Annotated in this window: 93 protein-coding genes (1 of these 93 running past the window's edge); 34 read left to right on the forward strand and 59 right to left on the reverse strand. The window is 43.6% G+C overall.

What is annotated here, in order from left to right; translation table 11 throughout:
* A partial coding sequence (locus tag F9K23_11475) for a GTPase HflX (protein ID KAB2915108.1) occupies positions 1 to 417 on the forward strand: 417 nt, incomplete at its 5' end.
* Between the two features lie 108 nt (positions 418 to 525).
* Positions 526 to 747: a DUF2795 domain-containing protein gene (locus F9K23_11480; protein KAB2915109.1), complete on the forward strand. Its 222-nt coding sequence runs from the start codon at positions 526 to 528 to the stop codon at positions 745 to 747.
* A gap of 44 nt (positions 748 to 791) precedes the next feature.
* On the opposite strand, the gene F9K23_11485 is transcribed toward F9K23_11480, so the two are convergent.
* From F9K23_11485 to F9K23_11495, 3 genes are all read right to left on the reverse strand, one after another.
* Positions 792 to 2,021, reverse strand: coding sequence for a DeoR family transcriptional regulator (locus F9K23_11485; protein KAB2915110.1), 1,230 nt, complete (start codon positions 2,019 to 2,021; stop codon positions 792 to 794).
* Positions 2,022 to 2,150: 129 nt separating this feature from the next.
* Complete coding sequence (locus F9K23_11490) at positions 2,151 to 2,936, reverse strand: hypothetical protein (GenBank protein KAB2915111.1); 786 nt, start codon at positions 2,934 to 2,936, stop codon at positions 2,151 to 2,153.
* Between the two features lie 6 nt (positions 2,937 to 2,942).
* Positions 2,943 to 4,166, reverse strand: coding sequence for a PorT family protein (locus F9K23_11495; GenBank protein KAB2915112.1), 1,224 nt, complete (start codon positions 4,164 to 4,166; stop codon positions 2,943 to 2,945).
* A gap of 192 nt (positions 4,167 to 4,358) precedes the next feature.
* Between F9K23_11495 and F9K23_11500 the strand changes: the two genes are divergently transcribed.
* Positions 4,359 to 5,180, forward strand: coding sequence for a universal stress protein (locus F9K23_11500; protein KAB2915113.1), 822 nt, complete (start codon positions 4,359 to 4,361; stop codon positions 5,178 to 5,180).
* A 468-nt stretch (positions 5,181 to 5,648) separates the two neighbouring features.
* On the opposite strand, the gene xerD is transcribed toward F9K23_11500, so the two are convergent.
* Both xerD and F9K23_11510 read right to left on the reverse strand, forming a co-directional pair.
* Positions 5,649 to 6,557 carry a site-specific tyrosine recombinase XerD gene (xerD, locus tag F9K23_11505; protein ID KAB2915114.1) on the reverse strand — a complete coding sequence of 303 codons (909 nt, stop codon included), beginning with the start codon at positions 6,555 to 6,557 and terminating at the stop codon, positions 5,649 to 5,651.
* 42 nt (positions 6,558 to 6,599) lie between these two features.
* A complete protein-coding gene (locus F9K23_11510; protein ID KAB2915115.1) occupies positions 6,600 to 7,736 on the reverse strand; it encodes a hypothetical protein in 1,137 nt (378 codons plus the stop codon).
* A gap of 225 nt (positions 7,737 to 7,961) precedes the next feature.
* Here F9K23_11510 and purL point away from each other — a divergent pair, with 225 nt between their 5' ends.
* Positions 7,962 to 10,190, forward strand: coding sequence for a phosphoribosylformylglycinamidine synthase subunit PurL (purL, locus tag F9K23_11515; GenBank protein ID KAB2915255.1), 2,229 nt, complete (start codon positions 7,962 to 7,964; stop codon positions 10,188 to 10,190).
* A 659-nt stretch (positions 10,191 to 10,849) separates the two neighbouring features.
* On the opposite strand, the gene F9K23_11520 is transcribed toward purL, so the two are convergent.
* The 4 genes from F9K23_11520 to F9K23_11535 form a co-directional block, all read right to left on the reverse strand.
* Positions 10,850 to 11,224: a hypothetical protein gene (locus F9K23_11520; protein ID KAB2915116.1), complete on the reverse strand. Its 375-nt coding sequence runs from the start codon at positions 11,222 to 11,224 to the stop codon at positions 10,850 to 10,852.
* A gap of 113 nt (positions 11,225 to 11,337) precedes the next feature.
* A complete protein-coding gene (locus F9K23_11525) occupies positions 11,338 to 15,828 on the reverse strand; it encodes a hypothetical protein (GenBank protein KAB2915117.1) in 4,491 nt (1,496 codons plus the stop codon).
* A 103-nt stretch (positions 15,829 to 15,931) separates the two neighbouring features.
* A complete protein-coding gene (locus tag F9K23_11530) occupies positions 15,932 to 16,582 on the reverse strand; it encodes a hypothetical protein (protein KAB2915118.1) in 651 nt (216 codons plus the stop codon).
* A 10-nt stretch (positions 16,583 to 16,592) separates the two neighbouring features.
* Entirely contained in the window at positions 16,593 to 16,925 is a 333-nt protein-coding gene (locus tag F9K23_11535) for a hypothetical protein (protein KAB2915119.1), read from the reverse strand.
* 654 nt (positions 16,926 to 17,579) lie between these two features.
* On the opposite strand from F9K23_11535, the gene F9K23_11540 reads away from it, so the two are divergent.
* The 4 genes from F9K23_11540 to F9K23_11555 all read left to right on the forward strand — a co-directional run bounded on the left by F9K23_11540 (position 17,580) and on the right by F9K23_11555 (position 23,574).
* The gene (locus tag F9K23_11540) at positions 17,580 to 18,494 is read left to right on the forward strand and encodes a S1/P1 nuclease (GenBank protein KAB2915120.1); all 915 of its coding nucleotides are present in this window, start codon (positions 17,580 to 17,582) and stop codon (positions 18,492 to 18,494) included.
* A gap of 625 nt (positions 18,495 to 19,119) precedes the next feature.
* On the forward strand, positions 19,120 to 20,274 hold the full coding sequence (gene dinB / locus F9K23_11545) for a DNA polymerase IV (GenBank protein KAB2915121.1): 1,155 nt from the start codon (positions 19,120 to 19,122) through the stop codon (positions 20,272 to 20,274).
* A gap of 110 nt (positions 20,275 to 20,384) precedes the next feature.
* Positions 20,385 to 23,330 (forward strand): DNA polymerase III subunit alpha, encoded by a 2,946-nt coding sequence (locus F9K23_11550; protein KAB2915122.1) that lies wholly within the window; start codon positions 20,385 to 20,387, stop codon positions 23,328 to 23,330.
* A gap of 31 nt (positions 23,331 to 23,361) precedes the next feature.
* Entirely contained in the window at positions 23,362 to 23,574 is a 213-nt protein-coding gene (locus F9K23_11555; GenBank protein KAB2915123.1) for a DUF3761 domain-containing protein, read from the forward strand.
* Between the two features lie 35 nt (positions 23,575 to 23,609).
* Here the strand turns inward: F9K23_11555 and F9K23_11560 are convergent, their stop codons facing one another.
* On the reverse strand, positions 23,610 to 24,326 hold the full coding sequence (locus F9K23_11560; GenBank protein KAB2915124.1) for an SOS response-associated peptidase: 717 nt from the start codon (positions 24,324 to 24,326) through the stop codon (positions 23,610 to 23,612).
* Between the two features lie 413 nt (positions 24,327 to 24,739).
* On the opposite strand from F9K23_11560, the gene F9K23_11565 reads away from it, so the two are divergent.
* Positions 24,740 to 25,537, forward strand: coding sequence for a DUF3825 domain-containing protein (locus F9K23_11565; protein ID KAB2915125.1), 798 nt, complete (start codon positions 24,740 to 24,742; stop codon positions 25,535 to 25,537).
* A 54-nt stretch (positions 25,538 to 25,591) separates the two neighbouring features.
* Here F9K23_11565 and F9K23_11570 read toward each other — a convergent pair whose 3' ends face one another.
* The 16 genes from F9K23_11570 to F9K23_11645 all read right to left on the reverse strand — a co-directional run bounded on the left by F9K23_11570 (position 25,592) and on the right by F9K23_11645 (position 40,940).
* A complete protein-coding gene (locus tag F9K23_11570) occupies positions 25,592 to 26,182 on the reverse strand; it encodes a hypothetical protein (GenBank protein KAB2915126.1) in 591 nt (196 codons plus the stop codon).
* Positions 26,183 to 26,271: 89 nt separating this feature from the next.
* Positions 26,272 to 26,997: a hypothetical protein gene (locus F9K23_11575; GenBank protein KAB2915127.1), complete on the reverse strand. Its 726-nt coding sequence runs from the start codon at positions 26,995 to 26,997 to the stop codon at positions 26,272 to 26,274.
* Between the two features lies 1 nt (position 26,998).
* Complete coding sequence (locus F9K23_11580) at positions 26,999 to 32,191, reverse strand: hypothetical protein (GenBank protein KAB2915128.1); 5,193 nt, start codon at positions 32,189 to 32,191, stop codon at positions 26,999 to 27,001.
* Positions 32,192 to 32,198: 7 nt separating this feature from the next.
* Positions 32,199 to 32,828, reverse strand: a complete 630-nt coding sequence (locus F9K23_11585; GenBank protein ID KAB2915129.1) for a hypothetical protein — start codon at positions 32,826 to 32,828, stop codon at positions 32,199 to 32,201.
* Between the two features lie 3 nt (positions 32,829 to 32,831).
* A complete protein-coding gene (locus tag F9K23_11590; GenBank protein KAB2915130.1) occupies positions 32,832 to 33,770 on the reverse strand; it encodes a hypothetical protein in 939 nt (312 codons plus the stop codon).
* 3 nt (positions 33,771 to 33,773) lie between these two features.
* Positions 33,774 to 33,974, reverse strand: coding sequence for a hypothetical protein (locus F9K23_11595; protein KAB2915131.1), 201 nt, complete (start codon positions 33,972 to 33,974; stop codon positions 33,774 to 33,776).
* Positions 33,975 to 34,147: 173 nt separating this feature from the next.
* Positions 34,148 to 34,969, reverse strand: a complete 822-nt coding sequence (locus F9K23_11600) for a hypothetical protein (GenBank protein ID KAB2915132.1) — start codon at positions 34,967 to 34,969, stop codon at positions 34,148 to 34,150.
* The gene (locus F9K23_11605; GenBank protein ID KAB2915133.1) at positions 34,966 to 35,226 is read right to left on the reverse strand and encodes a hypothetical protein; all 261 of its coding nucleotides are present in this window, start codon (positions 35,224 to 35,226) and stop codon (positions 34,966 to 34,968) included. The genes F9K23_11600 and F9K23_11605 overlap by 4 nt, the downstream gene beginning before the upstream one ends.
* 4 nt (positions 35,227 to 35,230) lie before the next feature.
* Entirely contained in the window at positions 35,231 to 35,473 is a 243-nt protein-coding gene (locus F9K23_11610) for a hypothetical protein (protein ID KAB2915134.1), read from the reverse strand.
* Positions 35,463 to 36,422 (reverse strand): LamG domain-containing protein, encoded by a 960-nt coding sequence (locus F9K23_11615; protein ID KAB2915135.1) that lies wholly within the window; start codon positions 36,420 to 36,422, stop codon positions 35,463 to 35,465. Before F9K23_11615 ends, F9K23_11610 begins: the two co-directional genes overlap by 11 nt.
* A 118-nt stretch (positions 36,423 to 36,540) precedes the next feature.
* On the reverse strand, positions 36,541 to 36,801 hold the full coding sequence (locus tag F9K23_11620) for a hypothetical protein (protein ID KAB2915136.1): 261 nt from the start codon (positions 36,799 to 36,801) through the stop codon (positions 36,541 to 36,543).
* Between the two features lie 5 nt (positions 36,802 to 36,806).
* On the reverse strand, positions 36,807 to 37,175 hold the full coding sequence (locus tag F9K23_11625) for a hypothetical protein (GenBank protein ID KAB2915137.1): 369 nt from the start codon (positions 37,173 to 37,175) through the stop codon (positions 36,807 to 36,809).
* Between the two features lie 55 nt (positions 37,176 to 37,230).
* Entirely contained in the window at positions 37,231 to 37,908 is a 678-nt protein-coding gene (locus tag F9K23_11630) for a hypothetical protein (protein ID KAB2915138.1), read from the reverse strand.
* Between the two features lie 78 nt (positions 37,909 to 37,986).
* Positions 37,987 to 38,547 carry a hypothetical protein gene (locus tag F9K23_11635; GenBank protein KAB2915139.1) on the reverse strand — a complete coding sequence of 187 codons (561 nt, stop codon included), beginning with the start codon at positions 38,545 to 38,547 and terminating at the stop codon, positions 37,987 to 37,989.
* 15 nt (positions 38,548 to 38,562) lie between these two features.
* Positions 38,563 to 40,362: a hypothetical protein gene (locus F9K23_11640; protein ID KAB2915140.1), complete on the reverse strand. Its 1,800-nt coding sequence runs from the start codon at positions 40,360 to 40,362 to the stop codon at positions 38,563 to 38,565.
* Positions 40,359 to 40,940, reverse strand: a complete 582-nt coding sequence (locus tag F9K23_11645; GenBank protein KAB2915141.1) for a hypothetical protein — start codon at positions 40,938 to 40,940, stop codon at positions 40,359 to 40,361. Before F9K23_11645 ends, F9K23_11640 begins: the two co-directional genes overlap by 4 nt.
* A 124-nt stretch (positions 40,941 to 41,064) precedes the next feature.
* On the opposite strand from F9K23_11645, the gene F9K23_11650 reads away from it, so the two are divergent.
* Entirely contained in the window at positions 41,065 to 41,862 is a 798-nt protein-coding gene (locus tag F9K23_11650; protein KAB2915142.1) for a hypothetical protein, read from the forward strand.
* A gap of 19 nt (positions 41,863 to 41,881) precedes the next feature.
* Positions 41,882 to 42,463, forward strand: coding sequence for a hypothetical protein (locus tag F9K23_11655; protein ID KAB2915143.1), 582 nt, complete (start codon positions 41,882 to 41,884; stop codon positions 42,461 to 42,463).
* A 1-nt stretch (position 42,464) separates the two neighbouring features.
* Here the strand turns inward: F9K23_11655 and F9K23_11660 are convergent, their stop codons facing one another.
* The 9 genes from F9K23_11660 to F9K23_11700 form a co-directional block, all read right to left on the reverse strand.
* Entirely contained in the window at positions 42,465 to 42,671 is a 207-nt protein-coding gene (locus F9K23_11660; GenBank protein KAB2915144.1) for a DUF4248 domain-containing protein, read from the reverse strand.
* A gap of 99 nt (positions 42,672 to 42,770) precedes the next feature.
* Positions 42,771 to 43,178, reverse strand: a complete 408-nt coding sequence (locus F9K23_11665) for a hypothetical protein (protein KAB2915145.1) — start codon at positions 43,176 to 43,178, stop codon at positions 42,771 to 42,773.
* Positions 43,175 to 43,489: a hypothetical protein gene (locus tag F9K23_11670; protein ID KAB2915146.1), complete on the reverse strand. Its 315-nt coding sequence runs from the start codon at positions 43,487 to 43,489 to the stop codon at positions 43,175 to 43,177. The genes F9K23_11665 and F9K23_11670 overlap by 4 nt, the downstream gene beginning before the upstream one ends.
* A 6-nt stretch (positions 43,490 to 43,495) precedes the next feature.
* The gene (locus tag F9K23_11675) at positions 43,496 to 44,770 is read right to left on the reverse strand and encodes a helix-turn-helix transcriptional regulator (protein ID KAB2915147.1); all 1,275 of its coding nucleotides are present in this window, start codon (positions 44,768 to 44,770) and stop codon (positions 43,496 to 43,498) included.
* Positions 44,767 to 44,967, reverse strand: a complete 201-nt coding sequence (locus F9K23_11680) for a hypothetical protein (GenBank protein ID KAB2915148.1) — start codon at positions 44,965 to 44,967, stop codon at positions 44,767 to 44,769. Before F9K23_11680 ends, F9K23_11675 begins: the two co-directional genes overlap by 4 nt.
* 104 nt (positions 44,968 to 45,071) lie before the next feature.
* Entirely contained in the window at positions 45,072 to 45,377 is a 306-nt protein-coding gene (locus F9K23_11685) for a hypothetical protein (GenBank protein KAB2915149.1), read from the reverse strand.
* A 203-nt stretch (positions 45,378 to 45,580) separates the two neighbouring features.
* Entirely contained in the window at positions 45,581 to 45,892 is a 312-nt protein-coding gene (locus F9K23_11690; GenBank protein KAB2915150.1) for a helix-turn-helix domain-containing protein, read from the reverse strand.
* Between the two features lie 131 nt (positions 45,893 to 46,023).
* Entirely contained in the window at positions 46,024 to 46,923 is a 900-nt protein-coding gene (locus tag F9K23_11695) for a hypothetical protein (protein KAB2915151.1), read from the reverse strand.
* A gap of 452 nt (positions 46,924 to 47,375) precedes the next feature.
* The gene (locus tag F9K23_11700) at positions 47,376 to 48,611 is read right to left on the reverse strand and encodes a site-specific integrase (GenBank protein KAB2915152.1); all 1,236 of its coding nucleotides are present in this window, start codon (positions 48,609 to 48,611) and stop codon (positions 47,376 to 47,378) included.
* A gap of 711 nt (positions 48,612 to 49,322) precedes the next feature.
* Here F9K23_11700 and F9K23_11705 point away from each other — a divergent pair.
* Positions 49,323 to 53,588 (forward strand): T9SS type B sorting domain-containing protein, encoded by a 4,266-nt coding sequence (locus F9K23_11705; protein KAB2915153.1) that lies wholly within the window; start codon positions 49,323 to 49,325, stop codon positions 53,586 to 53,588.
* A gap of 77 nt (positions 53,589 to 53,665) precedes the next feature.
* On the opposite strand, the gene F9K23_11710 is transcribed toward F9K23_11705, so the two are convergent.
* The 3 genes from F9K23_11710 to F9K23_11720 all read right to left on the reverse strand — a co-directional run bounded on the left by F9K23_11710 (position 53,666) and on the right by F9K23_11720 (position 59,444).
* On the reverse strand, positions 53,666 to 55,609 hold the full coding sequence (locus F9K23_11710; GenBank protein ID KAB2915154.1) for a T9SS type A sorting domain-containing protein: 1,944 nt from the start codon (positions 55,607 to 55,609) through the stop codon (positions 53,666 to 53,668).
* Between the two features lie 68 nt (positions 55,610 to 55,677).
* Positions 55,678 to 57,465, reverse strand: coding sequence for a T9SS type A sorting domain-containing protein (locus F9K23_11715; protein ID KAB2915155.1), 1,788 nt, complete (start codon positions 57,463 to 57,465; stop codon positions 55,678 to 55,680).
* A 188-nt stretch (positions 57,466 to 57,653) separates the two neighbouring features.
* Positions 57,654 to 59,444, reverse strand: a complete 1,791-nt coding sequence (locus tag F9K23_11720; GenBank protein ID KAB2915156.1) for a T9SS type A sorting domain-containing protein — start codon at positions 59,442 to 59,444, stop codon at positions 57,654 to 57,656.
* A 300-nt stretch (positions 59,445 to 59,744) separates the two neighbouring features.
* On the opposite strand from F9K23_11720, the gene F9K23_11725 reads away from it, so the two are divergent.
* The 5 genes from F9K23_11725 (at position 59,745) to F9K23_11745 (ending at position 65,097) form a co-directional block, all read left to right on the forward strand.
* The gene (locus tag F9K23_11725) at positions 59,745 to 60,743 is read left to right on the forward strand and encodes an NAD(P)H-dependent glycerol-3-phosphate dehydrogenase (protein KAB2915157.1); all 999 of its coding nucleotides are present in this window, start codon (positions 59,745 to 59,747) and stop codon (positions 60,741 to 60,743) included.
* A 109-nt stretch (positions 60,744 to 60,852) separates the two neighbouring features.
* Positions 60,853 to 61,800, forward strand: a complete 948-nt coding sequence (locus F9K23_11730; protein ID KAB2915158.1) for a nitronate monooxygenase — start codon at positions 60,853 to 60,855, stop codon at positions 61,798 to 61,800.
* Positions 61,801 to 62,223: 423 nt separating this feature from the next.
* The gene (locus F9K23_11735; GenBank protein ID KAB2915159.1) at positions 62,224 to 63,480 is read left to right on the forward strand and encodes an insulinase family protein; all 1,257 of its coding nucleotides are present in this window, start codon (positions 62,224 to 62,226) and stop codon (positions 63,478 to 63,480) included.
* A gap of 119 nt (positions 63,481 to 63,599) precedes the next feature.
* Positions 63,600 to 64,490: a flavin reductase family protein gene (locus F9K23_11740; protein ID KAB2915160.1), complete on the forward strand. Its 891-nt coding sequence runs from the start codon at positions 63,600 to 63,602 to the stop codon at positions 64,488 to 64,490.
* Positions 64,491 to 64,515: 25 nt separating this feature from the next.
* Positions 64,516 to 65,097, forward strand: coding sequence for an NAD(P)H-dependent oxidoreductase (locus F9K23_11745; protein ID KAB2915161.1), 582 nt, complete (start codon positions 64,516 to 64,518; stop codon positions 65,095 to 65,097).
* Between the two features lie 77 nt (positions 65,098 to 65,174).
* Here the strand turns inward: F9K23_11745 and dnaN are convergent, their stop codons facing one another.
* The 3 genes from dnaN to F9K23_11760 all read right to left on the reverse strand — a co-directional run bounded on the left by dnaN (position 65,175) and on the right by F9K23_11760 (position 67,995).
* Positions 65,175 to 66,296, reverse strand: coding sequence for a DNA polymerase III subunit beta (gene dnaN / locus F9K23_11750; GenBank protein ID KAB2915162.1), 1,122 nt, complete (start codon positions 66,294 to 66,296; stop codon positions 65,175 to 65,177).
* 165 nt (positions 66,297 to 66,461) lie between these two features.
* Positions 66,462 to 67,280 (reverse strand): AraC family transcriptional regulator, encoded by an 819-nt coding sequence (locus F9K23_11755; GenBank protein ID KAB2915163.1) that lies wholly within the window; start codon positions 67,278 to 67,280, stop codon positions 66,462 to 66,464.
* 256 nt (positions 67,281 to 67,536) lie between these two features.
* Positions 67,537 to 67,995: a hypothetical protein gene (locus F9K23_11760; GenBank protein ID KAB2915164.1), complete on the reverse strand. Its 459-nt coding sequence runs from the start codon at positions 67,993 to 67,995 to the stop codon at positions 67,537 to 67,539.
* Between the two features lie 272 nt (positions 67,996 to 68,267).
* Between F9K23_11760 and F9K23_11765 the strand changes: the two genes are divergently transcribed.
* Positions 68,268 to 70,091 carry a tetratricopeptide repeat protein gene (locus tag F9K23_11765; GenBank protein KAB2915165.1) on the forward strand — a complete coding sequence of 608 codons (1,824 nt, stop codon included), beginning with the start codon at positions 68,268 to 68,270 and terminating at the stop codon, positions 70,089 to 70,091.
* 98 nt (positions 70,092 to 70,189) lie between these two features.
* Complete coding sequence (locus F9K23_11770) at positions 70,190 to 71,215, forward strand: hypothetical protein (GenBank protein KAB2915166.1); 1,026 nt, start codon at positions 70,190 to 70,192, stop codon at positions 71,213 to 71,215.
* A gap of 50 nt (positions 71,216 to 71,265) precedes the next feature.
* Here F9K23_11770 and F9K23_11775 read toward each other — a convergent pair whose 3' ends face one another.
* Positions 71,266 to 72,249 (reverse strand): acyl transferase, encoded by a 984-nt coding sequence (locus tag F9K23_11775; GenBank protein KAB2915167.1) that lies wholly within the window; start codon positions 72,247 to 72,249, stop codon positions 71,266 to 71,268.
* A 2-nt stretch (positions 72,250 to 72,251) separates the two neighbouring features.
* On the opposite strand from F9K23_11775, the gene F9K23_11780 reads away from it, so the two are divergent.
* A complete protein-coding gene (locus tag F9K23_11780) occupies positions 72,252 to 72,809 on the forward strand; it encodes a hypothetical protein (GenBank protein KAB2915168.1) in 558 nt (185 codons plus the stop codon).
* A 14-nt stretch (positions 72,810 to 72,823) separates the two neighbouring features.
* On the opposite strand, the gene F9K23_11785 is transcribed toward F9K23_11780, so the two are convergent.
* From F9K23_11785 to F9K23_11810, 6 genes are all read right to left on the reverse strand, one after another.
* Positions 72,824 to 73,066 carry a hypothetical protein gene (locus F9K23_11785; protein ID KAB2915169.1) on the reverse strand — a complete coding sequence of 81 codons (243 nt, stop codon included), beginning with the start codon at positions 73,064 to 73,066 and terminating at the stop codon, positions 72,824 to 72,826.
* Positions 73,067 to 73,144: 78 nt separating this feature from the next.
* Positions 73,145 to 74,047: a histone deacetylase gene (locus F9K23_11790; GenBank protein ID KAB2915170.1), complete on the reverse strand. Its 903-nt coding sequence runs from the start codon at positions 74,045 to 74,047 to the stop codon at positions 73,145 to 73,147.
* A gap of 56 nt (positions 74,048 to 74,103) precedes the next feature.
* Positions 74,104 to 74,814, reverse strand: a complete 711-nt coding sequence (locus F9K23_11795; GenBank protein ID KAB2915171.1) for a hypothetical protein — start codon at positions 74,812 to 74,814, stop codon at positions 74,104 to 74,106.
* 1 nt (position 74,815) lies between these two features.
* Positions 74,816 to 75,526, reverse strand: coding sequence for a hypothetical protein (locus F9K23_11800; GenBank protein ID KAB2915172.1), 711 nt, complete (start codon positions 75,524 to 75,526; stop codon positions 74,816 to 74,818).
* Positions 75,527 to 75,604: 78 nt separating this feature from the next.
* Positions 75,605 to 78,799 (reverse strand): T9SS type A sorting domain-containing protein, encoded by a 3,195-nt coding sequence (locus tag F9K23_11805; protein ID KAB2915173.1) that lies wholly within the window; start codon positions 78,797 to 78,799, stop codon positions 75,605 to 75,607.
* 326 nt (positions 78,800 to 79,125) lie between these two features.
* Complete coding sequence (locus tag F9K23_11810; GenBank protein KAB2915174.1) at positions 79,126 to 80,604, reverse strand: proline--tRNA ligase; 1,479 nt, start codon at positions 80,602 to 80,604, stop codon at positions 79,126 to 79,128.
* Positions 80,605 to 80,723: 119 nt separating this feature from the next.
* Between F9K23_11810 and F9K23_11815 the strand changes: the two genes are divergently transcribed.
* The 4 genes from F9K23_11815 (at position 80,724) to F9K23_11830 (ending at position 85,883) form a co-directional block, all read left to right on the forward strand.
* Positions 80,724 to 82,124 carry a hypothetical protein gene (locus tag F9K23_11815; GenBank protein ID KAB2915175.1) on the forward strand — a complete coding sequence of 467 codons (1,401 nt, stop codon included), beginning with the start codon at positions 80,724 to 80,726 and terminating at the stop codon, positions 82,122 to 82,124.
* 29 nt (positions 82,125 to 82,153) lie between these two features.
* The gene (locus tag F9K23_11820; GenBank protein KAB2915176.1) at positions 82,154 to 83,665 is read left to right on the forward strand and encodes a hypothetical protein; all 1,512 of its coding nucleotides are present in this window, start codon (positions 82,154 to 82,156) and stop codon (positions 83,663 to 83,665) included.
* A gap of 83 nt (positions 83,666 to 83,748) precedes the next feature.
* Positions 83,749 to 84,327: a hypothetical protein gene (locus F9K23_11825; protein KAB2915177.1), complete on the forward strand. Its 579-nt coding sequence runs from the start codon at positions 83,749 to 83,751 to the stop codon at positions 84,325 to 84,327.
* A 23-nt stretch (positions 84,328 to 84,350) separates the two neighbouring features.
* Positions 84,351 to 85,883, forward strand: a complete 1,533-nt coding sequence (locus tag F9K23_11830; protein ID KAB2915178.1) for a flotillin family protein — start codon at positions 84,351 to 84,353, stop codon at positions 85,881 to 85,883.
* 99 nt (positions 85,884 to 85,982) lie between these two features.
* On the opposite strand, the gene F9K23_11835 is transcribed toward F9K23_11830, so the two are convergent.
* The 5 genes from F9K23_11835 to gmd form a co-directional block, all read right to left on the reverse strand.
* A complete protein-coding gene (locus tag F9K23_11835; GenBank protein KAB2915179.1) occupies positions 85,983 to 86,741 on the reverse strand; it encodes a hypothetical protein in 759 nt (252 codons plus the stop codon).
* A 171-nt stretch (positions 86,742 to 86,912) separates the two neighbouring features.
* Positions 86,913 to 89,063 carry a hypothetical protein gene (locus F9K23_11840; protein ID KAB2915180.1) on the reverse strand — a complete coding sequence of 717 codons (2,151 nt, stop codon included), beginning with the start codon at positions 89,061 to 89,063 and terminating at the stop codon, positions 86,913 to 86,915.
* Between the two features lie 58 nt (positions 89,064 to 89,121).
* On the reverse strand, positions 89,122 to 90,069 hold the full coding sequence (locus F9K23_11845; GenBank protein ID KAB2915181.1) for a GDP-L-fucose synthase: 948 nt from the start codon (positions 90,067 to 90,069) through the stop codon (positions 89,122 to 89,124).
* Positions 90,062 to 90,466: a four helix bundle protein gene (locus F9K23_11850; protein KAB2915256.1), complete on the reverse strand. Its 405-nt coding sequence runs from the start codon at positions 90,464 to 90,466 to the stop codon at positions 90,062 to 90,064. The genes F9K23_11845 and F9K23_11850 overlap by 8 nt, the downstream gene beginning before the upstream one ends.
* A gap of 56 nt (positions 90,467 to 90,522) precedes the next feature.
* Positions 90,523 to 91,656 (reverse strand): GDP-mannose 4,6-dehydratase, encoded by a 1,134-nt coding sequence (gmd, locus tag F9K23_11855; protein ID KAB2915182.1) that lies wholly within the window; start codon positions 91,654 to 91,656, stop codon positions 90,523 to 90,525.
* A 129-nt stretch (positions 91,657 to 91,785) separates the two neighbouring features.
* On the opposite strand from gmd, the gene F9K23_11860 reads away from it, so the two are divergent.
* From F9K23_11860 to F9K23_11870, 3 genes are read left to right on the forward strand one after another with little or no spacing between them, the layout of a single operon-like run.
* Positions 91,786 to 93,021: a hypothetical protein gene (locus tag F9K23_11860; protein ID KAB2915183.1), complete on the forward strand. Its 1,236-nt coding sequence runs from the start codon at positions 91,786 to 91,788 to the stop codon at positions 93,019 to 93,021.
* Positions 93,011 to 93,928, forward strand: coding sequence for a hypothetical protein (locus F9K23_11865; GenBank protein KAB2915184.1), 918 nt, complete (start codon positions 93,011 to 93,013; stop codon positions 93,926 to 93,928). Before F9K23_11860 ends, F9K23_11865 begins: the two co-directional genes overlap by 11 nt.
* Positions 93,929 to 93,956: 28 nt before the next feature.
* Positions 93,957 to 94,862: a hypothetical protein gene (locus F9K23_11870; GenBank protein KAB2915185.1), complete on the forward strand. Its 906-nt coding sequence runs from the start codon at positions 93,957 to 93,959 to the stop codon at positions 94,860 to 94,862.
* 1 nt (position 94,863) lies between these two features.
* On the opposite strand, the gene F9K23_11875 is transcribed toward F9K23_11870, so the two are convergent.
* Both F9K23_11875 and F9K23_11880 read right to left on the reverse strand, forming a co-directional pair.
* Positions 94,864 to 95,397 carry a hypothetical protein gene (locus F9K23_11875; GenBank protein KAB2915186.1) on the reverse strand — a complete coding sequence of 178 codons (534 nt, stop codon included), beginning with the start codon at positions 95,395 to 95,397 and terminating at the stop codon, positions 94,864 to 94,866.
* A gap of 94 nt (positions 95,398 to 95,491) precedes the next feature.
* On the reverse strand, positions 95,492 to 97,636 hold the full coding sequence (locus F9K23_11880) for a DNA primase (protein ID KAB2915187.1): 2,145 nt from the start codon (positions 97,634 to 97,636) through the stop codon (positions 95,492 to 95,494).
* Positions 97,637 to 97,852: 216 nt separating this feature from the next.
* Here F9K23_11880 and F9K23_11885 point away from each other — a divergent pair, with 216 nt between their 5' ends.
* Positions 97,853 to 100,279: a ligase-associated DNA damage response DEXH box helicase gene (locus F9K23_11885; protein ID KAB2915257.1), complete on the forward strand. Its 2,427-nt coding sequence runs from the start codon at positions 97,853 to 97,855 to the stop codon at positions 100,277 to 100,279.
* 1,304 nt (positions 100,280 to 101,583) lie between these two features.
* Here the strand turns inward: F9K23_11885 and F9K23_11890 are convergent.
* Positions 101,584 to 102,762, reverse strand: a complete 1,179-nt coding sequence (locus F9K23_11890) for a hypothetical protein (GenBank protein KAB2915188.1) — start codon at positions 102,760 to 102,762, stop codon at positions 101,584 to 101,586.
* A gap of 106 nt (positions 102,763 to 102,868) precedes the next feature.
* On the opposite strand from F9K23_11890, the gene F9K23_11895 reads away from it, so the two are divergent.
* From F9K23_11895 to F9K23_11915, 5 genes are all read left to right on the forward strand, one after another.
* Complete coding sequence (locus F9K23_11895) at positions 102,869 to 106,126, forward strand: amidohydrolase family protein (protein ID KAB2915189.1); 3,258 nt, start codon at positions 102,869 to 102,871, stop codon at positions 106,124 to 106,126.
* Between the two features lie 378 nt (positions 106,127 to 106,504).
* Positions 106,505 to 106,816: a GIY-YIG nuclease family protein gene (locus F9K23_11900; protein ID KAB2915190.1), complete on the forward strand. Its 312-nt coding sequence runs from the start codon at positions 106,505 to 106,507 to the stop codon at positions 106,814 to 106,816.
* 442 nt (positions 106,817 to 107,258) lie between these two features.
* Positions 107,259 to 108,530, forward strand: coding sequence for a serine--tRNA ligase (serS, locus tag F9K23_11905; protein ID KAB2915191.1), 1,272 nt, complete (start codon positions 107,259 to 107,261; stop codon positions 108,528 to 108,530).
* 3 nt (positions 108,531 to 108,533) lie between these two features.
* Positions 108,534 to 109,022, forward strand: coding sequence for a hypothetical protein (locus tag F9K23_11910; protein ID KAB2915192.1), 489 nt, complete (start codon positions 108,534 to 108,536; stop codon positions 109,020 to 109,022).
* A 46-nt stretch (positions 109,023 to 109,068) separates the two neighbouring features.
* A complete protein-coding gene (locus F9K23_11915) occupies positions 109,069 to 109,440 on the forward strand; it encodes a co-chaperone GroES (protein ID KAB2915193.1) in 372 nt (123 codons plus the stop codon).
* Between the two features lie 9 nt (positions 109,441 to 109,449).
* Here the strand turns inward: F9K23_11915 and F9K23_11920 are convergent, their stop codons facing one another.
* Positions 109,450 to 110,595: a cystathionine gamma-synthase gene (locus tag F9K23_11920; protein KAB2915194.1), complete on the reverse strand. Its 1,146-nt coding sequence runs from the start codon at positions 110,593 to 110,595 to the stop codon at positions 109,450 to 109,452.
* Between the two features lie 227 nt (positions 110,596 to 110,822).
* On the opposite strand from F9K23_11920, the gene F9K23_11925 reads away from it, so the two are divergent.
* A complete protein-coding gene (locus F9K23_11925) occupies positions 110,823 to 112,043 on the forward strand; it encodes a hypothetical protein (protein ID KAB2915195.1) in 1,221 nt (406 codons plus the stop codon).
* A gap of 168 nt (positions 112,044 to 112,211) precedes the next feature.
* Here F9K23_11925 and F9K23_11930 read toward each other — a convergent pair whose 3' ends face one another.
* Complete coding sequence (locus tag F9K23_11930; protein KAB2915196.1) at positions 112,212 to 113,534, reverse strand: hypothetical protein; 1,323 nt, start codon at positions 113,532 to 113,534, stop codon at positions 112,212 to 112,214.
* A protein-coding gene (locus tag F9K23_11935) for a hypothetical protein (GenBank protein KAB2915197.1) crosses the window boundary here: on the reverse strand, positions 113,518 to 115,343 show its 3' portion. Its footprint extends 238 nt past the window's final position; the window shows 1,826 of its 2,064 coding nt (coding positions 239–2,064); the start codon falls outside the window, past its right edge; the stop codon is at positions 113,518 to 113,520. The genes F9K23_11930 and F9K23_11935 overlap by 17 nt, the downstream gene beginning before the upstream one ends.

Raw genomic sequence — 115,343 nt, forward strand, 5'->3', positions numbered from 1 at the left:
GATACAGTAGGGTTTATCCGCAAACTGCCCCACATGCTGGTAGAGAGCTTTAAATCTACTTTGGATGAAGTGCGCGAGGCTGACCTTTTGCTGCACGTGGTGGACATATCACACCCCAATTTTGAGGAGCACATACAGGTAGTAAAAGACACTTTGCGTGAGATTAAAGCCGAACACAAACCTGTTTTGATGGTAATGAACAAAATAGATTTGTACAAAGCCGAAGACCACATAAGCTATGCTGAGAACGACGAGGAAGTAGACACCCCCGTATCGCTGTCACAGCTAAAAAACACATGGATGGCAAAAGAGAATGCTCCTGTGGTGTTTATATCAGCTTCGCAAAAAAACAACGTAGAAGAACTGCGCGACAAACTGATAACGTTTGTAAAGGCTTTGGGAAGTTTTAACACCTGAAACTAAACGACAACAGTATAAAAAATGCAGTAAAAACAGGTTTTGTAAAATTCACTGTTTGATTTTTAGCAAAAAAGTATAATTTCGCGGAAAAATAAAAGACGGCTTATGTACTGGACATTAGAATTAGCCTCATATTTGGACGACGCTCCCTGGCCCGCTACTAAGGACGAACTGATAGACTATGCCATACGCTCAGGTGCTCCGCTTGAGGTGATTGAAAACCTTCAAGAGTTGGAGGACGATGGCGAACCTTACGAAAGTATTGAAGAGGTTTGGCAGGATTATCCCACCGATGAGGATTACTTTTTTAACGAAGACGAACTGTAAAACAACGCAGTAAGAACTTTTAAAAGCCTGTAGCTATTATAGCATCAGGCTTTTTTCGTTTCCCAAATTTCTTCGCCAAAAAGGCTTTCTTGGTATTCTTCGCGTTTGCGCACGGGCACGCTGTATATCTCCAACATATCGTAACTGTTGGTTTTTAGATTGATACAATACTTAAGCGCGCTGCCGTTGCCTATACTGCGCACCACTTCGGTACTCAGCAGTTTCGAGAAATCACGTTGTATGGTCTTACGGTCGCATTTAAAGTCAAGCGTAAGCTCTTTGGTACCCAAATACCTTTTTGAGAACAAATAGCGTATAATTTGTTGCTGACGCTCGTTAAACTCTTGCGAATGCGGTGCTAACATATCAAGCCCTTCGTCGTATAAAAAGTTAAGCATATTGCGCATACGCGGCTCACGTTTTTGGTAGCCTGCATTTTGCCTGTATAACTGGCGCAACAAACCATCTACCCTTTGCAGGCTTTCTTCGGTAATTGTGTACCCAATCTCAAGCAAAGGAGTTAAGTCCATTTCGCGCAACTGACCCACTGTAAGTCCGGCAAGTGCTTCCGTATGCTCGTCCAACAAGTTCTTTTGGTTTAAAGCCGCCAAATTCACCGTAAACAAATTGCGTAGCGTTAATCCCTTCGTTTTCAAAAACACCGACTGCACCAACGCGGGGTATGATAATGGGTAATTTTTAAACGGACGGGTAATTTGCACCAGCATCCTCAACATCCAGCTTTGGGTAAAAACACCACCGTTTGCAGGATTGAGTATATGAGCGAAACAAGGACGCAAACCGCCAATATCCAGCGAAGCTGAAAATTCGCTTCCTGCATTTTTAGTCAAACCACCAACCAAAGCCAATAAGGTTTCGGGGTGTTCGGGTTTAAGCGTTTTTATGTTTTTGCTGAGCCAAGCCTCTAAATGAGTGACAGCGGGGCTATATCCCTCTTCAATAGCAAGGCAAAAATTATAAATATCTTCAGGCGATAGGGTATCTAATTTTTCATTGTCAAAACCCACGATGCAGCACGATTCGATGTCGGATGCCGCAGTTGCCATTTTCTTGATTTCGTTTTCGGGTAAAGAGAAAAAAGTAATCTTCCTCTCCAATCTGTCATATAGCTGTTGAAGACGGGCCTCCCTTTCAAAATCAGGAGTGTAAGTTAGCGGATGTTCTGATTGACCTGAAAACACTAACACAAAGCTAAAGTAAAATATTGCACATATTGTTACACAAGGGTTAGCGAAGTATGACCGCTTGTTCACACTATGTTAACACAGGAAATATGCTGTGCAATTTTTTCAGGAAAATAGCGGGTTTCAAAGTGTTTACTTAATTGTACACCATAGCAAAAAAACCGTTGATAACAGTCTGTTAAAGATAATTTTTTGTGGTTAGGGCTTCTTTTTAGCCCTAAATGTTCTACCCACCATGTACAGAGTGCCGGGAATAAGTACTGCCCAAAGCCTCCACGAGTTTCTACCGCTAAGCGATGATATACCAAAGGCTTCAGGAAAAAAGTAAAGAGCCGTAATGGTTGCTGTACATACCAGAAACACTATGGTGAGCAGTTTTGCCCAAATGGTATCGTAAAACCCTTTGCGTTCGCGCGCTTTAATGGGCTTTACAAACTCAACGGAAGCAGTAGTATTTTCAATAGTTTTAGGGGATTCATCAATGGTATTGACCGATTGGTCACCGCTGCTTGTTTCCTTGGTTTCCAACAATGCAATAAACTTATCTGCAAATGCGGCAAACTGTTCGCGGCTTTCGGCATCGTTCCCCTCATTAAAAGCAACTGTACGGGGCGGATTAATAAAATATAGTTTAATGTATTTGCGTTCGCCCCTGTTGCGGCTAAGTTCTGAGTCTAGCAGATAGCTTTCAAGGTCGCGCCAGTAAAACACTGCCTGCTTTGGTTTTAAAACAAGGGGAAGCTTTGGAGTTAATTTTTGCTCCAATCGGTCGTTATACAACCAAAACTCACCGGTATAAAGCAGGCTAAAAATAATAAGTGAAATAACACCTACAAACACAGCAACGGTAAGCCAAACAGGGGCGCCCAGTATAATAAGCGTAAACATAGCCCCCATGCCTATAAATGTCGCCCCAAAAACTACCCCCACCATCATACCGGGCTCCATGTAGTTAACCTTAATGTAGGCATTGGGGTTTTCCATAGGCTTTTACTGCTTAGGTGCGAAATACTTTTTCAGGCGTTTTTCAAATTTAGCAACTACCTCAGCTTCGTTCAAAAACCCGTACGCATTAGAAACAAATGCAGGAAAAGGTTCGGGTATATTTTTAAACTTATCGGTGTAAACAACTAAGCCATACATACCGCTGGTGTTGCTTACCTCATCAAACTGCCGTGCAAATTCAGCAAACAAATGTTGTTTTGCAGGCAATTTAATTGAGCTGTCGCGTTGCATGGCACTATTCAGCAAAATACCGTCAAACTTGCCGTTCAAGGCCAGTTTACTGTCGCTGTCATAAATAAAATAAACAGGAATAAATGTAAGCTTTTCGGTAAACGCATTACGAATTTCCATAGCTGCCTCAAGAGCCTTCAAACGTTCATCCTCGGCTTCTTCCAAATAGCCTTGGTCTTTAAGCAAGGCTATGCGGGTAAAATTCTCTTTCACTCTCACAATAAGCATCAGGCTATCGTACTTATAAGGCAAGTCGGTTGCCATATCCGCCTGTACTTCGGGTTGAAGCACGGTTTCTGCCCTTCTGGGTACAATCTTATAGTTTAGCTTCACTTGCAAACTGCCAACCCTGCCCACCACATCCAGCGGGTGTATTTTAGCAGGCAATCCCTGATTGTATTGTATTCCAAGGTCGATGCGTTTGCTAAGCGGAGCCATAAACCCAGCACTTAACAAAATGCCGGGCTGCATTGATTTTTTATTATCCAATGTTAAACGGGTAACGTTCGTACCCTCAATATCGGGAAAGCTTGTTTTGCGGTCAACCAAAAAAGAAAATGCAGCACCAAGAATGATGCGCACACTGTTTTCATCTTCAAGCGGTTGGTAAGAGAACCTCGACCCCAGTTCCATATAGTGTTCGGTAATAACACGACGCTCTACCGCACCTGAGTCGTTATAAAAATACTGATTGAACCCAAAACTGTTATACGCCAATCCCGGCATTACCCGCCAGCGGTTAGACAGTTTATACTCAGCCTCGCCCCACAAGCCCCAGCCTACACGGCTTTTAAACGTATCAGTATGGGCGGTAACAAAGGGCATATTAATATTAAACCCCAAGCGATAGGCTAGCGCATCCTTTTTATTGATACCGTTATTTTGTGCGGTAACAGCCGTTGAAATCAGCAAACCAATTGCGGTAAAAACCACAACATATATTCCTCTTCTCATGGTAATGTTATCAAGTACTTTCATACATAGTTGTTGGTTATGTATGCATCCATATTAAACGAAAACTGTGTATGAAACGTTTTTCTAACGGCAAAGGTTGAATGCTTTTTTGAAGCATACAAGTTACTTTTTAACAGAAAGATAAAGTATGTACTGATAAATATCATTTTACATCCACCCAAAGTATTAGTAATTTTACACTTAAATTTAACAACCATGAGTATTAAAAAGATATTAGTGCCTACTGATTTTTCAGGTGTGGCAAAAAGTGCGCTTACGGTAGCCGCGTCAATTGCAGCAAAGGCTAATGCAGAATTGCACTTGCTTAATGTGATACACGTTCCGGTAATAGACCCCTATACTCCTGCCGAGACCATTAATACTATAAAAGAGGAAGAAGAAAAAAGCGCCCAGCAAGAGTTGGCAAAACTTGCGCTTGAGCTGCAAAGCAAAGCACCTGTAATAACCGTGAAACTGGGATTTGCAGTGGATGAGATTATAAACTACTCTGAATCTAACAATATCGACCTGATTGTAATGGGAACCACAGGTGCCACCGGCGCCGAGGAGTTGCTGTTGGGCTCTAATGCTTCAGGCGTGGTAGGACAGGCCAAAATGCCCGTATTGTGCATACCTGATGAGATGAAAGAGTTTAAGACCAACGACATTGTATATGCCAGCGATTTGGAAAAGAACGACATTAGCGTTATTACCAAACTGCTTGATTTGGCTAAACTGTACGATAGTAACTTCCATATTTTACATATTACCGACCCTGAATTGCCTACCGAAGAGAAGAACCCCGAAGAGGTGTTTAGGGGGATTGTTGAAGCTACGGGTTATAAATCAATGGGCTTTCACAATATCGACAATACCAGTGTTGGCGATGGTATTACTGGTTTTATAACAACGGGCCCTTGTGATATTTTGGCAATGGCAGTGCACCACCGCAGCTTTTTTAGTCAGCTGTTTCATCGTAGTTTAACTAAAAAAATGGTAAACCACTCGCACGTGCCTGTGCTTACTTATTTTAAATAATATACCTCACACGGATTGAAATCCGTGATTTTTGTAATTACAATGGTCGCTAGGACTTAAGTCCTAGCGACCATTGTAATTTTTATGACGGGCATAAAGCCCGCCGCTATTATTTATGTGCGTCTTGAAGGGTTTTAAACCCTTCGAGACGATACCCTCAAAGCCCTGAATTTTATATTCGGGCTACTTAGCAAATGCGTTGTGGGTATGTATTAATAATCACCGATTTAAGATGCTATAGGTCCAAATGGGTGTAGATTTCGGTGGTAGCGAAGGTTTATCCGAAGTAATCCCAACCCATTAATGACAAACGGATGGCTTCGTCAATTCTTCCGACAGGCATAAAACCCGTCGCTATTATTTGGTGTGCGTCTCGAAGGGTTTAAAACCCTTCGAGACGTTACCCACAAAGCCCTTAATTTTATATTCAGGCTAATTAGCAAACGCGCTGTGGGTGTGGCTCAATAATCACCGCTTGTAATTATTCTTAGGGTGATATAAAGCAATCACCGATTTAAGGTATTCCCTGTCTAAATGGGTGTAGATTTCTGTAGTAGTAATGCTCTCGTGCCCCAGCATTTGCTGCACGGCACGTAAATCAGCACCACCCTCTACCAAGCTGGTAGCAAATGAATGCCTGAACGTGTGCGGACTAATCGTCTTTTTAATTCCTGCTTGGGTAGCCAACTGCTTGCTGATAATAAACACCATTACCCGTGTAAGTCGTTTACCCCTGCGGTTCAAAAAAACAATATCCTCTTCGCCTCGTTGCGGGGCAATGTGTTTGCGGTGATGCTGCACATATAGCAAAATACTATCAATAGCTTGTTGGCCAATGGGCACTAAGCGTTCTTTACTGCCCTTGCCTACCACTTTTATAAACTCATCGTCAAAAAATAAATTGCTCAGTTTCAACTCTACCAACTCACTCACCCGCAACCCGCAACTGTAAAGGGTTTCAATAATGGCTTTGTTACGGTGGCCTTCGGGCTGACTAAGGTCAATTATGCGCAGCATGGCATCAATTTCCTGCACGTTCAATACTTCGGGCAGTTTACGTCCCAGTTTGGGCATTTCAATCAATTCAGTAGGGTCGGTTTGCACCAAATCCTCCAGCAACAGGTATTTATAAAATGCCCGTATGCCCGAAATAATCCGTGCCTGCGAAGAAGGAGTCATGCCCAATTCAGTAATCCACTTTAAAAAACCTTTGAGGTGAGTTGGGGTAACTTCTTGCGGAGAGAGGGTTAGGTGGCTAATCTCAAAATATTGCCCCAGTTTCTCCATATCGCGCAGGTATGCCTCTACCGAGTTGGGCGAAAGCGATTTCTCCAACTGCAAATGCTGCTTAAAACCTTGCAACGTAGCGGGCCACATACTGCAAAAATGGGGATAATTTTAGAATACAACAGTGAATAGTTAAAAGCCGCAATAGGGCGTTTCAAATTCCTTTAGCTTTTGGTAAAAATCATTACTAAAAAACGAATAACGTTTAGGATAATACTCATTCAGCGATTCGATCTGTGTATCATTCAATTCATTATAAGTTAATTTATAGACAGTTAACGCTCTTTTATTCCTTACCAGAAAATAAATATTTTCTATTACACTTAGTTGCCTTAAAAACACCTCATACGTTGTTGATGGCTGATAGGTTATTACTATTGAATTCTTTTTAGGATTCTGAGTTATCAACACTTCCAATTCTTTAACCAATCGTAGCGAGTCTATTTCTTTCCCGTTCAAAAACACGGCATCATCGGATAATTGAATTACTTGTTGATGTTTGTTAGAATCACCAAAATATTGGATAATGAAATTCTCGCTTTCTTTCCATCGGTTTGAAAACAGAGTAGCAGGAATGTATTTTTTTATTGCTTGCGTGGGTTTTAAACTATCATTTAAATTGTTTCCAACCATGAATGAAAACTTATAAATCGAGATACTGTCCAGTACTGCAAAAACAGAATCCAAAAATTTCATCGAAACTCCTTTATCAACGTATAGCCCCATCTCCCTCTCTGCGTCATTCGGCAGATGGGGCAATTCTAAATGGTCTCCGAGGTTCTTGATTGAAGGACGAACGCCTTTTATCATCATAAAAGGTGCTGAATTATGCATTCCAATAGAGAGTTCACTTACATATTGTTTTGCATTCGCGCCTTTCCGTTTATTCGGGTTTGCAAATGATAATACATTATGCTTTGGCAGCTCAAGTGATACGTTAGTCGGTATTGATAGCTTGACAGAATTTGCTTTTCTGGTAAAGGAAATGCCCATAAAGCCTAATTCCAAGCCTTCACCAATTTCTACAGGATACCTTTTACCATTAATCTCTAACTGCCCATTTTTAAAGATGTATTTCAGTTTGTATAACAAAGAATTTTCATCCCTCAAAAACAATGAATCATTCGTAAATCGAGCTTCAACAAAATAATTCACAGGGTGTTCTGAAGTTGCAGAAACGGCATACCATTCGCCTTGCAAGAGATTATGTTTATCAGCACAACTCACTGCAAGTAGAATAATTAATAAATAAATAATTCCTGTCTTCATTTAGGTATAAACGCGTTTAGAATTGATAAGGTTGTTGCCCTACAAACCCCAATTTTCTTTATTAAACTGTATGAGTACTTCCTTGGTGTTTTTTCTTCACAGGCATAGGCAATAGCACATCCTCAATGTCGCATTCTATTAAATCCAAACCTCTCTACAATCTACAAAATTGTAACTGATAAATGCCAAATGAACCTTACCTTTGCGGTTTCTAAAAAACGTCTGATGGAAGTTACCGTAGAAACCGCCAAAAAACTGGGTTTATTGCCCGAAGAGTTCGATAAAATCAAGCAAATACTGGGTCGTACGCCCAACTTCACCGAGTTGAGTATTTACAGTGTAATGTGGAGCGAGCATTGCAGCTACAAAAACAGTATTGTTTGGCTAAAAACCCTGCCCAAAGACGGCCCTGCCATGCTTGCAAAAGCAGGTGAGGAAAACGCCGGACTGGTAGATATTGGCGACGGATTGGCCGTTTGTTTCAAGATAGAAAGTCACAACCACCCCAGCGCTATCGAGCCTTACCAAGGTGCGGCTACGGGTGTGGGCGGTATCAACCGCGATATATTCAGCATGGGCGCACGTCCTATTGCACAGCTAAACTCGCTACGTTTCGGTAATCTAAAAGAAGACCGTACCAAATGGTTGCTGAAAGGTGTTGTAAAAGGCATCGGCGATTACGGCAACGCCTTTGGCATTCCTACTGTAGGCGGCGAGGTGTATTTTGACGAGTGCTACCACACCAACAACCTTGTAAATGCAATGTCGGTAGGTATTGCCGAGGTAGGCAAAACCGTTTCGGCCATCGCCGAAGGCGTGGGCAACCCCGTTTATATTTACGGTTCTGCCACCGGAAAAGACGGTATCCACGGAGCGGCATTTGCTTCTAAAGATATTTCAGAAAACTCTGCCGATGACCTTCCCAGCGTACAAGTTGGCGACCCCTTTTGGGAGAAGCTGATTTTGGAAGCTACTATGGAGCTGCTAAAAACAGGTGCCGTAATAGGTATGCAAGACATGGGCGCGGCTGGTATTACTTGCAGCACCAGCGAAATGGCTGCCAAATCGGGCACCGGAATGCGCATCGAGCTGGATAAAGTCCCCATGCGTCAGGCAGGCATGAAAGATTGGGAAATCCTGCTTTCAGAGTCACAAGAGCGGATGCTGGTTATCATCAAAAAAGGCACTGAAAAAGAAGTAGAGCGCATTTTTGAAAAATGGGATTTAACCTTTGCCCAAATTGGTGAAGTAACCGATAGCGGTAACGTACAATATTACATGAACGGCGACCTTTGCGCAGATATTCCTGCCGAGTCGTTGGCATTGGGTGGCGGCGCACCTGTTTACCACCGAGAATACAAAGAGCCCGAATACCTGAAAAAAATTGGCGAATACAGCTTTGATAAAGTAGCTCAACCCGAAAATTTAACAGAGGTAGCCTTTTTCTTAGCCGGACACCCCAACATTGCCAGCAAGCGTTGGGTGTACAACCAATACGACAGCATGGTGGGCACTGTGAACCAAAGCACCAACAAACCCAGCGACGCTGCGGTAGTGAAGGTAAAAGGTTCTGACAAATCACTGGCGTTGACAGTGGACTGCAACAGCCGCTATATTTTTGCTGACCCCGAAAAGGGCGCAAGCATTGCCGTAGCCGAAGCCGCCCGTAACATCACCTGCACCGGCGGAACGCCAAGTGCTATTACCAACTGCCTAAATTTTGGCAACCCTTACAACCCTGAGGTTTACTGGCAGTTTGTAGGTTCTATAAAAGGCATGGGAGCTGCTTGTTTGAAGTTTGAAACCCCCGTAACAGGTGGTAACGTTAGCTTCTACAACCAATCAACCATTGACGGTACTGCTGTTTTCCCAACCCCAACCATTGGTATGGTGGGTATTATTGAAAAAGGCAGCAGCCCAATGACCCTCGATTTCAAAAACGAAGGCGATATCATTGTTTTGATAGGCCAAAACCAAAACGATATTTCATCGTCGCAATACCTTGCCTACTGGCACAAACAAAACTTCTCACCCGCACCGTATTTTGATTTGGACGAGGAGTTTGCCATGCAAAACACCCTGCGCAAACTGATCCAATCAGGCAAAGTGCAATCGGCACACGATGTATCGGAAGGCGGTTTGTTCATCAGCTTGTTAGAGAGTGCCATGCACAACAACTTGGGCTTTGAACTAACCACCGATGCCCACCTGCGCAAAGACGCTGTGTTGTTTGGCGAAGGCCAAAGCCGCGTAGCCATTAGCTGCCGCCCGCAAGACCTTGCTGCTATTGAAGCCGACTTGAAAGCTGCCAACCAAGCCTACTCAGTAATTGGTAAGGTAAACGACGGCAAAGTGCTGGTAGACGGCGAATTCTTTGGCATGACCGCTGAATTTAAAGAAACCTACAACACTTCTATTGAGAAGATGGTTGAAGGCACTTCGGTAGCTATTTAACGTCCTGCCGACGTAAGTCGGCAGCTCATTCCCCATTTATAAACGGGTAGTGTCCCGCGCGCTCCTTCGACAGGCTCAGGATTTGCCAGCCCGCAGCCGCAAAAAGTCATGCTGAACTTGTTTCAGCATCGCATAAGTGCATCCAAACAAACCCTACCTTATTGAAGTAACGTAAGGATGGGGTAAACAGCCTGCGTGGCTTCCCTCGTGCTAAGGAGGGATTGAGGGAGCTATGCCAGCACCCCGTCATTCCCAACTTGATTGGGAATCTCACTTTCTGAACACTCCCCAAACATCGGGAATAAATCCCGATGCTATTCATAGAGAACTGGCACTCTATACACAGCGGCAGGTCTGCGTACCTGTCGCTGAATATTGCCTACCATCCCTAACCCATCCTAAGAACAAGTAGTGGAACAACCACACAAGCTCACCACCCCAACAATGGCCGCAGTTATTAAAACTCGTTTGACGTTTAAAGGGCTGCGCGCGGCTTCCCTCCTACTAAGGAGGGACTGAGGGAGGTGTCGACACCCTCCGCACCCTTCGACAGGCTCGTTTGTTATATTAAAAATTTAACACAATATACTTAATATCAAAATTTTAAAGAAAATAGTAATTGATTATTTTCATGTTGGGTACAACATAGGTACAACTCATTAGTTGTTTTGATAAAGAGGTTTTAACTCCAAAGAAATAGCAACGGTGAGTGCCATTTGCTCCTTTGGGTCGGGTTCTATCACATAGCGAAGGTGGCAATTACTTCTTAAAATGGTGGCCGTACCGTTGGAACTTTCGGAAGTGATTAAGATATGCGCAAGCTGTTTGGCAACGATTTCGTTGCGCAGGTTATTGGTGAAATTGATATAAAGAGGGGTTTCGTTTAGTTCTTCATCAACAAGGCAAATAAGGTAAACACCTCCCTTCTCAGGCAATGCTGTCAAATCCATTGCGTAATATTGGTAGGCTGTGCTATTGATAAAGGACTTTGCACGTTCTTGTAAGTCATTCCATCGGTTAGTTTGCAGCTTCATTGGATTGAAAGTAAATAAGTTTAAAAATAGCCGCACCAAATCGGTGCGGCTATGGTGTAAAACACTGTGCATCCCTTCATGTGGGACTATTGTATATTGGAGTTGTGTGCAGCTTATTCGTTGTTTTTGATAAAATGCTCTACAAAAGGCGCATTATCTACATACACTACCATATTGTAAACATCAATTGGTAACCCTGCTATGGCAACAGTATGACTATGGTTGCCTGCCAGTAGTTCGCCTAATGGTATATCATTAACAACCTTAATACCAAACTTGTTAAACACTGCTAATCTTACTTCACCGTCAACGTTCATATCCATATTCACTGTAATAACATCGGTAGCAGGATTAGGGGTTAAGGTGAAGGTTACATTCGGTTCGCTTGAACCGCCACCGCCTTGTGAGCCACCGTTTAACCCATACCCTTGCAAAGGTTGGTATGGGAACAGCATCGCACAGGTTTTCAGGTTTTCTGCATACTCCAATTCTGTAATTTCCTCGGCAATTACCTTGCGTTCGTTTTCAATAATGCAATTCCAATAATTTAAGCGGTCGATGTCGTCGGTTTGTACAAAAGTGCTGATGTTGGAATTTATCTCCAATGCGTCAGCGTATTTACCAAACATCCAATGCACAATCATCCGGTCAAGTTCTATGTTAAACTTCACACGGTAATGAGGGGTGTCGTTGGTATTTACAGCGTCGTTAACTGTATTTAGCTGGTCAAACAAGGTATTAGCGGCCAATAATTGGTTTGCCACTCCTGCGGCATCCCCTACAAAAACTTGTGCGCCAATGGCATCCCCAATAGAGGCGAGGTATTTTTGATACCCAAATACATTCATTTCTTTGGTTTCAGGACTGATAAGACTTGAGGCTGCCGTTAATAAGTTAGCAAGGTTTAACAAGCCTTGTTTTAATACTACTTCTTCACTACCGCCCCCCGACAAGGGCACTGTTTGGGTAAACCCTGTAAACACGTTCCTAAAGGCTGTTTTTACATTGGTTCCCATATAGGTGCCATTGGGTACATTTTCAGTTGTGCTGATACCCCCGAAATTACCGTCAAAAGAAGACAGCACACTACCGTTGCGATAGATATTAAGGGTTGCGCCGCCACCTACGGGTGGTTTTTTTGTATCAGGGTCAAAGTTTAACGGGTCGGATAATGCCGAAGTCCAAGCACTAATCGGGCAGGTGGTTGTTGTGGCCGATTGAATACCCAAAATATAGCGGGGTGTATAGTTCTCATTAATTGCAAAGTGGATAGAGCCTGCATTATTTACACTAATAAAGTTAGGGGGGAGTGGTGGAGCTACATAGGCAACGTTTGCTTGTGGCCCCCAATAATTGTTGTTAATGGTTAAGTCTTGAATTGAAGTATTAAGCGTATTACTTGGGCGTGTTATCACTAACGATGAATATTGAGGATTACTGCTGCCGACATTATAAAAACTGTTATACCCGTTATCTATTTGGGTGGTTAGGAAAAACGGACGCAACAGTCCGTATGGTGAGGTTACTTTTGCCCCGTTCTTGCCACTTGGTATGTTTAGATAGTTATAGCCGCCGTTTAAGGGGCTGCCTCCCACCAATGAAATACCCGTAGAAGGCACTGAAGCACTAATGTTTAAGCTACCGTAGTTATAAAAATCAATGGCTTGGTCGTTTTGGTAGAAGTGGTTGCAGGCAAGGGTGGCCACTGCTTTATCCCCGTGAAAACCTGTTACGGTTTTCGAGAATACGTTACCTGTTATCCCCACATCGGCATAGTTAGCACTGGTTATTTCAAAACCAAACCCTGTGGGGTTATTACCCGCTCCTTTAACCGTATTGGACTCAAAACGAAGGGTACGGGCAAAATCGACGGCCTGCACCGCTTGTCCGCAGTCTATAAACTCGTTGGCAAATATGTGTGTGCGTCCGTTGCGCACCTGTACCCCGTAATCACAATTTATAAAATCGTTATAGTGGATTTTAATGTCGTAATGCCCTTGTGGGTTTAGGATGGTAAAGGCTGTTTTAGCATCTGAAAAGGTGTTGTCGGTGATATATTGAGGATGAAGTATTCCGTATATGGTAATACCCTTATGTATGCGGGTGTTTCCATTGTTATCGGTTACTGTTGGAATGCGGGTAATGGTGTTATTTACTATGTGAAAATCACAAGGTAGCACCATGCTTGCATTTAGTCCTAATTCTGCTTTAATACCTTCTATTTTGAACAGCTTTAAGTTTTTGGGCGGGTGCAAGCGGGTGTGGCTGGCTATTTCGATGCGTTTGGCGCCTGTAGCATCTTCAAATATCATTTGGCAGTTGTTGCCGTTTACGGTGATGTTAGGCAGGTTGTTGTTGTCGCTTGGTAAGTTAAAAAGTATATAACCCTCTCCTAAAGGGTTAAGTGTTGCGTTGGGTAACAACTCTAAATTCCCCAATATCTCAATTACAGCGTTTGAACCGTTCAGCATGATTTGATTAGCAGTACTGATTTTTAGGGTAGCTCCTTTTTCTATTACTATCCTGCCTGTGTTTTCAACAATCAAAAGCCCGTCTTCAAGGGTTAAAGTAGAGCCGCTTCTAACTATCATAAAACCGCCCACACCTGTTGCATTGTCTCCTATTTGCAGCCTGCCGTTATTGGTAACCGTCAGGGTAGAGTTATTACATACAACCAACGTGGTGTTTTTATTCTTCAAAAGCCCTGTTGCGGTACTGATAGACCAATCTGTATTTACATATTCGTTCAACTCTACCCCAAAATCCCTGTAATGGTTAAATCGGGGGATTATTTCTTTTGTGGTTTCTAAAGGTTGGGTAAGGTTTAGGGTAATATCGGTACAAGGGCAGGTTACTAAAGGGTTGTAATCGGGCATGGTAACACTGGTGTTGGTAAAAGAAAGGGTGGTAGCATCGTATATCCTTATCCCTTCAAGCCCGTATGCAATGTGGTACAGGTTGTACAACATCATATAATCAAGGCTGTGGTAGTGGCTGCGCTGGTTTTCTGATTTCGCCTTTTCACTTGGTGATTTAGTGGAGTGTAACCACCGATGTCCAACGTCCCAGCCTCCTGCTGCCCTGTTAGTCGCGTCCATTAAAAAACTGCCCTTACAATCCATCGGGTCAAGTATTGCTTTCATTTCTTCTTTGTAATCAAACAAATTGCCAATGGCAGAAGGAGGTATTGTTGTTCCCGACGTATAGCGCACTCCGCTTGGACGGTTTCCGAACTCGCGTATTTTCTTAAAGAAGTCATACATCAATATAAAAACTTCTTGGTTCATACCCCTTGCCACCTCCTGAACTTTATCACGTTGCCATGTATTGGTGGTGGATGCCAAATTAAGGTGCATCTGAAAGTTTACATCAGGGTCAGGGGGTGCATTTGAGAACCCTGCAAATTGGTAACTTCCGTCAGGCTGCGCAGCATTTTCAAGTTGATGCCAAAGTTCATCCAAACTCATATCATTAACATTATCTAACAAGCCAAAAGCCACTGTTGCCCCAATGGGAGCAAGCGGAACGGTTGTCATCCAGCCTGCGGTGGTAAACCACAATTCGTCAAAATTAAATGTAGCTAATTCGTCATAATCCATTGAAAAGGTACGGGGTTGGGCAAGGTCGCACCCGTCAACATCCCAACCGTATTGATAATCCCAATTATATTGTGCCCCTGTAACAGCAGTGGCCAACTGGCAAATGGGATAGCCTTGTAAAAATATATAATACGAGTTTTCGCCTGCGGCAATGCTGCCGTCCACAGGGCTTTTAATGGTATAGTTGCTTTTAAACTTTTTGGTATGAGCGCAGGGCAAATAACCGGGCATCACAAAATCGAAATACATATTTTCACCTAACTCTGTAAAACCTTGCAATTGTGCCATAATGCGGTTGGTAATGCTTTGCACTTCGCTAAGCAGGTTTAAGGGGGCATCCTGCGGGGTGGGCTGCACTGTTATACTGCCCACCAGTTCTTTTACAAACAAAAAGCCCATCATTAAGGCAATGTGCTGGTCTTGGCTGGGTTCGTTTTCGGGGTTGAATTTTCCGGGGTCAGGGTTTAAAGTGCTGTTGTGGAAAAAATCAGACAATACGGTTTTGTATTGAATGTTGTCGTTCAGGTATTTATTATCACTGTTGTTCCAATTATCCCAGTAACTTTCCCCAACATCATCCCTCAAATAAAATCCATTAAGATTTTCACCTTGAGTGTTTTGTGAAAGATAGGGTTCTGCACGTCTATCCAATCGATTAACGGCAGCAATAGCATAATATAGCTCATTGAGGGTGGTTTGGGCTTCGGCATTGTGCCCGTATTCTTTCAGCAAGTAGTATTCGGTGGCCAATACTCCGATGTACCAGCCCAGCGAGGATGTGGCATCTCCGTAGTACAAGGTGGCTGCACTGTTGGGCGATGCCCAGAAGCTTTCGCTGCGGGTGGGGATGGGGATGCTCATACCTTGCTCTTTGCCAATGCAGGTAAAGTACTTTTTATAACGGTCGCGCAAATCCCAGTATTTTTTATGGTTCAGTTCGTCGGTTTGCCCGGCCGCCTTCCCATAAATAAAGGCAACGGCAATAAGTAAAAACAATTTTTTCATACAATATAGATTTAATTAGTGGTGATTTTTTTGGGCATAGTTTTTCCATCTCTCTAAAACAGTGTTTTTAGAGATTATGGATTGAACAGGGTGCAGTAGTGAGTTATTGGCTTATGTTGTAATCAACTAATTTCCAAACGGTGGAGTTGTCAATTACTTTTTTGATTATTCCTACATTTTTAGCAAAATAAAAATTGGTTTTTTTCTTTCCTTCGGTAATGTTTTCGGAGTCTTCAAACCGATATACGGATAAAAACTGTTTACTGTCAATCAGCATTGTTGAGGCGGTATCAAGAAAGGTTACGATTCCGTCTTGAGTGTACGGATATCTTTTGGAGTTGAGCGAGGCATCAAAAAAGCAAATGGTTTGTCCAACATAGTTACCCGGTTTAGTTTTTGTTCTCCAACATAGAGACCCCCATGAGCCGCTGTAATAATAATTAAAATTATACCCAAAGTAAGAACTGGATGTATTAATTGTAAACCAATCGTAATAAAATTCTACTTTACCATCTTTTCTGAAAGTATCAATACCTTGGTTAATTTCGGTAACCACAACGGTATCGTACAGGTTGTTAACCGAGTCGTGGTATACCCACCATGACCCCATCTTAAAAAAGGTATAGTCTTTGATTTTTTGTGGGGTTGGCACAAAATAAGGTTCGGGGACTGGCCCGTTATCATCGGGTTTGCAACTGTATTGGCTGGTCGCCAATAACAACAACAGTATTGATAAAATGTATAATTTTTTCATGCAAAGTTGTTTAGCTGTGACTTACATAAAACGAAAAATTGTTGCATATAGTTCTTTGAGATGCAATCTTTCGACAGACAGTAATTGGTTTTTTCATAGTTTGAGCAATGTTTAATTTAGTTACTAAGGTAACAATTAACTTTTTTGATTGAGTTGCACTAATTGCAACCCCTCTTTTTACTTTTACGGAATTTTGCAAACGGATACTTTTCATTTGGTAAACGTTAAAAAACTTAAAGGGGGTGCCCCCCGCTGTTTCTGCTACATCGGATATCGCCAGACACCCTACCAGACAGAATAGCAAAGAGACACCCCCTTTCAGGGGTGTGTCTTCTATTGCCATTCCCCTCTGGTTAAAACTGGCGATTTTGATGTAGAGGGAATAACAAAGGACACATTATGTGTTATCCTTATGTACTAAGTTGCTATGTTTCTAAATACTTCTATCGTTTACACAAAGGTAGTAAACTACCTAAACTACACCAACACAGTTTCAACAACACGTTGCTTTTAGAAACATACTGCTATGATGCCCATATAAAGAACGTTGTATAATGAAGAGGCAAACAGGCATTAAAATGCAGTATAGCAAATATATTTTTATACCAAAAGAAATAATACAGTGAAAACACCTTATTTTTAAGTGCAGATAATTATACAATGCAAAAAAACCGCATCCCTGCGGCTTCGTGGAAACTTGATTACATATCTTAGGATAGATAATTCATCAAATCAATGTTTTAAAAATATACACACAAGGCAAAAGTAACGGGCAATATTTATGTATTCAAGGGTGAAAACACCCAATATCAGTGTACTTTAAAAGAACCCGCCGCATCTCTGCAAAAAATATTTGCAGCTTTGCCTACCGCCTACCCTTCGATGATTGTATCAATCAACTTGCTGTTCATTTGTTATTTCAAGGTTTTTCTTTTTCCCTGTAATAAAATTTAAAGCACGTGTGCTAATTTTGACCCTTAACAATTGCTGTAAACCAATGAAAACCATACTAAAACCAATCACCTTATTCTTTGCCCTGTTTTTAATAACTGCCACCAGTTTTGCATGGAACGGCAGGGGGCACATGATTGTTGCCAGTATTGCCTACCGTAACCTGTCCGATTCATTGCAAATCCATTACACGGATATTCTGAAAGAACATCCGTTTTATCAGGATTGGAACAAGGAGTTCAACGAATTGACCGGAATTGAATTTGGGGAGTTCCTTTTTATGAAAGCTGCCACATGGCCTGATGATATACGCAAATCGGGCAATCCTAACGACCATCCCGAATGGCACTATATGTCTTACAAAATTGTTTATGACGGTAAAATACCTAAAAGGGAAGTCACTGACACAGTGAACGTCCTTACCCAATTAGAGCATTGTTTGGACTTGGTAAGGAACGATGACGAAGAAACCAACGAACGAGCCATTGCCCTTGCTTGGTACATACACTTGGTCGGGGATATGCACCAACCTCTGCATACTGCATCCCTGTTTAACACCCTGTACCCAAAAGGGGATTTGGGCGGTAACAGTATTAATGTAATTGTTAAAGCAGGTAACAATGCCACCAATTTGCATTCCTTTTGGGACGGCTTAATGGGCACGGGCAAAAGTTATTCAGCCATTTGCGACCAATCCCGTAATTTAACCAGTACACACACAGAGCCTTCGTTACCGATGGCGGACTCATTGTCCTTTACCCTTTGGAGTTATGAAAGCTATGCGCTGGCGGCAACCGTAGCGCACAAAAACGGGGAAATTGACCGTTTAAGCGGGATAAAGTCAAAAGACACCGCACCCCTAATCCCCAATGCGGAACAATATGTAAAAACCGCCAAAGCAACGGGCGAACTCAGGGTGGCTTTGGGTGGTTACAGGTTGGCAAAAACCTTATCCGATTAACCAAAAAACAAAGCGTTGAAGATTTCCAACAACGTGTTGTTGGGGTTTTTCAATGCGGTGTTTTTAACCGATAAACGGCTTGTTTTTTAGGCTGCAATACCACACTACATAAACAAGAAACGCAGTATTTAAAGGCTTTTAGCGTATGTGTGCGTGTAGTGTAAAAACGTATCACCGCCGAAGCAATATGACCTCTAAAAGAGGTTGCATCCATCGTTTTCGTAGTTTTTCCAACAACACGTTGTTGGCACATTACCGTTCCACCCGTTCCATCGTGTTTCAGGTTGGAACGGGTGGAACAGGTGGAACACCCTTCATTTCTATTTCATCTCCAAAGGGTAGCCCCCCAACAAAAAACCGCCCATTGGAGCGGTTTTAATCTTGTGATGACTCATCAACAAGGGCAATTGATAGTATATAGAATGCCGATATTTCAAAAGGAAACCAAAGGTACTTGTGGGTTGCTTTCACTACAAGGGTGAAAACACCCTCTTTGGTGTTTTGCTTTCTATACACATTGTTTAAAAATATCTGATTGACAGTCAGTTGATAGCAAATTTCCTGTTGACTTCTTAAACGCGAATTCGTTTAATTATACAACTTATTCTTGTCGGTAATTTCAACAATGGAAACGCAAGTCGTACACTTGGACTTGGACACCTTTTTTGTGTCCGTAGAACGGCTTAAAAACCCTTCTCTGATAGGCAAACCCGTTATTGTGGGGGGCACTTCGGACAGGGGTGTGGTAGCGTCGTGCAGTTACGAAGCACGGGCATTCGGTATCCATGCGGCAATGCCCGCCCGACAAGCCCGCTACTTATGCCCCAATGCCATATTTGTGCGGGGGGATTATGAGGATTACAGCAAATTTTCGCACATGGTTACGGAAATCATCACCGAAAAAGTACCCTTGTTTGAAAAAGCATCCATTGATGAACATTACGTGGATATGACGGGTATGGACAAATTTCACGGTACCTACAGCTATATGCACGAATTAAGGCTTCGCATCATTAAAGAAACAGGCTTGCCCATTTCCTTCGGGTTGTCGCCCAATAAAACCGTTAGCAAAATAGCCACAGGCATTGCAAAACCTAACGGTGAAAAGCAAGTATTGCAACACATCATGCAGGAGTTCTTAGACCCTTTGCCGATAAACAAAATACCAATGGTGGGCGAAAAAAGCTACCGCAGGTTGCGCGATTTGGGTATCAGTACCATTTTCACACTTCGCCAAATGCCCGCCCCGCTTTTGGTAAATGTGTTGGGGGATAACGGCAGGGTGATTTGGGAACGAGCCAATGGTATCGACCATACCCCCGTAATACCCTATTCAGAACAAAAAAGCATCAGCACCGAACGCACCTTTGATAAAGACACCATTGATGTTGTAACCGTCAAATCCATCCTTACCAATATGGTGTGTGAACTAACCCACAAGCTGCGTGTGCAGCAAAAACTAACCGCCTGCATTACCGTAAAGATACGGTACAGCAATTTTGACACGGAAAGCAAGCAAAAGCGTATCCCTTATACCTCAAGTGACCATATTCTGATAAAGGAAGCCTTGCTCCAATTTGACCAACTGTACCAACGCCGTATGCTGATACGCTTAATTGGGGTAAGGGTATCGCATTTGGTTCACGGCACAGAGCAGTTGGATATGTTTGAAGACCGTATAGAGTTGCACAGCCTTTACCAAGCCCTTGATAAGATAAAATTGCGCTACGGTGAAGAGAAAATAACCCGTGCGTCGGGGTTGAATACCCATCGGCAATAACACAAAACAACAAATCAGCCCCTTACTGCCATTTGCCGCCCTGCCGGTGGCAAATGTGATACCCGCCCCCGCTGTTTAGGACTTAGAAAGGAAAGAAAGGACACAATACCATGTACATTAACTGCCATAGCACATACAGTCTTTGTTACGGCACATTACCCATCAAAGAGTTAGTTGCTCATGCTGCACAATTTGGCATCCGAGTATTGGCACTCACGGATATTAACTGCTCCACAGGGGTGTTTGAGTTTGTGCAACAATGCAATTCCTGCGGTATCACCCCCATTATAGGGATAGAATTTAGGAGCAACAACACGTTGTTGTTTGTCGGGCTGGCTAAAAACAAAGAGGGGTTTAGGGAACTAAACACTTTTTTGACCGACCACAACCTGAATAAAACCCCTTTACCCGCACAAGCCCCCGAATTTAAGCACGCAACGGTAGTATATCCTACCCACAACCTGCCCCCTGAAGGGACTTTGTTGCGGGATAACGAATACGTAGGCATCCGCCCTTCGGAACTCACCAAACACCAATTAAAACTGCAACGGGGCGAATTAAAGAAAGCAGTGGTGTTACAACCTGTTACCTACTTAAACCTAACAGGCAGGGAACTGCACAAACGCCTACGGGCAATAGACAACAACGTGTTGTTGACAATGCTGAATAAAGAAATGGGAGTGGCTGAGGATGAATACCTGATAGAACCCGACCGCATTGTAAGGCGTTTCAGTGCCTACCCTGAAATTATCCTAAACACACAGCGGTTAATGGAAAGTTGTCAGTTTACAACGGACTTTGACACCATCAAAAACAAGCGGCTGTTTACCACCAGCATTTACGACGATAGGCAGCTTTTGCGCAAGTTGGCAATGGACGGCGTAGTGCAGCGTTACGGGAAAGGCAACCGCGAAGCCCACAAACGGGCACTGCATGAATTGGAGGTAATTGAGAACTTGGGATTTGAAGCCTACTTTTTAATTACGTGGGATATTATCCGCTATTCCATGTCAAGGGGTTTCTTTCACGTGGGCAGAGGCAGCGGAGCAAACAGTATTGTAGCGTATTGCTTGCGCATCACAGACGTTGACCCCATTGGATTGGATTTGTACTTTGAACGCTTTTTAAACCCCAAACGTACCAGCCCCCCCGATTTTGATATTGATTATTCGTGGAAAGACAGGGACGATGTACACGAATACATCTTTAAACGTTACGGCAGGGAGCATACCGCCTTATTAGGGGCTATCAGCACCTTTCAGCGCAGGGGAGCGATTAGGGAATTGGGAAAAGTGTATGGGTTGCCAAAGAATGATATGGACGAAATGGCGGCCAACAAACGGTTTGACTTTAACAGGGATACCGTTACCCAAGAAATAGCCTTGTATGCCCGAATGTTAAACGGGTTTCCGAACCACCGCACCATACACGCAGGCGGGGTATTGATTAGTGAAGAACCTATCAGCTATTACACCGCCCTTGATTTGCCGCCCAAGGGGCTGCCCACCGCCCAATGGGATATGTACGAAGCTGAACGTATCCGCATGGACAAACTCGATATTTTAAGCCAACGGGGTTTAGGGCATATCAAAGACGCTACCGACCTTGTGCAGCAAAACAGGGGTAAAAAGATAGATATTCACGAGGTAGCCCCCATAATGAACGACCCCAATGTGAAAGCACAGCTAAAATCGGGGGACAGTATTGGCTGCTTCTACATCGAAAGTCCTGCTATGCGGGGGTTGTTAAACAAATTGCATTGTGATAATTACCTCACCTTGGTGGCTGCAAGTTCCATTATCCGCCCCGGAGTGGCTTCATCGGGAATGATGGGGGAATACATCAAGCGGTTTCATCACCCTGAGTCGGTGCAATACTTACATCCCGTAATGGAGGAGCAACTGAAAGAGACTTACGGGGTAATGGTATATCAAGAGGACGTTATCAAAGTATGCCACCACTTTGCAGGATTGGACTTGGCCGATTCTGATGTTTTGAGGCGGGCAATGAGCGGAAAGTACCGTTCAAAGATTGAGTTTGATAAATTGGTAGCAAAGTTCTTTTCTAATTGCAGGGAAAAGGGGTATTCTGAAGAACTAACCAAAGAGGTGTGGCGGCAAATTGAAAGTTTTGCGGGGTATTCATTCAGCAAGGCACACAGTGCCTCTTATGCCGTGGAGAGCTTTCAGAGTTTGTACCTGAAAACCTACCACCCCAAAGAGTTTTATATCGCTGTAATTAACAATTTCGGAGGGTTTTACAGTACGTGGGTATATGTACACGAAGCCATAAAAGCAGGGGTAACGGTGCACCTGCCTTGTGTGAACAACAGCGATTGGTTAACCAACCTGAATGGCGACGATGCGTATTTGGGGTTTATCCATCTCAAAGGGTTGGAGCAAGGAGTGGCCGAGCGGATAATCACCGATAGGTTTTACAACGGGCTATACAGGGATTTTGAGGACTTTGCCACCCGAACCAAAGCCCCCCTTGAGCAATTATTGCTGTTAATCCGTGTGGGTGCGTTGCGGTTTACAAGGCAGGGCAAACGAACCTTACAGTGGGATGCACACCTGTTAACGGGGCATATTGACATTGCCCCCGATGCCCAATGTTTGTTTGAGACGAAGGCAAAGAAGTTTGAATTACCCGTGTTGGAGCATAGTTTGGTAGAGGATGCTTACGACGAAATGGAGTTGTTGGGGTTTTCGTTGTCAATGTCGGCGTTTGATTTGGTGGAATTACCACAAAAGGGACTTATTACTGCAAAAGAATTAATTGCCAATGCAGGGCGCATAGTGAGCATTGCAGGCAATTTTGTGGCTCCCAAACCCGTGCGTACCGTTCATGGGCAGGAAATGGCTTTTGCAGCGTTTTTGGATAAAGAAGGGGCGTTTTTTGATACGGTGCATTTTCCCGATAGCCTTAAATTCTATCCCATACACGGTAAAGGGGTGTATCAAATTATTGGCAAAGTGGTATTGGATTTTGGGTATCCCTGTATTGAGGTAAAGAGGCTTAAAAAGTTGCCTGCGGTGAAAGACCCAAGGTATTAGATTAATAACCCACGATTTAATATATTTGAGTATGAAAAAGCTAATTACACTATTATTCTTGCTTGTTTCATCTATAACATTTTCAGATTGTTCAAAGGATGATAATAACGCACCTCAATCCGATTGTCAGACTGACGCAAGCAAACGACGCGGGGCAAGGTGTAAGGACGGTACTGAGTCAATGGCAACAGGGTCAGGTGCTTGCTCAGGGCATGGGGGTGTTGATTATTGGCTGTGTAAATAGCTATTATGATTAAAGAGACGCGTTTACAACTGAAATCAGTCTATTCGCTTCTCAATCTCAGGATTATTCTCTTTTGACTTCACAATTTTACTATCCACTGGGTAAAACTCAAATTCAGAGGTGTCGGCAGGTTTCATTAGTTCTGCAATGAAATCCAAATCAGCTTTTGGGTCAAGCCAAACAGGTATGGTTTCGGGGTCAAGTAGAAGCGGTGAACGGTGGTGGCCTACTTCTTGCAATAAGGGTGTTGCTCCAGTAGTAAGAATTGAGAACGTGCGGATGGTTTCACCCGTGGATTTATCCGTCCAGTCCTCATAAATTCCACCTGCAAAAAATGGCTCGCTATCCTTACGGTGGATTAAAAATGGCTTATTATACTTTTCCTTTTCAGGGCCTTCAATGAAAAAGTCCATTGGGATAATGCAACGACGGCTTTTTGCAGCATTTCTAAAACTCGGCATCGTAAATATCCCCTTTGCTCCATTATACAAAGGGTCGTTAGAGGGGTTTTCCTTTCCCTCCACACGTGCATTGAACAAGTACATCTTTTTATCACTCCACACCGGACATAACCCAAAAATTGCCCATTGATAAGCTGCGGGTTTATCTGGCGTTAAAATGCCTGCAAATTTTCCTACCCATGTATTTAGGTTAAGCTGCATCCCTTCTTTGGGGGCAATATCAGTTTCAGGTAAAAACTCTTGTTTAACTTTTTTAAGAGGTAGCTTCTTTTGGCCAAAGGTTCCGCACATACTGCAAATTACTCTAATTTATCAAAAAATCTTTACTTTCCACCTCCAACGAAAAGTTACCTTTATTGCTTCTGTTAAAAGATTTATTTTGTGTTTTGTACGTTTTTCACCTTTCTATAATGAAAAAATTGTGACTTGTGATTTTTTTCTTGGCAACATTATTGCTAATATCAAATTAAGATGTGATAGCATTTATTGCCAATGACAAGTATTGAAAATAAAACTTGCGTTGGAAAACAAAAAGACTTAGCTTTGTGATATATTAATTGATGGAAGATTCACTGCTTTTTTAATATTCTATTGTAGCAAAAACATTTTATTAAGATTTTTTTTTATAAGATTTACGTTTTAAAAACATTTAATTTGTGGTCGTCATATTGCTATGACGACCTTTTTATTTTAATTACATTGGTATGATGGAACTTTTTACGCATGGCTATTTTGGAAAATTCGATGAGAGTTTGGAACATCTTGCAACAAAACTTGCTCTGACAGAAACATGGTCGTATTCAGACCCTGAAAAAGAAGAAAGAGAAGGGAATAAAGCAGCAAAATTTAAATTCCCAATCCTACGGAATTATTTGGAGCATACATTCCGTAAAATAAAATCTGAAAATAAAATTGTTATCTCAGACGATACAAACTTCTCATGCTTTAATACTGGTTTAGTAACACAAAATTTAGAAGAGATTTTCGCCTTTTTTGAGAAGAACAAAAATTCAAACTCAAGGGCACCTTATTTTTTTAAGGCATTTATCAAAAAGAGTGATAGAGATTTTCTAAATCATTTTTCTGCTAAATATCCTGAGACTGCGAACTATTTTGACCAACCCGAAGCTTTGTTATTTAATCCTCGAATTGAACTCATTCCTGACATTGACCATATCATTTCAGACAATAAGAATAGATTTCCAAGTCCTCTCAATAATGCCTCCGAAAGGGAGGTTCGAAAACATTTAGTTGGGGCACTTGATGACATCTCAAAAAGGGTTAAAATAAATTATAAGTTGGCAATTCCGCAATTCTATGACAACAAATTCCAATTGTTATTACCACTAAATTTAATGGACACAAGTCAAGCTGATTTAGCTCTTGTTGTTCAACGAATTAATCAAACGACTTATAATGCAAAAACGTGTTTAACAATCGGAATGGCATACAACAATGCAAGACTTATTGTTTGTCCTCACAGTGAATGGCTTAAGCCATAAGATGTTTAAGTAAAAAAGCCGCATCCCTGCGGCATTGTCACTAATATAAGGGGTTTATCCCACTAAACTTTTTTTGCTGACGTTATACTGCAACCCTGTTTCCCCGTATCGGTTTTTGGTACATTCGGCGTAGTTATTAATAAAACTATTGTCCACTTTGTGAACCATAATATTAATACCTGCATCGTAGAGGGGTTTAGTCCCCCCGCGTATTTTACCGCTGGTGGTACGTTGGAAAAGCACAATAAAAATGGTATCAGGAAAATCGTTCCTCAGCTTGTCAAATTCAGCACTGTCCACGTCGAGTTTTGTCCAACTATCTATAATTATTACATCAAACACTTTGGCCTTTTCCCTAACGTCCTTTAAAGAAGTTTCTTCACTAACGGAAAAGAGTTCGCGGCTGTGGGGTGTAAGCAGTTTTTCACGGTTTTTAATCACGATATTGGATTTCGACCCGATTTCCAACGCATAATAACCGATACTCATCCCCAAATCTGCAAACCCGTTTGCCAGTTGGAATGCGAATTGTGTTTTGCCTGCACCTTGGTCGCCCTCAAGGGTAATGGCCAGTTTATACCGTTCCAAATCTCCCAAAAACCTTCCCAAATCCCCTTTCAACCGAAAGGTGTCCTGTGCAGCCATAATATCATTAATGGGGGTAAACCCCGATATAGCATTTTTTCTTACGGGCGGACTATCCGTCGGACGTGTCCGCGGACTGTCCGCCCGAACTACTTTTTTCCGTTAAGCCCCGATAAATATTGTACTTGTAATCTTGGCTTGGCATTTTTCACCGCCGCTTTGCACTTTGTCAAAAGGTCGTCTGCAATGTTTATGTTTCTGATTACCGTTACATCACCCGCCAACCCTGCCAATGCTGATTTCATGCGCTGTGCAATGGTGGTAAGGAGGGATTTTTGAGAAGACACATTGGTATTGGTTTTGGCCGTCTCAATCCGTTTAAGAAAGCTGCGGATGGCACTTACCTTTTTGTCTTTGCCCTTCATAGCAACAAAGGATTTTATCAGTTGCAGTTCAAGACTGTATTTCTTAACGTTTACAAGGGCTTTGGGGGCTTTCTCTTTGATTACTTTGATTTTGGTTCTTACTTTGGCCTTTACCGCCTTTTTAGGCTTTTTGGATTTGGCGGCAACCTTATTGGTTTTACGGGGCGTTTTCTTTTTAGGCGGGGCGGGAGCTTTGCGTATAATACCCGGTGCTTTGCCTTTGGCCTGTTTCTTAACAGGGGTTTTGTCAATGCCTTTGTTTTCCTTCAGGTAGTTACTGACCCGTTCAATAGTGGCATCCACCATTTTCCTTACTTCGGGGTCGTTGTTGTAATATACCAGTGTTTTGCCCTCTTTGGTGGCATCCTTCACATATTCGTGGGCAGTACGCAGGTTTTCGGGCAATGCTGAAGGGTTGATACCCATTTTAAAATACGATTGTACGTTCATATTAAATAGCTAATAGTAGTTTAATTTTAAGTGCCCTTGCACGAAGTCGCAGGGCTTCCAACTCAGAGTAATCCAAATCGGGTTCGTTTTCAGGCTCATTGACCTGTTGCATCAGTTTTAAGGGTTTCACCTCGTCAGTGCCTTTGTCCGCTTCAATTTCACCTTTAATCAGGTCTAATTGGTGGGGAGCGATAAACACACTGGCCTTAAAGCGTTCCTGTAACAGGGTAAGCACTTCTTTTAGTTGGTTGGGTGAAAACTCGGCTGTCATATATTCAGCCTGCTTATCAAACCTGCCGTTGTCCATTAAACGGTTGAGGTCTTGGTCAAGGAAAACATTACCGCTTATTTTACGGGAGGCGTGAATTTGTAGCAGGTAGTTATAGTTCCGTTTTTTTATCAGGCTGACCCCCATATCAGTTTCCATGCCGCCGCTTGGGGGCAGGGATGCGACGATAGGCAGTGCTTTTAATACAGGGACTTTGATAATTTTTTCACTGCCCGTAAAGTCAGGGGCTTCCCATCCGTAAGGCATAATTTTGCCTTTGCGCACCTTTCCTTCGCGGGTGGTAAAGGTGATTAACCGTCCTTTGTTTAAAAGCCCTTTGCCCGAATTATTCTCAGAATAACTCTGTAACAGATTGCCTGTGGCAATGTAAGCGATGCCCCGCTCAAGGGTGGCCGACTTGATGGCTATTTGCCAATTTGTCTTCACATACTCCCAATCCCCTTGCTGGGTGTCGTTGCTCCGCCCCGCAATGGCTGCAATGTCGGTGTATTTACTTAAAGGGATATTGATGCGTTTACGACCGTTGGCAATGGCAAGCTGCAACACCATTTTACTGGGTAAAAAGAGTTTGGCTGCATTTTCATTCACGGCTATTCCCAACGAAACAGCCATACTGTTTCCCGATGCAGGGTCGTAGGGGTCAATAGGGTATTCGAGTAACCTTCCGATGTGAAAAAAACCGAGCATTTTAAGTACGGTCGCGGATTGGTTTTTTAATCCTCCTACCACGCTGGCAAGTTTCTGCTTGCGTGCTTCTTCCAATTGGCGATATTGGGTTTGGTAGTCCCCTTGGGACGTTAAGAGGGCTATTCTTGTATCGTACTCTTTGTTTATCTCATTGGTCAGCCGCTGGATTTCATTTTCCACCCATTGGCTGTACTTCTCTTTGAGTGTTGATTTGATTTCGAGGGGTGTTTTGCCGTTGGTGGCCTGCATATACAAGTTGTCAAGCTCTGTTACCGTATAAGGCTTTTTAAGGACGTTTACCTCGCATTTTTCAAGATAGGTATTATTGCCAAAGGCACTTTTACCGCCTTTGCCTACAATCATAATTTTGCGTTCAAGGGTAACGGCCTTTAAGTCCACGTACTCGACCTCAAGGTCGTATTCATCAATCTGTTTTAAGTAGTTGACCTCCTCGTTATAAGCGGCCAATACGTCTTTGTAAAAGGTTTCCTGCATTTGGGCGGACAATACCGCCACCCTGCCTGTTACCCTATGGGCAGCATCGTCGGATGAATAGCGTGCATCCGTTTCCATTTTAGCGAGCTTTAAGGGGTCGTCTAACAGGTCGTTGATATTGCGGTTGTCTTTGAGGTATTGCACCACCACGTTATCCCCGATACGGTTTAAAAAGTCATCGGTACTGAGCATGGCCGCACTCTGCCGTTGGTTGCTGGAGGTGTTGGCATCCAAACTTTTAAGTTTGTTTTGCAGCATCATCATTAAGCGTTTTTCGGCGGGGATGGCTGAAAAAATGTAATCGTAAATGGGGGGCAGGATTTGGCCTGTGCGGTTGATACGCCCACGCTTCTGTACTTCGGTGCTGATATTCAGCTCTGCCTGCAAAAGCAGCATCACCCGTTGCTTTACTCTTGAGGCGGGTACTTTCTTAGTCGGCAATGCGTGGGCACTTGCCCCTGTGGAGCCGCTTTGGTTGATTAACAGCACGTCCGCTTCATTGTCATTAAACCGTCGGAAAGCATCGTTGGTATTTTCGCGTTTGCGGGCGACCACCGTTCCGATATAACGGGTGGGGGCGGGTTTGGGTGCATTATTGTTGGCGGCTTTTCCCAAACCGTTTAATCCGTGATGCCCTTCGTTTTTTATTATTTGTTTAATTTCAACAGGTTCCCAATAAAAGTCAAGCTCTACGGTACTAATCCCCTTTTTGATGGACAAGAGTTCTTCAAGGGAAGTATAACCGTATTCAGCACTTTCCCAATCGCCGTTCAGGACGGCAAAACCGTACAACAGGTCGTCACCGTCAAAGCCATTAATGTACCAGTCGCTACCCCCGAAAAAGTAATGCAGGTAAGCCGTATCGTTGTTTTTTCTGTAATTGGAGCGGGCTTTGTCGGCTAATTCGTTTAATTCTGCCACCACCTCCGCTAATTCATCGTTGCCCATTATTGCCTTTTGCTGGTTTTGGGGCATCAGTTTTTTAAGGTTCGCATTCAGGTCGGAGGGTTGAAGGGCTTTACCATTCGATTTAGCGTTGTTCTCAAACTGTACTTCGGGCAATGCTTCGTTTGCTTTTGCGGGGGTGAGCAGCAATTCATACTTACGTCCGGTTACTTCGGCAACGCTGTACCCTGCCGCCTGTATTTTTTGTTTGATAAGGTCAATCGGACTGATAACAATCCCCGAAGTAATGGTGCGTATCCGTTCGGCTATCTTTTCATACTCCCGTTGGGCTTCAAAGGAAAACGTTGTAATGTCAAACTTCTTATAGTTTACCTTCCCTGTTTCGGTGCGTTCTGAATAGCGCAATATCCCGTCCAAACCTTTCATTAATACAGTGGCAAAGTCCGCATTGATGCGGCTGCCTTCTTTTATTCCCGAACCGTCCGCCTCTTGCATAGATTCTAAGAAGCTGCCCATTGTATTTGAAAAGGCAATCACGGGTTTTTTGCCTTCCTTTAAGCGCATAATGGCACGGTCGGCCACATCGCCCGCTTTGATGGAAAACAACATTTGGTTGACCACTTGGAATATTTTTGAAAAGTAGGGGGTATTGTCCACCCCTGCTCTGGCCGTGCCTTTGCGGGTCTCTATCTCTGTGCCTGTGTTGGAAAGGGCGGCTATCATATCCAACTTGTAAATTTCAGGCTGTATGTAGTTCAACTGAAAAGCAATGATAGCCCGCAAAATTTCGGTGATGTTATCGGCAATGGCTCTGTGTTCGTCGGCCTTGTCCTCAAGGGTGATGTAATTTACTTCAATACCTTCATAAGTGCGTTCCCTTCGTAGCATTTGCCCGTATTCCACCAATTGGGAGGATAGGATTTCCTGCAAGGCGATACCGCCTTTTTCTATCCCGTCCACCAATGCCTGTGTACTCATATTGGCTTCGCTGATAGCGGTTTTTAAGGCGTATATAGGCAGGTTATCGGGGCGTTTGGCAAAGGTGGCACTTAAAAACACCACCGATATAGTAGGGGCGATAATGTATTGCAGCATTATCCCTGTTTTACTTTCCCCGCTGGCGTTGTGGGCTTCGTCCATGATAAACACGTTATCGGGGGCTAAGGCACGGACAAATTGCTGTTTGGCGGAAAGTTTTAAATGGGCATTTGTCCCTGTATAGTTGATTTCCCCGCCGTTAAGCTGGCTGTAAGTGAGCATCACATAATCGTACTTGGGGGGCAGTTTGCCCGAAGCGATGATTTTGTTTTGTTCTTGCGCCAACGGCGGCTCATACACCACCTTGCCGTCTTCATCCTTTACCTGAGTTTTGCTTTCTTTGGTGTTAAGGATAAAGGGATTGAGCGATGCGCTGCCGATGGCGGAAAGGTCGCGGTACAAATCAGAGAATAAATTGGGCTTTTCGGTAATGAAAACGGGTTTTTTACCGTGCTTTACCGCATAGCGTATCATCGCTGCGGCTACCCTGCCTTTGCCTATCCCTGTTTGGTCGCCGATAATAATGCCTTGGTTGCGCTGCTCAACGTTGAAAATAGATAAGGCAACCGCGTCGGTTTGTTCGGCACTTAACGCATGGGTAAGTTCTTGGGCGGTTTTATACCCTAACTTCTTACGGACAAATTCGTCCACATCCCCTACGGCCTGTTTTAGCAGTTCCAATGCCTGCTGTATTTCCGTGCCCATACTGTCGGGGGTATCTACATTCAGCCGTTTGTTTTTAGAAGCGGGGATATAGGGCATCCCTAAGCCGTTGTCTAAAAGCAGTTTTATTTTTTTGGCCTGTGCTTTGAGCCTTGTAAGTTCGTCGTTGGTGTGCATTGCTGAATCGGAGTTTTGTAATTGGGTGATGCGCCCGTACAGCTCCTCAAAAGAATTAATAGCTGTATCGGTGGATTTTTTAAGGGGGGCAACCCCTTCGGGTTGGGCTTTTCTGCCGTTTATCAAAATCAATCGGCTGTTAAACCCTGTCCCCTGACGGGAATAGAGGGCTTTACCATTGATTAATAAAATATCTTCAACGTGGTAAAAGTGGTAGAGGAAGTTGAGGAAAATGCGGTTTTTGCCGGATTGCACCCTGCCGAAATTGTCCCAACGGGTATGACCACCGATAATAATGGCAGCTTTGCCACTATCATTCATGGCAGCCAGTGCATTAATGGCTAACAGGTGGTCGAGGTCGTAAATGAGATACCCTTCTCTTTTTACGGGGGCGGGCAACGTGCCGAAGGGCGGGTTAGTAAGCACCGCATCATACTTTTGGGGCAATACCCATTCTTGGGCATCTATTCGGTAAATTTCCCCGTACTTTTCTTGGGCAAGGTTGTCCAGCCGAACAGGGTCTAATTCGTTAACGGTAAAGTGTTCGGGCTGCCCCGCAATGGTAAGCATCCCGTTTCCTGCGGTGGGTTCTAAGTAAGTGCCTTTTTTATCAATGCCGCAATACCGTCCCATTAAATACGCAATGGGGGCGGGGGTCGAATATTGCTGCAACAAAATACTCTGTGAGGTGCGGTGGGAAAGGTTGTTTTGCCGCTGGTAAAGGGCAACGATTTGCTCAAACGCTTCTTTTTGCGTTGCGCCTTTTTGGTGGGCAAGTTTTCTTGCAATACCTACTAAAGCCAGTTCGGTCAGTTCTTTGATTAAATTTTTGTCCTGAATACCGAATTGCCCTGCAAGGGTATTGACTTCTTTGTTGGTAAGCCGCTCCCCTGAATGCAGCCGTTTGGCAATGGCCATCACAAACCCTTTTTTATTCATGGGTGGTTTACTTTTTTTTCTGTTTAATCTTTTTATACACCGCCCTTGCTACTAATGCCAATGCAATCGCACTGACTAAACTAACCCCTACAACGGCGTTGTTAAGGTTGTATTTAGCGACCACTTGGGTGAGGGACAGCATTTTACCGTTGCCCCTCCATACGCGGTTTTCCCATCCGTTTTTGTTGGCTTGGTAATTGGATAGGCTGCGTAAATAGGCCAGCCTGCGTTGTACCAAAAGGTCAAAAAGTCTGGGGTTGGCTTGGTTGTCTTTGTTGATTAGGCCGGCACGTTGGGCATAAGTGCCTGTTTTGTACCCCAAGCTGCTATACCCTCCACCGCCCCAAACTGAGTCGGCAAGCAGCATCTTTATTGCGGGGTTGTTTACTTTGTCAATTCCGTAGAACTTCCAGTAAATTTCATAGGCTACCCGTTTGGCTTGGGCTTCGGTAAGCTGTCGAAGGGTGGTTTCGTTGCCTGGTATCCCGAACAATTTGGGTGCCCATTCCCGCCATACGGCAATGGTTACCCCTCGGTTGGTCAAACCGCCGGGGTCGTCGCGCAAGGGTCGGTCAGCAATACCCCCTTCCCATTCCTTGAGTATGTACTCGTTCCATAATTCAAAAACGGCGTCCATCGGCTATAATACATTGGCTAAAGTAGGATGGGTAAATGATGTAAGCCCTTGTAATGATGGGTTGTAAGGGGCATCGGTCAGCCGTGAAGGGGCGAGCCATACTTCGCGGTTCAGCAGCGGGTTGGGGGCATTGGTAAACAATTGGGGGTGGGTGATTTTAACCTTTATTAAGGGCACTTGTCCCAATTTATCGGGTTCGGTCAGGCGCATCACATCCGAAATTGTCCCCAAAGGGCGGATGGCATCCGAAGGGCGTACATAAAAATCCCCCGATTGGCCTTTTTTAGCCCGCCAAGAGTTAATATCCCACCACCCGTTGTCTAAGTACCCTATGTTTTCTTTGCCCGTGTAAGTGGAATAAACGGGTCGGCCAATGGCAAGGCGGGGATTGGGGTATTTTACTTTCCCCAAATTTGCACCCATCCATTGGTTGAGGTAGTTTACATAAGCGGTATTATCAGGCTTTTGGGTAGGGCTTTGCCACAATCCCGTGGGCTTAAAAATTTCCCGCATCCGCTCCAAATGCTCTTTGGTCAATATGTTGTCGAACCATTCAAACAAGGTGCCCCCGTCGGGCAAACTAATCAGGTTGAATATTTTTAAGCTGCGCACACCAAAGTCCTTCACTACCTGTTTTAACTCCTCAGCGTTCAGCCCGCTGACTATGGAAAACAAGGCGGATGAATTGTAAGTGAAGATGTTGGCAACGGGAATACGCTTTGACAATTCGTTGTATAGTTGGTCGGCAGCGGACTTGTATTTGAAACTGTCGTTGGCCAGCTTCTTGGTGTCCACTGCAATACGTTTTACCTGTTCTTCCTGAAACTCGTCCGTGCCGGGGGTAGTGGCCAGCTCTTTTTTCTTAAAGAAGTTAAAAACCGCCCAGCCGCCCAATAAGGCGGCAAGGCCGATACCGATGTCCTTTATCCCTTGTGAGTTCATCAATTACTTTTTAATGCCGAGGGCAAAACGGATTTTACCCTGATTGTTCATGATTTTTTCCTCCACGTTGGGGGCTTTTGCCCATTCTGCCAATACTGCAAGGGCGTTATTGGAGAAGCCGTCTGATAAAGATTGTAATGACCGTGCGCGGTTGTTTTGTGCAACAAGGTCGGTTTCTTTGGTGTTGATGATGAGTTGTGCCATTTTTTAGGGGTTAGTGATTAGGGGTTGGGGATTGGGGATTGGTGGTTTGTGGTCAGTGGTCGGTAGTATTGCTATTGGCGGTTGGCCTTTAGCTGTTAGCTTCTCTTTGCTAAGGGCTAATAACCCAAAGCCTAAAACTGACTACTGACAGCCGACTACTGACAACTGTCCGTTTACAGCGGTGGAGTATTGACCGTTGACTGTTGAGTACCTTCGGTAGGTGTATTCATCCAGTTGTAGATGTATTTGGCCATTTCCTTGTCTTGGGTAAGTTTATCAAGGGCAAGGGCTACGTAAGCAAAATGCTCTCGGTCGTTGGTGGCCATTTGAACCAGTTGGTGGGTAGCGTCGGTGATGGCCTTTTGGATTTCAGGGTCGTTGACCGTTTCAATACCGTTGGTTTTACCTCCTGAATTGAAACTATCCACGATTTTATCCAACAGGGTTTGCAAATAGGGGTTCTTCTCAATGGTATCGGCAAAACCGTCCAAGCCTGTTTTTGAGGCTTTTTCCATGTCCAATTCCCGTTTTTGCAATTCCACCTCTTTTTTCATGTCGGCCAGTTGCAAATCGTTCTTTACGCGGTTCAGCTCGCGGGTAGCCTCGTCTAATTCGGTGCGCAGCTTACGGTTTTTGTCGGCTTCTTCGTTGTACCATTTTTCGTACTGTTTGGCCAAAAGGGCTTCGTGACCGGTATATACCAACCCCTGAAAAGCACCGCCGAGCGGTACTCCGTGCGTTATGGGGGCGGGGGTGGTTGCGCTGCCGTTGTTGGTGTAATCAAACTGTCCTTCTTTGATAAAAGAGGTACCGTTAGCTTTGAAATACTCTACGGAGCATTTGCCGATACCCAATTGGGACAGTACACTTTGTACATAGCTTTCAGGGGTTTGCCCTGACTGTATAATTTCTTCATACTTCTTGCGGGGGGTGATGGGTTTTCCGTTCACTGCCACACGAAGGGCTTTGCCGTAGCTGATTTGTTGAAAGTTCATGGGCGGTCTTGTTTATTTTGCAGTGAAACCTGTATCTCTATCAGCTTGTCGTAAATGGCTTGGTTGGATTGCTTCAGCTCGCGGTAATGCTCCTCTTCGGTGCGCCGTGTTTCTTCCAATCGGCGTTCGGTTTCCGATATGGCAGTGTCCTGCCGTGCTACCGATATTTTCATGTCCACCCATGCTCCCCCGCACAGGGTTACTGTGGAGGTAACAATAGTGATGGCTTGTTTTAAGGTGAGTTGTTTATCAAACATGGTATTAGTCAAGGGGGATAAATTCCGTGTTTACTTTTTGGATGGTTACTTGTAAAATGTCGGTTTCGTTCAGGTCGTTGAGGTTGTAGATTATCACGGCGTATTTTCCGGTATCGGTAAGGGCAACAGGGTACATATACTGGGTTGCAGCATCCTCAACGGTAAGCGGGGTGAGGCAGCTTTGTGAAAAGGCCGCAGCTTCATTGAGAGAGTCAAAGCGCACTGCTGTATAGTATTTATATTCCATAGGCTTTACGGGTGTTTTGGGTGATAAATGAAATTTCAGCAGGGGTGAGTAACCTGTCCCAAAGAATAGCTTCGGATATTCCGCTGTTAACTATCGCAGTATAAGGACTCCACACCCTCGGCACTGTGACGGGTTGGGTCAACGGGGCGGGGAACGGCCCTGTTTGGAACGATGCCGCCATCGGGCTTGTTAAGCCGTCCACATAAACTGTCACCCTGTCCGTCCACGATGTGTTTACCGTGCCGTCATAGCAAAAAAGTACATGGTGCGGTCGGGTATTGTCAAAAACACTTACCGTTGACATATTAACGGTGGCATTTAAGTCGCCGCCGACAAACCCTGCTTTGTAACCGTTACCCGAACCTACCACCCTTAGTATCAATCCGCGTATCAGGTCGTTATTGGAGGCGATGTGGTAAAACATCGCAAAATCAGCCCCTGCGGTGATATTGGTTTTCACCACAAAATGAAAAGAGAACTGTTTGTTCACTCCAAAGAGGTAATTGCCCGTTGAGGCTGGATATACCCATTGGTAATCCGATAAGGGCTTTCCTGCAAAGGCACTTCGGTTGCCTGTATAACCGAAGCGTAACAAGAATTGGTTAGCAGCGGTATTTTGAGTTAAATGGGCAGCTCCGCTTTGGTCGTACCACCGCACCCCCGCACCGTCCGCTCCCGAAAGCCACCCTTGCAACCCGCTCCCGTCCGATACCGCCGCCTGCGGGGTGATAAAGCCTCCGTAGGGGGTGGTAATTTCGGTTTCTGAATTGTCGGATGCTCTTCGGATACGGGCGTAATTGCCTGCATAGCCTTGTGAGAGCTTGCGTACCGATACCGCCATTTTTGCACCCTGTGCCCTGTCAAGGATATATCCTTCCCCCGAACCTATGGCAGCACCATAGGTGTTATAAGCGGTCGTATTGGGGGTATTTCCGAAGGGGGTTTGCATCTTTTGGTGGTTAGTGGTTGGTTGGTTGTTGCTGGTTGTTAGTGGTTAGTTATTGGTGATTAGTGTTTAGGATAATGGGGCAACGGACTACTGACCACTGACCTCTGACTACCGACTATCAACAAGGGTCTGTTATCCGAAACGCCCTCACTGTAATGTTTTTAGAACCTGCTGCGGTTGACCAAATAAGGCGCACCATGCCTGTGTAATAGTGGTTTTCAAAGTAGGGGAATACCCTCTCTTGTCCGGGAGTGAGTAAGGTGTTATCGTTTAAGGTTACGTTGACCGTTCCTGTGTTTTCGACACTGTATCCCGAATACCCTTCGTGCGGAAAGCTGTCGTTATCGCCCGTGTATTTGTAGTCTTCCCAATTTACCATAGCCCTTAACTGCGTTGGTCAAATACCATATCCAAATTCAGTGCGCCGACAAGGTTCTCTACGATGGTTACCGATACGGTGTATTGGTAGCCTTGAGCGATAATGCCACCGTCTCCTAAGTAGAGCATCCGTTCATTAATGGGGATGGCTGTGTCCACTACCCAAAAGGCACGGTTGCACACGTCAATTACCACGTCACCGCCGTTGGTCGGTTTTAACCCGATGCGGTATATATCGGCAGCATTGCGCTTGTTTTCAGCAATTGCCACCGAAGTAATCAACTGCATATCCTTGTCGGCGGTGAACGTGTAGGAGTATGTACCTGCCGCCGTTGCGGCAGCCAAACTGATATTTAAAGTCTTTAATCGTCTCATTGGGTGGTTAATGAAAGGGGGCGGCTTGCACCGCCCCCCTTGGGGTTATGGCAGGTTATACAGCAGAGGTTTTGCGTAATTGGGCGGCAGTTCCGATGATTTTTAACTCAATACATGAATCAGCAACCAACGATGCTCCCGTAAGAGGAGGAATGATAACTCCTGAAAGGGTCTCATCCGGCATCAATAACTTCGGGTTGTCCAACGTCAGCGCATCTAACAAATGGCCGCCTTCTGTAATTTGGTTGGTATCGGCAAAAAAGGTCTCTACCTGTTCGTTTAACAGTCTGCGCGAGCCTTGCCACAATTCAAAACGGCTGTTTTGCAACAGGTAAGGCACTAACAGGGCTTGCTCTGCCGCTGCGGCGGTAACATTAAAGGCGTACTTGCGGCTTTTATACACCCCTGTTTCGGGTAAACCTGCGGTTTCGGCATACGCCAAACGAACCGCTCCGATGGCAAAAGGCATCTTGCCCGGCAAAATACCTTGGTGCAAATCGGTGCGGCCTTCGGTTTTGGCAAGCGTGGTATCGATAATATTTACCGTTGCATTGGCAGAGGCAGCCATTACTCCTAATTTGTAGCGCACTTTAAAACTCATATCGATAAACTCGATATTGCCCGCCTCAAATTGGCGTTTTACATCTTCGCCAGCCTTGCCTTTAATTATCTGGTCAAGCAGGAATTGTGAAATCCCTGCGGAAAAATTGGGGTTGCGTCGTATTACACTCATTGGTTGTTGTTGGTTGTTAGTAGTTAGGGGTTGGGGATTGGTCAACGGTATTGCCGTGGACAATGGACTATTGACTGATTAGCGTACTTCTGACATTACGTCAATGGCCTCCACGTAGCCGTTAATGGGTTTTGCGGTTAGTACGTTGTTGGAGGGTTCGGGTTCGTAGTAGTTGGTGGTGTAATAATTACCCAAACCCATCATTGAAGCCATCGGGTCGTTGTTGTAACTGGGCACTTCGCCCATACCGTTAATGGTAGGCATAGTGGCTTTGAATTTCTCCAAAAGTTCGGGGGAGATAAAGCCACGCAAACGGCCTAAACCGCTCATAATGGAAAGTTTTTCTACACCGTATTGCATAGATTTAAGGCCGCCCACTACTGCCGCACCTACGGAAGTACCTTGTAAAAAACTACCTAATTTATCGGTTGATTTGGGCGGGTTAACGAAGTAATAAACAATCCCTGCCACTCCGCCTGCCAAAATTGCTAAGGGAACGGCCAAGCCTTTTTGGGCGTTCATTCTTTTATCTATCTGGTTGGCAATTACAAGGCCGCTTGTGCCGCCCAAAATCTGTAAGCCGACCTGTTTTAACACCGTTGGATTGGTGTAGGCTTTTAGTGAAGTTGATGTACTCATTATGGTTGTGTTGGATTAGAAAGTGATGGAGGAAGTTTTGCCTGATTTGTTGCGTTTTTTGGAGTGGCTTTTTTTGGTTTTGCCCTGCAAACCGTTCAGCCCGCCTTTCTTTTTCTTGGTGGCTGCATACAGCAGCACCAATCCTGTGGCAACCCCCGCACCGATTAAAAGGGTTTTATTATTGCCGCTGCCGCTATTAGCGGCAGGTTGGTTTTGGTAGTTCGGGTTAACCCCCGTAGGGGCATCGTAACTGGTTTGTTGGGAATAATTGGGGTTTACGCCCGTTGGGGCAGGGTAAGAAGGGACAGTAGCAGGTAAGGAAACAGGATAAGGCAAAGGAAGGTTGGTTTGCGGGGTTATTAATGCCGCTGGGCTGTCTCCTTTATTTACGAATGTTTGGACAATATCCTTTCCCTGATTAACTACCTGTACCCCTTTGCTGATTGCGTCCAAAATCGGTTTAACTATGGCAAGCACAGCCCCCGCAGAAGCGGTTAACGACGCGACGGTGACAGGTTCGCCTGCTAATCCGCGTAACCCGAAAAGAAAAGGCTTGTTTGCCCCTGTATTAATGGCACTGGTGAAGTTGGAAAAGTTACCTCCTAAGTCGCCTTCCCATACCCGTTTCATACGGTCGGCAATAGCGGGGTCGGACAATCCTTTTTTGAAATCAGAAGCCAATCCCCGAACGTTCAGCTCCACCAATGCCAAAAAGGCTTTACGGGGGATGAATAACACCCCTTCGCGCCCATAGTCAATGGCTTTGTCAATTAATTGTTTGGCTTGGTCAATGGTTTGGTTGACTAATTTTTTAGGGTCGGTAACGGCCGTTTGAACCACTGTTTTTACTTCACTCACCACTTTTTTAGCGGCATTGGATACGTTTTGAAAAAAACCGTTCATCGGTACCCCGTTCATCCCCGTGTACAGGGTGTGGTCAAGCTGTGCAAGCCTGTTTAGCACATCCTGCCTTCGTGGGGTGTACCACGCATCCAAGGCTTGGGTAATTAAGGGAATAGCGGCAGAGGGATTAATGCCCGCCTTATAGTAAGATTGCGGATTGTTTTGCATGGCCGCCCTTGTGGCAGACAGCTTTTGGTACAGGTCGTCAAGTCCCGTTAGGGGAATGCCCTGTAAAGAGGTGGTGAAATTGGTCATTGGATAATCGTGATAAGCGGTGATATGTTGGGGTTCTTCATCAAAGGTGTCCAGCACGGGGTCAACCACCGTATAGCGGTATTTGTCGCGGAAAGGCTCAAGGCTGCCTTTTTGATGGGGAACTATGACGTAGATGTGATGGTAGGCGGTGGCTTTGCCAACGGCTATAATGCGCAGGTGGTGAGGAATGGATAGGTTGGTAAGTACCGTGGAAATAAAGTAGGAAAAGCAGTCGCAATCCACCCCGTTACGGGCTTCTTTTACCACCCTTGCAGGACGGCGCAATTCCTCACGGCCTGCCCTGTCTTGTTTGTATTGCACGTGGTCTATCAGCCATTGGTACAACCGCCTGCATATCTCTTTTACTCCCTGTGCCGTTTGGGGGGCCAACCCCTTTGAAACGATTTCTTTTGCGAATTTTTGAGTGTCGGTTTTGTACTTGCGGACTTTTTGGTCTATCAGCTCCAGTACTTTACCAGTTCGGATGTATTCGCCTTTATTGTAGGGTTCGTCGTCCCCCAACGGAGTAGGGAAATACCCCAAATACGGGGTAATGTCTTTTAAAGTTCGGTGGGTAGCTGCGGTAAGCCCCAAACCGTTTAAAAAATAAACAGGGACTTGGGTCTCATAGCGGGGGTCAAGGTTTGGGCCTATCATAAAACGTCCCCCATTTTATTAGTGATTGTAATGCCTGCGGATTGCAGCGGTTGTAGCCTGTTTACCGAAGGGTTGCCTAAGCCTATAAGTTTTAACAGGCTTTTGATGGCCGTAAAGGCCACAGGGGGAATAAAGTCATTAATGGTAATGTGGTAGGGAATACTCAAAGGGATAATACCGAAATTGAATTTTAGCAGCACCTTTATCGGGGTAGTAGGCTGTACGGCCGCTAATGCCATTGCGTCTAATTCCAAGTCAAACCGCAAATCGTTCCGCTTGTCTTTAAGTAATTGGGCGGTCTCTACCAAGCGGGGACTAATGCCGAGCGGCACAAAATTCCCTTTATTGTCTTTGTAGGATACCTCTATGCGAAGGCGTTTTAGGTTCAGCAGTTGACCTGAATAGTTATAAATAATTGCAGGAATGGTAACCCCGATAAACCGTGTGCGCAAGATGCCGTAAACGTGGGGAATACCAAAGGTGGTGTTTAAGTTGTTGTACACCCTTGACAGGCGCAGGGCGGTATAGCCGATAGCTGATACCGCTCCGACTGCGGCTAATTTCATAAGTCCTGTCATCTTTACTCGTAATGGTAGAGCAAAGGTGCAGGAGGCGGAAATTATGGGTTACAAGTAATCCTTGAATTTTAATTAATATTCAAATAATTGAAGTTAAATTAAAATTTTTTATATTTGATAACCTATGAAGCTAATTGTACTATCATTCTTTTTAGCCATTTGCATTTATTCAAAGTCGCAACCGGATTCCTCAGAGGTTTGGGATGCTCCTGTGTACGATTCTAAACGTGGGTCGGAACCGTTTGAACAATTGAAGGGAGAGTCCAGCGGGATTAAGCAAAAAGTTATGAGTTTTAAAGAATTGAGCAACCAATATGAAAATTCCGATAAAAGTATCACCACCTCCATTGCATACTTTAAATTTATCTCAATATGTTCCCCATTATTAAGTCAGATTACAACAGATTACTTATACCTGACCAGCTTGGAAACAGACTCCATTAGCCACAAGAACTATGAGTTTCATTATTCAGTCGTTTTAAATGCAATCAGCAAGGTAATAGCAAGTGAAACTGACACGTCAATTGTTAATTCATCATTCCGGATTATTCAATTTGAAAAAGAGAACTTTAATAAATTCAAAGAGCTTGTGGAAACCCCATTTGAATTTATTGTTAGAAATAAACAAAATATATTATTGGACAATTTGACTATAAAGTTCTTCGATTATTGTAGCGGAATTTGTTTATGTGTAAGGACTTTAGATGACACATTCAGGGGTGTTGCAAACTTCTCAAAGGGGAAATACAACATTACCTTAAGAGGGGGGGTGTACTGCATTCAAATGTTAAGGGAAACTACGGAAATCTATCATAATTTTTACAGACACGAGATTAAAAAGAAACAAAATACTGGACAAACTGAGCGAGTTAGCAGCGGTCAGGGAACTAATATCTATGAATACAATTTAGTGAGTGAATGATTTGTCAAACCATTTTAGTATGCCATCAATTTCAACGTCATTAAGAGAAAACTGGACAACCCTTGCCCAATGGGGTGTTTTTTTTGTATCCATTTTTTCTGGGTTTTTAATTGACCTCCCTATTGAGACGAATGAAAATAACCATTATTCTAACTATGCTAAATTTCTGTCTATCGGCGTAACTGCTATGCTCTTTATCCCAATCGGTTTGTTCCGACTAAAGAAACATGGGAAATTTTGGCTTATCCTTGCGGCTATTTGTTTTTTTATCGGCCCATATTTTGTTTATCATTACCACAATTCAATGGATAAATATGTCGTGGTAAAAGATGGGGAGCAAATGATAATTGGGAAAAAAGAGGAGATTTTCCCGTCTGTTATTTTAGTTTTGGAAGAACGGTATGGTAAACCGATAAGTGAATTGAACATTAAAGATGTAATTGAGTCCACAGGAAGGCCAAATACATATTATTGGCCTGAAGAGGTTTTAAGAAAATCTAAAAATATTATTTTATTGAATTATTTCTCAGCGTTTTTGTGTTATACAATATTTGTCTTGTGTGTTTTGCAGAGTTTAAAGTGTTATCGGATAACCGTTTAATTTACTGTTGGTCGTAATCGCAATTCGGCACCCCAAGGTGGTTATATATTATTTCAACCTCTTTGGGCGTATAATCCCTTGTCGTTCTGCCCTCCACTTTTAGCCCATTAATTAAAAGTAGCCACTTCCGCATTGTATGCAATGAAACCCCATACTCAGCGGCCAGTGTGCTTAAATTCTTACTAACCAGTTTTACTTTATTTTCCATTTTGATACGACGTTTTAGTATGTTTGTTTTACAGTAAGTAAATAGATTATTAATCTAACTATGGACACCAACAAGGCGGGCAACACCCGCCTTTGTTGTTTATAGAGGGTAGTATCTCCCCAACGCTTCGTACAGCAAGTACAATACCCCTTCAAAATACTTTTTAACCAAAGGATTGGTGCGCAACAACACGTTGTTGAAGCAACCTGCTTCATAGGCCAACATGAAACCTTCTGCCATTTTTTGGTTAATAGCAATGGTTTTATGCTTTGCAAAAGACTTTTTGGTGAGGTTTTGCAGCTTTACACCCAAAGGCTCCGTAAGCAGCACCGCTGCCCGATAGGCTCGCTGGTGGGCTTTGGGTAGCTGTGTGCAATCCAGTACAATTAATCCGTACAACATACACGCCAATGCCTTTGCATCCGAATACCCGATTCTGTACATGATGCGGTCGGGGGGGATTGCTTCAATGCGCTGCCAGCTATCCACAACACGTTGTTGGTTCATATTCTCTTATCTTCAAGTATCCCGTTAAACACCCATTTGTGCAGCAATACCCCTGTTTGGTTATCGTAAATAAGAGCCGTGCGGTATTTACCCGTATATTTTTCAGTGACCAAGTCTATTAATGCCTTTTCCCCTGCATCCCCTGCCTTATCGTGCAACTCACGGGAGAAAAACACTTTTGGCTTATTATCCCCGTTACGACCAATCCCTTTTCTGAAAAACATTACCAGTTTAAATTTTGCATTGGTGGCAAAAACACTGCGTTGCTTTTCAGTCAACGGCTTGTTTTCTCTTTGTTGCGGTGTGTTCATTATGAATTATGATGCCTGTTTAATTGCTACTAATTGGTTTTGTATATCGGCCATTGCTTTGTAAAACATGGTTTGGGCTTCGGGCAGCTTCTTATTTTTAAACCGTTTTTCCCACCTGCGGTACACATTCAATCGGTCAGTGCCGGTGATGATTTCCTTGCGGGCTTTATCGAGTTCCAGTTCCGCTTTTATCAGTTCCTTTCTTTGGTAAGCCATTACCAACCATTGTGCGGTTTGGGCAAATCCGTAGGGACAATTTCGGTCTAAGAAGGTGAGCGGGTTTACCAAAAATTTGCCCATCTCATACTGTTTAGCTTTGTATTGCGGTAAGGGTCGGTCTAACCATGCTTTAATTAACCGCACCCGCTCCAACAGTTCCTCGTGGTATCCTTCCCAATCGGTTCGGGTGTAGGTAGGTTCTTTAAAGCCGTAATACACGTGACTAAATACTTTATTCAGGATGGCACGCTCGATGTCCGCTGAATAGGTACGGTAAGGGTACAAATGGGTAATTAGGTAACTGTAAAAGGTTTTAACAAGGGCTATTTGCCACGCAGGATAGTGTTTTTTGGCCGCCGCGCCCCCCGAAAAATTCGCGCCGCCGCCCCCCTCTTTTTTTTCTTTTTGGGAAGTGGATAACCCTTGCGGTTTTTCACCTGTACACATTACTTTGGGCTGGTGGCAGGAAATAGTGGCAAGAGCCTTGTTAACTGGTGCCGACGCAGGAGGCACACCGCTATTTTCAACGGGGTTATCCCCCAATTCACAGGGTTTAGGGAGCATATTACTTATTTCTACATTAGTTGCAAGACTGATAGGGCGAACTTTTTTCGCATTGTGAGTATTTTCAAGGGGTTCGGGGGTAGTGGTAGGGGCATTGATTTGCTCCAACAACACGTTGTTGCTTACCAACACACACGCAGATACGGTCAATTCGTAATTCGCATAAGTACCTCTAAACTTCTTGGTAAGAAAGCCTGCTTTCTCCAGTTTGTTAAGATGGTTGATAATGGTACGCCTATCCACTTTTAACTGGTCGGCCAGCATACAGTTGTTTAATCGGCAGGGCACTGATTGACCTGCAAGTTGGCCGACGAAGTTGTTTTGGCGCACAAAGGCATCAATAACCCGCATTAAAGTGGCCAATACCCCACCGCGTATCCATTCTTTTTTTGAAGGGGCTTTTTGGTTGTATTGCTGAATGTATTTATTGGCGTTGGAACGGGCGGTGGTGATGTCTATCCGCTCAAAGTATAATGGTGTTGTGTCTGTGGTATTCATAAAAACAACGGGTTGTTTAAGTCTTGTTGGTGCTTTTGGGCAAGGGTGATGAAGCGTTTATACAGTCGTTGGTGGGTGGCAATTTGGCGGGTTAACAATTCGGTATCGCTTTCATTGTGGGGCGTTTCGGGAAATAATAACAGCCGTTGGATGTGCCGTATTTTTTCGGTCTCTGCTTTGGCTTTTTGAAGGTACATTTGCAACTTCCCTGTCTTAATTTACTTAACTACTTACACCAAGCGGCAAAGGGGGCTAATCAGCCCCCCGCGCTTGCTATTCACATTACTGTTGGGTGCATGGGTTATTGTACGGCGGTATATTCGCTTACGTGTGGTGGTTTACGCATCCGTTGTTTGAGACTGCCCTCCTGTATCATTTCGGTAACAGCTTTTACCACCGCAGCTTTGGTAATTCCGCTTTGGGGGTTCTTAATTTTTACCGTATCGGTGATTTCATCCACGGTCAGCCATGTGCGTTGGCTGTCAGTCAGATTTCGGTCGGGTGCAGGGTTGCCCTGAGCATCCGTTGGGGTAAGTTGCGCTTTTACAAATTCTTTAACCTGCTCCCCTGTATTAGTGGACACAGGCAGGATGGTTTTCTTTGCCATTGTTATACGTGTTGTTTGGGTTTTTGAAGGTGGGTGAGGGAAACAGTAAAAACACGGTTGCATTGGTTGCAACGCAAAACACCCGTCTTTACCGAAAAAGCACCCAATAATCGGGTGGGTTCGGCTTTCAAATGTGTATTGCACCCTGCGCAGGTGTGGGTTGTGTGCTTGTAAAAGTCCATTGCTAACGATAAATTAGTTGGTTAGCCCCTGTACCTTTTTGCCTCCTGCCTGATTTCGTCGGCTGTCTTCTTGCGCTTGGATTGCAGCCACTTGTCCAAATCGGGTTTATTGAACAGGATACCCTGGCCGCGTTTAATAAACGGTATGCCCCGCTGTGAGGTTAACCGGTAAAGCCTGCTTTTAGAAAGGTTAAGATAATCCATTGCCTCCTCTACGGTCAAAGGAGCATCAACGGGTTTAAGGCTTACTTTGGTTTGACGTTGCATTTCTGCTACCATTTGGGTAAGCGCATCTAATTTTTCAGAAATTTCAGTGAAAGGGTTTGCTGCCATTGTTGTTTCGAGTAAGTGCAGCAAATATTTAGGAAAAAGTGGCGGGACAGTTAGCGCGGGATGATACCGACTTTTTGAAAAAATACGGCGGGTAGTCCCGCCGCATTTATGTTTTTAAGTCCGTCGTAATTTTAGTTGGATTTGATTTCCAATTGTTTAACTAACCTTTTTACGTTTGGGTTTTTATTTTCAATATCTAACGGTTCCACATATTTTTTTATGAAAACCAAGTCTTCAGCTGCTGTTTCTTTCGGTGTTCTACGCAAATTTTTAAGTATTTTGTAGATGTATGAGTTGTCTATAATTGGTTTTCCGTGCTTATCTAATGGTATTTCTTTGGCTGCAAGCACATGGATAAACTTAGCCACATCCGTGAAATTAATCGAAGCAAGATTTACTCCCATCGCCTTAATAATTGAAAGTCCCAAGATACATTGTCGGCGTACGGTAAACTCAGGTGTCAAGTCTTCTGTGATTTTCATTAGCCCTAACTCCGATATTTCGTTTTCCCCTTCAGTAACAGTTGTTTTTTTTGCCGTTGGCAGTATTTCAGGATAAATTTCCCGTTGTACCACTTTTAAGTGGTTGTTGTAAATGTGTGCCCTTTTCATCTTATCCCGGCTCAACAGAAACAGCAGAACATAATGCAGTTTGTAAAACTTGTATCGGTAGGTTACCGTTGTTACCCGTGTATCGGGATGGCCGACCTTGATTTGTTTTAGGTTCATTCGCACCCCTAATATCGAATTGTACTTGACCTGCGGCTTGGCTACATTGTCCAATTGCGGAAATTGGTCAGCGTTATCTTCCAGTGACTGTTCTAATTGTTCGTTAACGGCATTGCGCTTTTCCTCGTTGGGGTCGGTAATCATCTCAAAGATGCTGAAAAAGTCGTCGGGGTAGCCGTGTGTCGGGGGTGATTGGGCGGGGTTGTTGTAAACCCTGTTAAGGGGTTCGTGCCTGTAATACTGTAGATAATGATTGAAATGGGCGTGCATCACCTCTACAAAGATGTTGTTGCGTAAATTCATAGTTTGGTCTCTTTCCTTAAAAATGTGTATCCTGAAATCATAATGTAATTTAACCAACTGTTTTATTCTGTCGGAATATTACATAAGAACGCAATAATGTAAAAAATGTACCCATTATTAAAGGTTTTTCGACAAAACTTGTAATTACAGGTATTTCAAGGCACAGGTAGCTTGGGGTTAGAAAAACAACACGTTGTTGCACAGGTTTTTTGTGATGTAATTAGTAACCAATTAGTTATACCAAATCAAAAAAACAGCGTGTTGGAAAACCTCCAACACGCTGTTTTTACAAGTGTCTGATTAGTAATTAATTATTTTTACAAAAAACACGGTGTTTTTAGAACTATTTATGTAATTATTTTATGATTAGCTGTTTACGTGCATTTTGACTGCAACAACGTGTTGTTGGAAAACTGTTTCAGGGACGAGTCACACTGATGGTAAAAGACCGATTACCCCATCAACAACATAGATACTTCGTCCAATTCATCGTTTTTGAAGCTGTCCAAATACGTTTGGGTCATTCGTTCGGATGAATGCCCCAACATATTTTGGATTTTGGCAGTAGCCACGTCTTTCCTTAACAGTTGGGTCGCAAACGTATGCCTTGCCATATAAAAGGTTACGTTTTCCTCAAGTTCCAATTCAGAAGCGATGGTTTTAAGGCATCGGTTGGTCAAAGACAGTTTAAATTCAATACGATTAGCAATTCTTGAGGCTGTATTATATTTATCAGGGTCAAGGATAGGAAAAATGAAGTCCTCGGCAGGAGGCATGTTATTCTCCCCATATTTGAGGTGTTTGTAATATTCAATTACCTTTATAGCGGGTTCCAATAATAAGATATTGTGCATCTTTCCTGTTTTGGAACGATTGTAAACCAACCTGCCGTTGTAGATGTTTTTCCATTTCAGCTTGGCCATATCAGTAAAATTCATACCCCAACAGTAATAGGAAAAGGTGAAGAAGTTAATGGTATCTTGCTTACTTGTACCTTCCTCGGCTTGATAGCGAAGTAATTTTTCTAATTTGTCTTTGTCAAGAGAACGGTGCTGGTATTCGGGTCGCAAATGGCTCAGGCTGTATTCTAAAAACGGATTATTATTCTTTTTAACTACCCTATCAAGTATAGCTTTACCAATGATAGCCTTTAGTTTATTTAGCTGCGTTTTAACGTATGAGATTTTAAACCCGTTGGCTTTTAGGTATTGTTCGTATTTCGTCAAAAAGGCAACGTCAATATCTGAAAAGGTCAACGATTGGTTGTTATTGGTAAACCGAAGTATAGAATATTTAACAGTACGGTAAGTTCTCCGTGTCCCAATGCGTCCTTGTTGCTTTAGTTCAGCAAGCAGTTTATCACAAAACTGAACGAAGGTCATTGAGGGCTTATTATCCTTGATTATCTCCCGAACAGTTCCGGCTGAAAACCCTTTCTTTTGGCGTTGAAGGTCAAGTAATTCAGTTTGGGCATCTAATAAGCGTTGGCCTAAATAGATGTTTAAGTCGGAATGCAACGGGTGTTTCTTATTGGTTAAACCCAAAGCGGCATCCCATTGAGATACTTTTGCTGTCTTTCCTGTGAAGATGAACTTAGACTTACGGTTGACCGTTACCCTGATTACAATAGGATGGGTTCCGTCAGCCAATGTCTTTGAGGTTCTAAGAAGTAATTTTATGGTAGCCATAGTTTGTAGTTAAACCCATGTTGTACCCCTAATCGGTACAACATAGGTACAACAAATATAGCAAATCGAAACAAAAAGAAGCAATAGGTAATAGTATTAAAGTCCTTAAAGCCCTTTAAAATCAATAAGAAACAAATAAAAGCAAAAAACGACAATATGAATATGAGCTTCTTCGACAGGCTCAGGGAATCCAACGCACGGCCGCGACTATCGTTATTACGAAAAACTGCTTTTGAGTTTTGAAGTAATCCTTCTGAAATTGTGCAAACAGATTGCTCCGACAGACTTTTCAACAGCGAAAATCAACTGCCCAATACTTACCAACCCATTTTAGCTGGGACACGCGGGACAATCATTTGTAATCAATAAAACACTGATTGTAAGAAAACTACAATCAAAAAAACTGTCCCGTTAGTGTGGGACAATTTGGGACACTTTTACTATAAAAGTTACGGTGTTACCCGGTTACGCAGTTATGCAGTTATTTTTGTTACGCACCGCACAGGGCTTTGCGGGGTTTTGCCAAATGGCAGGCGGTTACGGCTTTCAAAGAACTGGTGGATAGGTAGTAATTGGAGAGTGCACTAATCGTAGTTACTTTAGGAGATAATTTAGGAACACGCCGCTTAATTCCATACAAATTTGACAAATCAACGTGGCAACCATTCTGTGGGTTACCGTATCTTTGATTGTACCTAACCTGCTGCATAAATGTATAAAGGCATATCTCTTGTTATTTGCTTACTGTTGCTTTTTTCAGCGCAAAGCAAAGGACAAGAATGTGAATGGATAAACAATAGCTCCGACGGACGGATTAACGAAGCAAGATCGCTAACTGTTGACAATGATAATGACATTGTTGTTTTAATAAATTATACAATTCTTGGCAATACTCTTACTGCTCCATGCGCAGGCTATTCTCAAAGCAATTTCAGAGAAGCCATTGTTAAATATGATGCTTACGGGAAAACCAAGTGGGTTTCAAAAATTGACGGAACAAAATGTGCGCTACAAGATATAAGGCACGATAAAAATAATAATTATTTTATAACAGGTTCAGCCCAAAAAGTTGATTTGGGCAACGGAGTAAGCCTCCCTACTGATTCAACAATATACTTTTTTATTGCAAAATATAACTCACTTGGGCAACCGCTTTGGATTAGGAAGGTTTATCACCATGTATCGCCTGCAAATAACATTTTTAGCTGTAGTAATGCTCCGCGACCCAAAATTGCTGTTGATGCTGAAAACAGCCCTGTTATTACTTTCCAGTTCAATGGGGTTGTTAAATTTTCAGGAACTACAGATTCACTTTCCGGGTTCCCTAACCAGTCAGCATCGTATATAGCGTCAAGTATCGGTATATTAAAATATGATTCTTCGGGAAATTACCGTTGGGCGAAAAAGCTTGGCGGTGGTCCTAAATCATCATCAAATACTAACAGCCCTATCGATATTGGTGCAGATAGCTCATCCTATATATATTTATTCTGTGATATTAACGATACGCTATATAATAATCAGCAGGTTTTTGGAAAATCCATAATTAAATTAAGCCCTTCAGGTACCTTTGTCCGTTCTTACTCATTTAATAATCCTACTGCTGGTTTTGGTCTCGGTTCCTATGACCCGGGTGGAATTGCTGTGTACCCTGATGGCCGTTTTGCTATTACAGGCAGTTTAAAAAACACAATTAACTTTGGAAACGGCATATCTTTAACCCGGACAACATCATTATTAGGTACTTATGTAACCTTTTTTGACGCCTATTTTGCCCCTAAATGGGCAAGACAGGAGACAAATGGTGGTGGAAACAGTGCTAATCCATACATGATTCCGGCAGGTGGCATTTATGTAAAAAACAACCACATTTATGTGGTTGGGACTATGAGTGTGGCGTCGGCATATTTTGGCGGTTCGTACCTGAACGCTTTAACAAGCTCAAGTTTCTTTATTGCCAAAATAGATACTGCAAACAATGTTTTGTGGGCCTTTGCCGATAGTACGGGAACAATTGCTATTTCTAATATTTATGATATTTCCGTAGATAATTTTGGCAATGCACTAATTGCAGGATATTTCAGGGGAGCCCTGGATTTTTTTGGCGAAAAAGCCCGCAGTCTCCAGCCCGCAAACATTGATGCATTTGTTGCAAAACTTACCGACATGACTATCACACGGGGATATGTTAGTCCAGGCCCCTATTGCGCCGGGGATAGCATTGAAATCCCTTTTACTGTAACCGGAAAATTTAATACAGGGAATGAATTTATTGCACAATTAAGTGATAGCGCAGGATTCTTTGAGGGAGGGGAAACGGAATTGGGAAGATTGAAAGACACCGTAGAAGGTATTGTAAAGGGTGCTTTACCCTTGTTTAATGTGGCAACAAATAATAAATACCGCATACGTATTATTAGTACAACGCCACAAGTACAGAGTTTTTACCGTCGAGACACCCTGCGTTTGTTGATTTACAGTAAAGATACAGCCAACGCAGGAAGAGACACTCTACTATGTAAAGAGCAACAAATACGGCTGGGTACAACGGGTGGGAGCAAATGGCAGTGGTGGCCCCACAAAGGCTTTGTTAATCCTGCCGACACTAATAATCGTCAGCCTCTAGTCGTAGCCGACAGCACTATTGAATATCGGATTATAATAAGCGACAGTTCAGGTTGTGGTGTTACAGACACTGATTATGTGGTAATAAATGTGCGCCCACCGCTTGAACTAAACGTTGCTGATACTGTTGTGTTTTGTAAAGGCCGTACGACTACTGTAAAGGCAATTGGCACAGGAGGAGACACCTCTAACTACAACTATAAATGGTCGCTTGCGGTAAATAATACAGTATTTTCTACTGACGCAGAGATAAACGTTAGCCCAGATTCGGCAACAAAATACAAGGTTATTTTAGGCGACAATTGCTCAAAAAACGATACGTCATTTGTTGTTGTAATTCCTGACGGGAGTCTTCTTCTACCCAAATTAACAGATACAACTATTTGTTTGGGAAATACGGTAACCCTAAATGCTGCTGCAATTACCTGCGATTCTGCTGCCGTAAAATATGTTTGGGACAACGGTTTAGGAAACGGGTCTGTAAAAACTATATCACCCATTATTACTACTACCTATAAACTGGTAGCGTACGATACAATAAATAATTCCCGCGATTCTTCTTTTATAACTGTAACGGTAAGACCCCCGTTACAACTTTCTATAAATAACGATACAACCATCTGCTCAGGCAATAGTATACAACTTGTTTCAAAAGCCTCAGGTGGCCTGCAAAACCAACACAAAATAAAATGGCTTAGCAATAATACCTTATTGCCCGATACTACGTTTGCAATAACTGTAACCCCAATAAAAACAACTACTTATACGGCAATACTTGCGGATGACTGCTCTACTGTAGCAGATACAGCAACCGTTACTATTACAGTTCTTGATTCGCTGAAACTTACCGTTAGCTCTGATACTGTAATTTGTGTTGGCGGACAAGCCGAGCTGAAAGCAATACCAAACGGGGGCTTATCCTCAGCTTATAAGGTGAAATGGATAGATGATGCCGGATTTTGGACTGATAGCAATTATACCACCACTGTTACTCCCAGCCTCTCCACAAATTATACTGCGATATTAACAGACGGCTGTACTCCCATATCTGATAGCGGAAAAATAAAGGTAACCGTTCTCCCTCCATTAAGACTTAGCCTTACTCCCGATACTACCATTTGCCAACAAGGCAGCGCCTTATTAAAGGCTACGCCTTCAGGCGGATATACGGCTGGTTATAAAATCCGTTGGAAAGCTAACGGCACACCAATAGCCGATACCTTATTTTTATTATCAGTTGCACCTACCATTACTACTGTTTATACAGCAATACTTACAGATAATTGTACACTCATCCCCGATAGCCAACAAGCAAGGGTTACTGTAAGACCTCCACTTACCGTTAAAATAAGTGGCCCCGACACCGTTTGTGAGGGTAAACCGTTAACCCTTGTTGCAACTGCTACCGGTGGAAATAACATTACCCATGCTTTGGCATGGAGTGCTGAGGGAACTTCTTGGACATCGAACCAAAACCCGGTAACCCATGTGCCGCTTGTAAATACTAAGTATTATGTTTCGCTAAGTGACAATTGCAGCCCTGTTGTTAGTGACAGCTTTGTGGTTGCGGTAATGCCCTCGCCCAAGGCTGATTTTGACATAGGCCCGATTGAAGGGTGTGCACCGCTGCAAGTAACTTTCACCGATAAATCTGTTAACAACGACACTATCCTGAATAGTTGGAAAAGATCAAAAACTACAACAGCAACAAGTGTCGCCTCTTACGCTATCCCCTTTTATAAAAACAGTAATGAAGTATTTAGTTTAGTGGTAAGTAATGCTTGGGGCTGCAAAGACAGTATCAGCAGGCTTGAGACCATCAAAGTACATAAACTGCCCCGTGCTGATTTTATTGTGAAACCTGATATTAGAGAAACAGGAAAAGAACTGCTTTTAGTAAATAACAGCAGCGGGGGGATATTATTTGAATGGCAAACTGGTGACGGCACAACATTTTATCACCGAAGGCAAAAAGACACCACATATACCTATGCGGATAGCGGCTACTATACGCTGTTTTTAAAAGTTACTGATGAAAACGGCTGCACCGATACGGCCACACGCGTTATAAGGGTTTTTGATGCAATGTTTTGCGTAATTCCTAATGCGTTTACACCCAACGGTGACGGAAACAACGATGTATTTGCTCCTGTTTGCAACGGATTGAGCAACTATACCTTAACTATTTATAGTCGTTGGGGGCAAGTATTGCAAGAGTGTATTAATTGCCACTGGGATGCAAATTATGCCGACGCACCTGTTCCTGATGGACTTTACCTGTATAAAATTCAAGTAAATGCTGAAAGCGGTCTTAAAGAGATTATTTACGGGCAAGTAAATGTGCTTAGGTAAACTAAAGACTTTATAAACAAAAAATCCGAGGCAACCAGCCCCGGATTTTTTGTTAGGATAAACTCGTCACCCAATCGTTATTCAACCATTAATAAAATGGTTTTGCCTTCACCGTTTTTGGTCACACGCACACTGTAAGTGCCTGCGCTCATATTGGTTGTACTCATATCAACAGGCAATTTGTTTTTGCCTTTTACTACTTCGGCTTTGCCGCTGTAGTATTGCCTGCCCAGCATATCATAAATAGCTACGTCCACAGTTCCTGCATCGGTACTTTCATACTCAACACTCACTGCTTTTGTACCTGTTTGTGCAGGGTTTGGCATTACCAGCATCGCCTCGTTTTCTTTGTTAGTATTCACAGGGGCTACACGGGCATTATTTCCACCGCCAATTATAGGAGCAAAACACAAGGTCATATCCTGTATCGGAATGCTAAACGCCCCGATATTACCGGCAGGGTTAATATTAACAAACGGAACAGCGGGCATTTGCGGCATTGGTGGAATTCCGGGCAATAGTACGGGGGTAGAAAGTATCTCGTTACATCCGCCTGCAGTTGATACGCCATTGTAGTATGCTTTGATATTCATCATATCACTGTTACCGCCAATGTTTGGTAAGCTACCCCAAGTTGAGAATATGCTTAAGCCGTCAAAATTAGGTATAGGAGGGCCGCAAAGAACCAGATTACGCTGGTCTAATTTGGCACCAAAATCGTTGCCATTACCACCGTAGTTAAACTCATCACCTACGAAAGACGCACCAAATAAGTCCATCTTCACCACCATAATATCAAAGCCGCCAAACACACCATTTTGCACATTACCCATTGCATAAAACTCGCATTGGCAAGCTGAGTTTATACGTTGGATTGCATCGTAGCAGCGGTTATCATTACCTGCTGCTAAGCTGTAATCGTATGTATTCATAATAAAGGGGGCAATCAACGGATCCATGCGTACTACTAAAAAGTCTTGGTTACCGTTCACATCTGTATGTCCGCCCAATACAAAACCGGGAGGATAATTAGGGCATTGTGGGGCTGATTCGATACTCCAAAGTGCATCTACCGTATTAGGAAAACCGTAAATAATAACGGGGTGTGGGGCAGGCATACCGGTTAAACCGTCAATGTGTAATAAAAAGCCGTCTTGATTACCGTTGTTTACTACCTCGCCCACAATGGCAGCAGCTACAGGCGAAAACAAAGGCACTTGGTTTTCAGCAATATCACGTGCAGTTGTTTGTGTAACAGGGGCTAAAATGTCATAAATCATACCCCAAGCCATTGCTCCGGTACATTCGTTAATACGTAATGCAAAAGCACGGCGTGTTGCAGCACCATCAATTACAGTACCGGTTAGGTACCACTCTCCGGGTAAAAACTGCGATTGCGCAACACCACCCATCGAAACAATATCGAAGCCTGGGGGAGGTGTGTAGGTAAATACAGGTCCGGGGGCGCCGCCTGCATTCACAATCATGTAATACACCGCAGTGTTGTTACCTGCTGGCAATGCGGGGTCTAAATAAAAGCCCGACATACCCAAAGTAGGGCCGCAAGTTGTTAACGCCATAGCATTAGAACCACCTTGTGGGCTTACAAGATTTCCGGCGGGTGAGGTGAAAAGGTAGTTGTTTTCGAAAAAGAAGCCACCGCCAACGTTTCCGTTCATATCGTTGTAGGTAGCAGTAGCAGCATTTACAGGCAGACAGGTGAAAGTGATACCTGTTTGAAAATGACCAACCGGAAGCGGGTTAATGGGTGTAATGTTTACACCTGAGGTTGAGTAATCATCATTGGCACTTCCGTAAAGATGGTGGAAGTACTGAGCTTTGGCAGTTAACCCTGTTAACACCAATGCAATTAGTAATAGTTTTTTCATGTTTTGCGATTGATAATTGAATGATAGTAAAGAACTTAAATGCAAGTTAATGTAATTAATATGACAAAAAAAAGATTTTTTTTGATTGTAACACATTGCCTGTGAGGACATAGGAAGCCAAAAGCACTGCATTAATAACAACAAAGGCGGGGCATGACTATAAAAGTCATGCCCCGCCTTTTTGATAAACTTTTCAGGGATTATTCAACCAATAGTAACACCGATTTATTTACACCGTTCATAGTTATACGAACTGTGTAAGTACCGGTACTCATGTTTGATTTGCTGATATCAATAGGCAAGGTATTGCTTCCTTTTGCAAGGTCAACGCTGCCTGCATAATACTGCCTGCCAAGCATATCATAAATGGCTACTTGTGCAGTGGTTGCACTCTCAACCTCTACCGAAACAGCAATGGCTTGCGTACCGGTTTGCATTGGGTTTGGAGCTACAACAGCTTGCTTATCGCCTTTAGGTTCAGCAGGAGCTACACGGGCATTGCTTCCGCTTGCCAGTGTATTTGCATAGCAAATATTAGCATCGTAAGCATTGGTATTTCTCCATTTCATTTTAGCATCAGGCACCAGTTTGTCAACAAAGTTTACACCGGTAGTAGCATAAATTTTTGGCCCGCTGATAATGGGCACATCAACGATTATTTGATTGCAAGGAGTTTCGCCGTTAAAGTAGGCTTTCACCAAATACATATCATAGTTACCGTTAATTACAGGGCCTGAAGCACCTTCCCTAAAGCCAAATACGCTAATACCATCGGCACCTGTACCGTTGTATTGATCGATAGCAATACCATAATCAATACGGCCATCGCCATAGGTAAACTGACCGAAACCGCTGGTAGAACCACCGTCTTCAATTTTATCTACCAATATGTCATAGTCGCCCAAAAGGCCCCTGTACACATATCCGGCAGCATAATATTCAAAATTACCCGATGTGTTTTTGCGTTCGATAATATCGTTACACACGTTTTGTGTACCGGGATTACCGTTATAATCGTGCAGGGTAGCCCACAAGGTATTACCCACGTGGTCGGTTTTGTTCAACCAAACATCTTCGCTACCTGCCCTATCGCTGTAACCGCCTATAATGTAACCATCGCTACCGCCCTTAGTACTTTGGGCAATATCAATAGCATTAAACGATTCTGATGAGGCAGTAGTACCGTACAAGTTAACAGCAGCCATTGGGTTACCGTTAGCAGCATCCAACCTCAGCATATAACCGTCAGGCAATGCTCCCGAAACGTTTTCGCGGGTTTCGCCCACAACAACTATTTCTTTGTTTCCGGTAGGTGAATAAGGGCTGGTGATAACGTCTTTACCAAATGCAATACCGGCACCTGAACTGTAAACGATATCATAAATACCGCTCCATACAAGTCCGCCGGAGTTTACATCAATCATCATGGCAAAGGGGTCTAAAGTACCGCTGGTAGTAGTTACAGTTCCTGTAACATACACTTCGTTACCGCCTGTGAAGATAGATTCGTAAATACCTCCTACAGAAATAACATCCTGTCCTGTACCGCCACCTGCGGGTATATAGGTATAAATTACGCTTACGTTTCCGGCTTGGTCCATCATTAAGTAAAACACCCCTGTAGTTGCAGGAAATACTGAATAATCAGCAAATTGGCCAATGATACCAAAACCATTACCGTTGTTCATTTCAAAGGCTTTTGATTCGCCCACATGAACTACGTTTCCGGTTACTGAGCTGATTAGAAAATACCAGCCGTTAAAATAGGGTGCTCCGGTAATATTACCGGTACCGTCGGTGCGTGAAACCGATAGCCCTTGCTGGCTATGATGGCCCACTAAGAAATGTCCCATGCTCGAAATAGCTGGGTCAGTGTTGATACCTGATGAAAGTTTTTGTCCGTCCGTAGTTCCATAGATGTGATGGAAATACTGTGCATTTGCTGTTAACCCGGTTAACACCATTGCAATTAAGAATAGCTTTTTCATGCTTTTGATAGATAGTTTAAATTGTTCTAAAAGAACTTTTTGCAAGTTATAGCAAATTAAATCATAAAAAAAACAACTTTCAACAAACGCAGTAACCACAAGGGTTTAAGCCATGTCAACTTAAAAAACAAAAAGGGTGGCTGCGTTGCACACAGCCACCCTTGTATAATTATGCGTTATAGTGCTAATTATTCAACTAGCAGTAACACCGATTTGTTTTCACCGTTCATGGTTATACGAAGTGTATAGGTACCTGCACTCATGTTTGATTTGCTGATATCAATAGGCAAGGTATTGCTTCCTTTTGTCAGGGTAACGCTACCTGTATAGTATTGTCTGCCCAGCATATCATAAATAGCTAGTTGCGCAGTGGTTGCACTTTCAACCTCTACCGAAACAGCAATGGTTTGCGCACCGGTTTGCATTGGGTTGGGTGCTACAACAGCTTGTTTATCGCCTTTAGGTTCAGCAGGAGCAACACGGGCATTGCTGCCTGCACCAAGGCTGGTAGCAAAACAAATATTCAGGTCGTTTGCTGTGGTTTGTCCCCAATTAAAAAGGGTTAATGGCACCAAGCGGTCAACCAAATTTGCCGACACAGATGTCATTAGTCCGGGGCCTGATGCATTAATAGCATCCACTATTTTTTGATTGCAAGGAGTTTCACCGTTAAAGTAGGCTTTCACCAAATACATATCATAGTTACCGTTAATAACAGGAGAGCTGTATGCTTCACGGAAACCAAACACGCTGATACCGTCTGCACCGGTTCCATTGTATTGGTCGATGGCAATACCGTAATCGGTAAACTTATCACCGTAGGTAAACTGCCCCATTCCGGTGCTTACCCCCATATCGTTGGTTTTCACAACCACCATGTCATACGTTCCTCCCATCAAACCATTACGCACATAACCTGCGGCATAGTACTCATATTTACCGCCGGTATTCAAACGTTCAATCACATCGTTACAAACATTCTCAGTACCACCGTTGCCGTTATAATCATGCAAGCTGGCCCAAAGCGAGCCCAAGGTTTGGTCGGTTTTCACCAGCCAAAAATCTTCGCTGCCGTTAACGTCGCTGGCTCCGCCTAAAATAAAGCCATCGCTACCTCCTGCGGTAGCATTTGCTATGCTTATAGAGTTAATCTCATCCGTTGATGATGTTGTACCGTAAATATCGGCAGCACCTGTAACGGGAATTCCTGTGCTTGCATCAACACGCAAACTGAACGCATCAGGCAATGAACCGCCTGTGGGGTCGTATAATTGCCCTACAAGTACTGCCTCGTCAACACCGTTTGGTGTATATGGACTTTCAATAATATCCCTGGAATATGCATAAGCCGAGCCTGCACCTGAAGCCAGTTGTATATCATATATCCACGACCACCTGATACCGCCCGAAGTCATATCAAGTTTCATTGCATAGGCAAATACATTACTGCCTCCGTAAGCAGAACCTGTAATGTATATATCTTTTCCGCTGCTTAGCACTGATTCTGCAACACCGCCAACATTAAAAATATCAATAACAGTTGTTACACCCGATGGCACATAAGTAAAGATGTTTGATACACCGCCTGCAGGGGTTAGTTGCATATAGAAAATACCTGTGTTAGGTGCGCCAAGACTTAAATCTTGGAACTTTCCAACAATACCAAAACCTCCGCCATTGTCCATTTCAAACGCCTCTGATTCCTCAACAAAAACCTGTGAGCCTGTAATTGGACTAAAAAGGGTGTACCATCCGTCAAAATAAGGTGCTCCAGTCACGTTTCCTGTAACATCAGTACGAGAAACTGCCAGCCCGTTTTGGCCGTTATGGCCTACCAAAAAATGACCTAAGCCAAGTGCGTTGGTGTTAATACCCGATGATAGCTTTTCTCCATCCGTTGTCCCGTAAATGTGATGGAAATACTGCGCTTTTGCTGTTAACCCTGTTAACGCCAAAATAATTAATAGAATTTTTTTCATGCTTTTTGTTTGAATTAGAAAATGATAGGTTGATTGATAGTTTAATCAACTGCAAATTATAGTTTAATGTGATAAATGAATACCTGAGAGGAGAATTTTCGATGAAAATCTACCCAACGAAGTGCCACAGAAAACAATAAGACACTATCAATCAAAACATTACAATTCAATTATTTTACTACAAAAAGTACGCACGATTATTAAAAGGCAAAAGCTTTTTAAGCTCCTGTTGAGCGTAACTGAATAACATTTGATGCCATGTTTTTAAAAACCCGTACTTTTGCGGTTTAGCCTCTTAGAATGAAAGTAGCTGTTGTAGGTGGTGGTAGTTGGGCCACCGCGATTATAAAAATCCTCTCGGACAAATACCATGATAACGGGGTGAAGCTGATTTGGTGGCTTCGCAACCCTGAGAATATTGAGTACATAAAGAAACACCGACACAATCCCAATTACATTAACTCTGTTACCGTACCCACCGAAAAAATTGAATTAAGCAGTGATTTTGAATGGGTGATAAACGAAGCCGATATTATCATCACAGCTATTCCTTCGGCATTTGTGTACGATGCTTTTAAAGACCTGCCCAAAACCGCTCTGAAAGGTAAGATTATGGTTTCGGCAGTTAAGGGTGTAGTACCGCAAACCCACCAAGTACTAAACGATTATTTCCGCCAGCAATTCGATATTCCTGAAAAGAAAATTGTGGTAATAGCAGGCCCTTGCCATGCTGAAGAAGTAGCTCTTGAAAAACTCAGCTACCTAACCATTGCCGGCGCATCAAAAAAGAACGCTCAACTGCTGGCCGATATGCTTTCGGTACGTTATATAAAAACCACTGTAAGCAAGGATATTGTCGGGGTTGAATACGCATCGATACTTAAAAACATCTACGCCATTGCCGCAGGCATTTGCCACGGCTTAGGCTACGGTGATAATTTTCAGGCAGTATTAATTACCAATGCCATGGAAGAAATGAAGAATTTTCTTGACCACGTGGGTAATCGCGACCGCCATATTGAGCAAAGCCCCTACTTGGGCGATTTGCTGGTAACTGCTTATAGCCAGTTTAGCCGCAACCGCACTTTTGGTAATATGATTGGCAAAGGCTACAGCGTGAAAACTGCACAGCTTGAAATGAGCATGGTGGCCGAAGGATACTATGCTACCCTTAGTATGTATGAAATTTGCAAAGAGCTGGATTATAAAATGCCTTTGCTAAACACCATTTACCGCATTTTGTACGAGAAAAAGGCCGCCGGCCCCGAAATGCGCAAACTGGCCGAAAGCTTTATTTAACATCCTGTATGCCGCAGGTTGAAACCTGCCGCTGTTGAATAACCTTTCCGGCAAAAACATTAAGCTTCACCCTGCAAACATGCCTTCAAAGGATTAATTTTGCGGCACTATGCAAAACCGCATCACACAACTTTTTGGCATTAAATATCCCATTATACAAGCCGGCATGATTTGGTGCAGCGGCTGGCGATTGGCAAGTGCAGTATCAAACGCTGGCGGACTTGGTTTAATCGGCGCAGGCTCTATGTACCCCGATGTGTTGCGCGAGCACATACAAAAATGCAAAGCAGCTACGGATAAGCCTTTTGGGGTGAATGTTCCCCTACTATACCCCGACATTGAGAAATTGATGGAGATTATTGTGGAAGAAGGCGTAAAAGTTGTGTTTACCAGTGCGGGCAACCCCAAAACATGGACGGAACATCTAAAAAGCAAAGGCATAACCGTAGTACACGTGGTGAGCAATACCAAGTTTGCCAAAAAATGCGAAGAAGCAGGTGTTGACGCGATTGTAGCCGAAGGCTTTGAAGCAGGCGGACACAACGGTCGCGAAGAAACCACCACCCTTTGTCTGATACCAATGGTACGCGAAGCGGTTACCATTCCGTTGATTGCAGCTGGCGGTATTGGCAGCGGTAAAACCATGTTAGCAGCTATGGCACTGGGAGCTGAAGCTGTGCAGGTAGGTAGCCGATTTGCCGCCAGCGAAGAATCATCAGCACATCAGAATTTTAAGCAGGCTATTGTAGCTGCCGGCGACGGCGATACCCAGCTTACTCTAAAGGAACTTACCCCGGTGCGTTTGATAAAGAATAAGTTTTTTAACGACATACAAGAGGCCTACGCCCGCAAAGCAAGCGCCGATGAACTGCGCGAACTGCTGGGACGTGCCCGTGCAAAACGCGGTATGTTTGAAGGCGATATGGAAGAAGGCGAATTGGAAATAGGCCAGATATCAGGCTATATACACGAAGTGAAACCCGCCGCCCAAATTGTAACCGAAATGGTAGACGAGTTTAACCTCACCGCTGAAAAAATTGGCGGTATGAGATTGTGATATCCTTAACTCCCGCCCCTAAAAGGGTACTTTACACACTACGGGCAAGTGCGGCGGACATCCTGAGCCTGCCGAAGGATAGAGCCTGCCGAAGGGCGCGATAGTTGCAACCAGCCCCTCGCCTTTAGGAGAGGGCGAAATTGAGCTATCAAGCCATCCTTATCCTTCGGGTGAGGTAAGCGAAGAACCCTATAAAAATGTATTAACAGAGCGTGATAAGATGCTCCCTTCGTCAGCAAGACAGTAGTTTCTCCGTAATTGCGAGGTCTCCCGCAGCAATCCGCTTACACAATATCAAAAGGATTGCTTCAAAACCAAATACCTTAACTGTAGGTGATAGATTATTGTACTTTTGCATACTCGTCTTCCCGAATTAATTTCGGGGTAGCATATCCTGTAATGCGATGCTGAACCAAGTTCAGCATGACGAACCTCAAAATCAAAGATAACTCTGTGCACAAAATACATCAGTTTCCCAACGGCCTGCGGCTTATATACCAACACCACCCGTCAAACATTGCCCACTTTGGTATTCATATCAATGCGGGCACCCGTGATGAAAGCGCTAACATTATGGGTATGGCTCATTTTATAGAGCATATGCTGTTTAAGGGCACCCAAAAACGCCGCGCCTTGCAAATTATCAGCCGACTGGAAGAAGTAGGCGGCGAAATGAACGCCTACACCACGAAAGACAAAACCACCTTGTATGCCTCGTTTATCGACGGGTATTTGCCCCGTGCAGTTGATTTGCTTACCGATGCAGCCTTTCACTCCAATTTCCCTGAAAAAGAGATGGAGAAGGAAAAGAATGTGATACTGGAAGAGATTGATATGTATGCCGATAACCCCGAAGAATGTGTAAACGACGAATTTCAGGAGTTAATGTTTAAAAACCATCCGCTGGGGTATAACATATTAGGCACGCAAGACACCGTAAAATCTCTCACCCGCGAGCAATCCATAGGGTTTATAGCTGCCAACTACTTACCGCACAACATTGTGTATGCCTACGTGGGCAATTCGTCCATAGAAAAGGTAATAGGACTGTGCGAGAAATATATGCCTACCATACAAAACGGCACAAAACCCAATAAACGCGAGGCGTTTAAAAACTATGTGCCCTTTACTACCGTTAAAGAAACCGAACACGCCCAGTGCTATTGCGTAATGGGCAACTTATCGTACAATAATTCACACCCGCTGAAACCTGCGTTGGCTCTGCTATGCAATTTGTTGGGCGGCCCGGGATTGAACTCCCGCTTGAATTTGGCAGTGCGCGAACGCTACGGCTATGCTTACCAAATAGACAGTAGTTTTTCTACTTATGAAGACACCGGATATTTCAGCATTTATTTCGGTACCGACCCTAAGTACCTTGATAAAACCATGAAACTGGTGGAGGCCGAACTAAAACGCCTGCAAAAAGAAGCCCTGAGCGAAACCGTACTGAACAAGTACAAACGGCAGATGGAAGGCCAAATGTTGCTGGCCGAAGAGAGTAAAGTAAGCCTGATGCTTTCATTGGGTAAAAGCCTGTTGGATTATAACAAAGTAGATACGCTGGAAGAGGTCATCCAAAAAATATATGCCGTTACCCCCGCCCAAATACTGCAAGTAGCCCGCGAAGTGTTTGACGAAAGCCAAACCAGCCGCTTGATTTATAAAAGCAAGGCATAAAGGGGCTATCACAAAAGTAAGTTATGCGTGTTTTTGCAACGACAGGTTAAAACCCCTGACTTTTGAGAAAGTCCCATTATCCCCAAACTTTCAAAAAACGTACCTTTGCCCTACACCTTATGATTGAAGTAATACCCGGCCAACTACCCACCGCAAAATTGCACGCCTATATGCTTGCATCGGTTGCACCCCGCCCTATATGCTTTGCCAGCACTGTAGATGCGGAAGGGAATGTAAACCTAAGTCCGTATAGCTTTTTTAATGCCTTCGGCAGCAATCCTACCACGCTTATCTTTTCGCCTGCAAGGCGCGTACGCGATAACACCATAAAACACACCCTTGAGAACGTAATGGCTACCAAAGAGGTGTGCATTAACGTAGTAACGTATGAAATGGTGTACCAAGCCAGCCTTGCCAGTACTGAGTACGAAAGAGGGGTTGATGAGTTTGTAAAAGCTGGTTTTACCCCCGTAGCTTCTGATTTGATAAAAGCCCCGCGTGTAAAAGAAAGTCCCGTACAAATTGAATGCAAAGTGCGCGAGATTATTGAAACCGGACAAGAAGGCGGCGCAGGTAACCTTGTGGTGTGCGAAATCTTGAAAATGCACATTAACGAGGATATTTTGGGCGAAGACGGGATGATAGACCAACGCAAAATACATTTGGTGGCAAGATTGGGCAAAGACTGGTATTGCAAAGCCTTTGGCGATGCTTTGTTTGAAGTAGAGAAGCCCAACACCAAAAAAGGGGTTGGCGTTGATGCTATACCCGCCCGCATACGCCTTAGCAATGTACTTACAGGCAATAACCTTGGACAGTTAGGTAATTTAGAAATACTACCTACCCCTGATGAGGTAAGCGGCTATAAATACGAAAATGCCGAGTTGAAAGAGTTGTTGGAGCGACTAACCAACGACCCCGATAATTTGGAAACCCAAAAGCACCTGATGGCCAAAAACCTGCTGGCACAAGGCAAAACCGTAGAAGCATGGAAAGTGCTTTTATCATAAACCAAACAATTTTGCAGGTGCAACTATTATTACTGTTGTGAACATACAAATACAAGCCGGCTCGCCACAGAAAAACAGCCTTTCGCTGCGCGTGGCCAAGGCAATAGCAAAACAAATAGGCACAGAACATACCCACAGTATTGTTGATTTTAACCAATACGATATACCGTTTATGAACCAAGGTAGTGTTGAGATGGATAACCTCACCCCTTTTCAGCAACAACTGATAAACGGCTGGGCAGATGCCAAACTGGTGATTGTAGTATCGCCTGAATACAACTGGTTTCCAAGTGCCGAGTTAATTAACACCCTGCACCAATTAGGCAGCCGCCATCACAAAAACCTGTTCGACGGAAAGGTATTTGCCTTTGCAGGGGTTTCAAACGGTCGAGGCGGACGTATGCCCACCATGCAGTTAACTACGGTTTACAATAAACTGATTAATGTATTGGCTACCCGCTCATTTAGCAGCGGTAAAACGTTTGAATCGCAGTTTACACAAAACGTATTGGACGAAAACGGCGATTCGTTGGGCAATGCCGAGTACGATAAGGGACTAAAAGCCTTTGTTGATTACTCGCTGGATATGGCCTCACGTTGGCAATAAACTGACCCGCAGCCCAAAAACAAACAAGCCCCGATATATTGACTATATCGGGGCTTGTGTTTGTATAAAGTGGTTTATTAATAATTGTTCAGCATCATTGGCATCACAAGCATCAACATATCTTCGCTGGGCTCGTTCTCAAAAGGCAACAATACACCTGCACGGTTAGGCGTACTCATTTCAAAACGTACTTTATCAGTATCCATGCTGGTAAGCATATCCATCAGGTATTTACTGTTAAAGCCAATCTCCATGTCTTGTCCTTCGTATTCGCAATTCAAACGCTCGTGGCCTTCATTGCTTTGGTCAAAATCTTCAGCAGAGATAATCATATTGCTACCGGCCAGTTTCAAACGTATTTGGTGGGTAGTTTTGTTTGATACAATAGAGATACGGCGCACTGAGCTTAAAAACTCACCCCTGTCAATCACTAACTTGTTAGGATTTTCTTTGGGGATAACCGCGTTATAATCAGGGTAACGTTCGTCAATCAAGCGGCACACCAAACTCACATCACCAAACGAGAAGAACGCGTTGGCGTTGTTAAAATCAACACGCACAGCAGTTTCATCATCCTTCAACGATGATTTTAGCAGGTTAGATGCCTTTTTAGGTAAGATAAACGATTGCTCAACACCGGGGGCAACATCCACACGTTTGTAGCGCACCAAACGGTTTGCATCAGTAGCTACAAAAGAGATGTCGTTATTTTTCAACTCAACAAAAATACCGGTAAGGTTCAGACGCAATTCATCATTACCCGTAGCAAATACTGTTTTGGCTATAGCCTTCAACAATACCTCGCTCTTAATGCTGAATGATTTATCGCTTTCTACCTCTGGTATTTTTGGGAAATCTTCACCGGGCTGACCTGCAAGTTTAAAGCGGCCGTTACCCGAGCTGATTTCGATAGCATGGGTTTTTTCATCAATAGTAAACGTAAGCGGCTGATCAGGCAGCGAACGCAAAATATCAAGACAAAGTTTAGAGGGTACAGCTATCTGGCCTTCTTCCTGTGCTTCTACCTTCAAGGTAGTAGTCATACTGGTTTCAAGGTCAGTAGCACTAATGGTAAGGTTACCTTCCTTAATGTCAAACAAGAAGTTCTCTAAAATAGGAATAACCGCCTTTGATACCACCACACCACTCACCACCGAAAGGTGCTCCAGCAAAACTGTTTTGGAAACTATAAACTTCATACCTTGCTCTACTATTGTTGTTATTTAAAATGCCAAAATTAGGGGCACTGTGCAATATAGTCAATTGTTATTTATCTACATTTATTTGTTCAGGGTGTTCGCAAGGTGTGTTTAAGTAAACACAATCCCTCTCATACAGGCGTATATCTGTAAAGTAATTACCTGCTACAATGTAATAGTGTTTGGAAACGAAAGATGCACCCGTCCTTCTAACACGGCTTTTTTATAGGCCAATGGTGTAATTGTAGTAAATGCCTTAAACGTTCTAATAAAATGGGCTTGGTCGTAAAAACCGTTATCCAATGCCACATCCACCAACGGAATGCGCGGGTGGTTGGCTATCTGGGCAATGGCTGCGTTCACTTGTTTCAGCCGCAAATACTTTTGCGGACTTAGCCCGTACACTTCACTAAACGCATGAATAAACTTTTTGTGCGAAAATCGCTTTTCGTCCAAAAACTGTTTAATACGTCCCTTTTGCAAAGGCTCTTGGGTAGTTATTTCGGCAAACTCCAACACATCTTCGGCTGTTTTTGCAGGTTGTGCCGCCTTTAACAAAAACCTTTCAAGGTGCTTAATTTTATCCGTCGCGTTTTTTGTATGCTCAATTTCTGCAATCACCGAACTTATTGCAGTGCCGAAAATATAAGACAACGGGCGCGGAACTCCCAACCCTGATATATCAATACCCAGCAAGCGGTGCAGCCCTTGGGGCTTAAACATAATGCCCAACGCCTTGTACCTTCCCGATACTTTGGTAGTTAATTGTTGTTGGTAGATGCCCGATACCCCGCCTGCTTTGGTATAGGAAAATGCTGCATTACCGGTTTGGATTGAAAACTCTTCACCGAAATTGATGATGATTTCTTGTTGCAAAAAAGGGATGCTTACCGATGCATACTCCCATTGCTCCTCGCTTTGATACCAAATGCACTCAATCACCTCTTTCAACTCATTATCAGGCGTATGGATGAGGGCATTCATAGCGCAAAATTAGTTAAATAAGAACTACTGTACCTAACCCGTTTTGCTAACAGGCATAAAGCCCATACTGTTGCGCCCATCGTCCCGAATGATTTTAAACCATTCGGGATGAACCATTAAAAAGCAGCGGGTTTTATACCCGTCGAGAAAATTGGTATAAAACCTATTGACTTAATAGTTAAAAAGATAGAAAGGCATCACAACTACATGATAAATATTTTCTAATCATGAAGTTACAATAATATAAGTAGCCTCATTATTTTATTCTATATACCCTGTCGGCTAGAGATATGCGCATACGCGTTGAATCAACCGTGGCAAATGCTTTTGTAATGATAACAATGCCTGTAGATTTTAATTGCCTGATTTTAGCAATTACCTCAGGTGAAAAACTTGAGCCTACTATTCCAAAAGAATCTGTTTCATTCTCAACCTTTCCGGTATATTTATTTCTTATCCGTTGCGACGTAACAACCGTAAATGAGTCAACAGTTATGCCTGGCTCAGGCTTATAACCAACATAAACCACAAGAGTAGGGTTTCGCAACAAACTGTCTACTGTTGTGAATCCATCATTAACATTCCCTACTTTAAAGAATATTGTTGAAATATATCCAATCTTTGCTTTTGTGCTGTCTTTTTTGGTTGATTGTCCAGCAACCGTGAGCGGCATTGTTAATAGAGCTATAAAAACACACCATCTTGCCATATTCAACGATTAATTTCATTTTAAAACGGATTACCATCGCTTTTATTTTAAAAGTTAATTCCTAACAGGTGAAAACCAAAAAGACGGCTCTTATTCTGACGGGCATAAAGCCCATCGCTGTTGCGCCCATCGTCCCGAATGGTTTAAAACCATTTGGGACGAACCATTAAAAAGCGGCGGGTTTTATACCCGTCGGAACAATAGATTTCAACCTCGCCCAAGCAAACAATAACAAAACTGCAGGCCTGTTTTTACACAAACCTTCATTACTTTGTAGCATGGTAAGATACATTGGGGTACTTTTAATGGTGGCCGGGTTTGCTACCCAAAGCATTGCACAAAAAGCAAACAAGCACCAGCAAATGGCTGATTCCTTTTTTGTGTTGGCACAGTATGAAACAGCCATCAAATACTACGATTCAGCACAAAAAACCTCTCCAACCGACAATATTATCATGTTCCGCAAGGGGATATGTTATTATAACCTTCAAAAAAGCAAAGAAGCAAAAGCCAGTTTCGACAAAGCGTTGCAGCAAAACCCCCGCTGTTTGTATTGCGAGTATTTTTTGATTTCAATACTTACCGAGGCACAGCAAACTGATGCTGCTTTGCACAAGGCCGACAGTGTACTTACTAAATATGCCGATACAGGCAAAGTACTTAGTTCATACATGGATATAAAAGCATTGAAAGCCCGTATATACTGGAACAGAGGCCAGCTTGAAAAAGCAGGAGCGGTGTATGATGAATTGGTGACCGATTACCCTGATACCGCCGGTGTATATTACTTACGCGGTGAGTTTAACTTTATAAATCAACGAAAATCAGGGGCGATAAAGGATGTAACTAAAGCCATCGAGTTAGACCCTAATGTTGCCGCATACTATTTTTTGAAGGCCAAAATTTACCTTACCATCAACTACTATAAAGAAACCCTGCCCATTATTAATAAGGCAATTGAGCTGAATAGTGAAGAGGGTGAGTTTTACGGATACAGAGGAGGCATTCATCATCATTTAGGCAATTATAATGAGGCACTGAACGACTACATACTTGCATTAAAATACAACGGTGCAGGCGGTTTCTACAACGCCAAGGTTTCAGAACTATACTTGATAAAGGAAGACATGGACTCCATGTGTTTTTACTTGCAACGCTCAAAAGAATCTTTTGAAAAAGACCCTCCGGCTATGCAAGAAGACATTGATATGCAAACACTGGTATTGCATAGGCAGCAGGAGTTTTGCGATAATAGTAAACCCGGTTATTATTACCAACGCGGAGTAGCTATGTATAACCTCGGCTTGTACGATAGCTCGATTTATTTTTATACAGCGGGGCTTGAAAAGTTTGTAAACCAACCCGTGATGCACAACTTTAGGGGCAATGCTTATGTAAAAACAGGCGAATGGGCAAAGGCTGAAAAAGACTTTTTATTATCGATGCAAAACCCCGAGGAACTTAAAAAAACGCTTGCAGAACGCTTTAAATACGACGACCCTCAAGCCAATGAGCGGTATTACAAAGGATTTATTGCCTCAGCATATTTGGGTTTATCTGAAGTATATCTGCAAATGGGGTATTACGATAAAGCCATAAAAGCTGCTGATAGCGCCTTAAACATTGCCCCCATCGGCAGCGGCATCCCCCTTGCAGATTATTATAACCAGTTGGGAAGATCATACCTTGCTGCGGGTAACTACGACAAAGCAATAAGTGAGTTTGAAAAAGTAATCACACTTGAAGCTGAAAACCCGATAGGGCACATAAATTTGGGGTTAGCAACGGCTTATAAAGCCACTGAAACTCCTGAAACAAACAGGAAATTCGGATTTTCAGGCACTTGGAATTCGGGAACTTCACAGCTAAAGTTTGAAAGTAAACCCATAAAACTTACCCAAAACCAGCAAAAATTAATGCAAGATGCCATTGGCTATTGTGATAAAGCCATACAGTTTGCTCCACAAGAAGCTCAGTTTTATGTAATACGCGCTTACGTGAAAAACATGGCCGGAAATAAAGATGTTTGTGCAGACATAACAAGGGCAAAAGCATTGGATATAAAAAGCATAAACGAATCTTTAAGCAGCCTGTGCCCTTAATCAAGCACAGACAGACAAACAAGCTATCTATTTGAAAATAAACGAATAACAAAGTTTACTGAAAAAATTATAGCTTTGACTTAAACAAAACACTAACCATGAAAATCCTAAAAACTATTCTTAAAGTATTAGGGGTTATTTTACTGCTGGTAATAATAATCTCCCTGTTTTTGCCTGCGGGCGTCAGAGTTGAGCGTTCAATTACTGTGAATGCCTCACCCGAAGAGGTGTATGCACACATCAGTGATTTGAAAAAATGGGATACGTGGTCGCCTTGGAAAAAGCGTGACCCAAATATGCAAAACACTTATGAAGGGACTGACGGTGCTGTAGGCCAAAAAAGCATTTGGAAAAGCGAACACCCAAGAGTAGGTAATGGCTCAATGACCATTGTAGAGCTGAAACCCTACGAATCAGTAGTTACCGAACTTGATTTTGGACAAGGCGGAAAACCCAAGGGAGGTTTCAAAATTGAAAAAACCGATAGCGGCTCAAAAGTAACGTGGTACATGGAAGACGACGGTTCACAAACACCGTTTTTATTTAAAATAGTGGCCAAATACGCTAATCTGATGATGGACGGTATGTTGGGTCCTGATTTTGAAGAAGGTCTGAAAGGTATTAAAACTGCTGCTGAAGCAGGTGCCGGCGCAGCACCACAATTAACTTATACTATTGAGGAAGTGGACTTGGCTCCAATGAGTGTGATTGCAGCACCTCCAAACAAAATAAAAGCAGATCAGATTTCAGCCTATTTAGGTAAATATATCCCAAAACTATTTGCCGCAGCAAAGAAAAACGGTCAAAAACCCGGAATACCGGCAGCAATATATCATTCTTGGACAGGCACAGAAACTGAGGTTGAAGCTGTTTTACCAGTTGATAAAGTAGTAATGGAGGGCAGCGAGTTCCCCCACCACCCGATGCCTGAAGGAAAAGGGCTTAAGGTAGATTACTACGGCCCTTATGCCGGCTCAGAAAAAGCCCACATGGATATTGATGCGTATGCTAAATACAAAAAACTGAAACTGGGCAATCCTTGGGAGATATATGTAACTGACCCTACGACTGAAAAAGATACTTCAAAATGGCTTACTCAAATCTACTACCCTATAGTAAAGTAAACGATATTTATTATTGCTAAAAAAGGGCGGGGAAACCTGCCCTTTTGCTTTTATACCACCATGGTGTTGCAGCCGCGTACCTCGCTAAAATCAAGGCGACCCAGCACCTCAAAACTTCCGTCGACATATTTCCTACCTAAATCTTCCGTCTCTATAAAACTGCACGAATACAAATTGGCAAGGTCAATCACATTTATTCCGCCTGTTTTTCCTGTGGCGGCATAGCTAAACGGATCGTCGGCATCGCGCACCAAAACACGCATCCACGGTGGACAAAAGAACCGCCCTTCGCTTTTTGAATACGCCTGTGAAAACAGTTCCGTCATGCCATACTCAGAATGTATGGCCGATGGTCCAAAAGCAGTTTGTAGCTCTGTGTGCAGCTCTTTGCGGGTAATTTCCTTCCTCCTGCCCTTCATCCCTCCCGTTTCCATAATCAGGGTATGTGTCAACTCCATCGGGTATTGAGCCGCAAAATCAAGCAAAGCAAACGATACCCCCAGCAACAATGTTTTTTGCCCCTTCGCTTCATTTTGGCGTATTACCTTAGCCAGCCCCTCAAAATCATTCAGGTAAAAGCCGCTATCGGCATGTCCGCTTTGTTGTTTCAGCTTATCAGCCATATACACCAATGATGAACCCGTACGTTCTAAATAACCGGGTAATAGAGCCAATATGCAATACTCTTGGGGTACACCGTAAAATAACTCAAATCCCTTGTTAAAAGAGTTTTCATAAACCCCTAAATCAGCGGCAAGGTGGCGGCTTTGTCCCGTACCTGTTGTACTGCTGCTCAAAAAGGTATGCTGTGCATGCATTCCCTCTGCCAATACATCATGGGTTTTAAAAAAGCGGATAGGCAAAAAGGGTATTTGGTGCAACTGCTGCACCCTAGCCGGATTTACCCGTAAAAAATCGAGGTATTGGGCATACACAGCACAGTGTTTTGCCTGAAAACTGAAAACTTCATAAACGCTTTCTTCAAAAAAATCGTTATTTGTAGTAAATATCTCCTGTTTTAAACGGGTAAGCATCTATGAATGGGTTACAATTATTAAAATATACGGCTATAGCCCTTGTTACGCTAACCGCGCTGCAAAGTTGCTCGCGAAGCGATGATGGAGGCCCACCTGTTCCCGAATTGGGTTATACGGGATACAGCAAATTTAAAAACACAGCCGGAAAAGACAGCTTTGTTACACTAAATCTTACGTTTAAAGACGGTGACGGCGATATAGGCCTAAGCGAAAGCGATTCAGTCCCCCCGTATTCATACGGTAGCCCGTTTTTTAACAACCTTTTTGTTGAGTTTTATGTGATTGAAAACGGCTTGCCTGCTAAAATCACCTCGCAATTCATCGGCCCTGATACACTATACAAAGACACAGTAAATTTTAGCCAGCGGATAAAATACCTGACGCCTGAAGGAAAAAATAAAAGTATAAAGGGAAGGATAGATGTAATTACTCCGTTTTTTCTGCTTGATTTGGCTACCTACAAACCCGATTCAGTGTATTACGAAATTACCTTGGTCGACCGTAGTCTTAACCGCAGCAATTTGATAAAAACACCCTTGATTATGCTTGACTTTTAAGCGAAGAGCGACGATTAAAAATCGTCGTCTTCAAAGTCGTCGTCATCATCAAAGTCGTTAAACCCGGTTTGATAACCCGCATCGGTGTCGGTCTCAAAATCATCATCATCATCGTCCTCTTCTACATCGCTGTAGTTTTCGTCGTCTTCTTCTTCATCCTCGTCGCCGCTTTTGGGTTTAGCCGCCGAGCGTACAGCACCGTAGTTTGCTGCACCAAACATTACACTGTTAAAACCTTGAAGGATAGTTCCCTGCATTTTCATCTCAAAATAGAAATTTTATGCTAATTTAAAGGAATTAGGAAAAACAATAGCAAGTGAAATTTATAAAAATGCTTAAAAATATACCCTCAGGGCTTGCTTAAAGGTATTACAATGGGCATTTACCACATCGCTAAGGCGGGGTGAGTACCCTCCACCCATGCTCACAACTACAGGAATACCAAGGGCTTTAAGCGTTTCAAACACGTAAGCATCTCGCTGTTCACACCCCTGCATACTCACCGAAAGCTTCCCTAATTTATCTGTTGCCAAAATATCCACGCCCGACAGGTAAAAGGCAAAAGTGGGTGCAAAGTCGGCAATAATTTTTGGCAAATGGGTATGCAACAAGGCAAGGTATTCTGCATCGGCGGTATGGGTAGGCACTTCGATATCCAAATGCGATTTTTCTTTTTTGTAAGGATAATTGTCTTTGCCGTGCATACTAAAGCAAAACACCTGTTTGCTGCCGGCAAAAATTTGCGCAGTGCCGTTGCCTTGGTGCACGTCTAAATCAATTATCAATATCCGTTCGGCCGGGTTTTGTTTTAAGAGATAGTTTGCCGCCACCGCAAAATCATTCAGCAGGCAAAAACCCTCCCCGCTACCAGTAAACGCATGATGAGTGCCTCCGGCCACATTCATCGCTACCCCGTACTCACGTGCATGGACGGTGCAGTCAATGGTTCCCTTGCATATAATAATCTCGCGTTGCACCAACTCTTCCGACAGCGGAAACCCAATTTTGCGCATCTCTTTCGGGGTCAACTCAAGGTGCTTCATCCGCTGCCAATACTCCGCGTCGTGGGTCAGCAAAATGGTCTCATCGTCCAGCGGTTCTGGTTCAAAAAGATTGTGCTCAGTTATTGCTCCTTCGTGTATCAGCTGTTTAGGAATCAGGTCGTATTTCTCCATCGGAAAACGGTGACCTTCGGGCAATGGGTGGGCGTAAATAGGACTCCAAGCTATTTTCAGCATTTTGTAGTTATACTTTTTGTAGCGCCTGCTTTATGCAGCAGCTTACCACAACTCAATCAATTAAGATAAAAAAGCGTTTGATTGTTTTGGGCAGAATCGAAAAAATTAACCGGCTGTTGCCCTTCAACTCCGTCAAGGGTATTTAGACTCCTTAGCGTAGCTGTATAATAACCATTCAGGTATTGGCCGTTGCCGTGAAAGCCGTTGTTTTTGTAATCTATTAATTCTATCACTCCGTCGTTGTTATAATCAGTAATGTACAACGCGCCGGGCAGCCAATCCGTTTGTAACACTGTTATATCTTTTGTTTCAGCAGTATCTATTGCAACCACTGTACACTTTCCGGCAAAAGCACCAGTTTCTTGCGGGTCAGTCAAAACAAGTACTATAAACCCATTTTTTGAAAGAGGCACAAACAAAACAGCCTCTAACTGCAAACGTGCCCGCTGCAAACTCAACGGAAGCTCCCATTTTTTTTCTTTATAGGAAACTATCGGTGTATCAACTATAGCTGTATTTTTTCCCTTATCATCCGACTCATACTCAGGAAATAGCGGAACAAACAGATGGTTAATTACAATGCTGTCGTTATGATAAACAAACGCTGTTTGGTTGGTAGTTAAAGAAATCGTATCGATTGGCGGTTGCGGATACATTGTTTTTAGCAACCCCATAATTGTATCAAAGCCCTGTTTATCGGGCTGCTTATTTGTATTGCATCCGTATACTGTACAGGCAAAGGCAACAATTAACCAATGCCAACGCATATTACTCCTCACTTTCAAACCTGGCTCTAAATCCAACCTTTGAAGTATTGAAGCCCGAGTTGTAGCTGTTATAATTTTTTTGCTCAACGGTAATGATGTTAAACATATCAAACGGCGGAACAAGCAAATCATTATGCAGGCAATGAAGCATACACTCTTCAAGAATTTTATTGGTGTACATCTCGCCCATTTCCATAGTAGTGAAATCGTTGTACAAAAAGCTAAACGGACGGCTGCCATCCATAAAAAAGTGTTTCTCGCGGTTCACAAACAGACGGGTAATCAGCGAGCCCATATCTCCCCCTCTGTTGTATTTCAGTGAGTCTGAAAGAAAATTATATACCTGTATCAACCCGCAGTATTCGCGCAACGGGTCTTCTTTCACATACGGCAATTTGTTGATTGCATGGCCGCTGTCAAAATCAAAAATATTGGTGTGCATCATAAACACCAGTGTATCTCCTCCAAATTTCAGATGCGCTTCAAAAGGGCCTACTTCTGTAAATTTCACATCAAGATTTTTGTGCAGTCCTTGTATTTGATTGTTCAGGTTTTGCTCATATCCCTGCATCACTTTCTTAAACTCGGCCATCACTTCAACAGTGGCCTGATAGGCTTGTTGTTTTGCTACCGATTTATTGCGCATTATATCTACAATCTCTTCTATACGGGTTTTAGGCATCTTCTCAGGGGATTTATTTATGATGCACAAAGTTTAGTTGTTTGTACATAAAAACAAAACCCGCCTGCAAAAACTACAAGCGGGTTTCATAGAATTTATCGGGAGTGTTTATTTCAAAAACACTTTCACGGTTTTATAAACATTGTTACCGTTTACTTTTACCAGATAGTAGCCCGTTGATACTCCGTTTACGGTTAGGGTTTGTATTTGGTTGCCTGTGAAGCTTACAGGGGCTTGTACCGTTCTGCCCAACAAGTCTAACACTTCTACCGTGTAGCTTGTTGTGTTGGGTGCATTGATGGTAATAGTGTTACCCGTGCTGCCCACATACACAGGAACTTTGTTTTCTGTTACTTCTTCTACACTTACGCCGCTTTTCTTGCTGAAACGTAGTTCAAAACGGTTGGCTGTATTGCTAAGGTCGTGGGCAAAGGTGTAATCGCCTTTGGTGATGTCGTGTTTAGCTCCGCTTTGCTTGTCTTCTAATTCAACGGTGATATTAGGAGCCATGTTTTCTTTGGTGAAGCTGAAGGTGTATTGTCCTGCTTCTTTGGCTTCAAAACTTAGTTGGGCTGCTTCATTGTTTTCGGGCAATGTGTTCCATACTTCTTTGTTCGCTTTCTTGCCTTCTAATACAAAGTATAAGTTGGGAGCTGCTAAGTTAGGACGTTTGTTACCGTCCATCACATCGTAACCGTTGGTAGCGTTATCATCGGTATAAAACTTCACTTTGTCTGTTTTGCCGTTGTTGTCGCTTACTTGTACTTGTACAAAGTTGGGCAGACTGGTTTTATCAAAGTAGTTTACCAAACTGTCTGTTGTTCTGGCACTGTTCTTTAAAGTGATGCTGGTGTTGTTTGTGGTTACTTCTATCAGCATCGGGGTAAAGGGCGGGATTACTCCGTTATCCGTTCCGTCAAATACTTGGTATGCTCCTGCGCTTTGGTTGTATAACCATACTTGGTTGCCTTGTACACCACCGCTGTTAATCGTGATGTTGTTATCGTCCCAGGTAAATCCGCTGGGCCATGGGTTGCCTATGTAATGCCAGCCTGTGGTATCTGCCATTGAGCCTGTACGGGTGAGGTTAGCGTGGGTATAGTCGGATGTTCCTCGGTAAGATCCTTGGATATCTAAAGTAAGGGGAAGCGGATTAGCCCAGCTTGAAGTACCGCCCATATAAATAGAGTAGGCACTGTCGCCAAAGGCTGCACTCGTGCCTGAAGGAATTGACCAATAAGGTGAGGTTTGCTCGTTAAAGTAATACACGGTAGCAAAACCATTATCAGGTGTACCGAAGTTAAGGTTTACATCGTCGTTTACTTGTGCTAAGGTTGCTCCGCTAACGGGTGAGTTCACAGGTCTCCAATCGGCTCCGCCTCCTGCTATCAGCATTTCAGCGGTTACGCTGCCGCTTAGAGTACCTGTGCCTGTGCCTGCTATCTGGCCATAGGTGGTTGCTCCCGTGGCTTCTAATTTTAGTTTGTCATTGGTGGTTAGGGTACCGCTGGTAAGAGTAAGTACTCCGTTGATGCCAAGTGAGTCCTGTATGGTAGCTCCTGCACTATTGTTCAGTTGCAGGTTACGGGTAGTACCCGTTCCGTAAATGTTCTGGGCTGAAGTACCGTCTAATACTATTTTACCTACTCCGCTTACAGTTCCGTTGTTGGTGTAGTTACTCTTTATGTTTAAATCACCGCTTAGGCTGGCGGTGGTTCCGCTATTCACCGTTAAGGTGTTTAACACTGCACCGGAAGCGATTGTAGCCGTTCCGGCTGAAACAGTACAAACACAAGATACGGTAGAGCCGCTGGGGCTAGAACCTACCCAGCCGTTGTTGTATTCAAGTTCGCAGGTACTATTTTGAAAAAAGTAGGCCGCTCCGGCATTGCTTTTATAGTTTCCGCCGGCACTGTCCCAATCGTTACCGGCACCTTGTGTACCCGAGCTTATTAATGCATACGTTCCGTCAACTGCTACTGCTGTACCAAAGCGATCACCGGCTACACGGGCACTGTCAGTATCGGGCGGGGTTAGCTTTTTGCTGTAGCCCCAAACGCCGTTGCTTTTCTTAAACACATAGGCAGCCCCCGATGTAGATTTGAAGTTAACACCAGAGCTGTCCCAATCCTGCTGTGAAGCACCTATTAATATATAATTACCGCTTATGCTTAATGAGTTACCAAACCCATCACCAATCTTCCTTGCACTATCACTGGTATTGGAGGGTGGGGTAAGTTTTTTCACATATCCCCATACCCCGTTATTGCGTTCAAAAACATACGCTGCTCCGGTTTGTAGGGCAAAATTGCCGCCCGCACTGTCATAATCATTGCTAACCGCCCCTACTACCAGTGTAGTGCCTTGTAAACTCATGTTTTGCCCAAATTGGTCGCTGCCTACCCTTGCGCTATCGGTATTGGGCGGGGTTAGTTTTTTGGCATACCCCCATACTCCGTTTCTTCGTTCAAACATATATACCGCACCGGCCAAACTTTTAAATCTGCCGCCCGCACTGTCCCAGTCTTGTCCATTGGCACCCACTGCTATATAATCACCGCTAACGGCTACAGCAACACCAAAGTTATCACTGGCTACCCTTGCACTATCGGTATTGGGGGGGGTTATTTTCTTTTGAAAACCCCAAACCCCGTTCACCCTTTCGTATATCCACGCTGCACCGGCATTACTTTTACCGTTACCGTTGGCACTATCCCGGTCATGGCCCGGCGCGCCTACTACAATGGTAGTGCCATCTATGGCCACCCTTGTACCAAACTGGTCCAAACTTTGTCGGTCGGGTGCAGTAATTTTTTTCACTTGCGTCCATGCTCCAACGCTGTTTCGTTCCCAGATATAAGCAGCTCCGGCTGATGACATATTGTTAAACCCTGTGGAGTCAAAATCATGGTCGCGTGCACCCACCACACAATAATCACCACTGATACCGACAGAAATACCAAAAAAATCACTTGTGGCACGGGCAGTATCTCCCCCGCCTGAACTTCTTGGAGACAGTCTTTTTACCCTGCCCCATACGCCCGTACTTGGGTTGCGCTCCCATATATGGGCACTACCGGCAGCATTTAAAGAGTTATTCCCAGCTGAATCGTACTCAGCATCGGACGAGCCTATAATAGCATAATTACCGCTGAGGCTCACGGATACCCCGAAGTTGTCACCCGCAACCCTTGCACTATCGGTATTGGGGGGGGTTATTTTTTTTAGGTAATTAAAATTTTGCGAATAGCTCTCAAGGCAGCTAAGCAGGATAAATACCGAAAGTAGTAAAAACCGATTCATAAGTAAGTTAGCAGTTATTTATTTCACTAACAAAGGTGGGCATATTAATCAATTGTTATACGCTGTGAAATCAACCGTTTCTTGTTCAAATCAATCGTTCATGTATAATATAATAAACATGATTACTTATAACTAATGAATAAAATAAGGTGGACACATTTTTTGCAATACTGTAGCTGATTTGAACAAGTAAGATAACTGTTTGTAATGCTCTTAAATTCCCAAAAAACAAAAGGGCAAAAGTACTGTATGTGCTTTTGCCCCTTTGTATATGGGTCAACTACCGTTGGCAAGCTATGTGATAAACAAGCGTGCTACCGGCTTAATTAATATGCTTTTGCAAATAATACCCGTTGGGTAGACGGCTTTCCTGTTAATATACAAGTGCCTTCTTCTTGTTTATTATCTAAAGGTATACAACGAATGGTTGCTTTAGTAAGCTCTTTAATTTTCACCTCGGTTTCAGTAGTACCGTCCCAATGTGCTGCTATAAAACCGGCTTTGTTTTCTAATATATCGGTAAACTCATCCCAAGTATTTGCATAATGGATGTTATTATCCCTAAAATCAAGGGCACGCTGGTATATATTGTTTTGGATGTTCTCAAGCAGGTGCACAATCTTCTCGTCCAAATCAATCATGCTTAAAAACTCCTTCTCTTTGGTATCGCGGCGAGCCACCTCAACAGTACCCTTTTCCACATCTTTAGGACCAATGGCTATGCGCACGGGTACACCTTTCAATTCGTACTCGTTAAATTTAAAGCCGGGCTTGTGCGTATCGCGGTTATCATACTTTACTGATAATCCTTTCGCCTCCAGCATTTTTTTGGCTTCAAGGGCTTTTTCGTTCACCAAAGCAAACTCTTCTTCGCTACGATAAATAGGTATAATTACCACTTGTATGGGAGCCAAACGAGGTGGCAATACCAACCCGTCGTCATCGCTGTGCGCCATAATCAAAGCACCCATCAGGCGGGTACTCACCCCCCACGATGTTGCCCACACATAATCCAACTTACCTTCTTTATCGGCAAATTTCACATCAAATGCTTTGGCAAAGTTTTGCCCTAAAAAGTGTGAGGTACCCATTTGCAATGCTTTCCCATCTTGCATCAAACCTTCTATACAGTAGGTATCATCGGCACCTGCAAAACGTTCGTTTTCGGTTTTCACACCCTTTACTACAGGCACGGCCAATACGTTTTCAGCAAAATCAGCATACACCTCCAGCATTTGTTTGGTTTCGGCCACTGCTTCTTGTGCGGTAGCATGGGCAGTGTGCCCCTCTTGCCACAAAAACTCAGCCGTGCGAAGGAACAAACGGGTACGCATTTCCCAACGCACTACGTTAGCCCATTGGTTTACCAAAATTGGCAAATCGCGGTAGCTCTGTATCCAGCCTTTATAGGTGTTCCAAATAATCGCCTCACTGGTGGGGCGTACTATCAGCTCTTCTTCCAGTTTGCTGTTGGGGTCAACAATCAATTTGCCTTTGTTATCAGGGTCAGCTTTTAGTCGGTAGTGAGTTACAACTGCACATTCTTTTGCAAAGCCTTCCGCATTTTTTTCTTCGGCCTCAAAAAGACTTTTGGGCACAAAAAGCGGAAAATATGCATTCACGTGTCCGGTAGCTTTGAACCTCCTGTCCAAATCCTGTTGCATCTTCTCCCATATTGCATAGCCGTACGGCTTTATCACCATACATCCTTTAACTGCACTATGCTCGGCCAAATCGGCGTTTTTCACAAGGTTGTTGTACCAAAGCGAGTAGTCCTCGCTGCGTTTTACTTTTTTATTGTCCATTGTGTTTACATTATTCAAGTTTATTGCCTACCTTGTACAAGTCAGCAGGCTTTGTTACCATTTGCTTTGGAATGGTTTTTGAAGTATTTACAGTGTAACACCCCAAAACCACACACGTTATGAAATGGGTATCTTCTTTAGTTATTGTTCTTTTGTTGGGCGCTTGCTCAACGTCGCAAAAATATTCAAATAGCCGATACCAAAGGCAGAATAATACCGACGATGCGTATTTTTCGCCCGATGATGTGAAAAAAAACACCTCCGCCAAACGCGAGGAGGCTAAGACAGAAGTGGAAGAAGCGCCGGTAGAACAATACCAAGGCAACTCTTCGTACTACGATAATACCCACGACGAAACTGCAAACCCAAATGCTGCACAACGCGGCACTAACTATCAGCAGTATTCTCAAAATAATAATACTTCTACCAATATTACTCCTCCGCCTTCAAACCCAAATTCATTGCAAGGCACCCCACAATACAACATTACCAATAACTACTACGGTGGTTCGTATTTTGGCCGCAGACCATACTCTCCCATGTTTTACCCTTGGATGTCAAGCCCGGGCATGTCAATTTCATACAACACATGGAATAATTCGTGGTACATAGGACCCACTTTTAATTCAGGTTGGGGCTACAATAATTGGAATGCCGGATACAACCCATACGACCCTTGGGGGTGGAATAATAATTACTGGGGCTGGAATAATTCATGGGGATATAATAGCTGGAATAATCCTTGGAATAATAACTTTGTTTACGACCCATGGATGAATACTTGGGTATATATGCCATTTAGCTACAATAGCTGGGGCTATAACCCTTATAATCCTTACATGGGGTATAACCCATATTCGCCTTATTATTCACATTGGGGACATAACCCCTACGACCCTTTTTGGAGTATCGGTAATAACAACGGCGGCAGCACAGTATCTAATACCGTAAACACCCGCCGAAGACCCACCAACAGCTTTATGCCTGCCACACAAACCGCAGGAACCAACGGCGGTTCTCGTATTGTAGGCCGTACAGAACGTATTGAGCAACCAACCACAGGCAATACTCCTACCCCTACAACTCCCCCCGCAGGCGGCACTTATACAAGGGGTGATGTTAATACAACACCTACTACCCCAACAACTACCGGTACTCGCACACAACCCGATTACCGTACTTACCCAACGGGTAGTAATACACCGTCAACCCCATCTGCTCCATCAACTAATACAACGCCTCCGCCAACAAATTACAACCCTTCGCCCGCTGGAGGCACGTATGGTAATGGAAACGCAAGCACAACACCATCGCGTAACAACAACACGCCAACTAATGTGCAGCCTGCTCCGCAAGCCCCTACACAACAACGCTATACTCCCCAACCTACCAATAATGCTCCCCGCGATGTATTTGCCCCACAAAACACCGGAGGCAATAACGGAGGCTCTAACCGTAACGGCGGTAGCACCGGCGGTGGTGGTGGAGGTAATAACGGTGGCGGCGGCAGAAGAAGGTAATCTAAGCTGTTTTTTGTAAGCACTTTTGCATGAAGAAATTAATTTTAGCATCGATGCTGGCAGGGCTTGCTGTGCAAGCACAGGCTCAAGGTTTTTTAGACCTTAAACGATATTCTGTAACCCGCCAGTTTGGTACGGCCCGAAGCATGGGTATGGGCGGCGCAATTGGTGCTACCGGTATTGATTTTAGTGTGTCGCAGGTAAATCCTGCCGCATTGGGACAAATCCGAATAAGTCAGGCATCGGGCACTATCGGGTTAAACTTTACCGGAAACAGCGGCACCTATCTCGACCATAACGTGCAAGACAATCGCTTTAATTTTTCAATACCCAATATTGGAATTGTGTTATCTAAAGTGCAAACCAAAATGGGTAAGGAAAAAACCACTGGATTGGTGAGTTACTCGTTTGGCTTTGGATTTAACCGCGTAAATGATTTCAACCGAAATATTACAATCTCTGCCCCAAATTCACAAAGCAGTTATTTGGATTATCTGGCCGAACAAGCCACTAAATATGTTGACTGGAATAGCACTGCCAACAATTTTTATCCCTTTTACCCCGAAGAATTAGCCTTAGCGGCAAATACCATTGTTCACGTAGGTGATAATAAATACGAAGCAAACCTGCCCAACGTAGTAACCATGAACCAAAACTACCGCTATCAGCAAAGCGGCAGGCAAACCGATTGGAATATCTCGTGGGGAGGGAACTTTAGCCACCGTATGTATTTTGGAGCTGCTATAAGTGTTCCCGCAATACGGTATAACTCAACCGAAACCATCACCGAACAGTCTGACGACCCCAACCTAAGCCCCAACGTTTCGTTTGAACAAAACACAACTGTTTCTACCTCAGGAACGGGCTTTAATGGTAAAGTAGGGCTAATGTTCAGAGCTAATGACTGGCTTCGCTTGGGTTTGGCTTACCACTCGCCTACCTCATACACCCTTACCGACCAGTTTAGTTATACGTTCATGTCTCGTAACTTTACAAACGGTCAGTTTGTGTACACCTCAGGACAACTACTGAGTTCTGACCCCGGCAACTTTAAGTATAAATTTGTTACCCCGGGAAAAATGGTATTGAGCACTGCCCTAGTTTTGAAAAAAACAGCCATGGTAGCCATTGATTACGAGATGGTGAATTATAAAGAAGCCCAAAGCCCAACCAGCGAACTCATTTTCGTAAACAATTTAGTACGTGATAATTTTAGGACGGCTGATAATTTCCGCATCGGGGGCGAATACAATTATTTAGATTACCGTTTCAGGGCAGGATATGCAATGTATGCTTCGCCGTTTAACAATGTAATTTTAAATGCCATCAAAGGCGAGAACCTTGCCTTGCAGGTATATAGCCTCGGCTTTGGCTATCAGGAACCGTCAGGAAACCTGTTTTTTGATGCCGCATTAATGTACGAGCAGTTTAGTGAGTTCTATACTCCGTATTTATTAGAAACCTCAAACAGACCCTATTTCACCTCAAGTAATAAAGTAGGCATCACCCGTTTGATGTTTACAGTAGGTTCACGTTTCTAAGCTGTTTGTTCGCCGAAAACTTTCGGTTTTTCTATGTTTATTAGGGCTTGTCGCGTATTTTTGTTAAAAACGCTCTTAAACCTATGACAGAATGGTGGACTGCCCTCGACGGCTTCGATAAAATGCTATGGGCCATTACCCTTGTTTCTACCCTTATTTTTATCTTTCAAACTATCGCCACCTTCACAGGCATGGATAGCGACGGCGGTGTTGATGCCGATTTTTCAGGTGATATGGAAACCCACCACGGCGGTGATACTCCGTTTCAACTGTTCACCTTCCGCAACTTTGTAAACTTCTTCTTGGGCTTCGGCTGGACGGTATTATCGTTAGAAGACACCATTGGCAACCGCGCAATAACTTTACTTATCGGCGTGTTGGTGGGTGCTTTGCTCGTAGCAGCAGTCATGTACATGTTTTTCGCCATCAGCAAGCTTAGCCAATCAGGCAACATGGAGTTGAAAAATGCCATAGATAAAACCGCACAGGTATATCTCACCGTTCCGGCCAATAAAAGCGGAGCAGGTAAAGTACACGTGCAAATACAAGGCAGTTTGCACGAGCTGGATGCAATGACCGAAGGGGACGCACTGCCCACCGGCTCTATGGCAAAAGTGAAAGAAATACTTACCGATAAAATAGTATTAGTAGAAAAAATCTAACCTCTTTAATAGTTCATTAGTTTATGCCCGAATTAATTTTTGTAGTTGTAATTGCTGCCGTTCTGTTTGTAACATTTGCAGCCCTTTTATCGCGTTACAAACGTTGTCCGTCAGACAAAATTTTGGTTATTTACGGTAAAACCGGAAAACAGTCTACCGCACGTTGTGTGCATGGTGGTGCCGCCTTTATCTGGCCGGTTATCCAAAGCTATGCCTTTTTGGATTTGAAGCCCATTTCTATCGAAGCTAACCTTACTAATGCACTTAGTAAGCAAAACATCCGTGTAGATGTTCCCTGCCGTTTTACCATTGCAATTACCACCGACCCTGACAGCATGAACAACGCTGCCGAACGTCTTTTGGGTCTTAGCAACGACCAAATACACGAGTTGGCTAAGGATATGCTGTTTGGCCAATTACGTTTGGTGATTGCAACCATGGATATTGAAGAGATTAACAGCGACCGTGATAAGTTTTTGGCCAACGTTTCAACCAACGTAGATACAGAATTGCGCAAAATAGGCTTGAAACTGATAAACGTAAACGTAACGGATATAAGAGACGAATCGGGCTATATTGAGGCCTTGGGTAAGGAAGCTGCTGCAAAAGCCATTAACGAGGCTAAAAAGAGCGTTGCTGAGCAAGACCGCTTTGGTGAGATTGGTAAGGCGGTAGCCGAACGTGATAAAGACGTAAGTATTGCCGAAACCCAACGCGACAGGGATGCCAGTATTGCCAATACGGTAAAAGACCGTGAGGTATTGATTGCGATTGCAAAACGCGACGAGGCCATCGGTAAGGCAGAAGCAGAACGCGAAACCCGTATAAAAACCGCTGAAGCGAACTCAATTGCGGTGGAAGGTGAAAACACGGCAAAAATCACCATTGCCAATTCTGATTCGTTGCGTCGTGAACGCGAAGCAGAGGCTAACAAAAAGGCGGTATCGGCTGAAAAGGTGCAAACTGCAAAAGCATTGGAAGAATCGTACCATGCTGAAAAACTTGCGGAAGAAGCCCGTGCACAGCGCGAAAAGGCAACCCAAGAAGCTAACATTATTATCCCTGCACAAATAGAAAAAGAAAAGGCGATTATCGACGCTGAAGCCGAAGCAGAGCAACTGCGCCGCAGGGCAAAAGGTGAGGCAGATGCAATATTTGCTAAAATGGACGCTGAGGCCCGCGGTATGTACGAAATACTTACCAAGCAGGCCGAAGGTTACCAACGCATTGTAGCGGCTGCCGGCGGCGACCCTGCTAAAGCGGTTACCTTCTTAATTGCTGATAAACTGCCCGAATTGGTGCGCACACAGGTAGAGGCCGTTAAAAACATTAAAATTGATAAGATTACGGTTTGGGAAAACGGCAGTAATGCCGATGGCACTACCAGTACCTCTAACTTTATTTCAGGAATGATGAAGGCCGTGCCCCCATTAAACGATTTGTTTAATATGGCAGGAATGAACCTACCCAATTACCTGAAAGGGGATGATAAAAAGGCGGACGCTCCTACCAACACTACTACACCCACTAACGACAACGATAAACCTGCGTTGTAATAAGGCATTATATGAAACGTCCGCCTCCCTTCGACAAGCTCAGGGTCAGGCGGACGTTTCAATAATGGTAAAAGCCCTTCGGCAAGCTCAGGGTAAGAATTAATCCCTAAAGCGATACACTTCTTTAAAAGTGGTTTCAATTTGGGTGCGGTCTTGCGGGGGCAAGGCTACCAGGTAAAAGATTGTGTAGGTGCGGTCTAAGGCACTTTTCTCTTTGTATTTAATATCCAGTTCGCGATAGCCGTCAGTAGAAACCGCTACCACACGATTGGCTGTATCTGTAAACACCATCATGCGGAAATCATTGGCTCCTTCAGGCGAACGTCCGTCGTGGGCAAACCACATCGTATAAGGCCCTGTCAATTCAGCCTTGATAAAGCCGAAATCAACAGCAAACTTTTCAAATACCCCCCATTGTTTGTTCTTTTTGGCTTTAGCAACTGCTTCAAAGCGGGGTTCCATGCGGGTTGATTCAATAATGGCCGTATCGGGAATGTATAAATAGAGGGCAAACTTTTTTAAATGCCTGTAATTGCCCTGCAACGGGTCGTTAAAGAAGGGCAATGTAAAATCAGTAACAGTCTTAGAACGAATACTGAAATCAAAAAACTCACGCAAAGGGGTGCCTGCCTTTATCTTATTGCCCTCTTTTATGTATTGGGTATCTACATAGCCTACCCACATAATCATGCGCCATTTGCCGTATGCAGGCTCGTATGGATAAACCATAGCACTATCTGCAAACTCTACCATTGCATTGCCGTCTATTGCTTGTAAAGCAGTCGTGCCTTTTTTAACCAGCTCGGCACGACCAACAACAGCTACAAACAGTAAAAGTATTCCCCAAAAACTTTTCATTATTCTATTCTCCGTAAAATCCGTGCCGAATGTGGTTGTTTGCATTAATTCTTACCACGTCTCAGCTAAATTAATGGTTTTGAGCCAGCCCTCTTATTATTTTATACAACCGCCTTAAAACAAAACGGGGCTACCAAATGGCAGCCCCGTTCTTATAAAGTCTTTTATCTATTAATAGAATTTGTAGCGCATATCTGTAATATCAGACAGTTTGCGCAATGCTTCAGTAGCACGCATTTCTGAACCGCTGGTAGCTTGTTGCGCCATACGCAATTTAACCTCGTCTAGCTTTTCAGGAGCTTTAGCTTCATCCTTAGCTGTTATGTAAAATGCATACACGCCGGCTTGACCTTTTACAGGACCGGTAATTTTATTTTTCTCGCTGCCGAACAAATAACCCAACAAACGAGGCTCCATACCGATACTCAAAACGTTTGGAGATACAAAAGTTTGGTAAGGAATATCTATTACCTGAGTGTTTAGTTTTTGTGCCACTTGGTCAAGGCTGGTAGCACCGTTCAGTGCATCCTGCATTTTTTGACGCAATTGGGCAGCTTTCTTTTCTTTACGAACTTGCTCTTCTAGTTTCTCACGAACGTCTTCTACCTTGGCAGTACCTTTTTCGCGGATACCTACTACACGTGCAATGATAATCTTGGTGTTACCATCAACATCCATAGGCTCAGAAATATCGCCAACTTTACGGTCGTCGTTAAACGCCCAAAGTACAACACGACGAGCATCGTTGATACCTGAAAACGTTTGGTCGTTAGGACCTACTTGGTCAGCTATACGCTTGCTCATTCCCATTTTCTCAATCAGTTGGTTAAACTGCTCTTCGTTTGATGCAGAACCATAGAATTCAGTAGCCTTATTTGATATGCTTTTCAGTGTTTCTTTTCCGGGTTCAATCACACGGCTGATCTCAGCCACTTTTACCATGCGTGAGCTTGGTTCAGCAGTTACTTTTACAAGGTGAACACCTTGGCCGGTAGCTACAATAGTATAATCACCGGTGCGGGTGCGGGTTACTGCATCCACAAGGTCTTTAGGCAACATTGGTGATTTTTTCTCAAACCATCCCAAATCACCACCTTTAGTGTTAGTACCGGGGTCTACGCTAAATTCTTTTACAGCATCTTCAAACGATTTACCACCGCGAATTTGAGCCAGTACATCGGCAGCTTTTTTACGGGCGTTAATGGTATCGTCTTTGGTGATACCTTCAGGCCTGATAAGAATTTGAGCTGCATTGTAAAACAAAATGGTGTCGTTTTTAGCATCCAACACTTTGTAAATTTTATACGCTCCGTCTTTATACAAGGGGCCTACAACTGTACCTTTTTCAGCACTGAACAAAGGACCTTCAACTTCTTGGTTGAAAGCACCGCGGCGTTTAAAGGTTGTATCGTACATACCACCGTTGTTTACGATATAAATTGAATCGTTGGCAGTTTGTTTTAGCGCTTCGGTTTTTTCTACAGCCCATTTAAGAGTAGAAGCAGAATCTTCTTTTGATGGGAATATGTTAAAGGCCACATACTCCATTTTGCGAGAGTCTTCTTGCTTGAAATCTTCTGGGTGTTTTTGCAAGTATTCGCTCAACTCAGCATCAGTTACTTTAATAGTAGAATCTGAAATACTGAAAAAGTCAAGTTTTACAATCTGTGCTTTAACATTGGTGTTAGTTGCAGCAAAATCTTCTTTGGCTTCTAGTGAGGTAACGTGTGAAACCTGACGCAAGTACGTGAAGTACTTTTTGTTTTGGATTTCTTCCATGATACCGTTATCAATGTATTCAATCCATTGCTTTTCTTCGTCGCTACCTTCTTCCAATTGCTGGCGGTGACCAAGTGCTTTTGAAAGATCAAGCTGACCCATTGGGTTACGGAACTGTTCAAAGATTTGTCCTTCCTGTGGGTTGGTAAAATAACTCACCATACGTTGCGAAGGCTCAGGAGCTTTAAACTCAATCCAAGTAAGTTCCTCAGGACTGATTTTAATACCCATTTTCTCGTATTGTTTTTTCAATACAAGGTCTTTGAAGAAGTTTTCCCAAACTTGGTCGCGTATCATACCTTGAAGCTCGTTGGGAACTTCACCGTATTGTTTGCGGTAGTTTTCTTCTACTTCGTTAACTTTTTTATCAAAGTCTTCGAATTTGATTTTTGTGCCTCCGATTTTTCCGACGGTATTTTCTTGTCGGTTAAAAAGTGAACTGTTGCTTGAGAAGGCATCTGTAAGGATGAACGCAAGCAGCGAAACAAAAATAACGCCTATAACAAGGCCCGAACGTTGTCTAATTTTACCTATAACAGCCATAATGCTATTTCAAAAGAGTCGCAAAATACACTATTTGTGTATGAAATTCAACCGGATATTAATTTGTTGGAACTGGGTTACTATTTTTTGACAGAAAATCGGCATAAGCAATCTTAATACCCTCTGTTAAAGTTGTTTTGGGTTTCCAGCCTGTTGAAAACAGTTTATTGCTGTCCATCAGCTTACGTGGAGTACCGTCAGGCTTGGTGGTATCAAATTTTAATTCGCCTTGATAGCCTATTACATTTTTAACGGTTTCGGCCAGTTCTTTTATAGTCAAGTCTTCGCCGTAACCAATGTTTACAAACTGTTTCTCGTTGTAATTCAGCATTAAATGAAAACAAGCATCCGCTAAATCATCGGCAAACAAAAATTCACGCAACGGGGTACCTGTCCCCCAAATTTCAACAAAAGAAGCTCCGCTTTCTTTAGCCTCATGAAACTTGCGGATAAGCGCAGGCAATACGTGTGAGTTTTGGGGATGGTAATTATCGTTTAACCCATACAAGTTGGTGGGCATTACGGCTATATAATTACAACCGTATTGGTCGCGGTAGGCTTCGCACATTTTTATGCCTGATATTTTAGCAATGGCATACGGCTCATTGGTAGGCTCCAGCAACCCTGTAAGCAAATATTCTTCTTTTAGCGGTTGTGGTGCCAACTTAGGATATATGCACGACGACCCGAAGAACATTAGTTTTTTTACATTGTTTACGTACGATTGGTGAATGATGTTGTTTTGAATCATCAGGTTATCGTACAAAAAATCGGCACGGTAAGTATTGTTGGCTACAATACCGCCCACTTTTGCTGCCGAAAGAAAAACATACTCAGGTTTTTCAGCCGCAAAAAAATCAGTAACAGCTTGTTGATTACGCAAATCCAACTCAGCACTGGTGCGGGTAACTATGTTATTATATCCTTCAGCCTGTAATTTGCGAACCATTGCCGAACCCACCATACCACGGTGACCGGCAACATATATCTTTGAACTCTTATCCATTATGAGTTGTGTTTTGTGATTGGTGATTAGTGGTTTGGGTTAACTTTTGTTTCAACCTGCTTAATAAACCATTCAGCATTTTTCCAATTGAATCTAAACTTGAGTTAAGGCTTGTAAATTCTTCTATATTGATATAATTTAAATCCTTACTGAGTATCAAAAAATACTTGCATTCCTCTGTTGAACCTCTTGAAATGGTTAGAAAGTGAATAAGTTCAGCGGTAGTTTTACGCCCGCATCCTTCAGCAATGTTTGCTGGGATTGAGATTGATGCCCGTATTAGTTGGTTGGTCAAACGATATTCTTCAGTTTTAGGAAAAGAAGCTGTCTTTTTATATATGGCGAGTACATACTCATGCGCTACTCGCCAAACTTCTAAATCTTTGAAACTGTTAATTTTGTTTTCCATGCCCCAACACAAAACACTAATCACCAATCCCTAACCACCAAACCCTATTCAAAATAGTTCATCGTCTTGTAGCCGCCGTCGCGCATATACTTGTCTTTTTTCATCAGTTTCAAGTCGCTGCGCATCATATCATCTACAAGGGCTTTCAGGTCGTATTTAGGCTCCCAACCCAATTTGGTTTTGGCTTTGGTAGGGTCACCTATTAGCAAGTCTACTTCGGTAGGACGGAAATAACGAGGGTCAACCGCAATCACTTCTTGTCCTTCTTTCAAGCCTGTGCTAATATCTAACGCGGTTAAGCGGTCAAGGTTTATTGAGGATACCACACCAACTTCCTTCACTCCCTCACCTTTAAATTCAATAGTAATGCCAAGAAACGCAAACGCCATACGGATAAAATCGCGCACATGGGTGGTAACCCCTGTGGCTACTACATAATCCTCGGCTTTTTCTTGTTGTAGCATCAAGTACATCGCCTCTACGTAATCTTTCGCGTGACCCCAATCGCGCTGAGCATCCAAATTACCCACATACAACTTTTCTTGCAAGCCCAACGTAATTTTTGAAGCCGCACGGGTTATCTTACGGGTTACAAAAGTTTCCCCGCGTATTGGTGATTCGTGGTTAAACAAAATACCGTTGGTAGCAAACATATTGTAGGCTTCGCGGTAGTTTACCGTAATCCAGTATGCATACATTTTAGCCACCGCATAAGGAGAGCGGGGGTAAAACGGAGTTTTTTCACTTTGGGGCACCTCTTGCACCAAACCGTACAACTCTGATGTTGACGCTTGATAAAAGCGTGTTTTCTCCGTCAAATTCAATATACGGATGGCCTCCAACAACCTTAGCGTACCAATAGCATCGCTGTTGGCAGTATATTCAGGCGTTTCAAAGCTCACATGTACGTGGCTTTGTGCAGCAAGGTTATAAATTTCGTCAGGCTGGGTCTCCTGTATAATCCTAATCAGGTTGGTACTATCCGTCAAGTCGCCGTAGTGAAGTTTCAGCTTCACATTCTTTTCGTGCGGGTCTTGGTACAAATGGTCTATACGGTCAGTATTAAACAGCGAGCTGCGGCGTTTAATACCGTGTACCTCATAGCCCTTATTCAGCAAAAATTCGGCAAGGTATGCCCCGTCTTGTCCTGTAATACCTGTTATTAGTGCAGTTTTCATTCAAAAAAGTGGTACTTGAGCGGTTTTAGTTAATTTGCAAAAGTATTTAATAAATCGTTAATGGTAATCATTTATTGCCCTCAAAGCAGCGTTCGGTTCACTTACGCGGTCAAGCAAGTGTTTAGTCTTATGCCCGGGGCCAACTATGAAGTTACCGATAACAAAGATGCTTTTTTGCAAAGTAAAGCTGCACGTATTAATTACGATAGCTCTTACATACAAGGAGCAATAAATATTTTTCCGCAGGGATTGCTGTTTCAAACAAGCATTACCCCTGTAAATCCTACCATCGGGCAATGGCAGGAAAATCCTACACTTTTTGCGGGTGAAGGGGATATACCTTTTGATATTTTCAGTGCCGCGTTTTGGTTAACAAGCCGCTACGAAGAATATACTGATACCACCCGCGACAACCACGGAAGGTTTGCTGCAAAACAAAGTTTTTTGTTTAAAAACAATTTACTGCACCTGCCGCTGATTAATATTTGGGCAGATGGACTGCGAAGGATGCTTAATAACACACATGGTCTCGCTTTAAAACCTTTGTCATACAGCTACGTGCCCACGTTGGATATCGACCAAGTGTATTACTACAAATACCGGCCTCTTATCAGCAGTGTTTTGGGAGCCGGAAAGCAATTTACCAAGGGAAACTTTAAAGGCTTGGAGCAACGTATGTTGGCTACTCTAAACCTTGTGCCCGACCCTAATAATACGTTTGCATACCAACATAAAATACATGAGCAATACAACATTAGCCCTGTGTATTTTTTTCATATGGGTACAGGTGGTAAGCACGACCCCACTCCCTTACACACCAAAAAATCAGTTTTAGCCGTAATTAATTCTGTTTCATCCCAAAATATGGCGGGTATACACCCTTCTTACCGCTCGTTTAATAACGAAGCCATTATCTTGGCCGAGAAAAGAAGGTTAGAGGAAATCATTGGCCGCACTGTGGAGTGCAGCAGACAACACTACCTTAGATTTACATTACCGGATACTTACAGGCAGTTGATTGAATGTGGTATCACCCATGAATACAGCATGGGCTATGCTGATAACACCGGCTACCGCGCAGGTATTTCGTCACCGTTCTTTTGGTTTGACTTGGAACGGAACGAGGTTACCCCACTCACAGTGCACCCGTTTGCAGTGATGGATGTAACACTGAAAAACTATATGAAACTTAACACGTTAAATGCTATAAAGGAAATTGAAAAACTAGCTACACCTGTGAAACAATACGGTGGTGAGTTTAGCAGTTTATGGCACAATGAGTCGCTGGGAAGCTTGCCTGAATGGAAAGGCTGGAGTGATGTTTACGAGGCAATGACTAGTTTTTGCATAACAAATGAAGATTGAGTTTTTACATAGGGACGAGATTGACGATGCACTTTGGGATGCTTGTATAAATAAAGCCCTCAATAGCCTTATTTACGGGTACTCATGGTATTTGGATGAGGTGTGTGATGATTGGGATGCCCTTGTGTATGACGATTACAAAGCCGTGATGCCCTTGCCCCACCGTCGCAAATGGGGTTTTACATATTGTTACCAACCGTTTTTTTGCCAGCAATTAGGCGTTTTTTCTACAACTGAAACCGGTGAAGCGTTATTGAAGGCATTTTTCAGTGCCCTCCCAGCTCACTACACTCTTTTTGATATGCAGCTTAATGTGTTCTCAAAGCCCCTTGATGGTTTAGGAAAACTGAGAACACGCACAAATTACCGCCTGCCCTTAATCCCTGTGTACGAAAAGATTGCGTCAGGATATAACAACAACACCAAGCGAAATATTAAAAAGGCAGAGGCCAATAAGATAGCTGCTTTTGAAAATGCTGACCCGTTCTCAGTAATTGCACTCTATAAACGCCATTATGCAGATAAAACTCCCGAAATTAATGACGCGGCTTACGACCGATTGACCCGATTGGTTTCAAAGGCAATAAAAATGGGAGCGGTACAGGCCTGGGGGGTGTACGATGAACACAATACCTTATGCGGCGGGGCGATTTTTTTAACCGACCATAAAAACCTTTATTACCTTTTAGGTGGCGCTGACGATGCCGGACGCTACAACGGTGGCCTACACACATTGTTTGACGCATTGATTAAAAGGTATGCGGGTTTGGATTTAGTGCTGGATTTTGAAGGCAGCGATATTGAAGGTATAGCCCGTTTTTATGCCGGTTTGGGAGCAAAACCACTCTCTTATTATCATTTACGAATTAACCGTTTGCCTTGGTGGCTTAAGCTGTTTAAGAAATAGTAATACTCTTTTTGTAACTTGACCCAAAATGAAGGCAGAACTATCTACTGTTTTTTTGGGCATCATCTCATCAGCTGCAACGGCTTGGATTACTTATTTTTTTACAAGGCGCAGCGACGAAAGCAGACTTGAAACCGAAAAAAGGCTTGAGCAAAAATTTAAATACTTCTTTCCGTTTAAAAACGAGTGTATTGAGTTTAAGCACCGTGTGAAACACATTGCCCGCGACTTGAGCGGATTTAGAGGAAACAATGACGGGGTTAAAAAAATTAATCAGGCTAAAATGAAAGCCCACTTTAAAGAGGGCTCAACGTTGGATATCCCGTCTGAAAAAACCGATTGGTTTTTTGTTGACTTTTACTCACGCCCTATCAACGGCAACCCGATTATACCCGGCGGGTATTTTTTTACTTCAACACTGTATATGCACTGTCTGCTATTCAGACAAATTACCATTCTGCAAAACGAATATCCTTTTATGTCGGTTGAACTAAACAAATTCAGTCCTCCAAAAAGTGCAGGGGCAGATACCGGTGACGTTGAGTTTTTTAACTACTGCAAAAAGGTTGTAAGCCAAGAGTCAGTGGGCATAGGGTACCGGAATAAACTGGTTGAAATACGCGAAAAAGGACCTATACAAAGCATCAACACTTTAATTGAAGCCATCCGCTTATCTACAGTGTTTAGCGGCGGACTACCTTACAATATGCACATCTCATTTGGCGCCTACGTTATGAAAGGCGATGGCATTATAAGTTATGAGGAATTTTGTACAGAACTGACCAATAAAAGTACCCTAACAAAGTTTTTGCCCCTGATACGATTTTGGCAAAAACTGGGTAGCGATGATGGCGATGTTCAATCAGAGGCCATACAAAGTTTATGTGCTTTGTATGTAGCACTAGAAAATATTGAGTATTGCGATTTGAAGTAGCTTATGCCCCTAAAATTTTTGCATTCACAAAAAAGCGGGTTTTCACATCCAAATCAACGTTTTGGTTAAGGGCTTTATCTGTAACGGTTTTCACCCTTAGTTTAATCTTATCCTTCATCACATACTCTTTCAGGTTATCGCTGGCATAATCCAACTCAAGCACGCTTAAACCATCGGGAATATTGTTTTTTGATGCTATTTCTTTTTCGGGCAAACCATCAGCAGAAATAAACACGTTTATTGATTTCAAAAAATCAAGATTTTGGCCTTGTGGTGCTTTCACAGTAAGGTTCATTCCTGCCATCTTAATCTCGTCCACCATATCCTTGCGAGTATCGTTGGCACTAAACTGCTCTTCGTAGTTTGTAGTAATATCGGGCGTAAGTATATCAAACGGAAGATTAATACCCATATTGGCAGGCACGGTTACAGAGGCATTATAGTCTAAATAAAACTCGGTAAGTTTTTCAAGCTTCTTGCAAGCATTCAATGTAAGCCCTGTAACGGCAATCAGAATAACGATCAGTTTTTTCATAGCGGTAAGTTTTAATTAAAAGTTAACCCCGCAAAACGCGGAACCTATTTATGTATCTACAAATTCCCACATCAGCGGGAACGGCTGTTTCTACCTATTTTATAATTGTTGCCCCAAGCAAATCAGTGATTTGTTTGCGGTAATTTAAAAACATCATGTGTTTTTGCAATAATACATCCAATTTTTGGGCCACATCTTCTGTTTCAACAGCTTGTGTGCCTTCATTATCAAAAACATCCTCCGCAACCGGCGGCAAATCAATCACATTTCCGTCTTCATCTATAAACACCGGAATCTCTTCTTGGTTCATTGTGTCCACAGGCATTTCAATAATATTTCCGTCCTCGTCCACATACACCGGCACGTTTGCCCCCTCATTAAAAGATGCCTGAACAGTAACAGGCGTTTCCTCTAGCCTGCGCATTTCTTCAAGGTTTTGCTGCATCATCACATCCAGTTTCTTTAGTTTCAGGTGCAGCATCACACTATCCGCATCGTTTGCGTAATTGTCTTTTATCTCGGTAATATAAATTTCAAACTTCTCTTCCCAATGAGGACTGATTTTGTACTTCTCGGTCAAAAAATCAGCCGCCTGTGCCACAATCTCCAAATCCTCACTGTGTAAAAAAAAGTTCTCACCCAAAGGCTCCATATTTTCAATGGTAGTTTTCACCATTTGCAACACCCGCTTATAAAGGGGATGCTCAAACTCAAATCCATCGGCCTCTATCTGTTGCAATAAATAATCAGCAACGGTAAACACTGTATCGCGGTAGGGTAAATGACCGTATTGCATCAACACCCTTGCCACACCCTTCTCCTGTTCTAAACCAATACTTATGGCAGGTTGGGTTTCTTCTTCCCAAAATGGTTCGGCGTTTATGTGTTCCAGTTCATCCAGCAGCTTGCGTTCTTCGGGGTCTTTTACATCCGTTTTACGGCGTATTTTGTTCACCTCCGCCATCAGCAACTCAGGCCCTACTTCAAACACCCTTGCACACTCGTTAATAAAAGTGCTGCGGGTTATGCTGTCGGTTATTTTGCTGATGCTCTCTACTATATCACGTATGGCCGCCGATTTCTTTATCGGGTCGTTTTTAGCTTCACCTATCAGCAACTCCGATTTATACAGGATAAAATCCTTTTCGTTTTCGTCGAGGTATTTCTGGAAGGCCGCACCGCCCAATTTCTGGCAATATGTATCAGGGTCTTCGCCTTCGGGCAGCAGAACCACCTTCACATTCAGCCCGCCTGCCAAAATTATGTCGATACCGCGCAAAGCAGCTTTTATACCCGCAGGGTCGCCATCGTATATAATACTTACGTTTTTTGTGAACCGATAGATTTGCTTTACCTGCCCATCAGTAAGTGAGGTGCCTGATGAGGCTGCTACGTTTTCAATTCCTGCCTGACTAAGTGTGATAACATCGGTATAGCCTTCTACCAGATAACATTTATCGTGCTGACGGATGCTGTTTTTGGCGAAGTAAATGCCGTATAAAATCTCTGACTTTTTGTAAACATCCGTTTCGGGACTGTTCAGGTATTTAGGGCTTTTATCATCTTTTACCAACTGGCGTCCGCCAAAAGCCACTACCCTGCCGCTAAGGTTATGAAAGGGGAACATTACCCGTTCTCGGAACATATCAAAGGCGCGGCCCTGGTCGTTTACTTTGCTCAATCCTGCTTTTTGCAGCACATCAAGGCTGTAGCCAATTTTTACAGCATTATCTGTAAAACTACCCCACTCCTTCTTAGTGTACCCCAGCCCGAATTTTTTTATGGTTTCATCCCTAAAACCTCGTTCGTAAAAGTAGGTTTTGCCAACTGTTTTGCCCTCTTCTTCCTCCCACAAATTGTGTTGAAACTGTTGTGCGGCATACTCAAGGGCGATAAACAAACTTTCGCGTTCGCTGGCAGCGGCCACCGCTTCGGGAGTTTGGTTCTTTTCTTCAACAACCTCAATATTGTACTTGCGGGCTAAGTAACGCAAAGCATCGGCGTACTCCATTTTCTCGTGGTCCATAATAAAGCCCACAGAGTTTCCTGCCTTTCCGCACCCGAAGCATTTGTAAATGCCTTTATTGGGCGACACCACAAACGAAGGGGTCTTTTCACCGTGAAACGGGCATAATCCCATAAGGTTTGACCCCCGCTTTTTCAGCGTGACAAAATCGCCTACCACCTCATCTATCTGGGCGGCGGCCAATATGTCTTCAACTGTTTGCTTAGGGATCATTTTTACAAAGGATTTTTTGTTTTGCAAAGAAACAAGATTTTGGGCAGTAACACGGGCCTGAATATAAAATTCAGGCCTTTTGCGGATTTATCCCCAATGGTTTAAAAGCATTCGAGATAAACCATTGAGCAAAACACGGGCTTTATGCCCGTTGCCACAACCGTTGTAAAAAACCTACATCATAATTCAACCAAAACCCTGTATTTTGAAACCACAATGCCCGCTAATACACAAGCTGCAATTAATTGGTTTTCATCGCTGGGCTGGACTCCCCAAAAGTTCCAGCAACAGGCTTGGAACGCCTATTTGCAAGGTAAAAGCGGATTGGTTAATGCCCCTACAGGCAGCGGCAAAACATACAGCCTATTGATACCCGCCCTATTAGAAGGGCTGGCCAATGGCACACAACCAACCACCAAAGGCTTGCAGCTTATTTGGCTCACCCCTATAAGGGCATTGGCGAAAGAAATTGAACTATCTGCCCGCAGGGCTATTGCCGGGCTGGGCAGCACGTGGGAGGTGGGCATCCGCACGGGCGACACTTCTACCAAAGAGCGGACTAAGCAAGCCAAACAAATGCCGCAAATACTGATTACCACACCTGAAAGTTTACACCTGATGTTTTGCCAAAAGGGGAATAGCGAGCTATTTAAAAATCTTAAGTGTGTGGTGGCCGATGAATGGCACGAGTTGGTAGGCAGTAAACGCGGAGTACAAGTTGAACTGGCACTCAGTCGTTTAAAAAAAACATCTAATCAACTGAAAATATGGGGAATATCTGCGACAATTGGCAACATGGACCAAGCCCGAGAGATTTTGCTGGGCACAGACTATTACCCCCAATCGGTGCTTGTAAAATCCGATATTAAAAAGAAGGTGATTGTTGAAACCGTTTTCCCTGATGAGATTGAAAATTTCCCTTGGGCGGGTCATTTAGGAATAAAACTGCTTGAGAAGGTAGTCCCTATTATAGATGAAGGCAAAAGCACGCTACTGTTTACCAATACCCGCGCACAAAGCGAGATTTGGTACCAGCGCTTACTGGATGCCGCTCCCCACCTTTCGGGCATTATGGCTTTGCACCACGGCAGCATTGGACTTGAGCTTCGCCACTGGGTAGAGGAGCAACTGCACATAGGCAACCTAAAAGCAGTGGTTTGCACCAGCAGTCTTGATTTGGGAGTAGATTTTCGCCCTGTGGAAACCATTATCCAAATTGGCAGCCCCAAAGGTGTTGCCCGCTTTTTGCAACGGGCAGGACGAAGCGGACACCAACCGGGAAAGCCCAGTAAAATCCACTTTGTACCCACTCACTCGCTGGAGATAATAGAAGGTGCCGCCCTGCGCGAAGCCATTAAACAAGGGATGATGGAAGATCGTATTCCCTTTGTACGCAGTTTTGATGTGTTGGTGCAATACTTGGTTACACTGGCCGTTGGCGAAGGATTCCGCGCACAAGAAGTATATGAAGAGATAACAACCACCTTTTGCTACAGCAGCATAAGTTCCGAAGAATTTGAGTGGGTGTTGAGATTTATCGTTTCAGGGGGCGATAGCCTTCAAGCGTATGATGAATACCACAAAGTAGTAATTGAAAACGGCTTGTTTAAGGTAGAAAGCAGGCAAATAGCCATGCGTCACCGCCTTTCTATCGGCACAATTGTGAGCGACGCCGTTTTACGCGTAAAATTTTTAAGCGGAAAAAACATAGGCACTATTGAAGAGTCGTTTATCAGCAAATTACGTCCCGGCGACACTTTTTGGATAGCAGGCCGCAACCTTGAATTGATACAAGTGAAGGAAATGGATGTATTGGTGCGAAAATCAGACGGAAAAAAAGGGATAACGCCCAGTTGGGGCGGGGGTAGGATGCCCCTATCATCACAGCTTTCTGAAATGTTGCGCCACAAACTGCACACCGCAAGCACCAGCAACGAGGAGGAAGTGAAACTGCTGCGTCCGTTGTTTGATATGCAAAACAAACTCTCGATTGTTCCCAACGAAAACCAGTTTTTGATTGAGAAGTTTACTACCAATGAGGGTTGCCATGTTTATTTTTACCCTTTTGAAGGCCGTGCCGTGCATGAGGGGATGGCGGCCTTGTTGGCTTTCCGTTTGGGGCATTTTAAAAACTTCAGCTTTAGCATTGCGATGAACGACTACGGGTTTGAACTCCTTAGCGACCAAGACATTCCCATTGAGCAAGCGGTGGATAGCGATATTTTTACGCTCGACCATTTGTTTGCTGATATACGCGCCAGTATAAACGATACCGAGATGGCCCGCCGTAAGTTTGCAGAGATTTGCAAAGTAGCAGGATTGGTATTTCAGGGCTATCCGGGTAAAGGAATAAAGGAACGCCATTTGCAATCATCGTCGCAATTGTTTTTTGATGTGTTCCACGAGCATGAACCCGATAATTTATTACTGAAACAAGCCTACGAGGAGGTGTACGACTTTCAGCTGGAGCAAACCCGTATGCAAAAGGCTATGGAGCGCATTAACCGACAAGAGATAATTATCCGGTATCCTTCACAACCTACACCGTTTTCATTCCCCATTATGGTTGACCGCCTGCGTGAAAAATACAGCAACGAGCCCATTGAGGAGCGTATCAAAAAGATGAAACTGGAGTTTGATTAGCTCCAAAACCATCGGGAATAAATCCTGATGCTATTGATAGCAGGTTAGGGTCTGACCGCAACCCGTCATTCCCAACTTGATTGGGAATCTCACTTTTCGACCCCTACACGATTAATTATTAGGCCGACATGCCCATAGTCGCCTTCCCCTGTAGGGAAGGAAAAGTTAAAGGCTGTCTGCAAAACAGATAGTCAGGAAGGGGGTCAAAGGGTTGCGCGCGGCTTCCCTCCTTGCTAAAGCCTGTGGGAGGGAAAGGAGGGACTGAGGGAGGTGTGTTACCTAAACCCATCGGGAATAAATCCCGATGCTATTGATAGAATGTTGAGCACTCTATCTATAGCGGCAGGTCTGCGAACCTGCCGACCAAAGACCCCATCCCGATTAATTCTTAGCCCGACATTCCCACACTCGCCTTCCCCTGAAAAGTTAAAAGCTGTCTGCAAAACAAATAGCCAGGAAGGGGTTAGGTTTTTAACTCGCCCCCGAAACTTCCCTTAGCTAGACTTTCAAATAGTCGCCCCTCTCTATATTTAGAGAGGAAAAGTTTGTTAGTCGCACAATTATCAATCATTCTGGGGTGAGTTAAAATTCTTTTCACGACCACCCCTAACCCTTCCTTTTCCCTACGCTCATACTTCGACAAGCTCAGTATTGATGCCTTGCAAAGGAGGGGAACAACCGCACAGGCTCACTAACCCAAAATGGTGGCAGCTATAAAAAATATCATTCGGCGTTCAATGTCCCCCTCAATGAAGGGGTAGGGGGAGGATTTTTCCCCCTCCTGCACCTCCCAAAGGGAGGAGATTGGAGTGCTAATTGTGCCCATCAAAGCAATCCGTTTGTTTACCCTCATCCCAGAAAAGCACAGCTTCGCCCGAATATTAGCCAATCCCTTCTCCACATGGAGAAGGGCGACGTGCAAGTGTGGTTAGAGAACTGGTTGCTAAGATGAGGCAAAAGCCACCACGACCACCCCTAGCCCCTCCTAAAAACAGGAGGGGAACAACCGCACAGGCTCACCAGCCCAATAATAACGGCAGTTATTAAAACTCGTTCGGCGTTCAAGGGCTATGCGCGGGGCTTCCCTCCTTGGATAAGGAGGGACAGAGGGAGGTTTGAACACTGGTTGCGGGGATGAGGCGGCCCAGCGCGTCGCATTTCCCCTCCTACGGTGGGCAGTGGGTGGTTTAGGAGGGGACTAAGGGGTGGTCAGAATAGTGGAAACGTGGGCTATTCCACAATTATCAAATGGTCAGGGGTGAGTTAAAACAGGCACAAGCAGGACGCTAGCGGAGGTTATGTTTCTATTGTTCGTTTTGCTTAATTTCTTTTTTTACTTGATCAATAAACATACGAGGGTTCCAACCTTTTATTAAACCTTCTAATATATAAGAGTCAAACATAGTAAGCCCTAAACCACTAATACTTGGTGGGATAGGTAGACTACTTAAAGAAGATACATATTCCCCCAATGCATACATACCGAATGTTTTCATAAACTTACCCTTACCTTCTTCAAAAAAACCCTTTTTATTTGCTATTACATCTATGTATTCTCTTACTATTTCTTCTGGGGGTACAGTAATGGATTTAGCGTTTATCCATTTTCTGTACTCTTTTATGTTTTTATTATTCCGTAATTCAAACGCCCTATTAAAAGGTATCTTTTTTTGTAAAAAAAGAGAATAAATATCAGGTAAGGTTTCTTGCTTCAGAATTTCACCCGTGCCTTCAGAAACACCTAATGCACTTCTAATGTGTCTAATACTTTCGTCTGTTAGCCGATAATAATTATATTTATTATAACTCTTATACTTCTTTTCAGCTAATACGGTTGTTTCTAATATTTGTGACCCTAAATCTAATAAGATGGTTCTTTGTGTGCTATCCAATTCTTCCGCAGCTTTTTCAAAAGGCAAATCAAACTCTGCTAGCCGGTTATTGTTATAAGCATCTAATACAATGCTCACTGCATTAGAAGAGATATTTTTTTCTGGTAGTTTATACTGCTTAAGCGCTTTTCTCTTGAAAATTCTTTTCCTGTCTCTATGAAGACCCGTAATTTTTAAAAGAAGGTTGTCAATATTTTTTTCAGGGTCACTATCGTTTTCTGTAAAACTCCCAGCTATTAATGGCGGAGTTCCTATTGCCGCCGTGTAATCAATCGGTCCATTAGCGTCCTCCTGATGACCTGTTACTGCTGCAATAACTGGTGTCCACAAAACAAGTTGAATAATATCTTTCTCCAAAAGCTCTTCAACTTTATTTAATCCTAATTCGCGGATAAGAAAATATAATGATAAATTATCTCGTTCTACTTTTATAGCTATTTTGTCAAATAATAGGAACTGTTCGAAAAGTAGTGCTAATAAACGTTGCTTAACTATTTCTTCTGATGGCGAGTTTTGGGGTATTGGGGCGATTTTTTGTATGAATTGTTGCCCATAAAGTTCAACTTCTGGATTAAAAACTATATCTGCCATTATTTTATAAAGACTTCCATGTAAAAATACAAAATTCCCCCGATAATCTCCCCTCCCTCACCCAAATCTCACCCCACAATTACAAAAACTTTTTACCTTCGCCAGTATGAAAATACTGCTGCCTGTTTTTCTTTCATTTATTACAATAAGCGCATTCGCACAAGACAAACCCAAGTGGGACGTTAGCAACCCGCCGGGGCCGTATAAAGAAGTTACCATCACCACCCACGAGGGTACGTGGATGAACCTCGACGTGAGCCCCGATGGCAACACCCTTGTATTTGATATGCTGGGCGATATATACAGCCTGCCCGTTGCGGGCGGCACAGCCGCGCTGTTACGCGGCGGTCATGCCTTTGAGGTGCAGCCCCGCTTTAGTCCCGATGGTAAAAAAATATGCTTTACCAGCGATGCAGGCGGCGGCGATAACGTGTGGGTGATGGATGCCGACGGTAAAAACGCCAAACAAATTACCCAAGAAGATTTCCGTTTGCTAAACAACCCCGTGTGGACACCCGACGGGCAATACATTATTGCGCGCAAGCATTTTACCAGCAGCCGTTCATTAGGCGCGGGCGAAATGTGGATGTACCACATCACTGGCGGCAGCGGCATACAGCTTACCAAACGCAAAAACGACCAGCAGGACGTGAACGAGCCAGCCCTTTCGCCCGATGGCCGCTACCTGTACTTTAGCGAGGATATGTACCCCGGCGGCTATTTCCAGTACAACAAAGACCCCAACAGCCAGATATACATCATTCGCCGTTACGACCGCGAAACAGGCGAATTGCGAGACCTTATCAGCGGGCCCGGCGGTGCTTGCCGTCCCCAAGCCAGTCCTGACGGAAAACAACTGGCTTTTGTGCGCCGTGTACGCACCCAAACCGTGCTGTACGTGCACAACCTGCAAACGGGGCAACAAATCCCCGTGTTTGATAAACTAAGCAAAGACCAGCAAGAAGCATGGGCCATTTTCGGTGTGTACACAGGCTACAACTGGCTGCCCGATAACATCCACATCGTTATTTGGGCGCAGGGCAAGCTGTGGAAGATAAACACCCAAACCCAACAAGCGGCTGAAATTCCGTTTACGGCCACCGCCACGCACCGTATACACGATGCGGTGAAATTCAGGCAGGAAGTGTCGCCCTCCACCTTCGAGGCCAAAATGATACGCCACGCCATCACCTCTCCCGACGGGAAAACCCTTGTGTTCTCTGCCGTAGGTTATTTATGGAAAAAAGAATTGCCCAACGGAACGCCTGTGCGCCTCTCTACCCAAGCCGATGCGTTTGAATTTGAGCCTGTTTTCAGTCCCGATAATAAAAAACTGTTATACGTTACGTGGAACGATACCACCACGGGTGCTATTTGGGAATACGAGTTTAAAAAAGGAAAAACCAAAAAAATAACTACTGAAAAAGGTATTTTCCGCGAGCCCGCTTACTCGTCTGACGGTAAAAAAATAGTGTACCGCAAAGAAGGTGGCAACGACCACCAAGGCTTTACCTATTGCGAAAATACTGGCATATATATAGCCGATACCGATGGTAAAAACGTACAGTTAGTTAGCGAAGACGGGAGCAATCCTGTTTTTACTGCCGATGGAAAAAATATTTATTACCAACAGGGTAAAAAGTATTTCGAGGTGGATTTATCGGGCAATAACAAAAAAGAATTATTTACTTCAGAGTACGGAAAAGACTACACCCCAAGTCCCGACGGAAAATGGATAGCCTTTACCGATTTGCACAAAGCCTACATTATCCCTGTTCCAAAATCGGGCAAAACCTTTGATTTGAACCGCAACACCAAAGCCGTGCCCGTTTCGCAAGTAGCACGCGATGCCGGTTTCAACCTGCATTGGAGCGGCGATAGCAAAAAACTGCATTATACATTGGGCGAAGAATATTTTACGGTAGAAATTAAAAACCGTTTCCTTTTTGTAGAGGGTGCAGCCGATAGCATTGTACCCGTTGATACCGTTGGGATAAAAATAGGTTTGCAATTAAAAACCGATAAACCCGCAGGTACAAAACTGCTTACCAATGCCCGCATAATCACCGTTGATAATAATAACAACGTGATAGAAAACGGGTATATTTTAATTAAAGACAATATTATCACCGATATAGGCTTGATGACCGATGTTTGGAAAACCAGCCCCAAAGCGGATGATACCATTGATTGCAGCGGCAAAACCATTATGCCCGGTTTGGTGGATGTACACGCGCATTTGGGTACTTTCCGTCAAGGCTTGCACCCGCAAAAACACTGGCCATACTATGCAAGTCTGGCATACGGAATCACCACCACGCACGACCCCAGCAGTAACAGCGAAATGGTATTTACCCAAAGCGAGATGGTGAAATATGGCAGTATGATTGGTCCCCGTGTATACTCAACAGGGACGATATTGTACGGTGCCGACGGCGATTTTAAGGCCGTGGTAAATAGTTTAGAGGATGCTAAATCGGCGATACGTAGGACTAAAGCATTGGGTGCTTTTTCGGTGAAAAGCTACAACCAACCTCGCCGCGAGCAACGCCAGCAGGTGATTGAAGCAGCCCGTCAGTTGAGCATCATGGTAGTACCCGAAGGCGGTTCGTTCTTCTACCACAACATGAGCATGATTTTAGACGGCCATACGGGCATTGAACACAACATACCCGTTGCTCCTGCATATAATGACGTAATACAACTGTGGAGTGCCAGCCAAACGGGATACACGCCCACGCTGATTGTAAACTATGGCGGCGTAAACGGCGAATATTACTGGTACCAGCACACCAACGTGTGGGAAAAGGAACGTTTGCTCAACTTTACCCCTCGCGGCATTATTGACGAGCGCAGCCGCCACCGCACCATGATACCCGAAGAAGAATACGAAAACGGGCACATTTTGGTAAGTAAGTCGTGCAAACAACTAAGCGATAGCGGTGTGAAGGTGAATTTGGGCAGTCATGGACAGATACAAGGCATTGGCGCACATTGGGAACTATGGATGCTGGCACAGGGCGGTATGAGTGCGATGGAAGCCATACGCAGTGCTACGATGAACGGTGCGCAATACATCGGCATGGGCGACCAAATAGGCAGCCTTGAACCCGGTAAACTGGCCGATTTGCTGATTATGGATAAAAACCCGCTGGATACGATTACTAATACCGAAAGCCTTCGCTACACTATGATAAACGGCCGTTTATACGATTGCAATACGCTGAACGAAGTAAACAGCCCTAAAAAACGCGCACCGTTTTGGTGGGAAAACAATGGCTACAACGCCACCTTCCATTGGCACGAAGAAACCAACAGCTTTATGCCCACCCAATGCGGTTGCGGCGGCCATCACGGGGAGTGATTTATTTATGATTTTTGACTTGTTGATTTGGAGATTTAATTCCCGTCTGTGCGTCATTGCGAACGGGTTTTAAAATAATTATTGAATTATAAATAAAAGATTAGTGAAGCAATCCCAATGAAACGATACAAACGGATTGCTTCGTCAGCCGAAGACGGCCTCCCCGCAATGACGACTCGGCGTTCGTCATTACAAGCGTCAAAATCAATTATACCCGAAACCAAAAAATAATAGCGAAGCAATCTTATACTATCTTTACAAAAAGATTGCTTCGGCAAGCTACGCAAGCCTCGCAATGACGATAGTTGCTCGAAAAGACAGAAACTTTGCGTCATTGCGAGGAGGTACGACGAAGCAATCCGTTGCCACAGAAATAAAATGAAACGTGTCGGCTATACTTACATTCTAACAAATGCTAATAACACCACATTATATGTTGGGGTTACTGCTGATTTGATGAAAAGAATGGAGGAGCATATTAATAAGAAGTTTCCCAATAGTTTTTCAGCAAAATACAATTTAACAACGCTGGTTTGGTTTGAAGGGTTTAACCACATAGAAGAAGCCATTGCAAGAGAAAAACAATTAAAAGCAGGGAGTAGAAAACGAAAAGAGGAGTTGATAAATACTATAAATCCCAAGTGGGAAAATTTATACCTCAAGATTATTTCGGGGGAGATTGAGGTTTAACTTTGGGATTGCTTCGTCGCCCGAAGACGGCCTCCTCGCAATGACGAACTTTGGCCGCCACCTCGTCATTGCGAACAGGTAATTTCAAAAAGCAGGAAATTATATATTTTGGTTAGTGAAGCAGTCTTTTGAAATAATTCATTGGGATTGCTTCGTCAGCCGAAGACGGCTTCCTCGCAATGACGGCTCGGCGTTCGTCATTGCGAGCGGCAAAACCAATTATACCTGAAAACCAAAAAATAATAGCGAAGCAATCTTTAACGACCTTTACAAACGGATTGCTTCGTTGACCTAAGAAGGTCTCCTCGCAATGAACGAACGCCGAGCAGGCTTAACAATTAGCCTATAACCCTCCCCGCAATTACCGTAAAACCAAGTCTTTAGTAACAAGCAGTTGAACATTACCCCATTTTGCGCTATTTTTGAGGGCATATAGATTTTTATGTTACAGCTTAGCTATTTACGAGAGAACACAAACGAAGCCATAGAAAGGCTTAGTAAGAAAATTGCCAACGCAAAAGAAGGCGTAGAGGCTGTTTTGTTGGTTGACGACAAACGCCGCGCAGCACAAAAAGAGCTTGACGATGTTTTGGCAGTCTCCAACAAATTGGCTAAGGAAATTGGCGACTTGTACAAAAGCGGTCAGCGTGAAAAGGCCGACGAGCTAAAACAACAAACCGTCGTGCAAAAGGAGAAAGAAAAAACCCTTTTGGGGCAGCTTGAGAAACTGGAAGCCGAGTTGAAAGATGCTTTGGTGATATTGCCCAACGCCCCCAGTCCGATGGTGCCTGTGGGTCGCACGCCCGAAGATAACGAGGTAGTAAAAACATGGGGAACGATGCCCGCTTTGCAAGAAGGAGCTAAACCCCACTGGGAACTTACCACCCAATACGATTTGATTGATTTTGAAACCGGTGCTAAAATTACCGGAGCAGGTTTCCCTGTATACCGCGGCAAAGGAGCAAGGTTGCAACGCGCCCTTATTAACTTCTTTTTAGACGAAGGGTTAAAAGCCGGATATTTCGAAATTCAACCACCGATTTTTATTAACGAAGACAGCGGTTTCGGTACCGGTCAGCTACCCGATAAAGAAGGACAGATGTACCATATGCAGTTGGATAACTTGTACGCTATCCCAACGGCAGAGGTGCCCATTACCAACTTGTACCGCGATGTGATTGTGCGCGAGGATGAACTACCCATTAAAAACATGGGCTATACTCCTTGCTTCCGTCGCGAGGCAGGCAGTTATGGTAAAGACGTTCGCGGCTTGAACCGTTTGCACCAGTTTGACAAGGTGGAGATTGTGCAGGTAACCACTCCCGAAAAATCGTACGAAACGTTGGAGCAAATGAGCGAATACGTTCAAAGCCTGTTGCAAAAGCTTGAGCTGCACTACCGCGTATTGCGCTTGTGCGGTGGTGATATGAGCTTTGCCAGTGCCCTCACGTATGATATGGAGGTGTACAGCGCAGCCCAGCAACGTTGGTTAGAGGTGAGCTCGGTATCAAACTTTGAAACCTTCCAAGCCAACCGTTTGAAGTTGCGTTATAAAAACAGCGAGGGTAAAAATATCATCGCTCATACACTAAACGGCAGTGCGCTGGCGTTACCCCGTATTGTAGCTGCATTACTCGAAAACAACCAAACCCCTGACGGAATTGTGTTGCCCAAAGTATTGCACCCCTACACGGGCTTTGAAATCATAAAATAAACGTTGTTAAAACACATCATATATACACTGGTAGGCTCTGTGTGGGCTTTATCGGCAGCAGCACAAGGAAACGGCTGTTTCGATGATTTTGCTAAAAATCCTACCTACCAGTGTAATACTCCTTTTAACCCTGTTTGCGCTTGCGACGGTAAAACCTACTTTAACGAGTGTGATGCCATTAACCACGGGGGAATACAGAATTTTAGTTATACCACAGGGGTTTGCGGCGATTGGGAAATGTTTATAGGTCAAGATGCCCCTAATAGGATGATTAAAGCCTCCTTTCAGTTTAAAAACAGCGGAGGTAGCCTCACCTTTATGATTGTGGATATATACGGTAATGTGGTGCAGCAGCAGTTTATCAATAGTGTAAACAGTTTTCCTATCCAGTTGGATATAAGCACCGTTTCTTTTACCCCGGGCATTTACATTGCGTACGCCTTTGGCGGTAACTACCGCAAAACCATCAAATTTTCGGCAGGGAATTTTTAATTTCAAAATCGGCACACACCCGCAAAGCCGTTATATTTGCGTTGCTATGCAAATCACTAAAGACAATAAACTTCGTAAACTGGTATTAGTAGGCGATAAGGTATTGATAAAGCCCAAAAACTTTAGCGATAAAACCAAAAGCGGTCTTTACCTGCCCCAAGGCGTGTATGAAAAAGACGAGGTGCAAACGGGTACCATTGTACAAATAGGCCCCGGATATCCCATTCCTAATTTTGAAGATGACAGCGAAAGCTGGAAACCCCAAAGCAAAATGAAATACTTGCCCCTGCAAGCACAAGACAACGATGGGGCAGTGTTTTTACGAAAAGGGGCGTATGAGGTAGAATACGAAGGCGAGAAGTATTTAATAGTTCCCCATCACGCAATTTTGATGCTGATTAGGGATGAGGAACTATAAGTAGAGTCTTTATTTAACCTGCAACGCTTGTTCCAAGTCGGCTAGCAAATCTTCAATATCTTCAACTCCTACGCTAAGGCGCAAAAGACCGTCGCTAACGCCTGCTTTTTCGCGTTCTTCTTTAGGAATGCTGGCGTGCGTCATGCTGGCAGGGTGACCGATTAATGATTCAACACCACCCAACGATTCAGCCAATGAAAATACCTCAAACGATGAAGCCACGCGGAAGGCTTCTTCTTTATCATCGCCTTTAAGGGTAAAGCTAATCATACCGCCAAAATCGCGCATTTGTTTGCGGGCAATTTCATAGCCGGGGCTGTCTTCAAAACCGGGCCAATATACTTTGCCTACACGTGGGTGTTGGCGCAAGTAATGTGCAATGGTGCGGCCGTTGCTGCAATGGCGCTCCATACGCAAATGCAGGGTTTTTATACCGCGCAATACCAAAAAACTGTCCATAGGGCCGGGAGTAGCTCCGCAGCTATTGTGTATAAAGGCTAATTGCTCATACAAGCTGTCGCTGTTCATGCACAAAGCACCCATTACCACATCGCTGTGGCCGCCCAAATATTTGGTAACGCTATGCATTACAATATCAGCACCCAAATCCAAAGGGTTTTGAAGGTAGGGAGACGCAAATGTATTATCTACTGCCAGTGTAATGTTGTGTTGCTTGGTAATAGCAGCTATGGAAGCAATATCAATAATCTTACAAGTGGGGTTGGTAGGAGTTTCTATCCAAACCAGTTTGGTAGCAGGGCTAATGTGTTGTTTCAGATTATCTGCCACTGTTAAATCAACAAACTTAAAGCTGATGCCAAAGTGGGCAAACACCTTTGTAAACATACGGTAAGTACCGCCGTACAAATCATCGGCACAAATTACCTCATCGCCGGGGCGCATTAGTTTGGCTACTGCATCAATAGCACCCATACCGCTGCTAAAGCACAAGCCGTATTTAGCATTTTCCAAAGCGGCAATACAATCTTCCAACGCCTTGCGGGTTGGGTTTTTGCCGCGTGCATAAGCATACCCTTTATGATTACCGGGGCTTTCTTGCACATAAGTACTGGTTTGGAAAATAGGAGTCATAATAGCTCCGGTGGTTGGGTCGGGCTCTTGTCCTGCGTGTATGGCTTTTGTTCCGAATTTCATCTTCGTTGTCGGTTATTTGTTATCAGTTATTGGGATTGCTGTTGGCTCTTGGGTTAGGAATGCTAATAGCCAAAGGCCAACTGTTAAAAGCATTTTGCTGCTGCAAACCTACGGGTTTTTGACAAGACTGTTTGACGTGGAACTGGGATAAATTTTTAGTCTGCAAAAAATTTTTCATTTCGGCGTAGGGGTATTGTTTCACATGAATGTCATAAGGGCATAAAACCATGAAACAGATTATTTTTTTAGCAGCATTGCTGCTTGCAACGTTAACAAATGTATGGGCACAAAACGACAGCTTGCCCAATGTAGATACTTTAAGAGCCACCGAAACTGTAATGCCTATGCAGTTTGGCTTTATTCACCCCTTAGGTACTAATGGCTTAAACAGCACGAAAGTGTATAACACGGTTTCGATAAACGCCATAAGCGGACATAGCAAAGGCACACTGGGTACTGAAATCTCAGGGGTGTACAGCATTACTAAAGCACACGCCGTAGGGTTTAAAGCCTCAGGGGTGATGGACCTTGTGCACGGCAGTGTGTTGGGTACACAAGTAGGCGGTGTGATGGCTTCGGCAGGCGGTGCTTCAAAAGGCTTTCAGGCAGGAGGAGTGGTAGCTCTGAACGGCGGTAGTTTTGAGGGTTTGCAAGCAGGGGGTGTTTTTGCAGGTAATAATGGAAGTGTTGACGGATTTCAGGCGGGTGGTGTAGTTGCTATTATTGGCGGTGATAGTGTAGAAGGTATGCAAGCCGGCGGTGTAGTAGCCATTAGTAACGGAAATATAGAAGGGATGCAAGCAGCAGGTGTAGTAAGTCTTTGCAAAGGTGATGTTGAAGGCGTGCAGATTGCGGGTGTGGTTAGTCAGGCCCGTTTTGTAAAGGGTGCACAAATAGGCATTATTAATATTGCTGATTCTATGGATGATAAATCCGTGCAGCTGGGTTTGGTAAATATATCCCGTAAAGGGGGCATTATGCGCTTTGGGGTAATGACGACGGAGTTCTATAACGCTACAGCGTTTTTAAAAAGCGGTACGCGCCACTTTCACGGGTATGTGGGTATGGCAACCCAATTGCACGAAAAAGATTACCGTTACGGCCCTATGATTGGTATTGGTACCAGTATACGTCTTGCCAACCGCGTTTATATTGAGCCTGAGTGGATGCAATGGTTTGTGATACACAAAAACAATCTGGTGTACAAAAACCGCAGTACACAAATACAACAACTAAGAACGATGTTCAGCTTTTCAACAGGCAAAAAAGGGCCTCACATCAGCGCAGGACCAACCATTAACCTCAGCTATACCTCGTATAAAAATAACAACGGCGAAATTGGGGTTGATTTCTCACCCTCTTACTTCTACAATAAAACCTTTACCCGCAGTCAAGTAAACGTGAGGGCTTGGTTTGGCTACAACGTTACGGTCTCGTTGGGTAAATGATAATGCTTGGTATAAAAGAATAGTCACGGGTTTAAAGCTCGTGGCAAAATTACCTGAATATAAAATTCAGGTCTTTAAACGGTAACGTCCCCAATGGTTTTAAACCATTGGGGACGTATCTATTAAAAGAGGCGGGCTTTATGCCCGTCGACAAAACGGGTTTAATTTCTACAAACGGGCAGCAACGGCCAATCTTCCGCCAAATCCTGCAGTTTTGGTAGGCAACAGCATTCCTTCAATACCAAACAAACCCAATGCGGTTGAATACCGCTTGTTAATTTGCCAACCGCACGATTGGTAAATATCAAACGGGCCAAACCCGCCAATGGAAATGCCGGTGGTAGAGTAGAATTTTTTGCCGATAAAGTTTACCGACTCAATGTTTAACTGCGGACGATAGCTGGCTATCGCCATAGCACGCAAGCGAATGTTTAAGAAGTGCTTATCGTTAAACTTAAGGTAATAGGTAAGTGCAAAACGGGCAGGCAATGCTGAGCTAAACGCATTTACCGAAAACGGAATGTTAAAACGGGTAACAATACTGTCGCCCAAACGCTCTACGTAGCTCGGACTGCTCAAACTATCGGGCGAGGAAACAAATACGCCTTCGTATCGTATGGTAGTGTCTCGGCGAGAATAGGTAGAAGAACCTTCTTTCCAACGGATAAAACCAATATCGCTAATATCAACGCCAATTCCTGTTTTCTCATTAATAGCCATATTAAACTTCACGTCGCAAATGGCTCCCCAGCCCGAAGGCTCAAGATAAAACGGGCGGTAGGGCTGAAAATAGCTTTGTTTAGCCTCCAACTCCAGCGATAAGTCAATGTATTCGCCGTTAGATTCGGTAAACATACGTGAACGGCCAATGTCGTAGCGGCGGTATTCAAATCCCCTTGCAAGTCCTGCGCTCACAGCAATATTTGCCCTGCGGCCTTTTATGGTAAAAAATCGGGTCCAGCCTAGTTGCAAAGCATCGTAGCGGGTGGTAAGGTATTGCAGGTCGTCAAAAATCTGCTCTTTTCCTGCGCCTTGCTTATTTCCCCTAAAAAAGAAATTACCAAAATCGTTGGTAAACTCAGCGCTTTGATGCCTGCGGAATGCATACTTCACTGTAAACAGGTGGTTATACATTTTTTTGGGCGAGATAACGAACTGAAACCCTGCGTTGGTTTCCCTGCCGCCAATGTTTAGCGCCGAAAGTTTATCGGCAGTGGTCTTTATATCGGCAGCGTTCAGTGGTTTTTTAAAGTAAAAATCATACGCAAGGGCATTTACAGCACAGTTAGAGCTAAACTCAAGGCCGTAATCGGCCTCAAACATACTGCCCTCGTAGTGGCTGCTTAGGGGGTGCATATAAAAAGCCGTAAACCTGTCAAGCGGGTTGGGCGTAGCAACAAAACCTTTAGTAGTATCGGTTTGTGCTTTTAGCCCGCTAAAAAACAAAAGTGTAGCAGCAATGGCAGCGGGTAGTCTAAAAGCGTTGTTCATAAACAAAATCACCGGTAAGTTTAACGTCGAATTTATAATGGCTGTATATTTTAACTGGGGTAGTGCTATTTTTTGGCGTATTAAAAGTAGCGCGCACTAATAAGCGTTTTGATTGTTTCACTTTTTCCATCCTTTCGCGGCTAAAGTGGGCTTTTAGTACCGAACGCACGGGCGAAATTACCTTGTTGGTATTTACGTCAACATTTCCAGCTATTACAACATTGTTGGGCATTGCAATAACTGAGTCGGTAATGTTGCCAAACTCATCCAAAAGGTACAATTGTACGCCCGCTGAAAAGGGAAATGAGTTATCAATAATGATATTGAACGAACCTTCCTTCACGCGGTTCAGATTGCCGTCGCTAAACATTTCAAAAGCCAATGTATCAGCAAGCACTAAGTTATCAGCCAATATTGAAAGCGGCATACTTAGCCTTAAATCAGCCCTAAGCTCCGATTTGTCGTAAAGAAAATCTTTCCAGTTAGATACGTTGCCGTTAGGGTTGGTGGTAACATCCATTTCGTACTCCAACTCATCCGGCATGTTAAGAATAAATGCCTTAACGTTAGAGTTGTTTTTATTGAGCAGATACGAGTTTTTCTTCTCCATAAACGGATTATCCGTAGCACGGGGAATGTTTACGGGTGTTCCAATCAGTGAAGGCGCATTAAGAATTACCGTATTGCCTGTTCGGGTATTGCGAGATTTAAGGCTCTTAATATCCACCTTTGCCTCAGCTCCAATACCGTTTACAAGGTTCACGGTCAAGTCCATGTCTTCAAAATCAATGTTTCCCGTAGTGTTTTTAAACATACTGAAGGCTTGTGTAGAAGGGCCTGCTTTAAGCACTTGTTGGCCAAAATAACCTTCGGCATATTCGGCCACCATGTTTAGTAGGCCGTAATAAATATAAACACTGTCGCTAAGCGAAACGCTGGTTTGCCTTCCCGATGAATCAAGAGTTACGTTCAGCAAGTTCCAAAACGCATTTACGGTATCATCTACCGATGGGTTACGACCCCTTAAATCAATGGTATATCCTTCAAGCGGAATATCTTTTATTACATCAGTGCCGCCGCCGGGGGGTGCTGCATTTACCTTCAAAACCTCGCTTACTGAGTTGCCGTTGCGAGTAGCATGCGGTATACTGTAATACACCGTCATGTTTTCTTGTATGGTACTAACAATACGCAGGCGCAAAACGCCTTCTTTAATGCGTATTTTCTTCATTTCGGCTCCGTTAAAGTTATACAGCGCGTTCTCGTCTTTGCTGTGCACACTTTGTGAGGGGAAAATAGCCGTAGCACTCTGCGGTTTTAGTCCGCGTACAGTAATGGTAATATTTACTTTATCGTTTTTGTTTACGGTAACAGGGTTGGGTGTAGCGTAGGTTTTCATACTTATCACCTGCACCTCTAATGAAGCATCCACCTGTTTGCCCGCCAAGTTGCTGGTAGCTGTTTTTGTTTGCCCCGATAGTATATTGGTAAGCTTATCTGTAGCCAGCGTATTGCCGGTAACCTTGTTTATCAGCTTAAACTCAATCTCTTCTATATCCACCGGAAAACCGTTGCTTATTGAAAAATCAATGTAGCCTTCGTTTAACAATGCTGTTTGAAAAAACGAACTGGCATCTATAGGAGTTGGGGGCACACTGGTTACGTTTTGTGCCGGCACGTTTACTGTGAAACCGTGCAAGGCTGCCGCACCCGGAAACGCTTGCTCAAGGGTAATAGCCTGAGACAATGTTCGATCAGACAGCACTAACTTTTCCAACGTCAAAGTTGCTTTTACCTCCGTATCGGGGA

This window comes from Bacteroidota bacterium, assembly GCA_008933805.1.
GTDB lineage: Bacteria > Bacteroidota > Bacteroidia > UBA8524 > UBA8524 > SB11.

What these genes read in the sequence shown, in the direction of transcription:
- F9K23_11480 (KAB2915109.1), top strand. Translation starts at nt 526, where the DNA reads ATGTACTGGACATTAGAATTAGCCTCATATTTGGACGACGCTCCCTGG.
- F9K23_11490 (KAB2915111.1), bottom strand. Translation starts at nt 2,936, where the DNA reads ATGGAAAACCCCAATGCCTACATTAAGGTTAACTACATGGAGCCCGGT.
- F9K23_11495 (KAB2915112.1), bottom strand. Translation starts at nt 4,166, where the DNA reads ATGAAAGTACTTGATAACATTACCATGAGAAGAGGAATATATGTTGTG.
- F9K23_11500 (KAB2915113.1), top strand. Translation starts at nt 4,359, where the DNA reads ATGAGTATTAAAAAGATATTAGTGCCTACTGATTTTTCAGGTGTGGCA.
- xerD (KAB2915114.1), bottom strand. Translation starts at nt 6,557, where the DNA reads ATGTGGCCCGCTACGTTGCAAGGTTTTAAGCAGCATTTGCAGTTGGAG.
- F9K23_11510 (KAB2915115.1), bottom strand. Translation starts at nt 7,736, where the DNA reads ATGAAGACAGGAATTATTTATTTATTAATTATTCTACTTGCAGTGAGT.
- purL (KAB2915255.1), top strand. Translation starts at nt 7,962, where the DNA reads ATGGAAGTTACCGTAGAAACCGCCAAAAAACTGGGTTTATTGCCCGAA.
- F9K23_11520 (KAB2915116.1), bottom strand. Translation starts at nt 11,224, where the DNA reads ATGAAGCTGCAAACTAACCGATGGAATGACTTACAAGAACGTGCAAAG.
- F9K23_11525 (KAB2915117.1), bottom strand. Translation starts at nt 15,828, where the DNA reads ATGAAAAAATTGTTTTTACTTATTGCCGTTGCCTTTATTTATGGGAAG.
- F9K23_11530 (KAB2915118.1), bottom strand. Translation starts at nt 16,582, where the DNA reads ATGAAAAAATTATACATTTTATCAATACTGTTGTTGTTATTGGCGACC.
- F9K23_11535 (KAB2915119.1), bottom strand. Translation starts at nt 16,925, where the DNA reads ATGGCAATAGAAGACACACCCCTGAAAGGGGGTGTCTCTTTGCTATTC.
- F9K23_11540 (KAB2915120.1), top strand. Translation starts at nt 17,580, where the DNA reads ATGAAAACCATACTAAAACCAATCACCTTATTCTTTGCCCTGTTTTTA.
- dinB (KAB2915121.1), top strand. Translation starts at nt 19,120, where the DNA reads ATGGAAACGCAAGTCGTACACTTGGACTTGGACACCTTTTTTGTGTCC.
- F9K23_11550 (KAB2915122.1), top strand. Translation starts at nt 20,385, where the DNA reads ATGTACATTAACTGCCATAGCACATACAGTCTTTGTTACGGCACATTA.
- F9K23_11555 (KAB2915123.1), top strand. Translation starts at nt 23,362, where the DNA reads ATGAAAAAGCTAATTACACTATTATTCTTGCTTGTTTCATCTATAACA.
- F9K23_11560 (KAB2915124.1), bottom strand. Translation starts at nt 24,326, where the DNA reads ATGTGCGGAACCTTTGGCCAAAAGAAGCTACCTCTTAAAAAAGTTAAA.
- F9K23_11565 (KAB2915125.1), top strand. Translation starts at nt 24,740, where the DNA reads ATGATGGAACTTTTTACGCATGGCTATTTTGGAAAATTCGATGAGAGT.
- F9K23_11570 (KAB2915126.1), bottom strand. Translation starts at nt 26,182, where the DNA reads ATGGCTGCACAGGACACCTTTCGGTTGAAAGGGGATTTGGGAAGGTTT.
- F9K23_11575 (KAB2915127.1), bottom strand. Translation starts at nt 26,997, where the DNA reads ATGAACGTACAATCGTATTTTAAAATGGGTATCAACCCTTCAGCATTG.
- F9K23_11580 (KAB2915128.1), bottom strand. Translation starts at nt 32,191, where the DNA reads ATGAATAAAAAAGGGTTTGTGATGGCCATTGCCAAACGGCTGCATTCA.
- F9K23_11585 (KAB2915129.1), bottom strand. Translation starts at nt 32,828, where the DNA reads ATGGACGCCGTTTTTGAATTATGGAACGAGTACATACTCAAGGAATGG.
- F9K23_11590 (KAB2915130.1), bottom strand. Translation starts at nt 33,770, where the DNA reads ATGAACTCACAAGGGATAAAGGACATCGGTATCGGCCTTGCCGCCTTA.
- F9K23_11595 (KAB2915131.1), bottom strand. Translation starts at nt 33,974, where the DNA reads ATGGCACAACTCATCATCAACACCAAAGAAACCGACCTTGTTGCACAA.
- F9K23_11600 (KAB2915132.1), bottom strand. Translation starts at nt 34,969, where the DNA reads ATGAACTTTCAACAAATCAGCTACGGCAAAGCCCTTCGTGTGGCAGTG.
- F9K23_11605 (KAB2915133.1), bottom strand. Translation starts at nt 35,226, where the DNA reads ATGTTTGATAAACAACTCACCTTAAAACAAGCCATCACTATTGTTACC.
- F9K23_11610 (KAB2915134.1), bottom strand. Translation starts at nt 35,473, where the DNA reads ATGGAATATAAATACTATACAGCAGTGCGCTTTGACTCTCTCAATGAA.
- F9K23_11615 (KAB2915135.1), bottom strand. Translation starts at nt 36,422, where the DNA reads ATGCAAACCCCCTTCGGAAATACCCCCAATACGACCGCTTATAACACC.
- F9K23_11620 (KAB2915136.1), bottom strand. Translation starts at nt 36,801, where the DNA reads ATGGTAAATTGGGAAGACTACAAATACACGGGCGATAACGACAGCTTT.
- F9K23_11625 (KAB2915137.1), bottom strand. Translation starts at nt 37,175, where the DNA reads ATGAGACGATTAAAGACTTTAAATATCAGTTTGGCTGCCGCAACGGCG.
- F9K23_11630 (KAB2915138.1), bottom strand. Translation starts at nt 37,908, where the DNA reads ATGAGTGTAATACGACGCAACCCCAATTTTTCCGCAGGGATTTCACAA.
- F9K23_11635 (KAB2915139.1), bottom strand. Translation starts at nt 38,547, where the DNA reads ATGAGTACATCAACTTCACTAAAAGCCTACACCAATCCAACGGTGTTA.
- F9K23_11640 (KAB2915140.1), bottom strand. Translation starts at nt 40,362, where the DNA reads ATGATAGGCCCAAACCTTGACCCCCGCTATGAGACCCAAGTCCCTGTT.
- F9K23_11645 (KAB2915141.1), bottom strand. Translation starts at nt 40,940, where the DNA reads ATGACAGGACTTATGAAATTAGCCGCAGTCGGAGCGGTATCAGCTATC.
- F9K23_11650 (KAB2915142.1), top strand. Translation starts at nt 41,065, where the DNA reads ATGAAGCTAATTGTACTATCATTCTTTTTAGCCATTTGCATTTATTCA.
- F9K23_11655 (KAB2915143.1), top strand. Translation starts at nt 41,882, where the DNA reads ATGCCATCAATTTCAACGTCATTAAGAGAAAACTGGACAACCCTTGCC.
- F9K23_11660 (KAB2915144.1), bottom strand. Translation starts at nt 42,671, where the DNA reads ATGGAAAATAAAGTAAAACTGGTTAGTAAGAATTTAAGCACACTGGCC.
- F9K23_11665 (KAB2915145.1), bottom strand. Translation starts at nt 43,178, where the DNA reads ATGAACCAACAACGTGTTGTGGATAGCTGGCAGCGCATTGAAGCAATC.
- F9K23_11670 (KAB2915146.1), bottom strand. Translation starts at nt 43,489, where the DNA reads ATGAACACACCGCAACAAAGAGAAAACAAGCCGTTGACTGAAAAGCAA.
- F9K23_11675 (KAB2915147.1), bottom strand. Translation starts at nt 44,770, where the DNA reads ATGAATACCACAGACACAACACCATTATACTTTGAGCGGATAGACATC.
- F9K23_11680 (KAB2915148.1), bottom strand. Translation starts at nt 44,967, where the DNA reads ATGTACCTTCAAAAAGCCAAAGCAGAGACCGAAAAAATACGGCACATC.
- F9K23_11685 (KAB2915149.1), bottom strand. Translation starts at nt 45,377, where the DNA reads ATGGCAAAGAAAACCATCCTGCCTGTGTCCACTAATACAGGGGAGCAG.
- F9K23_11690 (KAB2915150.1), bottom strand. Translation starts at nt 45,892, where the DNA reads ATGGCAGCAAACCCTTTCACTGAAATTTCTGAAAAATTAGATGCGCTT.
- F9K23_11695 (KAB2915151.1), bottom strand. Translation starts at nt 46,923, where the DNA reads ATGAATTTACGCAACAACATCTTTGTAGAGGTGATGCACGCCCATTTC.
- F9K23_11700 (KAB2915152.1), bottom strand. Translation starts at nt 48,611, where the DNA reads ATGGCTACCATAAAATTACTTCTTAGAACCTCAAAGACATTGGCTGAC.
- F9K23_11705 (KAB2915153.1), top strand. Translation starts at nt 49,323, where the DNA reads ATGTATAAAGGCATATCTCTTGTTATTTGCTTACTGTTGCTTTTTTCA.
- F9K23_11710 (KAB2915154.1), bottom strand. Translation starts at nt 55,609, where the DNA reads ATGCAGTGCTTTTGGCTTCCTATGTCCTCACAGGCAATGTGTTACAAT.
- F9K23_11715 (KAB2915155.1), bottom strand. Translation starts at nt 57,465, where the DNA reads ATGAAAAAGCTATTCTTAATTGCAATGGTGTTAACCGGGTTAACAGCA.
- F9K23_11720 (KAB2915156.1), bottom strand. Translation starts at nt 59,444, where the DNA reads ATGAAAAAAATTCTATTAATTATTTTGGCGTTAACAGGGTTAACAGCA.
- F9K23_11725 (KAB2915157.1), top strand. Translation starts at nt 59,745, where the DNA reads ATGAAAGTAGCTGTTGTAGGTGGTGGTAGTTGGGCCACCGCGATTATA.
- F9K23_11730 (KAB2915158.1), top strand. Translation starts at nt 60,853, where the DNA reads ATGCAAAACCGCATCACACAACTTTTTGGCATTAAATATCCCATTATA.
- F9K23_11735 (KAB2915159.1), top strand. Translation starts at nt 62,224, where the DNA reads ATGACGAACCTCAAAATCAAAGATAACTCTGTGCACAAAATACATCAG.
- F9K23_11740 (KAB2915160.1), top strand. Translation starts at nt 63,600, where the DNA reads ATGATTGAAGTAATACCCGGCCAACTACCCACCGCAAAATTGCACGCC.
- dnaN (KAB2915162.1), bottom strand. Translation starts at nt 66,296, where the DNA reads ATGAAGTTTATAGTTTCCAAAACAGTTTTGCTGGAGCACCTTTCGGTG.
- F9K23_11755 (KAB2915163.1), bottom strand. Translation starts at nt 67,280, where the DNA reads ATGAATGCCCTCATCCATACGCCTGATAATGAGTTGAAAGAGGTGATT.
- F9K23_11765 (KAB2915165.1), top strand. Translation starts at nt 68,268, where the DNA reads ATGGTAAGATACATTGGGGTACTTTTAATGGTGGCCGGGTTTGCTACC.
- F9K23_11770 (KAB2915166.1), top strand. Translation starts at nt 70,190, where the DNA reads ATGAAAATCCTAAAAACTATTCTTAAAGTATTAGGGGTTATTTTACTG.
- F9K23_11775 (KAB2915167.1), bottom strand. Translation starts at nt 72,249, where the DNA reads ATGCTTACCCGTTTAAAACAGGAGATATTTACTACAAATAACGATTTT.
- F9K23_11780 (KAB2915168.1), top strand. Translation starts at nt 72,252, where the DNA reads ATGAATGGGTTACAATTATTAAAATATACGGCTATAGCCCTTGTTACG.
- F9K23_11785 (KAB2915169.1), bottom strand. Translation starts at nt 73,066, where the DNA reads ATGCAGGGAACTATCCTTCAAGGTTTTAACAGTGTAATGTTTGGTGCA.
- F9K23_11790 (KAB2915170.1), bottom strand. Translation starts at nt 74,047, where the DNA reads ATGCTGAAAATAGCTTGGAGTCCTATTTACGCCCACCCATTGCCCGAA.
- F9K23_11795 (KAB2915171.1), bottom strand. Translation starts at nt 74,814, where the DNA reads ATGCGTTGGCATTGGTTAATTGTTGCCTTTGCCTGTACAGTATACGGA.
- F9K23_11805 (KAB2915173.1), bottom strand. Translation starts at nt 78,799, where the DNA reads ATGAATCGGTTTTTACTACTTTCGGTATTTATCCTGCTTAGCTGCCTT.
- F9K23_11810 (KAB2915174.1), bottom strand. Translation starts at nt 80,604, where the DNA reads ATGGACAATAAAAAAGTAAAACGCAGCGAGGACTACTCGCTTTGGTAC.
- F9K23_11815 (KAB2915175.1), top strand. Translation starts at nt 80,724, where the DNA reads ATGAAATGGGTATCTTCTTTAGTTATTGTTCTTTTGTTGGGCGCTTGC.
- F9K23_11820 (KAB2915176.1), top strand. Translation starts at nt 82,154, where the DNA reads ATGAAGAAATTAATTTTAGCATCGATGCTGGCAGGGCTTGCTGTGCAA.
- F9K23_11825 (KAB2915177.1), top strand. Translation starts at nt 83,749, where the DNA reads ATGACAGAATGGTGGACTGCCCTCGACGGCTTCGATAAAATGCTATGG.
- F9K23_11830 (KAB2915178.1), top strand. Translation starts at nt 84,351, where the DNA reads ATGCCCGAATTAATTTTTGTAGTTGTAATTGCTGCCGTTCTGTTTGTA.
- F9K23_11835 (KAB2915179.1), bottom strand. Translation starts at nt 86,741, where the DNA reads ATGAAAAGTTTTTGGGGAATACTTTTACTGTTTGTAGCTGTTGTTGGT.
- F9K23_11840 (KAB2915180.1), bottom strand. Translation starts at nt 89,063, where the DNA reads ATGGCTGTTATAGGTAAAATTAGACAACGTTCGGGCCTTGTTATAGGC.
- F9K23_11845 (KAB2915181.1), bottom strand. Translation starts at nt 90,069, where the DNA reads ATGGATAAGAGTTCAAAGATATATGTTGCCGGTCACCGTGGTATGGTG.
- gmd (KAB2915182.1), bottom strand. Translation starts at nt 91,656, where the DNA reads ATGAAAACTGCACTAATAACAGGTATTACAGGACAAGACGGGGCATAC.
- F9K23_11860 (KAB2915183.1), top strand. Translation starts at nt 91,786, where the DNA reads ATGCCCGGGGCCAACTATGAAGTTACCGATAACAAAGATGCTTTTTTG.
- F9K23_11865 (KAB2915184.1), top strand. Translation starts at nt 93,011, where the DNA reads ATGAAGATTGAGTTTTTACATAGGGACGAGATTGACGATGCACTTTGG.
- F9K23_11870 (KAB2915185.1), top strand. Translation starts at nt 93,957, where the DNA reads ATGAAGGCAGAACTATCTACTGTTTTTTTGGGCATCATCTCATCAGCT.
- F9K23_11875 (KAB2915186.1), bottom strand. Translation starts at nt 95,397, where the DNA reads ATGAAAAAACTGATCGTTATTCTGATTGCCGTTACAGGGCTTACATTG.
- F9K23_11880 (KAB2915187.1), bottom strand. Translation starts at nt 97,636, where the DNA reads ATGATCCCTAAGCAAACAGTTGAAGACATATTGGCCGCCGCCCAGATA.
- F9K23_11885 (KAB2915257.1), top strand. Translation starts at nt 97,853, where the DNA reads ATGCCCGCTAATACACAAGCTGCAATTAATTGGTTTTCATCGCTGGGC.
- F9K23_11890 (KAB2915188.1), bottom strand. Translation starts at nt 102,762, where the DNA reads ATGGCAGATATAGTTTTTAATCCAGAAGTTGAACTTTATGGGCAACAA.
- F9K23_11895 (KAB2915189.1), top strand. Translation starts at nt 102,869, where the DNA reads ATGAAAATACTGCTGCCTGTTTTTCTTTCATTTATTACAATAAGCGCA.
- F9K23_11900 (KAB2915190.1), top strand. Translation starts at nt 106,505, where the DNA reads ATGAAACGTGTCGGCTATACTTACATTCTAACAAATGCTAATAACACC.
- serS (KAB2915191.1), top strand. Translation starts at nt 107,259, where the DNA reads ATGTTACAGCTTAGCTATTTACGAGAGAACACAAACGAAGCCATAGAA.
- F9K23_11915 (KAB2915193.1), top strand. Translation starts at nt 109,069, where the DNA reads ATGCAAATCACTAAAGACAATAAACTTCGTAAACTGGTATTAGTAGGC.
- F9K23_11920 (KAB2915194.1), bottom strand. Translation starts at nt 110,595, where the DNA reads ATGAAATTCGGAACAAAAGCCATACACGCAGGACAAGAGCCCGACCCA.
- F9K23_11925 (KAB2915195.1), top strand. Translation starts at nt 110,823, where the DNA reads ATGAAACAGATTATTTTTTTAGCAGCATTGCTGCTTGCAACGTTAACA.
- F9K23_11930 (KAB2915196.1), bottom strand. Translation starts at nt 113,534, where the DNA reads ATGAACAACGCTTTTAGACTACCCGCTGCCATTGCTGCTACACTTTTG.